Annotated in this window: 101 protein-coding genes, 1 tRNA gene and 1 pseudogene (1 of these 103 running past the window's edge); 56 read left to right on the top strand and 47 right to left on the bottom strand. The window is 49.1% G+C overall.

The features are described 5' to 3' along the window. Positions 1-297: the final stretch of an oligoendopeptidase F gene (gene pepF, locus F459_RS0112570; protein WP_020613076.1), read on the top strand. It extends 1,509 nt beyond the left edge of the window; only the last 297 of its 1,806 coding nucleotides appear in the window; its start codon lies off the left edge, out of view; the stop codon is at positions 295-297. A 25-nt stretch (positions 298-322) separates the two neighbouring features. On the opposite strand, the gene F459_RS0112565 is transcribed toward pepF, so the two are convergent. Beyond that, positions 323-889, bottom strand: coding sequence for a DNA-deoxyinosine glycosylase (locus tag F459_RS0112565; protein ID WP_245540170.1), 567 nt, complete (start codon positions 887-889; stop codon positions 323-325). A gap of 110 nt (positions 890-999) precedes the next feature. On the opposite strand from F459_RS0112565, the gene F459_RS0112560 reads away from it, so the two are divergent. From F459_RS0112560 to F459_RS0112495, 13 genes are all read left to right on the top strand, one after another. Next, positions 1,000-1,084: transfer RNA gene (locus F459_RS0112560), tRNA-Leu, on the top strand. 136 nt (positions 1,085-1,220) lie between these two features. Continuing rightward, positions 1,221-2,234, top strand: a complete 1,014-nt coding sequence (locus F459_RS0112550) for a BMP family protein (RefSeq protein ID WP_020613074.1) — start codon at positions 1,221-1,223, stop codon at positions 2,232-2,234. Between the two features lie 66 nt (positions 2,235-2,300). After that, positions 2,301-3,818: an ABC transporter ATP-binding protein gene (locus F459_RS0112545; protein WP_020613073.1), complete on the top strand. Its 1,518-nt coding sequence runs from the start codon at positions 2,301-2,303 to the stop codon at positions 3,816-3,818. After that, positions 3,808-4,872, top strand: coding sequence for an ABC transporter permease (locus F459_RS0112540; protein ID WP_020613072.1), 1,065 nt, complete (start codon positions 3,808-3,810; stop codon positions 4,870-4,872). The genes F459_RS0112545 and F459_RS0112540 overlap by 11 nt, the downstream gene beginning before the upstream one ends. Further along, positions 4,869-5,780, top strand: a complete 912-nt coding sequence (locus F459_RS0112535) for an ABC transporter permease (protein WP_020613071.1) — start codon at positions 4,869-4,871, stop codon at positions 5,778-5,780. Before F459_RS0112540 ends, F459_RS0112535 begins: the two co-directional genes overlap by 4 nt. A 108-nt stretch (positions 5,781-5,888) precedes the next feature. Then, complete coding sequence (locus tag F459_RS22285; protein ID WP_020613070.1) at positions 5,889-6,248, top strand: GntR family transcriptional regulator; 360 nt, start codon at positions 5,889-5,891, stop codon at positions 6,246-6,248. Positions 6,249-6,275: 27 nt separating this feature from the next. Continuing rightward, positions 6,276-6,443 (top strand): hypothetical protein, encoded by a 168-nt coding sequence (locus F459_RS23950; RefSeq protein WP_020613069.1) that lies wholly within the window; start codon positions 6,276-6,278, stop codon positions 6,441-6,443. A 66-nt stretch (positions 6,444-6,509) separates the two neighbouring features. Then, positions 6,510-7,571, top strand: coding sequence for an ABC transporter substrate-binding protein (locus F459_RS0112520; protein WP_020613068.1), 1,062 nt, complete (start codon positions 6,510-6,512; stop codon positions 7,569-7,571). 94 nt (positions 7,572-7,665) lie between these two features. Then, positions 7,666-8,502 (top strand): ABC transporter permease, encoded by an 837-nt coding sequence (locus F459_RS0112515; RefSeq protein ID WP_026295020.1) that lies wholly within the window; start codon positions 7,666-7,668, stop codon positions 8,500-8,502. Continuing rightward, a complete protein-coding gene (locus tag F459_RS0112510; RefSeq protein ID WP_020613066.1) occupies positions 8,495-9,298 on the top strand; it encodes an ABC transporter permease in 804 nt (267 codons plus the stop codon). The genes F459_RS0112515 and F459_RS0112510 overlap by 8 nt, the downstream gene beginning before the upstream one ends. Next, the gene (locus F459_RS0112505) at positions 9,298-10,374 is read left to right on the top strand and encodes an ABC transporter ATP-binding protein (protein ID WP_020613065.1); all 1,077 of its coding nucleotides are present in this window, start codon (positions 9,298-9,300) and stop codon (positions 10,372-10,374) included. The genes F459_RS0112510 and F459_RS0112505 overlap by 1 nt, the downstream gene beginning before the upstream one ends. A 2-nt stretch (positions 10,375-10,376) precedes the next feature. After that, complete coding sequence (locus F459_RS0112500; RefSeq protein ID WP_020613064.1) at positions 10,377-11,333, top strand: carbohydrate kinase family protein; 957 nt, start codon at positions 10,377-10,379, stop codon at positions 11,331-11,333. Next, entirely contained in the window at positions 11,330-12,313 is a 984-nt protein-coding gene (locus tag F459_RS0112495) for an ADP-ribosylglycohydrolase family protein (protein ID WP_020613063.1), read from the top strand. Before F459_RS0112500 ends, F459_RS0112495 begins: the two co-directional genes overlap by 4 nt. Here the strand turns inward: F459_RS0112495 and F459_RS0112490 are convergent, their stop codons facing one another. From F459_RS0112490 to F459_RS0112465, 6 genes are all read right to left on the bottom strand, one after another. Then, complete coding sequence (locus F459_RS0112490; protein WP_020613062.1) at positions 12,314-13,282, bottom strand: ABC transporter permease; 969 nt, start codon at positions 13,280-13,282, stop codon at positions 12,314-12,316. Then, positions 13,275-14,225 (bottom strand): sugar ABC transporter substrate-binding protein, encoded by a 951-nt coding sequence (locus F459_RS0112485; RefSeq protein ID WP_020613061.1) that lies wholly within the window; start codon positions 14,223-14,225, stop codon positions 13,275-13,277. Before F459_RS0112485 ends, F459_RS0112490 begins: the two co-directional genes overlap by 8 nt. A gap of 40 nt (positions 14,226-14,265) precedes the next feature. Then, positions 14,266-15,243, bottom strand: a complete 978-nt coding sequence (locus F459_RS0112480; protein WP_245540169.1) for an ABC transporter permease — start codon at positions 15,241-15,243, stop codon at positions 14,266-14,268. A 1-nt stretch (position 15,244) separates the two neighbouring features. Then, on the bottom strand, positions 15,245-16,780 hold the full coding sequence (locus F459_RS0112475) for a sugar ABC transporter ATP-binding protein (protein ID WP_020613059.1): 1,536 nt from the start codon (positions 16,778-16,780) through the stop codon (positions 15,245-15,247). 63 nt (positions 16,781-16,843) lie between these two features. After that, positions 16,844-17,815, bottom strand: a complete 972-nt coding sequence (locus F459_RS0112470) for a sugar ABC transporter substrate-binding protein (RefSeq protein ID WP_020613058.1) — start codon at positions 17,813-17,815, stop codon at positions 16,844-16,846. Positions 17,816-18,127: 312 nt separating this feature from the next. Beyond that, positions 18,128-19,387 (bottom strand): nucleoside hydrolase, encoded by a 1,260-nt coding sequence (locus F459_RS0112465; protein ID WP_020613057.1) that lies wholly within the window; start codon positions 19,385-19,387, stop codon positions 18,128-18,130. 184 nt (positions 19,388-19,571) lie between these two features. On the opposite strand from F459_RS0112465, the gene F459_RS0112460 reads away from it, so the two are divergent. The 5 genes from F459_RS0112460 (at position 19,572) to F459_RS0112440 (ending at position 25,271) form a co-directional block, all read left to right on the top strand. Next, on the top strand, positions 19,572-20,927 hold the full coding sequence (locus F459_RS0112460) for a sigma-54-dependent transcriptional regulator (RefSeq protein ID WP_020613056.1): 1,356 nt from the start codon (positions 19,572-19,574) through the stop codon (positions 20,925-20,927). After that, positions 20,911-22,740, top strand: coding sequence for an ATP-binding cassette domain-containing protein (locus F459_RS0112455; RefSeq protein ID WP_020613055.1), 1,830 nt, complete (start codon positions 20,911-20,913; stop codon positions 22,738-22,740). Before F459_RS0112460 ends, F459_RS0112455 begins: the two co-directional genes overlap by 17 nt. A gap of 12 nt (positions 22,741-22,752) precedes the next feature. Beyond that, the gene (locus tag F459_RS0112450; protein ID WP_020613054.1) at positions 22,753-23,547 is read left to right on the top strand and encodes a helix-turn-helix transcriptional regulator; all 795 of its coding nucleotides are present in this window, start codon (positions 22,753-22,755) and stop codon (positions 23,545-23,547) included. Positions 23,548-23,613: 66 nt separating this feature from the next. Next, a complete protein-coding gene (locus F459_RS0112445; RefSeq protein ID WP_020613053.1) occupies positions 23,614-24,825 on the top strand; it encodes a hypothetical protein in 1,212 nt (403 codons plus the stop codon). Next, positions 24,822-25,271, top strand: coding sequence for an NUDIX domain-containing protein (locus tag F459_RS0112440; protein WP_020613052.1), 450 nt, complete (start codon positions 24,822-24,824; stop codon positions 25,269-25,271). Before F459_RS0112445 ends, F459_RS0112440 begins: the two co-directional genes overlap by 4 nt. On the opposite strand, the gene F459_RS0112435 is transcribed toward F459_RS0112440, so the two are convergent. Beyond that, a complete protein-coding gene (locus tag F459_RS0112435; RefSeq protein ID WP_026295018.1) occupies positions 25,262-27,133 on the bottom strand; it encodes a sigma 54-interacting transcriptional regulator in 1,872 nt (623 codons plus the stop codon). The genes F459_RS0112440 and F459_RS0112435 overlap by 10 nt on opposite strands. Before the next feature lie 238 nt (positions 27,134-27,371). Here F459_RS0112435 and F459_RS0112430 point away from each other — a divergent pair, with 238 nt between their 5' ends. The 8 genes from F459_RS0112430 to F459_RS0112395 all read left to right on the top strand — a co-directional run bounded on the left by F459_RS0112430 (position 27,372) and on the right by F459_RS0112395 (position 35,056). Beyond that, positions 27,372-28,760 (top strand): NAD(P)H-dependent oxidoreductase, encoded by a 1,389-nt coding sequence (locus tag F459_RS0112430; RefSeq protein ID WP_020613050.1) that lies wholly within the window; start codon positions 27,372-27,374, stop codon positions 28,758-28,760. Positions 28,761-29,028: 268 nt separating this feature from the next. Then, positions 29,029-30,012, top strand: coding sequence for a Bug family tripartite tricarboxylate transporter substrate binding protein (locus tag F459_RS0112425; RefSeq protein ID WP_020613049.1), 984 nt, complete (start codon positions 29,029-29,031; stop codon positions 30,010-30,012). 105 nt (positions 30,013-30,117) lie between these two features. Beyond that, positions 30,118-30,549: a tripartite tricarboxylate transporter TctB family protein gene (locus F459_RS0112420; RefSeq protein ID WP_020613048.1), complete on the top strand. Its 432-nt coding sequence runs from the start codon at positions 30,118-30,120 to the stop codon at positions 30,547-30,549. Between the two features lie 11 nt (positions 30,550-30,560). After that, positions 30,561-32,060 carry a tripartite tricarboxylate transporter permease gene (locus F459_RS0112415; RefSeq protein WP_020613047.1) on the top strand — a complete coding sequence of 500 codons (1,500 nt, stop codon included), beginning with the start codon at positions 30,561-30,563 and terminating at the stop codon, positions 32,058-32,060. Then, on the top strand, positions 32,057-33,304 hold the full coding sequence (otnK, locus tag F459_RS0112410) for a 3-oxo-tetronate kinase (protein WP_020613046.1): 1,248 nt from the start codon (positions 32,057-32,059) through the stop codon (positions 33,302-33,304). Before F459_RS0112415 ends, otnK begins: the two co-directional genes overlap by 4 nt. Continuing rightward, on the top strand, positions 33,301-33,930 hold the full coding sequence (gene otnC, locus F459_RS0112405) for a 3-oxo-tetronate 4-phosphate decarboxylase (protein ID WP_020613045.1): 630 nt from the start codon (positions 33,301-33,303) through the stop codon (positions 33,928-33,930). Before otnK ends, otnC begins: the two co-directional genes overlap by 4 nt. Positions 33,931-33,992: 62 nt before the next feature. After that, a complete protein-coding gene (locus tag F459_RS0112400; RefSeq protein WP_020613044.1) occupies positions 33,993-34,448 on the top strand; it encodes a YehS family protein in 456 nt (151 codons plus the stop codon). 11 nt (positions 34,449-34,459) lie between these two features. After that, positions 34,460-35,056 (top strand): class I SAM-dependent methyltransferase, encoded by a 597-nt coding sequence (locus tag F459_RS0112395; RefSeq protein ID WP_020613043.1) that lies wholly within the window; start codon positions 34,460-34,462, stop codon positions 35,054-35,056. Positions 35,057-35,065: 9 nt separating this feature from the next. Here the strand turns inward: F459_RS0112395 and F459_RS0112390 are convergent, their stop codons facing one another. Next, positions 35,066-35,761 (bottom strand): response regulator transcription factor, encoded by a 696-nt coding sequence (locus F459_RS0112390; RefSeq protein WP_020613042.1) that lies wholly within the window; start codon positions 35,759-35,761, stop codon positions 35,066-35,068. Beyond that, the gene (locus F459_RS0112385; protein WP_154651684.1) at positions 35,739-37,433 is read right to left on the bottom strand and encodes a sensor histidine kinase; all 1,695 of its coding nucleotides are present in this window, start codon (positions 37,431-37,433) and stop codon (positions 35,739-35,741) included. Before F459_RS0112385 ends, F459_RS0112390 begins: the two co-directional genes overlap by 23 nt. Here F459_RS0112385 and F459_RS24435 point away from each other — a divergent pair. From F459_RS24435 to F459_RS0112355, 9 genes are all read left to right on the top strand, one after another. Then, the gene (locus F459_RS24435; RefSeq protein WP_245540168.1) at positions 37,432-37,908 is read left to right on the top strand and encodes an ATP-binding cassette domain-containing protein; all 477 of its coding nucleotides are present in this window, start codon (positions 37,432-37,434) and stop codon (positions 37,906-37,908) included. The genes F459_RS0112385 and F459_RS24435 overlap by 2 nt on opposite strands. Before the next feature lie 5 nt (positions 37,909-37,913). Next, positions 37,914-38,300, top strand: a complete 387-nt coding sequence (locus F459_RS24430) for an ABC transporter ATP-binding protein (RefSeq protein ID WP_407636026.1) — start codon at positions 37,914-37,916, stop codon at positions 38,298-38,300. After that, positions 38,300-38,518 carry a hypothetical protein gene (locus F459_RS0112375; RefSeq protein WP_020613039.1) on the top strand — a complete coding sequence of 73 codons (219 nt, stop codon included), beginning with the start codon at positions 38,300-38,302 and terminating at the stop codon, positions 38,516-38,518. Before F459_RS24430 ends, F459_RS0112375 begins: the two co-directional genes overlap by 1 nt. Before the next feature lie 111 nt (positions 38,519-38,629). Continuing rightward, positions 38,630-39,448: an ABC transporter permease gene (locus tag F459_RS0112370; protein ID WP_020613038.1), complete on the top strand. Its 819-nt coding sequence runs from the start codon at positions 38,630-38,632 to the stop codon at positions 39,446-39,448. Next, positions 39,433-39,582 carry a hypothetical protein gene (locus F459_RS23945; RefSeq protein WP_154651683.1) on the top strand — a complete coding sequence of 50 codons (150 nt, stop codon included), beginning with the start codon at positions 39,433-39,435 and terminating at the stop codon, positions 39,580-39,582. The genes F459_RS0112370 and F459_RS23945 overlap by 16 nt, the downstream gene beginning before the upstream one ends. Before the next feature lie 9 nt (positions 39,583-39,591). Next, entirely contained in the window at positions 39,592-39,753 is a 162-nt protein-coding gene (locus tag F459_RS23940) for a hypothetical protein (protein ID WP_154651682.1), read from the top strand. Next, positions 39,686-40,534 carry an ABC transporter permease gene (locus tag F459_RS23605; protein ID WP_407636027.1) on the top strand — a complete coding sequence of 283 codons (849 nt, stop codon included), beginning with the start codon at positions 39,686-39,688 and terminating at the stop codon, positions 40,532-40,534. The genes F459_RS23940 and F459_RS23605 overlap by 68 nt, the downstream gene beginning before the upstream one ends. After that, on the top strand, positions 40,503-40,709 hold the full coding sequence (locus F459_RS24150) for an FtsX-like permease family protein (protein ID WP_169517947.1): 207 nt from the start codon (positions 40,503-40,505) through the stop codon (positions 40,707-40,709). The genes F459_RS23605 and F459_RS24150 overlap by 32 nt, the downstream gene beginning before the upstream one ends. 195 nt (positions 40,710-40,904) lie before the next feature. Next, positions 40,905-42,632, top strand: coding sequence for a sensor histidine kinase (locus tag F459_RS0112355; protein ID WP_020613035.1), 1,728 nt, complete (start codon positions 40,905-40,907; stop codon positions 42,630-42,632). Here the strand turns inward: F459_RS0112355 and F459_RS0112350 are convergent. Then, a complete protein-coding gene (locus tag F459_RS0112350) occupies positions 42,616-44,136 on the bottom strand; it encodes a radical SAM protein (protein ID WP_154651681.1) in 1,521 nt (506 codons plus the stop codon). The genes F459_RS0112355 and F459_RS0112350 overlap by 17 nt on opposite strands. A 94-nt stretch (positions 44,137-44,230) precedes the next feature. Then, positions 44,231-46,891, bottom strand: coding sequence for a LuxR C-terminal-related transcriptional regulator (locus F459_RS24550; protein WP_020613033.1), 2,661 nt, complete (start codon positions 46,889-46,891; stop codon positions 44,231-44,233). A 149-nt stretch (positions 46,892-47,040) separates the two neighbouring features. Between F459_RS24550 and F459_RS0112340 the strand changes: the two genes are divergently transcribed. The 9 genes from F459_RS0112340 (at position 47,041) to F459_RS0112300 (ending at position 56,920) form a co-directional block, all read left to right on the top strand. Next, positions 47,041-47,730 (top strand): AzlC family ABC transporter permease, encoded by a 690-nt coding sequence (locus F459_RS0112340; protein WP_013253834.1) that lies wholly within the window; start codon positions 47,041-47,043, stop codon positions 47,728-47,730. Next, entirely contained in the window at positions 47,727-48,056 is a 330-nt protein-coding gene (locus F459_RS0112335) for a branched-chain amino acid transporter permease (RefSeq protein ID WP_013253833.1), read from the top strand. The genes F459_RS0112340 and F459_RS0112335 overlap by 4 nt, the downstream gene beginning before the upstream one ends. A gap of 113 nt (positions 48,057-48,169) precedes the next feature. Then, positions 48,170-49,393 (top strand): ROK family transcriptional regulator, encoded by a 1,224-nt coding sequence (locus F459_RS0112330; RefSeq protein WP_020613032.1) that lies wholly within the window; start codon positions 48,170-48,172, stop codon positions 49,391-49,393. Positions 49,394-49,608: 215 nt separating this feature from the next. Continuing rightward, positions 49,609-50,646 (top strand): galactose ABC transporter substrate-binding protein, encoded by a 1,038-nt coding sequence (locus F459_RS0112325; RefSeq protein WP_020613031.1) that lies wholly within the window; start codon positions 49,609-49,611, stop codon positions 50,644-50,646. 64 nt (positions 50,647-50,710) lie between these two features. After that, entirely contained in the window at positions 50,711-52,213 is a 1,503-nt protein-coding gene (locus tag F459_RS0112320) for a sugar ABC transporter ATP-binding protein (protein WP_020613030.1), read from the top strand. A 15-nt stretch (positions 52,214-52,228) separates the two neighbouring features. Further along, positions 52,229-53,254 (top strand): galactose/methyl galactoside ABC transporter permease MglC, encoded by a 1,026-nt coding sequence (gene mglC, locus F459_RS0112315; protein WP_013253829.1) that lies wholly within the window; start codon positions 52,229-52,231, stop codon positions 53,252-53,254. 10 nt (positions 53,255-53,264) lie between these two features. Further along, positions 53,265-54,239 carry an aldose 1-epimerase gene (locus F459_RS0112310; protein ID WP_020613029.1) on the top strand — a complete coding sequence of 325 codons (975 nt, stop codon included), beginning with the start codon at positions 53,265-53,267 and terminating at the stop codon, positions 54,237-54,239. Positions 54,240-54,254: 15 nt separating this feature from the next. Continuing rightward, positions 54,255-55,649: an alpha-glucosidase/alpha-galactosidase gene (gene melA, locus F459_RS0112305; protein WP_020613028.1), complete on the top strand. Its 1,395-nt coding sequence runs from the start codon at positions 54,255-54,257 to the stop codon at positions 55,647-55,649. Continuing rightward, complete coding sequence (locus F459_RS0112300) at positions 55,646-56,920, top strand: family 4 glycosyl hydrolase (RefSeq protein ID WP_020613027.1); 1,275 nt, start codon at positions 55,646-55,648, stop codon at positions 56,918-56,920. The genes melA and F459_RS0112300 overlap by 4 nt, the downstream gene beginning before the upstream one ends. Positions 56,921-57,014: 94 nt before the next feature. Here F459_RS0112300 and F459_RS0112295 read toward each other — a convergent pair whose 3' ends face one another. From F459_RS0112295 to F459_RS0112255, 9 genes are all read right to left on the bottom strand, one after another. Then, positions 57,015-57,593 carry a TetR/AcrR family transcriptional regulator gene (locus F459_RS0112295; protein WP_020613026.1) on the bottom strand — a complete coding sequence of 193 codons (579 nt, stop codon included), beginning with the start codon at positions 57,591-57,593 and terminating at the stop codon, positions 57,015-57,017. Positions 57,594-57,637: 44 nt separating this feature from the next. Beyond that, positions 57,638-59,974, bottom strand: a complete 2,337-nt coding sequence (locus tag F459_RS0112290; RefSeq protein WP_020613025.1) for an FAD-binding protein — start codon at positions 59,972-59,974, stop codon at positions 57,638-57,640. Positions 59,975-60,092: 118 nt separating this feature from the next. Then, the gene (locus F459_RS0112285; RefSeq protein WP_020613024.1) at positions 60,093-63,176 is read right to left on the bottom strand and encodes an alpha-mannosidase; all 3,084 of its coding nucleotides are present in this window, start codon (positions 63,174-63,176) and stop codon (positions 60,093-60,095) included. Beyond that, positions 63,173-65,260, bottom strand: coding sequence for a DUF5054 domain-containing protein (locus F459_RS0112280; protein ID WP_020613023.1), 2,088 nt, complete (start codon positions 65,258-65,260; stop codon positions 63,173-63,175). The genes F459_RS0112285 and F459_RS0112280 overlap by 4 nt, the downstream gene beginning before the upstream one ends. A gap of 1 nt (position 65,261) precedes the next feature. Next, a complete protein-coding gene (locus F459_RS0112275; protein WP_020613022.1) occupies positions 65,262-66,728 on the bottom strand; it encodes a CehA/McbA family metallohydrolase domain-containing protein in 1,467 nt (488 codons plus the stop codon). Continuing rightward, a complete protein-coding gene (locus F459_RS0112270; protein WP_154651680.1) occupies positions 66,712-67,782 on the bottom strand; it encodes a GntR family transcriptional regulator in 1,071 nt (356 codons plus the stop codon). The genes F459_RS0112275 and F459_RS0112270 overlap by 17 nt, the downstream gene beginning before the upstream one ends. A 3-nt stretch (positions 67,783-67,785) precedes the next feature. Next, complete coding sequence (locus F459_RS0112265; RefSeq protein WP_245540167.1) at positions 67,786-68,598, bottom strand: carbohydrate ABC transporter permease; 813 nt, start codon at positions 68,596-68,598, stop codon at positions 67,786-67,788. Positions 68,599-68,641: 43 nt separating this feature from the next. Then, the gene (locus F459_RS0112260) at positions 68,642-69,529 is read right to left on the bottom strand and encodes a sugar ABC transporter permease (protein WP_020613019.1); all 888 of its coding nucleotides are present in this window, start codon (positions 69,527-69,529) and stop codon (positions 68,642-68,644) included. 85 nt (positions 69,530-69,614) lie between these two features. Beyond that, positions 69,615-71,000 carry an extracellular solute-binding protein gene (locus tag F459_RS0112255; protein WP_020613018.1) on the bottom strand — a complete coding sequence of 462 codons (1,386 nt, stop codon included), beginning with the start codon at positions 70,998-71,000 and terminating at the stop codon, positions 69,615-69,617. A 286-nt stretch (positions 71,001-71,286) separates the two neighbouring features. Between F459_RS0112255 and F459_RS0112250 the strand changes: the two genes are divergently transcribed. Beyond that, complete coding sequence (locus F459_RS0112250; RefSeq protein ID WP_020613017.1) at positions 71,287-72,168, top strand: AraC family transcriptional regulator; 882 nt, start codon at positions 71,287-71,289, stop codon at positions 72,166-72,168. On the opposite strand, the gene F459_RS0112245 is transcribed toward F459_RS0112250, so the two are convergent. Genes F459_RS0112245 through F459_RS0112230 form a run of 4 tightly spaced genes read right to left on the bottom strand, consistent with a single transcriptional unit; the run spans position 72,152 to position 77,565 of the window. Next, entirely contained in the window at positions 72,152-74,521 is a 2,370-nt protein-coding gene (locus F459_RS0112245; RefSeq protein WP_020613016.1) for a glycoside hydrolase family 3 C-terminal domain-containing protein, read from the bottom strand. The two genes, F459_RS0112250 and F459_RS0112245, sit on opposite strands and share 17 nt — an antisense overlap. A 23-nt stretch (positions 74,522-74,544) precedes the next feature. Continuing rightward, on the bottom strand, positions 74,545-75,810 hold the full coding sequence (locus F459_RS0112240; RefSeq protein ID WP_020613015.1) for an ABC transporter substrate-binding protein: 1,266 nt from the start codon (positions 75,808-75,810) through the stop codon (positions 74,545-74,547). A 31-nt stretch (positions 75,811-75,841) separates the two neighbouring features. After that, positions 75,842-76,681, bottom strand: coding sequence for a carbohydrate ABC transporter permease (locus F459_RS0112235; RefSeq protein WP_020613014.1), 840 nt, complete (start codon positions 76,679-76,681; stop codon positions 75,842-75,844). Further along, positions 76,678-77,565, bottom strand: coding sequence for a carbohydrate ABC transporter permease (locus tag F459_RS0112230; protein WP_020613013.1), 888 nt, complete (start codon positions 77,563-77,565; stop codon positions 76,678-76,680). The genes F459_RS0112235 and F459_RS0112230 overlap by 4 nt, the downstream gene beginning before the upstream one ends. Before the next feature lie 227 nt (positions 77,566-77,792). On the opposite strand from F459_RS0112230, the gene F459_RS0112225 reads away from it, so the two are divergent. Beyond that, the gene (locus tag F459_RS0112225; protein ID WP_020613012.1) at positions 77,793-79,175 is read left to right on the top strand and encodes an amidohydrolase family protein; all 1,383 of its coding nucleotides are present in this window, start codon (positions 77,793-77,795) and stop codon (positions 79,173-79,175) included. Positions 79,176-79,186: 11 nt separating this feature from the next. Here F459_RS0112225 and F459_RS22275 read toward each other — a convergent pair whose 3' ends face one another. The 8 genes from F459_RS22275 to F459_RS0112185 all read right to left on the bottom strand — a co-directional run bounded on the left by F459_RS22275 (position 79,187) and on the right by F459_RS0112185 (position 89,050). Next, entirely contained in the window at positions 79,187-79,885 is a 699-nt protein-coding gene (locus tag F459_RS22275) for a polysaccharide deacetylase family protein (RefSeq protein WP_154651679.1), read from the bottom strand. Then, a complete protein-coding gene (locus F459_RS0112215) occupies positions 79,861-80,514 on the bottom strand; it encodes a response regulator (RefSeq protein WP_020613010.1) in 654 nt (217 codons plus the stop codon). Before F459_RS0112215 ends, F459_RS22275 begins: the two co-directional genes overlap by 25 nt. Further along, positions 80,504-82,858 (bottom strand): substrate-binding domain-containing protein, encoded by a 2,355-nt coding sequence (locus tag F459_RS0112210; protein ID WP_020613009.1) that lies wholly within the window; start codon positions 82,856-82,858, stop codon positions 80,504-80,506. The genes F459_RS0112215 and F459_RS0112210 overlap by 11 nt, the downstream gene beginning before the upstream one ends. A gap of 52 nt (positions 82,859-82,910) precedes the next feature. Then, positions 82,911-85,265: a glycoside hydrolase family 3 N-terminal domain-containing protein gene (locus F459_RS0112205; RefSeq protein WP_020613008.1), complete on the bottom strand. Its 2,355-nt coding sequence runs from the start codon at positions 85,263-85,265 to the stop codon at positions 82,911-82,913. Between the two features lie 20 nt (positions 85,266-85,285). Next, the gene (locus F459_RS0112200; protein ID WP_020613007.1) at positions 85,286-86,152 is read right to left on the bottom strand and encodes a carbohydrate ABC transporter permease; all 867 of its coding nucleotides are present in this window, start codon (positions 86,150-86,152) and stop codon (positions 85,286-85,288) included. After that, positions 86,152-87,051 carry a carbohydrate ABC transporter permease gene (locus tag F459_RS0112195; protein ID WP_245540166.1) on the bottom strand — a complete coding sequence of 300 codons (900 nt, stop codon included), beginning with the start codon at positions 87,049-87,051 and terminating at the stop codon, positions 86,152-86,154. Before F459_RS0112195 ends, F459_RS0112200 begins: the two co-directional genes overlap by 1 nt. Positions 87,052-87,118: 67 nt before the next feature. Continuing rightward, positions 87,119-88,417: an ABC transporter substrate-binding protein gene (locus F459_RS0112190; protein WP_020613006.1), complete on the bottom strand. Its 1,299-nt coding sequence runs from the start codon at positions 88,415-88,417 to the stop codon at positions 87,119-87,121. Positions 88,418-88,594: 177 nt separating this feature from the next. Then, positions 88,595-89,050 (bottom strand): YbaK/EbsC family protein, encoded by a 456-nt coding sequence (locus tag F459_RS0112185; protein ID WP_020613005.1) that lies wholly within the window; start codon positions 89,048-89,050, stop codon positions 88,595-88,597. A 133-nt stretch (positions 89,051-89,183) separates the two neighbouring features. Here F459_RS0112185 and mprF point away from each other — a divergent pair, with 133 nt between their 5' ends. Then, a complete protein-coding gene (mprF, locus tag F459_RS0112180; protein WP_026295016.1) occupies positions 89,184-91,760 on the top strand; it encodes a bifunctional lysylphosphatidylglycerol flippase/synthetase MprF in 2,577 nt (858 codons plus the stop codon). Between the two features lie 238 nt (positions 91,761-91,998). On the opposite strand, the gene F459_RS0112175 is transcribed toward mprF, so the two are convergent. Next, the gene (locus F459_RS0112175) at positions 91,999-93,054 is read right to left on the bottom strand and encodes a LacI family DNA-binding transcriptional regulator (RefSeq protein ID WP_020613003.1); all 1,056 of its coding nucleotides are present in this window, start codon (positions 93,052-93,054) and stop codon (positions 91,999-92,001) included. Positions 93,055-93,163: 109 nt separating this feature from the next. Between F459_RS0112175 and F459_RS0112170 the strand changes: the two genes are divergently transcribed. Genes F459_RS0112170 through F459_RS0112150 form a run of 5 tightly spaced genes read left to right on the top strand, consistent with a single transcriptional unit; the run spans position 93,164 to position 97,158 of the window. Beyond that, positions 93,164-93,754, top strand: a complete 591-nt coding sequence (locus F459_RS0112170) for a hypothetical protein (protein WP_020613002.1) — start codon at positions 93,164-93,166, stop codon at positions 93,752-93,754. Between the two features lie 9 nt (positions 93,755-93,763). Beyond that, on the top strand, positions 93,764-94,567 hold the full coding sequence (locus tag F459_RS0112165) for an energy-coupling factor transporter transmembrane component T family protein (RefSeq protein ID WP_020613001.1): 804 nt from the start codon (positions 93,764-93,766) through the stop codon (positions 94,565-94,567). Continuing rightward, positions 94,564-95,409, top strand: coding sequence for an energy-coupling factor ABC transporter ATP-binding protein (locus F459_RS22270; protein ID WP_020613000.1), 846 nt, complete (start codon positions 94,564-94,566; stop codon positions 95,407-95,409). The genes F459_RS0112165 and F459_RS22270 overlap by 4 nt, the downstream gene beginning before the upstream one ends. A gap of 4 nt (positions 95,410-95,413) precedes the next feature. Then, entirely contained in the window at positions 95,414-96,217 is an 804-nt protein-coding gene (locus tag F459_RS0112155; protein ID WP_020612999.1) for an energy-coupling factor ABC transporter ATP-binding protein, read from the top strand. Further along, the gene (locus F459_RS0112150; RefSeq protein ID WP_020612998.1) at positions 96,214-97,158 is read left to right on the top strand and encodes a nucleoside hydrolase; all 945 of its coding nucleotides are present in this window, start codon (positions 96,214-96,216) and stop codon (positions 97,156-97,158) included. Before F459_RS0112155 ends, F459_RS0112150 begins: the two co-directional genes overlap by 4 nt. A gap of 70 nt (positions 97,159-97,228) precedes the next feature. Here F459_RS0112150 and F459_RS0112145 read toward each other — a convergent pair whose 3' ends face one another. The 6 genes from F459_RS0112145 to F459_RS0112120 form a co-directional block, all read right to left on the bottom strand. Beyond that, complete coding sequence (locus tag F459_RS0112145) at positions 97,229-99,016, bottom strand: family 20 glycosylhydrolase (RefSeq protein ID WP_020612997.1); 1,788 nt, start codon at positions 99,014-99,016, stop codon at positions 97,229-97,231. Further along, positions 99,013-100,761, bottom strand: coding sequence for a glycoside hydrolase family 9 protein (locus F459_RS0112140; RefSeq protein WP_020612996.1), 1,749 nt, complete (start codon positions 100,759-100,761; stop codon positions 99,013-99,015). Before F459_RS0112140 ends, F459_RS0112145 begins: the two co-directional genes overlap by 4 nt. 11 nt (positions 100,762-100,772) lie before the next feature. Beyond that, entirely contained in the window at positions 100,773-101,891 is a 1,119-nt protein-coding gene (locus F459_RS0112135; protein WP_020612995.1) for a carbohydrate ABC transporter permease, read from the bottom strand. Between the two features lie 13 nt (positions 101,892-101,904). Continuing rightward, positions 101,905-102,807, bottom strand: a complete 903-nt coding sequence (locus F459_RS0112130) for a carbohydrate ABC transporter permease (RefSeq protein WP_020612994.1) — start codon at positions 102,805-102,807, stop codon at positions 101,905-101,907. Positions 102,808-102,873: 66 nt separating this feature from the next. Continuing rightward, entirely contained in the window at positions 102,874-104,166 is a 1,293-nt protein-coding gene (locus F459_RS0112125; protein WP_026295015.1) for an ABC transporter substrate-binding protein, read from the bottom strand. Between the two features lie 118 nt (positions 104,167-104,284). Then, positions 104,285-105,451: an ROK family transcriptional regulator gene (locus F459_RS0112120; protein ID WP_245540165.1), complete on the bottom strand. Its 1,167-nt coding sequence runs from the start codon at positions 105,449-105,451 to the stop codon at positions 104,285-104,287. Between the two features lie 186 nt (positions 105,452-105,637). Between F459_RS0112120 and F459_RS0112115 the strand changes: the two genes are divergently transcribed. Continuing rightward, complete coding sequence (locus F459_RS0112115) at positions 105,638-108,115, top strand: beta-mannosidase (protein WP_020612991.1); 2,478 nt, start codon at positions 105,638-105,640, stop codon at positions 108,113-108,115. Here F459_RS0112115 and F459_RS0112110 read toward each other — a convergent pair. The 3 genes from F459_RS0112110 to F459_RS0112100 are packed head-to-tail and all read right to left on the bottom strand — an operon-like array spanning position 108,112 to position 110,273. Continuing rightward, entirely contained in the window at positions 108,112-109,227 is a 1,116-nt protein-coding gene (locus F459_RS0112110; protein WP_245540164.1) for a M20 family metallopeptidase, read from the bottom strand. The genes F459_RS0112115 and F459_RS0112110 overlap by 4 nt on opposite strands. A gap of 1 nt (position 109,228) precedes the next feature. Continuing rightward, positions 109,229-109,690 (bottom strand): GNAT family N-acetyltransferase, encoded by a 462-nt coding sequence (locus tag F459_RS0112105; protein ID WP_020612989.1) that lies wholly within the window; start codon positions 109,688-109,690, stop codon positions 109,229-109,231. Positions 109,691-109,700: 10 nt separating this feature from the next. Continuing rightward, the gene (locus tag F459_RS0112100) at positions 109,701-110,273 is read right to left on the bottom strand and encodes a DUF2179 domain-containing protein (RefSeq protein ID WP_020612988.1); all 573 of its coding nucleotides are present in this window, start codon (positions 110,271-110,273) and stop codon (positions 109,701-109,703) included. An 83-nt stretch (positions 110,274-110,356) separates the two neighbouring features. On the opposite strand from F459_RS0112100, the gene F459_RS0112095 reads away from it, so the two are divergent. Both F459_RS0112095 and F459_RS0112090 read left to right on the top strand, forming a co-directional pair. Next, positions 110,357-111,298 carry a helix-turn-helix transcriptional regulator gene (locus tag F459_RS0112095; RefSeq protein ID WP_020612987.1) on the top strand — a complete coding sequence of 314 codons (942 nt, stop codon included), beginning with the start codon at positions 110,357-110,359 and terminating at the stop codon, positions 111,296-111,298. 71 nt (positions 111,299-111,369) lie between these two features. Next, a complete protein-coding gene (locus F459_RS0112090; RefSeq protein ID WP_020612986.1) occupies positions 111,370-111,819 on the top strand; it encodes a GyrI-like domain-containing protein in 450 nt (149 codons plus the stop codon). 11 nt (positions 111,820-111,830) lie between these two features. On the opposite strand, the gene F459_RS0112085 is transcribed toward F459_RS0112090, so the two are convergent. From F459_RS0112085 to F459_RS24145, 4 genes and pseudogenes are all read right to left on the bottom strand, one after another. Further along, a complete protein-coding gene (locus F459_RS0112085) occupies positions 111,831-112,874 on the bottom strand; it encodes an ATP-binding cassette domain-containing protein (protein WP_020612985.1) in 1,044 nt (347 codons plus the stop codon). Next, positions 112,875-113,579 carry a GTP-binding protein gene (locus F459_RS0112080; RefSeq protein WP_020612984.1) on the bottom strand — a complete coding sequence of 235 codons (705 nt, stop codon included), beginning with the start codon at positions 113,577-113,579 and terminating at the stop codon, positions 112,875-112,877. Then, positions 113,576-114,793 (bottom strand): ABC transporter substrate-binding protein, encoded by a 1,218-nt coding sequence (locus F459_RS0112075; protein WP_020612983.1) that lies wholly within the window; start codon positions 114,791-114,793, stop codon positions 113,576-113,578. Before F459_RS0112075 ends, F459_RS0112080 begins: the two co-directional genes overlap by 4 nt. A gap of 276 nt (positions 114,794-115,069) precedes the next feature. Continuing rightward, positions 115,070-115,343 (bottom strand): annotated as a pseudogene (locus tag F459_RS24145) (hypothetical protein); the annotation flags it as partial.

Below are 115,343 nucleotides of genomic sequence, written 5' to 3'. Positions count from 1 at the left end.
TTCGTCTTCATCGAGGAAAGCGACCTTGAAGGGCTCCGCATCCCACACTTCTATCGGGCCTTCTACGTTTACAAGTACGCCACTGGGCTTGCTGCATCAATGGCCCTCTCCGATATGGTCTTGTCGGGCGGGGAAACAGAACGGAAGCGCTACCTCTCCTTTCTGAAAAGCGGCGGGCGCTATTATCCAATCGAATCGCTTCAAAATGCAGGGGTGGACATGGCATCCCCCGAACCGGTACGCCAAGCCTTGAGTCGCTTTCAAGTAATCCTCGAGCGTCTCGAAAAGCAGGTGTAAGCGGCCAGATCCTTCCGTGCCCTGCTCAGGGTGCGGAAGAGGACAAGAGCCGTAGCTGCGACCAGCGCGGCAGTTTATCCTCCATGCTCTTCATCAAGCCCGTCGGAATGGGGCTTGATGAAGGGAGTACAAGATAGTGCAGCGGTCGAAGCCTTTCCGCAGCTACGCCTTTCAGTTTGCTATAGCGGAGCCAACTTGTTTCGGCCTTTCGTCCGTTGAAGCAGACGCTTGTAATGGTTGGACAGCTGAACAGCAGGCCAAGCAGATCATTGTACGCCTCTTCCCGAATAGCCGAATCAAGACTTCCCTTTCGCCGGCACGAGGCAAGCACATCCCAAAGGGCGATATGATGCTCCCTGAGGAAGGCTGTCCGTGAATCATATGAATCGGGAAGCACTTCGCCGTAGATTGCAAAGATCAGAGGCCAGAAATGGTTCCGGGGATTTCCGTAGTAGCGGTTCGTTCGCAGACTTTCAAGGCTCGGCATACTCCCCAGGATGAGAACTCTGGGCGTATCGCCGATGATCGGGGGAAACCCCTTGGCGACAATCTTACCGCTCGCAATGTCATCCAGTCGGATCTCATGGTGCATGCCCATAGCCTATCCTCTGATACAAGAAAGCAAAAGCCATTCGCCGGAAGAAAACAGCAAAATCTATTGACAGATGGACCCAACTTGTTGTATCTTCTCCCACGTTACACGCTGCAGTGGTGGAATTGGTAGACACGCTAGCTTGAGGGGCTAGTGGAGGTTGACTCCGTGGAAGTTCAAGTCTTCTCTGCAGCAGACGAAAAGCCGATCGAATTCGTTTCGATCGGCTTTTTTTGTTGTAAAATCCATGGTTTGAAATTTGATTTCTTTAAATTTGACAAGGGCATTTTTTGGGATGATAATTATGCAACATTTTACAACAGGAGGCCATATGAGAAAAATTAGTGCCTTTTTAGCCATCCTCCTTTCGGGGGGGATATTGTTTGCAGGGGGGACCCAGGAGGCTTCGGGGGAAAAAAGCAAGCCCGCCGACTACAAAATCGTCCTGATACTTCCCGGTCCCATTAACGATCAAAGTTGGAATGCGACAAACTATGCGGGGCTTGTCGCCTGTAACAAAGAGCTGGGCACCAATATGGAATACATCGAAAATGTCCCTGCCGGTGATTACGAATCGACGTTCAGAAACTATGCCGAACGGGAATACGACCTCATTATGGCCGCAGGTACCCAATTCGACGAGGCTGCCAATAAAATCGCTCCCATGTATCCAAACACAACCTTTTGTGTCGTGAATGGTTTAATGGCAAAATCGGAAAACGCTGCTCCTATTTTTCCCAAAGAATACGAGGCAAGCTATCTTGCTGGTATCATTGCCGGTTATCTTACCGAAACGGGAAAGATTGCAACGGTCGGCGGTTTCCCAAACAAAGCCATGATAGACTTGCTCGATGTATACGAAGCCACGGCAAAGCAGTATGCTCAGGAAAAGCGGGGAAAGAGCATCGAAGCGGTACGAGCGTATGCAAACTCCTGGAGTGACCTTGCTCTTGGAAAGCAGATGGCCGAAACGATGATCGACAACGGCGCCGATGTTCTTTTCTTCTATGCAAACCAAGTAGGTCTCGGCGCCATTCAGGCGGCAAAAGAAAAGGGAGCCATGTTCATCGGATTCTCCAGCAACCAGAACGATGTTGCACCTGATACCGTTCTGGCAAGTATCGGATTTGATTTCGCCACTTTCTACAAATGGGCCGTTGGAAACTATCTGGCCGGAAAACTTGAAGGCGGTAAGGTAAACAAAGCAGGATTGGCCGAAGGCATTTTTGTTCCCTATTATGGGAAAAGTATCCCGAAGGAAATAAAAACGGCAGTGGACGATGCCACAAAAGCCGCAATAGCAGGGAACGTCGACTTTGAATCGATGTTCTCCGGTTCATTTTAGCATAAGCTATCGACCAGGTCACCGGCTGTCGCCGGTGACCTTTTTTAGGCCCCACAGGGAAAATATATGGATACACCATTTGTAGAGTTAAGAGGGATCAGCAAATATTTTGCAAAAGTGGTTGCCAACAATAATGTTTCTTTCTCGATTCATAAAGGGGAAGTCTTGGCACTGTTAGGTGAAAATGGTGCCGGAAAAAGCACGATAATGAAAATTCTCTATGGCCTTTATCAAGCAGAAGAGGGAGAAATTTTCATTAATGGTCGAAAAACGGATATAACGTCTCCACGCGATGCCATGGGGAAAAAAATCGGTATGATCCAGCAGCATTTTGCACTTGTACCTCCCCATACCGTTACGGAAAACATCGTAATGGGAAGTCTTCACGGGATCCTTAATATCCAGGACTTACGGCAGCGCATTGTCGCCCTTGCCGAACATTACGGCTTTGATGTCGATCCCGACAGCTATGTAAAGGACCTTCCGGTCGGGCTGCAACAAAAAGTCGAAATCCTAAAGGCCCTCTATCAGGATGTTGAGCTCCTGATTATGGATGAACCCACGGCGGTTTTGACACCCCAGGAAGCCGATAATCTAATGCAGTTTGTAAGGCAGTTTGTGGAAAAGGGGAATGCCGCCGTATTTATCACCCATAAAATGAACGAAGTCATGAAAGTAGCAGACAGGGTCGTTGTCATGCGTAATGGAGCGGTGCTGGGGGATTTGGAAAAGAACGGTACCAATGAGCATGAACTGTCGTCACTCATGGTTGGGAAGGAAATTTTTCCTTTGGAAAACCGCAGACGCTCACACTCGGGCACTGGTTTTGAGGTGGATGGGCTTACAGTCACAGATCATCGAAGACACAGGGCTCTGGACAATATCGGTTTTACCATCGGAAAAGGTGAAATTCTGGGCATCGCAGGAGTGAGCGGAAACGGCCAACAAGAGCTCGGAGATGCCATCATCGGCGCATTGGCTGCGGACTCGGGTGATATCAGGATCGACGGAGAGAGTATCTGCCATCTTACCGTGCGGGAACGAATAAAGAAAGGGATTGGATACGTACATGCAGACAGGCATGCCGTCGGTCTTGTTCTGGATATGTCCTTAGGGGAGAATATGTTCCTCAAAAGCAGCTTTGACAGGGTCGCGGCCAAAGGTATCGTTATCGATCGGAAAAGATTTAACGACTATGCCGACAAAGCAATCAGCGATTATTCAATAAAAACGTCAGGTCGGGAAGAGCAGATGAAGGGACTTTCCGGCGGAAATCAGCAGAAGGTGGTTGTTGCACGGGAGGTCGATATCGGCAGAAAGCTTATCATCTTCGATCAACCGACACGGGGACTCGATCTTGGTGCAATCGATTATGTGCATAAGACGATTCTTGCAGAACGGGACAAGGGAAAGAGTATTCTACTGATTTCGACGGAGTTGTCGGAAATCTTCGCCCTTTCCGACAGAATAGCTGTCATCTACAATGGGAAGCTGCTGAAAACCATGGACCGAAAGGATGCCTCAATCGAGGAAGTGGGGCTGCTTATGGCCGGTATCACAGAGGAGGAACAACATGAACCCTAAAATGCGAGATCTGATCGTATCTTCCTTCCTTTCTGTTTTCCTCGGACTATTTGTAAGCGGGCTGCTCATGCTTTTCCTAGGGGCAAATCCATTCTCAGTCTACGGACGCCTTTTTTCGTTTCTGGTACGGGACGGATATACCTTCGCCGATATCTTTGTAAAAGCTACTCCTCTTATTTTCACTGCTCTTGCCTTCGCCTTTACCTTTAAGGCAAACCTCTACAATATTGGGGCCCAGGGACAATTTTATATAGGAGCCCTTACATCGGTTGCCGCTTCACTGCTGATAGGGCCGAGGTTACCGGGGATTTTTTCTCTGGTTCTCATTCTTATCGTAACGGCTCTTGCGGGGGGCATATGGGGAGGCTTTGTCGGTTTTGTAAAAGCCCGATTTAATGCCAACGATTTTCTGGTCAGTATGATGTCCGTCTATGTCGCCCTTGCTTTGATGAACTATCTGCTCAGAACCGTACTGATAGAAACAAAGCATGAATATCCGCAGACAAACCCAATTGCGGATACACTTTTTATTCCGACAATCATCCCAGGAACAAGGCTTCATGCAGGTTTCATCATAGCAATCCTGGTCGCCATCTTCTGCTGGTGGTTTCTTTACAAAACAACGATAGGATTCCGGATCCGTGTTGTAGGATTGAATCCCGTAGCCGCCGGCTACGCAGGCATAGAATCAGGTAGGATTTATATCATTGCATTCCTCATAAGTGGCGCACTTGCAGGGATGGCCGGATTCACCGAGGTAAACGGGGTTCAGCATATGCTGGTGCAAGATTTTAATACCACGATAGGGTCGGAGGGAATCGGCATAGCCATTCTGGCAAACGCCCACCCAATCGGCATCATTTTCGGCGCAATCCTCTTCGGGGCCCTGAAGGTAGGAGGATCGATTCTCGGACAAACCTCCGGCATCCCTTCTAGTATCATTGGCATCATGGAAGGCTTCGTCATGATATTCGTCTTATTATCCTTCTGGGTAAGAAAGAAGCTGGAACTTCGTCGGGATATTGCAAAATTGAAAACCGGAGTAAACCGATGATCAACATCATAGCACGTGCACTTTTGATGAGTACCCCTCTTTTGATTGGTGCCACTGCCGAGGTTATCGCGGAACGCGCCGGGGTAATGATTATAGCTGTGGAGGGGATTTTTCTCATCGGAGCCTGGGGCGGCTTTGTCGGTGTCTACACAACAGGAAGCTATCTGACGGGCTTTTTTCTTGCGGCCCTTTTAGGTTTGTGCGTTGCACTTATCTACGGATGGATCACTATCATTCTCAAGCAGCATCAAATCGTAACGGGAACAGCGCTTAATATTTTCATAGCGGGAATCGTCGCTTTTTTTCATCGTGTCATTTTTGGGGTCCCATTGCTACCGCTGACTATTGAACCGCTGGAAAAGTTACCTATTCCGCTTTTGTCGAAAATACCGGTTATTGGAGGGCTTCTTTTCGACCAAAGCATACTCACCTATGTTGCCTTTCTTTTAGCCCTTACTGCCTATTTCATCTTATTTAAGACCGCGGCGGGATTGGTCATCCGCTCAGTCGGCGAGAATCCCGTTGCCGTTGATGTTGTAGGTATCAGTGTAGAAAAAGTACGTATGCTCGTCATCCTGATTGCCGGAGTGCTTGGCGGAATAGCAGGCTCCTTCTACTCTGTTGTCTATCTGGGAATGTATACCGAAGGTATTATAGGAGGACGGGGCTGGATTGCATTTGCCATCTGTTTCCTCGGAAACTGGAATCCCATCGGCGCAATTATAGGGGCACTTATCTTCGGTGTCGCCGAATCTATTGCAATTTATATGCAATCCTCCGGAGGAGGCTTTCTACCGAATGAGGTGTTCATCGCCCTTCCCTACATCCTGACGATCATACTTACCATAAGTCGAAAGCAATTCAACGTCCCTGCGAAACTCGGTGTCTCATACATCAAAGAAAACTAAATCGTTCAAGAACGGCAGATCACATCTTGTGATTCTGCCGTTCTTGATTGTCTTTGACCCGTAGAAAAAATACCTATACAATAAAACTTGTACACACAAGCAAACAACATGAAAACAGTGTCAGAAAAAAACAGCGGGATACCATTATATCTGCAGTTGAAACAAATCCTGAAAGATGCGATCTTCAAGGTGAAGTATGAGGATGGTGGACCTCTGCCCTCTGAGCCGCGGCTTGCCTCCCTGTACGATGTGACCCGGCAAACGATACGGCGCGCTTTATCCGAATTAGTACAGGAAGGACTTGTAAGGGAAATTCGAGGGCAAGGCTCTTTTGTCAGCATTCGGGAGGTCACCCACAGCATCTGGGATTTCAACGGTTTTACCGATTATGTCACATCTCTTGGCAAAAAGCCGACATCAATCGTTCTCACTCATGAGATTGAACATTGTGGAAAGGTGGCAAAATGATTACGATTAATCAGGGCAAGAGACACAATGGACGACTTCGGCAATCACTATCTGACCATCGACACCTCACTCATCTCCCTGACTCAATTTCCCGATATCGATCTCTACGATTTCGGCTCATCATCATTATATCGTGTGATGCGGGAGGTTTACAGGATACACCCGGCCAGAATCGAAATGAGGTTTTTTCAATAAGCCGTTGAAGCTTGTATGGAAATTCATCTGCATGTAACACATGCGGAAAAACAAAAGGAGAGGTAGATGAAAGCAAAATGGGTTGCCGTATTGATGTTGGTGTTGGTTTCTTTTTCGCTTTATGCCGCAGGAAGCCAGGAGACATCAAAAGATGAAAATGTTCTTGTCGTCGTGAACTGGAAGGATTACGGATCCAACAGTGAAGAGGTTATTCGGCATTTTGAAGAGTCCTATGGTTGTAAAATCGTACACGAATATATGGCATCAGAAGAAGAACTCCTTACAAAACTTCGAACAGGGGGAATGGGAAAATTCGATGTGGTTCTGCCAAACGCCTCGGTCCTTCCCATGGCGATCAACGAAGGGCTCATCGAAGCGATAGACACATCAAAACTGGACAACTATGACGATGTGTTTGCAAAGTTCAGACAACTCCCTGAGAATTCCAAAAACGGGAAGCTCTATGCGGTTCCTTGGGTATGGGGTTCTACGGCCATTGCCTACAACAGCGATATGATACAGGAAAAGGTTGATACCATCTCGGTGCTCTGGGACCAGAATTACGCAGGAAAGATTGCCTTTCGGGACGATTACAACGATGCTGTCATGACTGCCGCAATCATCCTCGGCCAGGACCCAAATCATCCCTCCGACTTAGAGGCGATCAAGGCAAAACTTATCGCACAAAAGCCCCTGAACAGAACATACTGGAAGACGGGTGATGAATTCTCAAAGCTCTTTGCAAACAAGCAGATCGCCGTCGGCATGATGTGGAGCGGTCAGGCAGCTGCCATGAAGCTCAACGGAGAACCTATCGAATACGTGATTCCCAAAGAAGGGGCCATCGGCTGGGTCGACAACTGGGCGATCGTGAAAGATGCCCCCCACAAGGATATGGCCTATGCATTCATCAACTACATGATCGGAGAGGCGTTTCAGAAGGCATGGGTTACCAGCGGAGGCCCGGCACCTGTCAATCAGCGAGTTGCAGAGGAGTTGGATCCGCAGTTTGTGAAGGAGAACAATCTTGGAGAAGATGCGATCAATAAGCTCTTCTTCATCGCCTACCGGGACAACAGCACAAAGACCGAGTGGAATGAGCTGTGGCAGGAGGTCAAGGCCAAGTAATAGTCTTGTTATGGTGAGCCCGGATTCTTTTGGGAGCCGGGCTCTTTGGTCCTTTACTAGTGTTCCGCCATGGATCTTTCTTCAGAGTAGTATCATGGAAAAGAAAACAATCTTTTTATTAAGCCCGTCGGCCTTCATGCTCATCAGCTTTGCCGTTGTACCGCTGTTTATCATGTTCGCATACAGCTTCCAGGGCGACGACGGCAGCGGATTTGTAGGCCTGGCAAACTATGCCAGATTTTTCAGTAAATCATTCTATCTCAAACTAACCCTCAAAACCATGAGAATGAGCCTTCTGGTTACGGTGATCAGCCTGTTGATTGCCTATCCTATGGCCTTTATTCTGGCAAAGCTCATTGCAAAGGGAAAAAACATCATTCTCATGCTCATCATTATCCCCTTCTGGTCGAGTCAACTGATTCGTGCTTATTCCTGGATGAATCTTCTCCGGGACGGCGGAATACTTGATATCGCATTGCAGCATGTGCATCTTAGCTCGGGAGAGGGATTGGGTATCCTCTTTACACAGACGGCGGTCATTATCGGGCTGGTCCATATATTCTGCCCCTATATGATTATCACCATCTACATGACCCTGGAAAAGATAGATGATTCCCTGCTGGAGGCATCACGCAGTCTCGGAGCACGACCCATTACGACCTTTCGCCGCGTTATTCTCCCCCTCACCGAAACGGGCATCATAAGCGGCGCCATTTTGGTATTCGTCCCCTGTTTGGGCAGCTTCGTCGAGCCGAGAATTTTGGGAGGTACACAAGGATCGGTCATAGGTACGGTCATCGAAGACCAGTTTTTTGAAATTTACGGCTGGAACTTCGGCTCGGCGATAGCCTTTCTTCTCCTTGTGATGGTACTTGCCTCAATGGGGATTCTCTCCGCCCTGCGAAATCGGAGGGTGCGTATCGATGGCTAAGAAACTGTTCGGATGGATATACACAGGCCTGCTCCTACTCTTTCTTTACACGCCGATCGTCGTCCTCATGGTGATGTCTTTCAATACGTCACAATACAACGCCCTTCCCATAGAGTTTTCCCTCAAATGGTACAAGGCCCTGGCAGGGAATGAGAAAATTGTTCAGGCAACCATCAATAGTCTTTGGATCGGAGCCGTTACGGCCGTACTGTCGGTAATTCTTGCCACATCCCTGGCCCTTGGAACGAACCTTGCAGGAAGGAAGACACGAACGGCCATGCAGTCTCTGGTTATGCTGCCGCTTACGATGCCGTGGCTGATCATGGGGCTATCCCTTCTGCTGCTTTTGCGAAGTTTAGGCTTGGACAGGAATTTTGTTCTCCTCTTGATAGGACACTTGATTATTTCTCTCCCCTACTCGGCACTGGTCATTATTGCCCGTGTCCGGGATATGGGAAAAGAAACCCAGGAAGCATCGAGCAGCCTCGGAGCCAGCGATTGGACGACCTTTTATCGGGTCACCCTTCCGATGATGCTGCCCGCCATGCTTTCCGGCGGTTTTCTATCCTTTATGATCTCTTTTGATAATTTTGTTATTTCCTATTTTCTGATTCCCACGGGTACCACGACCCTGCCGATGGAGATCTATTCTTCGATAAAGTTCGGCTTCACACCGGAGATGAACGCGGTGGCAACCATCATCCTGCTCGCTTCGCTGAGTTTAATCGCAGTCACGGCGGCGGTGATGAGATCATCAATCAGGGCACTTTTCAAAAGTGACAAGGGAGATGCATGATGGCATATTTGGAAGTGCGAGAGCTGAGTAAGATCTACGACAGAACGACCGTGCTGGATAACATTGGTTTTGATATCGAGGAAGGATCCTTTCTATCCCTATTGGGCCCATCCGGCTGCGGAAAAACAACAACCCTGAGGTTGATAGCGGGGTTCGAAAAGCCGGAGGGAGGCAGCATCCGTTTAAATGGCACTATCATAAATGGAATCCCCACCTTTAAGCGTAATATCGGCATGGTTTTCCAAAGCTACGCCCTGTTTCCCCATATGAGCGTGGAACAAAACGTCTCTTATGGTCTGGAACAGAGGAACCACAATCATAGAGAGATAAAAAAGAAGGTTGCAGAAGCCCTGGAAATGGTTCGGTTGACCGGATATGAGAAACGGAAGCCGAAACAGCTTTCGGGCGGTCAGCAGCAACGGGTTGCCCTTGCCAGGGCACTGGTGATCAGGCCGAGCCTGCTCCTTCTCGACGAAAGCCTTTCGGCTCTCGATAAAAAACTACGGGTCGAAATGCAGGTTGAACTTCGTCAAATCCAGAAAGAGGTTGGAATCACGACTATCTTTGTGACCCACGACCAGGAAGAGGCTTTAACCTTGTCCGATTATATTGCCGTTATGGAAAAGGGAAAGATTGTCCAGCTTGATACACCGGATACTGTGTATGAACATCCCAAAAACAGCTTCGTCGCAGATTTCCTCGGCCAGGCAAACTTTTTTTCAGGGGTCGTAAAGTGCGAAGGAAATAATGGATATCGGCTCATGATGGACGAAATGCAATATCTACCTTTCCGTTGCGATGAATTTCTGGAAGACGGCACACACTGCACGGTATCGGTGCGCCCTGAAAAGATCACGATCTCGGATAGGGAAGAGCATCAGGCAATCAGAGGGAAGATTGAATTCATTACGTATGCCGGAAATCTCTCGATTTTTAGGATCAGGGCCCTTGGGCAGGAGATCAAGGTACAGCAGCAGAACATCTCTGCAGGACAGCGAAAATTCGTTGCCGGGGACTCGATCTTTCTCTCATGGGAACCGGAAAGCACCTTGATCTTAGAAAGGGAAAAGGAATAGTAATGACGAAACAAGATGAAAAACCGATCATTGTCATGGGCGGCTTGATACGAGACATCTACCTAGAAGTGCGCCACTATCCGGAACGCGGAACAGATACCTTAATCAAGAGTGCCCAAACCATTCCCGGGGGATGTGCACTCAATGCCGCGGTGACCCTGAAAAATCTCGGCCTCAATCCCTACATCGTTTCCCTGATCGGAGACGGCATTGAAGATCAGCTTCTCATCAACTATATCAGGCAGAAAGGATTACCCGAAGCCTGTATCCTTCGACAAGAAGGTGCGGCAAACGGATTCTCCATAAATATCATTGATGACGAGGGCGAACGTACTTTTCTTACCCGAAAGGGTTCGGAATCGGTGTTCAGGCCTATGATGATTTCCGATCGGCTCAGGGGAGAGACATCCTTTCTCTACCTTACCGGCTATTACCTTCAGGAGCCGGAATATCGAGAGCCCATCCTCAACGCCCTGAAACGGTTGAAGGACGGCGGCACCCGCATCCTCTTCGACCCCGGGGCCCTTGTGGAAAACATTGGGAAAGAGGTGCTTACGGAAATCCTAAAACTCGCTTTTTGTATTACGCCTAACGAAGGAGAATTGAAGCGTCTGGGAACGTGTATAGGCGTCGATAACGGAATTGTCTCCCATCTCCTTGATGTGGGAGTGGAGCTTGTCATACGAAAAGAGGGGATGAGAGGTGTAACAGCCTACACCGGAAATGAAACGTTGCATGTATGGCCTTATGCCGGTAAACGTATCGACACCACTGGGGCGGGAGACGCCTTTGCATCGGGACTGCTTTACGGATTTTCGGTAGGCGCCCCGCTGAAGCGCTCTCTGCAGATCGCCAACGGCTGTGGTTCCCTTGCCACCAGGATATGGGGCCCACACGGGAATTTCTCTCTTGATGATGTCGAATTGATAGTAACAAACGGAAAGGAGTTGAGAGTATGATCGATAAAGCCGCCGGGTGCCTCATCGGCTCAGCCATAGGAGATGCCATGGGCATGCCTGCCTCTTTCATGTCCCCGGATACGATACGACATGTCTATGGCCGGATTGACGATTTTCTCACTCCCGCAAGCCAGCAGATCGCCCATGGCGGGCTTCATCAGGCCGAGGTGACCGACGACACCGAAGAGAGCCTCATCATCTCCGAGGTACTTTGCGAGGCAAAGGGTTTCGACGAGGCACTTTTCATACATAAAATGAAACAGTGGGCAATAGAGAAAAAGATGCTCGAAAGCACGGTTATCGGCCCCAGTACAAGAAAATTTCTCGAGACGATCATAGCCGGAGGCGATTATCAAAAGGCGGCGGAGGGGGGGGACACCAACGGCGGGGCCATGCGCGTCGCTCCTGTCGGCATATTTTTTCACGGTAGACCCCAAGCGTGCCTTAAAGCCGCCATCGCTTCCGCCCTGCCCTCCCACGGAAGCAAGCCTGCGGTTGCCGCAACGGCAGCCGTTGCCCTTGCCGTTGCCCTTGCCACAGAAGGGGGCTATACGCCACAGCAGATTATTGAGTCGGCTGCCGGAGCCGCGGAAGAGGGAGAGGCTGCCGGACATGACATCCCGGCTCCTTCGGTAAGCGTCAGAATCAGGTTGGCAAAACGAATCGTGGAAGAAAACACGCATCGTCCACTTTCCGATGTTGCCTATCTTCTCTACCAGCATATAGGTGCGGGCATGAAAAGCTACGAGTCGATTCCTCTTTCCCTCGGCGTCTTTTATGCCGCACAGGGAGGCTTTCGCGACGGCCTGATTACCGTCATTAATATCGGTGATGATGCCGACACCAATGGGGCCATAACAGGCGCACTGTGCGGGGCCTTCTCAGGTCTATCTGCCATTCCCGATGGCTGGCAGGAAAGAATCGGCAGAGAAAATGGCATAGACTTCAGGTCTCTGGCCGAACGGCTTTTGGAAAAGTGATCACTGCTGTTCCCTGTATCGATCCAAGAGCAGCGCAATGATGATGAGCAGACCGGTTATCAGCTGCTTAAGGGGATCATCAACCCCTAGCTGTGCAAGACCGGTCTGCAAAACTGCCATGATAAGAACACCGAACATCGAATTGACCACCGAGCCTTTGCCACCTAAAAGACTTGTACCGCCGATCACCACCGAAGCGATGACTTGGAGTTCCAGCCCTGAACCGGCATTGGGATCGGCTGCTTCAAGTTTCGCCGTATGGAGCATCGAGGCAAGCGCAACAAGCATTCCCATTATCGAAAAAACAAATATCTTTATTTTGCGAATCAAGGCATCGGGCAAAGGCATATCCGAAGCCTTTGTTCCTATTCCCGATAGATAGGTCCCCAAGACGGTATATTTTAGAAGGAGTTGGCCGACTACCGATATGGCGATGGCAATAAGAAAAGCTACGGAGATACCACCCCAGAGAGAAGCCGTAAAACAGGCTATCCCGGTTCCGATATAGATCGTACGTGAATCCGAAAGGATATAGGCAAGGCCCCGGGCAATTTCCATCATACCAAGAGTAACGATAAAGCTTGGTATCGAGAGCCAAGCAGAAAGCAGACCGTTGATAAAACCGGAAAGGATGCCCGCCAAAGTTGTAAAAAGGAGTGCAACCGGCAGCGGCATATGAAACCGTATGAGTAAGAGACTGAGTACTGTGCTGCACAGGGCCAAAACCGATCCGATAGAAAGATCTATCCCGGCGATGATAAGTACATAGGTCATACCTACCGCAAGTACCATTTGCACGGGAATTTGATTGGCAATTGTGACCAAAGTTTTTTCGGAAAGGAAATGGTCGCTACGCAGGGAAAAAAACAAAATGAGGGCACAAAGAGCCAACAAAAGGCCGCTCACATTATCAATTTCACCGGCGATACTTCGGAATTTGGATGTAAAAAATGCAACAAACCTATTCATAGGCAGTTACCAGTTCAACAGGTGTTGTACATACCAAATCAACATCCTCACCATTAAGCATGCTGAGAGCCATCTCAATACCGTTCACCGCTATCAGAGCAGCATGCTGATCTACCGTGGCAAGAATATCGCCCTTTTTCAACTCATTATTTACCGCTGAAATATTGTCGAAACCGATGATGTACATTGAATTTCTTTTTGAAGCAGCCTTCACCGCTGCTGCAGCTCCTAAAGCCATATTATCGTTTGCGCAGAGTAAGGCACGCACATTCCGATGTTCGTTGAGGATTGAAATAACCGTAGTATACGACCTGTCCATCTCCCACAGCGCCGGCCTGGTATCGACTATAATTATTCCGGCGTCGTCCATAGCCTTTCTGAAACCAAGACAACGCTGCTGAGAGTTATAGGCAGAAGGGATTCCCTCAATGATGGCGACCTGGTTTCCGGAGGATAGATGATCGGCAAGATAATCTCCTGCGGCCTTGGCCCCTTGATAATTATCAGGCCCGACAAAAGGAATATGTAAACCGCGTTCCGCAATGACCGTCGCATCAAATTTATTGTCTATGTTGACTACGGCAACCCCGGACGCCATCGCCCTTTGACAAACAGGGACCAAGGCCTTTGAGTCGGCAGGTGCGATAATGATGGCATCTACATCAATTGCCATCAGCTGTTCGACAATATGAATCTGCTGGCTTACCGCCTGCTCATCCTTGATGCCATAGATCAGGAGATCGTAACGTTCTGCATTATTCATATGGTGATCACGCGCCCCCTGCTCCATCGTCAAAAAGAACTCATTGGCAAGAGACTTCATGACAAGTGCCACGGTTACCCTGTGAGGTCGGCCTTCCCGTAGGTGAACCTGCCCTATTGCAAACAAGGCCGCAATAATAAGAAAAATAAGAACCGCACTACACTTGAGATGTTTTGACATTCGACCAGTATATCCTTTATCAAGGAAAACGCTATTATTTTTAAGCCTCCCTTAGCCTTGCAGAAAAACTGTTTCGATACCGATCAAGAATGACAGCAAGAATAATGATAAGTCCCGTCACAATCTGTCTGGCAAAGTCTCCAAGCCCGATCAGCAAAAGCCCGTTATTCAACACACCCATGATACAAGCACCGAGAAAAGTCCCAAGAAGCGACCCCTTCCCGCCGTTCATACTGGTCCCACCGATAACGACGGCCGCAATAGCATTCAGCTCGAAGCCCACCCCTAAAATAGGACTGGCTATATTTAGACGCAGCATATACATAATCGCGGCAATACCGACACTTGCACCACAAATGACAAAGGCAAGTACCTTGTACAACGCGGTATTATGCCCTGAAAGCCGAACAGACTCCTCATTGTTCCCAATAGCAATAAGCATGCGGCCAAAAACAGTCCGGGTAAGTACTATCTGCCCTAAAATAACAAGCAGGAGAGCAATTACGAAAATAATGGGAAGCCCAACAATATTTATATTCCCAAAACTGTTGAAACCGGCGGGAAAATCAAAAAAGGTCCGCGAATTACTGACTTGAAGGGCCATTCCTCTTGTTATATTCAGCATTCCGAGAGTCACGATAAAGGAATGGATTTTCCATTTCTCGGAAATTGCTCCGTTTGCAAGACCGACAAACATACCTATAACGATGCTCAAGAAAACAGCAATAAAAATGGATAAACAGGGAGAAAGCGTTCCTTTACTCATAACCATGCCTGCCGCGACAGAACAAAGTGCGAGGAGCGATCCGACCGAAAGATCGATGCCGCCCAACAGAATAACAAAGGTCATACCAACGGAAATGATGGTATTAATACTAATCTGGGTAAAGATATTTGAAATATTCTGAAAACTTGCAAAATGGGGGGTAGTCACGGCAAAAAAAAGAAACAAAAGTACCAAAATAATGCCGATACCCCCTTCGCTGAGAAGATAATTCATGTTTGCTTTAAACTTCATGTCACCCATCCCTTCGTTCCTTTGTCTCCTTGCTTTGGTTCAGATACTCAGCATATGAAAGCGAGAGAATACGCTCCTGACTGAATTCCTTTCGTTTCAACTCTCCGGTGATTTTTCCGTTTGAGAAAACCAACATGCGATGACAAATACCCATAATCTCCGGAAGATCTGAAGAGATGACAATAATCCCTTTCCCTTCCGCAGCAAGTTTCCACAACAGAAGATAGATTTCGTATTTGGCGCCCACGTCTATGCCTCTGGTGGGTTCGTCAAAAATCAAGACCTCCGCATTTCTGTACAGCCATTTGGCAATCACAATTTTTTGTTGATTCCCACCTGAAAGATTTTTGACGGTTGTCCTTTCCGATGTTGTTCGTACGCCAAGTTTTTTAATCAAAGAACGACTTACCTCGGCTTCCTTTTCTTTTTTCAACAAGCCATGTGAAGAGACATCTTCCAGGTTTGTAATCGTTATATTCTCGGTACAGCTCATTTCAAGGACAAGACCCTGGCTTTTTCGATCTTCAGTCAAAAGACAAATTCCGTTTTTGACGGCATCTTTCGGCGACGAAACAGAAATCTCCCGCCCATTGAGAGTCACTCTACCGGAATCCCGCTTGTCGGCACCATAAAGTGCACGCATGGTTTCTGTTCGTCCCGACCCAACAAGTCCTGCAACACCGAGTATCTCCCCCCGGCGAAGATCAAAATCAACGGAATACTGATTACCTCTGTACCGAAGGTTTCTTACCGAAAAAAAGGAGGTTCCGGGATGCACGGCTGCGTCAAAGGGATATTCGGAGGCCATCTCTTTCCCAACCATCATTTTTACGATACCTGGTATATCCAGTTTCCCGGCACGATGGGTTCCGACGAGAGAGCCGTTCCGGAGCACAGTAATCCTGTCTCCAATCTCGAAAACCTCTTTCAAACGGTGAGAGATATAGATGACGGAAACCCCCTTCTCCTTCAGTTTTCTAATCAGAGAAAAGAGGTTTTCGATCTCCTCCGGCATAAGGGTCGCTGTAGGCTCGTCAAGAATCAACAGTTTACTCTCCGCCGAAAGGGCCTTACAAATTTCAACAAGTTGTTTCTGGGCCACTCCAAGTTGCTCAACAGGTGTTCTAGGAGAAATCGATCCCAGACCTACCTCGTTAAGCAGTTCGGCGGCCTTTGTCATAAGAACCTTATACTGTACAAAGCCATGTTTTTTCGGTAGCTGCTCAAAAAAGATATTTTCTGCAATGGAAAGATAGGGCAAAAGATTGAACTCCTGATACACAACGCGGATACCGCTTTTGATGGCATCCAATGTGCTCTTAGGTTCATACCTCTTACCGCTGAAAAAAATTTCACCTTCGGACGGCTTATATATACCGCAGAGCGTCTTTACCAAAGTGGACTTTCCCGCTCCGTTCTCTCCCAACAGGACATGGATCTCTCCGTTATAGATATCAAGATCTACCCTGTCCAGCGCTTTTACACCGGGAAACCGGACCGATACACCTTTTAGTGCCACAATTGTTTTGGGGCTCACGCAAGTCTTCTCCTTTTCGAAGAATGAGGGGACACCAGATGTCCCCTCACCGGATATAGACGTTTATAAATTCTCTGCCGTTACCAACTTGATGGGGGTCTTTTGCCATCCCGACAATTTTTCTCCTCCAAGAATCCTGAACCCTATCTTGATGGCATTCGCCGCCATTTCCGGACCGAATTGATCAATGGTAGCAAGAACTTTTCCCTCTTTAATGAGGGTCTGAACGGCCCCGATATTATCGAAACCGACGACTTTGATTTCTCCTGCCCGGCCGGCGGCTTCCAGGGCCTTCACAACACCGACAGCCATGGAATCGTTGGCACACATGATTCCTTCCACATCAGGATACTTTGTCAGCAGGTTGGTCATAACCGTATTGGCTTCCTCTGTTTCCCAATGAGCGGTTCTCGATGCAAGCAGGTCGAAATTATACGCTTCAACCGAGCGCATAAAACCCTCTTTTCGCTGTTTTGCATTGTCGGCACCGGGATTACCTTCGATAATGATCACTTTGGCGCCTTTGCCGATGGTATCGCCAAGATAATTGCCGACCATCTCCGCGCCATCGGCGTTATCCGGACCGACAAAAAGAAAATCCCTCGGGAGTCCTGCAGCCTCAAGTGCATCCTTGTCCAAGGTAACGTCGAAATTTACAACGGTTATACCAGCATCAACAGCCTTTTTGACGGATTTAACCATACCGACGGAATCGGCAGGGGCAACGACGATCATATCGACGCCGGTGGTGATAAATCGCTCCATGGCACTTACCTGGGTATCGATATCAGTTTCGGAATTCATACCGACAGGAATCAACTCGAAGCTTCCGTCTTTTTCGGCAAACATTCGCGCCCCCTCTTCCATGGTCTTAAAAAACTCATTTGCCAAAGACTTCATCACCAACCCGACAACCGGCTTATCACTGCCGCTCTCTTTCTTTCCACCTGAAAACACAGGGGCGGCAATAATCATCAAGCCGGTAAGAATCAGAAATAGCACCTTTCCGGTTTTCCCATCTGTACATCTCTTCATGGACCACTCCTCAAAAATAATTTTGCATGTGCATGCATGTATCGAATGCAAGAAGCGTACCAAGAGGAAAGTTTTAAGCGTTAAGGAAATATCTTATTTCAACAGAATAAATTAAAAAAACAACTTCCATTCAGAACAGAAAGACGTATAGCCATATGTTCAATTTTAGGACACTTTGTCCAGACACTCTGCCGACTTCCGCTACAGGAGTGTCAGACCTTCTTTTCAGATTCTTGCAGCATGCCATCGACGGCCGTATAACAAAAAAGCAGCCGTAGAGAGGCTGCTTTTTCCCAACAGTAAACCTTCCGGCTACCTATTTTCCGGATCAACTAATAGAGGGTACACGATTTCATTCCAAAATTTTTCTTCGTCGATGAAGTTTTGTATTGCGGCCTTTTTGCTGCCGACAGGTCCTTGCTCTTTTTCATAGGCGATACTCCTCCCGTAATCGGGGCCCATCTCGGCGTTCACATCAACATAGACGCCATATATGGGTTGCGGGCTATTGTCCGCAGGCCGAGGGTCATTATTCCAGGAAAGCACGATCGAAGGATCGATCAGATATGCCGCCGCAAAAAGGTCCCAGATATTCGTCGGTGCATCATCCATACCCCGCTTATAAAAGAGCGGCTGCAGGCCTGGGAAGGTGTGGGCTACCATCTTCTTGTAGAGTTCAAGCGGCATTCCCCCGGTATTGTGGTTTGCCTCCAAACCGGAAATGACCTGGTTTCCATAGCGCTTATAGGATTCAGACTCGGGATCCCCCCATACTGCTCGAAGAGCGATCTTTGCGGCATCGGGATCGGCCCACCAGTTAAATTCGGCAGCTGCAGAAGAATTGCCCGGCAAAAAGAATGAACCGCCCATATAGATTATTTCTTTTACTTTTGACGGAAAGGATGGATCTCTCATGATGGCCCTGGCGATATTGGTAAGAGGGCCAATAGCCACAATGGTCACTTCTCCGGGGTACATATTTACGGTATCTACAAGAAAATCTACGGCTTCATCTCTTCCTTGAGGATCGGGATTTTCCGTATCGTAGACATAGGGATAAACAGGACTTTCATTGTATAAAGTCTTATAGAGTTCCGCCCATCGTGCCATGGGATCGAATTCAATACCACTGTAGGTTTCAGGGTCGATAGCGGACCGCAAATATCCGCCCCACGAGACGACAGGACTTATTGCCAGCTCGGCGGAGAGGACCTCGGGCACAGCCCGCCAGGAGCGAATTCCGTAACGGCTGCCTGCATAAAGCGGAACGGTAGAACCAATGGCCTCCAGCTGTCGTACACCAGTTGCCATACCACGGGGCATTGGCGTGTTCCCGGACACTACTGTAACTCCGAGAAGTTCTGTATGCGGAGAGCGATCAAGAAGGATCATGGCCATGCCGTCGTCAAACAGTTCCACCATGTCGGTATCCAATATTACCTTTCGTGCACCCTGTGCCTTCTCCACAACCCTCGCTTCATAGCTCATACGCTCTCCGCCACCGTTTGCCCAAACAGCTGCCGACACTACTACTAAGGCGACAGCGGCAATCCGTTTTCTCAATTTGCCCATGGATCACTCCTTACTATGATTTTGCATGCCATGCATCAGAGATACAGCAAAAAACATACCAACCAGGAGTACCGATACAGGATTCTACCATTTTATTACATACTATCAAGTTAGAATCATCTATGGGCCGAAACAAGTTTTTCGTTGACGATCATGGTATTGAGTTGTACAATTTTTGGACAATATGTCTGTACAGAGTGATGAAAGAAGTATGCAAATTGTATTGATAGATGATAATGAAGCATATTGCGAAAGCATGCGGCAAAGCCTCAGCCTTCATCAAATAGACTGTCATTACAGCACACATGCCGAAGAAGGAATGGCACTTCTTGGAACCCGTCACTGTGAAGCAGTCCTCATCGACATTATGCTCGGAAGCATCTCCGGCATCGACCTTCTCAAAGAAATAAAACGAAGGAAACCGGAACTCCCGGTCATCATGATAACGGGATATGGCACGATCGAGACGGCGGTAGAATCAATAAAATATGGTGCGTTTGATTACATTCAAAAGCCAATCCGCTTCGAAAAACTGTTGCGGCTGCTTGCCACCATATCCCGCCTCAATGAGCTTGACAATGAACGTTCTTCACTCAAGGAGAAGGTTCTCAGACAGGCGCCTCCTATTATCAGCAAAAATAAAGCAATAGAAGCACTCCTTCTTCAGATGAAAAAGCTTGCATTGGCAAACTTGCCGGTGCTCATCACCGGTGAAAACGGAACAGGAAAAGAGCTTTTCGCTCAGCATCTTCATCTCAGATCGCCCAGAGGTCATCGGGAGATGGTGACGGTGAACTGTGCGGCGCTCACCGAAGGACTTCTCGACAACGAACTCTTCGGTCATGAGAAGGGGGCCTACACAGGGGCCGTCTCCGACCATGTCGGTCTTTTTGAAAAAGCGCACAATAATACGCTTTTTCTGGACGAAATAGGAGATATGTCGTTGTCTACTCAGGCTAAGATCCTTCGGGTCCTCCAAAACCAGGAAATACGCAAGGTCGGAAGCAGTAAGACAATAAAGATCGATGTGAATATCATTGCAGCGACAAATAAAAATCTTGAGACACTGATCGAACAGGGGAAATTCAGGGAAGACCTCTATTACCGTCTCAAGGCCGCCCATCTCAAAATTCCGCCCTTGCGCGACAGAAGGGAAGATATTGTACCCTTAACCGAATATTTTCTTGCGTCCTACTCCAAGGAGCATAAGAAGCCCATCACGGGAATTACCTCGGAAGTTCAGGACCTTTTCTTGGTGTATCACTGGCCAGGTAACGTACGAGAGCTGAGAAACTGTATTCACTATGCATGCACCATGACATCGGATTCGATACTACACATCCAGGAATTACCTGCCGACATTCTTTCCATACGAAATCTGCCGTCGGAGAGACAGGGGGCTTTTGAGCTGTCTGAGAAGGAGATCCTGGTCAAAACGCTCCAGCGTTTCCATTACAATAAATCAAAGTGTGCACGACACCTTCATATCAGCCGCAGCACACTGTATAACAAGTTGCTCAGATATGGCATCGAGGGATGATCTGATTCGGCTGGAACATATCAGTGCCGCCTATGGTGAAGTGCCCGTTCTTTCGGATATTTCACTCACCATCAGGCCTGGAGAAATTCATGCACTGGTGGGGGAACATGGTGCAGGAAAATCCTCGCTGGCGCTCTTGATAAAAGGTGAAGTTCCAATAAAAAGCGGAAGCTTTTTCATGAAGGGAGTCGCCCAGCAAAACTATGTAAATCAAAAAGCCGATCGCTCCAACATCTGCCTGGTAAAACAGAGAATACCGCTTTCAAAGGCGTACAATGTTGCTGAAAATCTTTTCATCGGCAATAAAGATATCATTGGCGGTCTGTTTACATTCTTTAATGCCGCAGCGATACGACTCGAGGCTCAAAATTATATAAAGCAGCATGGCTTCCACCTCGACCCACTGGCAAGAACAGCCAATCTTAACATGGCAGATAGGGCCCTTGTCGCCATTCTCAGGGAACTGTACAAAAAACCTCGTCTGCTCATCCTTGACGAAACCCTTGAAAAACTCTCTTCGATCAATCTGATTAAGATCATACCTATGCTTCATCAATTAACCAACGAGGGATCGTCGGTCCTTTTTATTACCCACCAGATCGACGATGTTTATCACATAGCAGATAGGGTTTCTATTATCCGTCATGGTGAACTACTGCTGAGCGAAGAGACAAACCGGATCGACAAAATAAACCTTATACGTATAGCCTATACGCAAATGTCGGAAAGAGAGGACCGGCAGCATTCGAATAGTGAATTCTATCAACTGCTTCGTTATAACGAAGCCATACTAAAAAGTCTTCCCATCAATCTTCTGGTTCTTGATACGAAATATAACGTTAAGTTAATCAACGATACGGCCAGGGATTTTTTCAGCCTCAACAGACTCGATTTCAATGTTCATATCGAGGGCCTTTTTCAAGGTAGTGATAAAGAGGCCATGGAAAAAATTCAAAAGGCCATCCACAGGAAAAAAGAGACCATGCTTTTTGATATTCCTCTGAAAGTGAACGGGAAAAATATGCAAGCGAATTTCATTGTCTATCCCGTTCTCGATGGTCTTCACCCTCTGGGATATATCATCATTCTCGAAGATATCACCGAACGGGAAAGGATGAGGGAACAGCTCATCCTTTCAGAAAAACTTGCCGCACTCGGACTTCTTGCCGCAGGGGTTGCCCATGAAATCAATAATCCCTTGGGAATCATCTATAATTATCTCGAATCACTAAAATGGCTAACGGAGGGAAATCAGGAATCTAAAAAACTTATCGACAATCTCGAGGAGCAGTTCGAATACATTGCAAACATCGTGGCGAACCTTCTTTCCTTTTCGGAAAACAGGGAACTGTCAACAGAGCCTTTCAATATTGTCTCTCTCATAAGAGAACTGATCAACCTTGTCCGTTTCAATGCACAGGCAAAGCATATTGAGATCCATTTTGTAACCGACGACCGGCCCCTGCTGGTCTCTGCCGACCGAAATGAGATAAAACAGGTTCTTCTTAATCTTCTGAAAAATAGTTTTGAAGCAATAGGCAGCAACGGTACCATAGCACTCACCGCCCACGAGATGAAAAAAGAGGGAAAGCCGGAGGCTTGCATCACCATCAGAGATAACGGCACGGGTATCAAACTTGAAAATCCAAACGACATATTCCTTCCTTTCACTTCGACGAAAGAATCCAACAGTGGAAATATCGGCCTTGGCCTTTCCGTCAGTTATAACATCATCAAAAAGAACAAGGGTTCTATCACCGTGGAAAACCTGCTCCCCAACGGCTGCAAATTTTCTTTATGGCTCCCTTTATAGGAAAAACCGAAGATGATGAAAAAGGACCAGATAACATTTCCCTTTACCTTCTTTTCGTTCATCGTATCCCTTCTCTTTTTTCTGATCTGCTCCCTGCTGTATGCATGGGGAGCACCACCGTGGCTTGAGAATTTTCCCTACGCCTCCGGCCTGCGATTTCTTCTTGCTCTGGGGATCTACCTACTCTCCTGCAGCGCCTATCTCCTGATGAAAAGTGCGAAACTTTTTATGGGTCAATCATATTCCTTCCCAAAGTCCTTTTCTCTTGCCTTCCTTCCCGTCGTGATTTTTTCCGGGCTGGTCCTTTTCGGAAGTTCACTGCAGTTGCTTCGGGGGTTCTATTTTGCGTCCGATGCTATTCTTTGGATTATTGCCTCATTGATATTCTACCGCCTTGATACAAAGCAAAAAAACCTGGTCCGCTACGAAAAGAGCATCCGCCTGTGGAAGGTCTTCTTTGTCGTTTTCGCCGTTGCCGCACTTTTTTCGCTTTTTTCCATCATGCCGACAGCGGTGATATTGTTCTTTCGTATTATGCTCTTGCTATGTGCCGCCTTTGCAAGCCTGATGCTGAACGGCCCCCGCTATCGGCAGAAGGTGGGGACGGAAGAGTTTGCAAAAAGCTACGCACTCTCACCGCGAGAAACGGAAATCACGGCCCTCCTGCTTCAAGGGAAAACAAACGCAGAAATTTGCCAGTCGCTTTTCATATCCTTACCCACGGTTAAAACCCATATTGCATCTATTTTTAGAAAAACAGGGTCACGGAACAGGACAGAATTGTCCGCTCTCTTTCGAAACGGCTAAAATCATACTTTTGGATGATACCAAGGTGTCGCTTTTGCATCTACGTTAGCTCCAGGAGGATAGAGAATGAAAAATCATATACTGCAAACAATTGCTTTTATCTGTATGTTGCTCCTTTCAACGGGAAGCGTGTTCCTCTCGTGTGTGACGGCAGCACCCGAAAAACGGAGAACAAGCGATGCGATCGCAGTGGTCAATACAGGAAAAGATGATGAGGGGAAAATTTTTAGCGGCTGGGTCTACCAGCACATCAGCTCCGTTATGCTGATCGACGATTCCGATCGATCCCGAAAGATAGAGCTTTCATCCGAACAGTGGCGTTACAATCAATCGACAAGCGAGCTCGAGCTTCATCTAAGCATCCCCTTTGATGACTATATCGTGCATATGGAAGGCGAGCCGTTACACCCCCAGCAGTGTGTGCTTCACGGTATTGCGACGACAATGGACGACCTTTTGGTGATTCTCGACGGACGACTTGCCATTGAGGACTACGATTATCGTATAAGCGAATCAGGAGACAGAGTAGTGTTCCGGGATGATATCGATCTCAGAAAGCACGACTGGTTCATCAGATATGCAACGCAAACGGGGGCGGCAAGTATGGGAGAATGGAAACCTGACGATCGTGACCGACTTGCCTATATTGAGGCGGAGCACAGCCGCCGGGTATTGGACGCATGGTATGATTCTCAAGATGAGTTTTGGTTCTTTGAGGCAGGGGATTCCCCTGAAGAGCCGCCCACGATTATCCGAAGAGCGGCGACAAAGCAGGAACTGGAAGCCTTTAAGGCCTGGCCGATGCCTGTCATAAAGTTTCGCCCCGATAGTTCAAATAAAGAGTTGAGTAAGGAGCTGGGCTTCGACGCATCACTCCCAGACCACCATTCAGCAACAAAATGTATCGAGGAGTATGCGAAGAACGGAAAGCTGGTCAGAACGCTTTGGGTACGTTATGATCTTGCCAGCGAAAATCACGAAGGATACAGCCTGGAGATAGTACTCTCAACCAGGGATCCTAATTCGGATACGGAAGAGAGCCCGGAATACGTCATCGATAAAGCAGAACTTGATATAGGCCTGAGGGTAGACAGGACGAGATGGTGGGGGATGAGAATGACCAGCTATGAAGGCGAGAAGCCGACAGTAGTGCGTATGACCTCATGGAGCTGGAAGGATGGTACGGTCTATTTTTCCGCCATGGCAGACGAAAGCGAAGAGAAAGCCTGCCAAAAGCTTATCAGCGATATTATTACCTTTCGAAAGGAGGTTCAATGAGCTATCCGGAGCCGACCGTCAGCGCGGTCATTCTTAACCCGGAGAGGAAGCTTCTTCTCTGCAGGTCGCACAAGTGGGAAGACAAATATGTCATTCCCGGCGGCCACATCGAGTGGGGAGAGAAGATGGAAGAGGCGCTGAAAAGAGAAATTCTTGAGGAGACGGGCCTGCAGATCCACGATATCAGGCTTATAGGTTTGCAGGAGTCCATCTTCAGTGAAAAATATCACAGCCGAAAGCATTTCATCTTTATCGATTACCTTTGCAGAAGCGACTCATCCGAGGTGAGACTGAACGATGAAGCGGAATCATATCTATGGATCGATCCGCAGGAGTGTAAGGATCTTGATCTGGGAGGCTTTACCGCCTCGCTTCTCGAGCGGGTTTTCGGTTTGAACTCCGGTGGAGATATGCATCAGGTAAGCATCTTTTACAACTACAAGTGATGCTTTTTCATCTTTCGCCACAGGGTGCTTGCGTCGATACCAAGCAGTCGGGCCGCATCTTTTTTGCTCGAAGATAGCTCAAGGGCCTTTTCAATGGCCTCTTTCTCACGCGTTTCGTATACCTGCGCGAGTGAAATCCCCTGCGGCTGAAGCCGCAGGGAGGGGGCGGGTTGTTCCATACAGGAAACGACCTCTTTGAGGTCTGCGGTATCTCCTTCGGACAGGACACAAAGCCGTTCACAAAAATTATAGAGCTCCCGTACATTTCCGGGCCAGCCGCTTTCCAGAATCACCTGTTCGGCCGACGGGGTCAGGCGACGAAGGCCTGAATGAAGTCGCGAGCGATTCTGCTCTATAAAATGGTAACAGAGGTCAATGATATCCCGTCCCCTGGCACAAAGGGGAGGAAGCGTCAGCTTCAAAACATTGAGTCGGTAGAGAAGATCCTCCCGGAATTTTCCTTCGGCGACAAGGGCCTTAAGGTCCTTATTCGATGCCGAAATGATGCGAATGTCGATGGGAATCACCTGGTCATGGCCGATACGCATGATCTCCCGTTCCTGCAGGACCCGGAGGAGACGACTCTGCAGCTTGGGAGAAATGTCGCCAATCTCATCGAGGAACACGGTCCCTCTGTGGGCCAGCTCGAAAAGTCCGACCTTCCCTCCCTTGGATGCACCGGTGAAAGCGCCGTCCACATAGCCGAACAACTCGCTCTCTAAAAGATCCTCGGCAAGGGCTGCACAGTTGATAGCAACAAAGGGCTGATTGCGCCTTCTGCTGTCGTTGTGAATGCTCTGGGCAAAAAGCTCTTTCCCTGTTCCCGTCTCTCCAAAGATAAAGATGTTCGATTCCACCTGACTAAACTTTCGTGCGACCCTTACAGCCTCACCGATGGCAGTCCCGCTTCCGATGATATCTGCAAAGCTGTACTTTGCCACCAGGCCCTTCTTATGCAGCTTCGTGCGAATCTTTCCCTCCATTTCCTGAATCTCGGTAACATTGGAAAAGGTGATCACCGCTCCGGCATCCCCGGCCGGCGCACAGTTGAGGGTATACATCCGTTTTCCGATAAGCACCAACTCGCCGAGGATCTTCTTTCCGGAACGGAGGACCTCACTCAAATCCACTTGCGGAAGTAGCTTTTTTACCGCCAGAGGATTTTTCGCCTTTTCCAAGGCTGGAAACACTTTCAGCGCATGGTTGTTGGCAACGGCAACGGCCCCTTCCCGATCAATGGAGAGGATTCCCTCAAAGGAGTAATCCATAATGCTCTTGAACCTGTCGCTTCGCTCCCGTTCCCTTCTCATTAATCGAATAGATCGGACCGCCTCATCAATGGCCTGGAGGATGGTTTTACGCCCCGATTCTATCATGATACTGTTGATTCCCCGATCCCGGCAGAGGTAATAGCCTGTCCTTCCCGCAATAACCGCTTCCGCCCCTTCTTGCATCACCCTGTCGATCGTTTCCGGAAGATAGACAGGATCATCGACCTGATATCCTTCGATACAGCAGGGAAACACATTCTTTATCTCGTCGATGCCGTAAACCGTGTTGAGGGGACCGATGATTGCAATCTTCTCCGGCCTGTAACGATTGATACAGCTGTTCAAAGCGGTGGTAATATCGAAACCGGTAACAGTCATGTCGATCAATGGAATACCGAGCTTTTTTATTCGGTTGGCGGAATAGCCCCTGGCAATAACAATATCGGTATCAAGGTTTAGGGTATCGATCTCATCAAAAGTCCTCATGATGACGGACTGCGAGATGACCGACCGTTCCGGGTGCTGGGAGAAAATCTCTTCGACGGTTCCCTTCATCGATGCGTAAGGAACAATAAACGTAATGCGGATCAAATCTTTTCCCCCTTGAAGCAGTTTGCAGGTATGCATCCATAGTTGCATTATTGCAATACCGTATAGTCAAACAATTTCATCCCGCCCGTAGAATAAAAAAGGCAGCAGCAAGTTTGTTATTATAACGTATAGAAATAGATTCTCCATAATAGTTTTACCTCTTTTTTCATTCATAAAGGCCGTTCTTGGCATTCTATTTGCTTTAGATGTGTAAGACTTTCTACCTGGAGAAGATGCAATGAACTACGATCTACTTTTTTCCACAAAAGGGGAAAAGAAACTGGAAGTTGCCGTTATCGGTGTTCGGGGATTCAACCATTCCCTTTTTATTTACGGCTCACGGAACGATGCAATATCGATCCGTATTCTTTGCGGGAGAACCGCACAGAAGTGTATTGATGCGTATCTGTCGGTAGGTATCAAGCGGGAGAACATTGCCCTCTGCAGTTCCACAGCAGAAGGGCTGTCAGCCTTCGAAAAAGGCATGTATCTTGTTTTTACCGACATCGATACGGCAATGAGCATGCCCTGCGATCTTGTTGTGGAAGGGACCGGAAATCCCGAGGCATCGGCACGATATGCCCTTTCTGCTATCGAGCACCATAAGCATATTGTGATGGTGACAAAGGAATCGGATTCCGTCGTCGGATCACTTCTTGCAAAAAAGGCAAGGGAACAGGGAGTAATCTACTCTCTGGCTGAAGGAGATCAGCCGGCTCTTCTCATCGGCCTGGTCACATGGGCACGAAAGGCAGGACTCTCCATCGTGAGCATAGGAAAATCGAGTGAATATGATTTCATCTTTGATCCGGAACACTCAACCATGCAGGTGCTGGACAGAACGGAGGAGGTGTCTGGATTCGAGAAGGTTTGGCGTTTAGGAGAAAATGGCCGGCAGACCGTAGAGCAGCGGAGCGCGCTTTTATCCGATTTTGGTCAGCGGGCCATACCGGACCTTGCCGAAATGTCTATTGTCTGCAACCATCTTCCGGAATTCAGTCCCGATATCTCCAGCTTCCACTGCCCCATCGCCCGTGCCGTTGAGATTCCCGATCTTATGTGCCCGGAAACAATGGGAGGGCTCTTCTCGGGTGAGGCGAGAATCGATGTCATCAACTGCTTGCGGCGTCCCGATGAACAGAGCCTGGAGGGAGGCGTCTATGTCGTGGTAGCCTGTGACGACGAAGAGACGTGGCAGGTACTTCAGGATAAGGGGGTTCCGGTAAGTCGAAACAAAAAGACGGCTTTGATATACTATCCTGCCCACTACCTCGGATTCGAGGCGCTCTTCAGTGTTCTTTCCGTCGGATTATTAGGATTGCCGACCAGCAGTCCTGATCCAAAACCTCGCTATGACCTCGTGGCCCGATCGGTAAAACCGATGACCAAGGGTACGGAGCTACAGGCAAAGGGACACCATCACATCATAGAGGGCTTTGAAGGGATTTTGCTCCCGGCTCAGGGCATATCGGCTCATACGCAACTTCCCTACTATCTTGCCGACGGTGCACGGCTCAAAGAGGATATACCGGCAGGAACCCTGTTGAATGCCGATATGCTGGAACGACCGGATGATGCGATTCTTTGGAAGCTTAGAGAGGAGCAGGATACCATTTTCGCACTATGAACTGTATAGATATTGCAAAGTCACAAGAAAATGGTTGAATTCATTGCACGAATGCAATCAAGGAGGAACTGGGATATGAATCCGATTCGCAGCAGTAGCGTGCTAATTTGTTAATATACCGTAAGTTGGTTTTATAAACACCAACAGCGCAAACATTGGCATGTTGTTTGCTTTATAACGCTAAAGAACAAGGTAGAAAAAAGTCGACCGAATCCCGGGTAATCGAGAGGCTTTGAATTTTTACTATGTACACCACAAGGAGAAGGAAATGAAAAGAGCTGTGTTTATGCTGACAGTAACAGTTTTGCTGACGGCAAGTCTATTTGCAAACGGAACACCGGAAGGCGATGGAGGAGCGGCGATCTATCCGGACAATGTCGTGGAATTCGTGGTACCGGCAAGTGCCGGCGGCGGTAGCGACACGCTGGCCCGTTTGATTCTTGAAATCATTCATGAAAACAATCTGGTGGATGGAACCATGGTCATCGTCAATAAGCCTGGTGGGGCAAGTGCGGCAGGCCATGCCTATATCATGGGGAAGAAAGACGGCAACTATACGATTTTCACCATGAATGCGGCGCATGCCCTGGCGGCACGGGCAAACAAATCCATTCAGGACAGGGAGTTTACACCTGTCGCAAACCTTGCCATGGATAATGTTCTCCTTGTTGCAAAGGCCGACGGCCCGTACAAGGATTTCCAAGGCGCTTTGAAGGCTATCAAGGAACATCCGGAAAGTATTCTGGTTGGAATTGCCGACAATCTGGATAAACTCTGCGTCGCACAAATCAACATGGAAACAGAGGCCGAATTTTCAACGGTCTATTTCGACGGGGCGGGCGAAATCGCAACGGCCCTTCTCGGCGATCATATCCAGCTTGGTATCTTCAATCCCAATGAATGCCTTGGTCAGATCCAGGCGGGTACCATGGTTGCCCTTGCCGCCTTCTCCACCGATCGGCTTGAGGCCCCCCTTGAAACGGTGCCTACCTTTGCCGAACTGGGATATCCGAATATTGAGTTTCAGATGTTCAGATCGATCATGGGAGGGCCCGGAATGAGTCCCGAGGTGCAGCAGTACTGGAGTGATGTTATGCAGAAAGTAACCGAAACCGAGACCTGGAAAAACAACTACATCAGGAAAAACGGTCTGGAAGCAAAATTTATGCCTGCTGACGAATATGCCGAATACCATGAAAGAATGGCGGAGCGGCTGTATCAAATGGGCAACATCATCGGTTTGTTCAAGTAGTTTGGCCGACTTCACATTCTAAACACGAATAGCGGGAGAATCCGAGATACTTCAAGGATTCTCCCGCTCTTTTCCCATTTCGATTTCTTCGAGGAGTGTTAACCAATGGATCTCGTAATTTCGGTAATCATAATAGCTATCTCGGCCTTTTGGATAGATCAAGGGATAACCCGATACGGATTTTGGCCCGACGGCATTCCAGGCGGAGGTTTTATCCCTGTTCTCTTCGGTATCGTCGCTCTTATCGCTTCCGTTGCGGTGGTAGCGCTTCGCAAAAGAAAACACGAACAGCCAGCCCCCGTCGACTACACGGCATTTATTCCCATCGGTGCAGGCGTGGTCGGTATTGTGTTCATTCAGACCCTTGGAATTTCCCTTGCGGTATTTTTTCTGATGTTCCTCTGGATGAAGTTTCTCAGCAAATATTCGTTTCTTAAATCCATTGGGGTCAGCTTAGCTTTTACACTCTTTATCTTCGGTGTCTTTCGTGTATGGCTCAGGGTTCCATTTCCCTCAGGCCTCTTTCATCTGATGTGAGGTGATGCAATATGAATAACTTCGATCTGCTTTTGCACGGCCTCAACACGGCCCTGTCTCTTAATAATCTGCTGGTTGCCGGAATCGGGGCCTTTCTCGGTATCATCGTCGGTGCAATGCCCGGCATCGGTGCGGTAACGGGTGTCTCTCTTCTTCTTCCCATGACCTTTAAGATGAACCCAACCACGGCAATCATCATGCTCGCAGGTATCTACTACGGCAACATGTACGGTGGCTCATACAGTGCGATACTTTTGAACATCCCGGGAGATTCTCCGGCGGTCATGACCGCAATGGCGGGTTATCCACTCAGCCGCCAGGGCAAGGGAGGGAAAGCCCTTTTCACCGCAAACATCGCCTCCTTTTTCGGAGGGACCATCGGAATCATCGCCCTTACGGTCTTCGGTCCTGTTATTGCCAACTTTGGTCTCAAATTCGGCCCGGCGGAGATAGCTTCCCTTATTTTTCTGGCACTCACATCCATCGGGTGGCTTTTGGGAGAAGACTTTCTCAAAGGGATCATAGCCACGAGCCTCGGCATTCTCCTTTCAACCATCGGCATGGACCTTTTGTCCGACGGGTCCCCCCGCTTTACCTTCGGCAGCATTAATCTTTTAAGCGGGATATCCTTCATTCCCCTTGTCATCGGTATGTTCGGCATTACCCAGGTGATGGATTTAATGGCGGGGAAAAACGACGACAGTCTTACCGACGGACGAAGATTGACCATCAGGGAAAGCATTCTCAATAAGAAAGAACTCAAACGGATCTCGCTGCCCATACTCAAAAGTTCGATCCTCGGTAATTTTGTCGGCTTTCTTCCCGGCGCTGGAGGAACGACCGGTTCCTTTCTGGCGTATATCCTGGAAAAGAAGACCGGCAAAAATAAGAATATGGACCAAGGCGCCATCGAGGGGGTTGCGGCTTCGGAATCGGCCAACAATGCCTCGGCTGTCGGGGCCTTTGCTCCCCTGCTTTCCCTGGGAATTCCGGGATCGGCGACCTCGGCCGTTCTGCTCGGCGGCCTGATGATGTGGGGGCTTCAACCTGGTCCGCTCCTCTTTTCCGAACAGCCGGACTTCGTCTGGGGCCTTATCGGCTCCATGTATATCGGAAACCTGATCTGTGTGATTGCTGGCCTTGCCATCATTCCCTTTCTCATGTCGATTCTCCGTATACCGCGGGGCATTATCGCGCCGATGATTGTCGTTATTTGTATCGTCGGATCCTATTCGGTAAACAACAGCATGTTCGATGTATGGTTCATGATAGGAGCGGGAGCGGTTGCCTATATTTTAAAGAAGAACAATTATCCGATAGCGCCCGCCCTTCTCTCCTTTGTTCTGGCAACACGGTTTGAGCGTTCCATACGGCAGGCTTTTTCAATATCACGTGGAAGTGCACTCATTTTTATTCAGAAACCGATATCGGCGGTGCTCCTTGCCCTGACCCTCCTTTTCCTCTGTTCCCCTCTGCTGCTGAAACTGGTCCATAAAGGAAGCAAACAATGAACATAGGTGTTATTGCCGACGATTTTACCGGCGCAACCGACATAGCGGGATTTTTGGTAACGAACGGGATCAGAACGATTCAGACGACGGGTATTCCAGACGAAAGGTTCGAGGCGGAAGCCGAAGCCTATGTCCTCAGCCTCAAATCGAGATCATGTCCCGCCGACGAGGCCATACGCCTTTCCCTCGAAGCCCTTCACTGGCTTCGCGACAAGGGATGCGAACAAATTTTCTTCAAATACTGCTCAACCTTCGACAGCACTGCAAAGGGAAATATCGGGCCGGTAACCGACGCCCTCCTTGATGAGATGGGAGAGGAGTTCACCATCCTCTGTCCCGCCCTTCCCGTCAACGGACGTACCCTCTATCGCGGTTACCTCTTTGTCGGAAACCAGCTGCTCAGCGAATCGGGAATGCAGCATCACCCCGTCACTCCCATGAGGGATTCGAATATTGCCCGTCTCATGGAACAGCAATCAAGAGGAAAGGCGGGGAACATATATGTTGAGGTTCTCGACAAGGGGCCCAGCGCCTTGAAACGGGAGCTTCTATCGTTAAAGGAAAAGGGAATCCGCTATGCGGTCATGGACACGCTCAACCAGGAGCACCTCGACACCATAGGAGCGGCCGTTGCTGACTTTCCCCTGGTTACCGGTGGATCGGGGCTTGCCGCCGGAATAGCCCGCAGCCTACATAAAGAGGGAGAAAAGCGTTCGGCAGAAAAAGCGGGGCGTCCGAAAAAAGGGGCGACGGTAATTATCGCAGGCTCCTGTTCCAAGGCGACGAACCGGCAGGTTGCCCGGTATCGGGAAAAGGCCCCTTCGCAGTTTATCGATGCACTTCGCTGCAGAACAGACGCAGGCTATCTCGACGAACTCTACGCCTGGACGACAGCAGCCATCGAGGATGGTGCAACACCCCTGCTATACGCCACGAAGCAGGCAAGCGAACTTGAAAAGCCGGCATATGCCTCTCAGGATGTGGGAAGGGCCATCGAAGAGCTTTTCGGAAAACTTGCAAGCAGGCTTCTCGGAGCCGGGGTAAAGAATTTTATTGTTGCTGGAGGAGAAACGGCTGGTAAGGTGGTACAAAGCCTTGGTCTTTCGGCCTTTTTCATTGGCCCTCAAATCGATCCCGGGGTTCCCTGGGTCAGGGCCGTCGGTCAGGATCTCTACCTTGCACTGAAGTCGGGCAATTTCGGCAATGACGATTTCTTTGTAAAGGCCCAGGAGTTTTTTATATGAACGAAGAACAGCTGAGGATGGAGATGGTACGTATCGGGAAATCTCTTTTTGATAGAGGGTATGCTGTCGGAGGAGCCGGGAATATCTCGGCTCGTATCGACGGGGAAAGCATCCTTGCAACCCCCTCCGGCTCCAGCCTCGGGCGCCTATCCGCCGGGGAGCTTTCCGTCGTCGACATGACCGGCAGGCTTCTTTCCGGCCTGCGTCCCTCCAAAGAGATACAATTCCACCTGTCCCTCTATCGGGGAGATCAGGAGTGCGGTGCCGTACTTCACCTCCATTCTACCTGGAGCACCTTGCTTGCCTGCAGAAATGACATTAATCCTGACGAGGTCATACCCCCCTTCACCCCATACTACGTCATGAAAATCGGCACATTACCGCTGATCCCCTACTATCCTCCCGGAGATATCGGAATCGCCAGAGAACTGGAGGCATATGCAGGAAGGTATACGGCCTTTCTTCTTCAAAACCACGGTCCGGTGGTGACGGGAAAGAGCCTGTTTGAGGCAGGCGACACCATGGAAGAACTCGAAGAAACGGCAAAGCTTTCCTACCTCTTGGAGGGAAGCAAGGTCCGTTACCTCAGCTCCGGAGAAATCGCAGTCCTGAAGAAAGGAAGATAGGGATAGGAATATACACCCCATGCTCCTTCGTGCTATCTTGTGGGAAAGAGGAAGGAGCTGTCGTGGATAATAACGATATTTTACGAAGGGTTCGATATATCATCAATGCCGACGATAAAGAGATGACGGAAGTGCTGGCGCTGGGCGGATATACAATGTCCGCCGAAGATATGGCTAACCTTCTGGCAAGAGACGATGAGCCAGGCTTTTTGCCGTGCAGGGATGAGGTGCTTGCACGCTTTCTGGACGGGCTTATCCTGAAAAGGAGGGGACCCTCCGATAAACCGGCCCCCCGGAACCTTTCTATTATTCCCGACAACAATCTTGTCCTCAAAAAGTTGCGCATAGCCTTTAATTTGCAGGAAGAAGCAATGCTGGCTACCTTTCACAAGGCCGAATTCGACATCACGAAATCAGAGTTGTCCGCCTTTTTTCGCAAAAGAGGCAGCCGGCAGTACCGCGCCTGCGGGGACCAGGCCTTACGACGGTTTTTAAAGGGCCTTTCTATAAAGGATTAGGAGCAGCAATTGTGGAAGATGACAGGAGAGAACGCTGGAACAGCCGATACCGCAACGGCAATAACCATCACAAAGTGCCAAGTCCCATTTTCTTGAAAGAAACGGCACCGTTACAGCCGGGCAAAGCGCTGGATCTGGCAGCAGGAACGGGGCACAATGCAATGGCTCTGGCATCCCGGGGATGGGAAGTTACCGCTGTCGATTTCTCCGATGTTGCAATTGAAGCGGGAAAAGCAATGGCGGCGGAAGCCGGTCTTTCCATCCATGGGGTGATAGCGGATGTGAGGAGCTACGATCCCGAGCCACAGAGCTTCGATCTGGTCACCATATGCTATTTTCACCCCGGCACGGAGTTGCTTGCCCTTGTTTTACAGAAGGCGCAGAAGGCCCTCAAGCATGAGGGTACCTTACTGGTGATCGGCCATGATGCGAAAAACACTCTGGGTGGGCCGCAAAATCAGGAACTCCTCTATACGCCTCAAAAGCTCACGGCTCTTCTCGCGGGGATGGAGATCATAAAGGCTGAAAGCCAACGGCATCCATCGGGGTATGATACCGATGGGGCGCCTGTGCAGGTGGATTGTGTCGTTACGGCAAAAAAGCGATAGATCGACGTTTTAGGGAATGAATTTATATCCTCTCCCGCGTATGGTCAGAATATGACGGGGGATGGCGGTTTCACCAAGCTTCTGCCGCAGCTTAGCAACATGAACATCAACGGTCCGGCTGGTGGCCTCGGAAGAATAGCTCCACACCTCATCCATAATTTGGTCCCTTGAAAGCACCTTATTAGGCCGCCGCACCAGATACTCCAAGAGTCGATACTCCTGGGCACTCAACAGAACAGGATCATCATCAAGATAGAGCTCTCTTTTATCGAGATCGAGCAGAAAAGTGCCGAACTGGTATCTTGGCTGCTCCCCCTCTTCGGCCAAGGCAGAAGAGGCCATGGTCGCACGTCGCAAAAGCGCCTCAACCCTGGCAAGGAGGATATTCATGTCAAAGGGTTTCGCCATATAGTCGTCGGCTCCCTGTCTGAGGCCGGCAACAATGTCGATATCGCTGCCTCTGGCCGTAAGCATCAGCACGGGAGTGTTAATGCCCGCCTTACGGAGCCTTGAACAAACACTAAACCCGTCTCTTCCCGGAAGCATAATATCCAGGATAATCAAATCGTGTTGTCCCGTAAGAGCCGCGGCCTCTCCCCGCAGACCATCACCGGCAAGGGTAACCTCGTATCCTTCGACGCGCAGGCGGTCTTCGAGCGTCATTTGCAGACCCGGCTCATCTTCAATGATTAAAATGTTGCTCATCCTCTTCCTCTTCATACGGGACCCAGGGGATAACAAGAACGAATTTGGTCCCGGACGCTTTGCGTCCGTCAATTAATATTCTAGGGCTTTCGACACGAAGCGTCCCCCCCAATAAAAGGGCCCTTTTAGACGCCAAGAACAGGCCAAGCCCAGACCCTTGTTCCTGCGCCTCTCTGCTTATTTTATCACGATAAAAGGGATCAAAGATACGCCTTTGTTCCTTGGGCTCTATTCCTCTGCCGTCATCCTCAACGGTAAAGACAAGACTTCGAGGCACCTGTAAGCGAGCGGTGACAATTACGGTTCCCTCCTCCTCTCGCTTCCAGGCATGATACACCGCATTGATTACCAGGTTCCTGATAATCATGGCAAGGGCTTCGGAATCGGTAACGGCGCCTCGTGGCAGTCCGCTGCTTCTCAGCTCCAGATTTTTCCCGTATTCGGAGGCAAGCTGGGAAAGTTCATGTTCCAGTTCCTGAAAGAAAGGGGCAAAAAGAAGGGGCCTCTCACTGTTTTGCCGGCGTCCGGCGGCTAATCTGCTTTCCATACCGGAATAGAGCAGGACCTCCTCGATCATGCCACCGAGCCGATCGACCTGGCCGGAAATAAGCGAGCAGTAGGTATCGAATCTCTCGGGTGGAACGATACCGCTGGAGAGATTATCGGCGGCAGAGCGGATCACGGAGAGAGGAGTACGGAGCTCATGACTTATCGATGCGACAAATTCCCGCTCCTGGGAACGCAAGAGACTCAGCCGCTTCATCTGAAGGACCAGAACAATAAAACCTCCTCCCACACCGGCGAGCAGAAGCATTCCAAGGAACCAATTCATCGCAAGGGTGTATTCAAGATCTCCGGTAACGGGACCGTTGAGGGACTCGATAACGGCAAATCGTCCAGGTCCCGGATCCGGATGCTGATCTTCCCGATCATAGACCAGCGGAACAAAAATACCTATCTCACGTGGCGCTTTCGAAAAGCCGAGCAAACTTTCAAAAGGCCGAAAGGAAATCCGATCATCCCAGCCCCAGTTGAATTTGAAAGGAAGATTTCGCTTTCGCATCTCTTCAAAATCCATCCAGGAAATTCTGAACTCGGGCAAGGCAAGAGCTATTGCAGGTTCCACATGCTTCGAAAAAAAGGCATCGTTATTGAATCGAATCATAACCAGCCTGCCTTTTTCGTTTCCTGGCATAACGAACCAGCTGTTTCCCTGATAGTCGTCGAAGGCCATTCCCTCTTTCAGGATGTCACCAGAAACAGAAAAAGGAAGCGAAGCAACAAAGAGGGGATCGTGGATAAGCGACCATCCTGCTTCAGGCCCTTGATATGAATGAAGCTCTTGTGGAGCGGCGGTATCAAGCCATGAAATGGAATCAAAGAGCTCGACGACGGCGCCTTTCGGACCGTATAACAACCACTGCTTTTCCACTGTCGCCTCTATCGCGCCATGCTCGGATTGAAGCGCGTCAAAGAGCGGATTGAAACGCTGAAACTCTCTGGCGGCTGTTCGTATGACGAGGGTGTAAATCGAACGGTAACTTCGGGCCAACTCACCAACGGCAGCACGCTTAAACCACCGATGCTGAAGAGTTCCGATAACGGAAAGCATGACGACGATAGAGGCTATCAGCAAGCCGCTCCGAATTCGTCCGATGCGCTTATTTCTCATGAACTTATCATACGCATTGATGTACGGCACATCCAGTAAAAAAAGAGGGAAGGAAGGATTGGCCATTCATTTTTACAAACTTTACAACTTTTCTACCAACTTTTCACCATTGGAATGGACCCCGACGATAGGCTCTATAGTTGGAAACTTCTCTATCATGCCTGATGCAAGGAGCATGTTGTTGGTCGATTTAAGCCACATAGGAAAGGCTTACAAAGTCGGAGATACGAACATCGAAGCGCTCAGGGATATCTCTTTTTCTATCGATCGGAGAGAGTATGTTGCCATTATGGGTCCCTCGGGATCGGGAAAGTCGACGATCCTCCATATCCTCGGAATCCTCGATACCGCCACCTCCGGCACGTATCTATTTGAGAAATATGATATAACGGCACTCCCCGACCGAGAGAAGGCAAGGATACGAACTGCCATTTCGGATTCATCTTCCAACGGTTCAATCTTTTTTCCGAACTAAGCGCCATGGAAAATGTAATGCTTCCCATGGAATATGCAGGCCTTTCAAAGCCACAGCGCAAGGAGAGGGCCGGCGAATTACTGGTTGAGGTAGGTCTCGAGAACAAAATGAATCATAGACCGACCATGCTCAGCAAAGGAGAGCAACAGAGGGTCGCCATTGCCCGGGCACTATCGATCGGTCCCGACGTGATCCTCGCCGACGAACCCACCGGAAACCTGTCTACCGATGCTGGTAAAGAGATTATTCAGCTTCTTGAAACCTTTCACCGGCGGGGAGTCACCATCGTAATGGTGACACACAATCCTTCCCAGGCCGCACGAGCGGAAAGGATAATCCAGATCAGAGACGGCAGGCTGCATAGTGACACACGGCAAGGCGGAAGCCGCTGATGAAAAGAGCAGAGGCAACCCTTTTGATGGTCCGACGTTTTTCAGAACGTTTCACGGAATCGATTCTGCTGATCATTCTGGTTGCTTTGGGCGTAGGGGTTGCCTCTTCGGCTATTGATCTTGCTTCCAGGACCTGGCAATGGTCCAGGCAGATTTTAGATGTTCCCGAATATCGAGAAATCGTCGTCGGCATGAGAGACGAGGCCGATGCGATGTAGAGGGCCGCAATTCGTTCTGTATCTGCAGTAGGCACCCCTCTTACAACAGCGGATCTCTCGATCGCAAAATCTATCCCGGCGATCATGCATGCGTATGTGGAACATCGGTCGATGATACATTTTATCAATGATGCTTCGGTAAGGCGGGAGGCATCAACACCAAGGTGCGGGAAAAGTGATTTGGCTAATGCAAGAAACGATAGTTCCATCATTATTGCGGAACAGGAAGAGGCGAAGGGCTATGAAGTAACCCCGCAGTTCTTTGCCGCGCGAACATTGGAAGCTATGTTGGGCTCTCTTTTTTTCGATAAAGCGTGTGAAGAGGGGGCACAGGTAATCGTTTTGGGAAAAAACTTAGCCGAAGAGCTCACCCGGCAATCCAGAAACGGGGCCCCACCCTCCCTTCTCATTGGTAAGAAACTATTAACATACGAAGGCTACCTGACGGTCATAGGTATTCTGAAAGAGGCGGGAAACCGATATGACGAAATTTTCTTTCTCCCTTGGCAGGATAAAAAGGTACTTCCCCCCCCTCAACTACGATTTGCCGTGGCTTCACCACATCAGATCGAGGAGGCTTGCGCACAGCTTTCCGCTTGGTTCTCTTCACGATCGGCGACAGAAGGTATCGTTTGTTTTGATCCAAGGCATGCAGTAGAGCAGCTTGTCAAACGCAACAGGGGCATCAACCTGCTTATATTATTTCTTTCGTTTTCGGGGCTTTTTATGTCGGCGGTCAATGTCGGTAATATTTTCATGGGCAGGGGAATGAGGATGAGAGAAAAGCTTGGTATTCTCATGGCCCTGGGAGTATCTCAGAAGGAGGTTCTGCGCCTGTTGAGTGCCGAAACCCTTGTCATCACACTATCGGGAGCCTCCTTAGTCTCACCTTTTCCGTCCATCTTTCGCGATCGATGCTGCAAGCGATAGGGATCGAAGGAGCATCATCGGTGCTTACGGCCTGTGGAACCCTCGTCTCCTGGCTCTTTATTCTGGCCTTCTCTCTCATACCAGCCTATCAGAATGCTATGGTCCGCCCGACTGGTGCCATGAGAGTAAGATAGGAGGGCCATGTGAAAAAAATCGTGGTAATGCTTACCGGGCAATTGAGACAGACTCCGGGAAAGGTGATCATGACCCTCATCGCACTCTCCTTGGGAAACAGCCATCCTTATACTTTCGGTAAGTGCCTCAGCCATCATAACCGACCAGATTGGTATCGAGTCGATACTTGACGGTACCATGGACAGGGATGGCGAGTTCATAAAGGAATGGCCGCCGAAATGGGACCCATCGATACAGAAAAAACTTCTTTCCAATATCCCATCAATAGAGAACGCAGCGTTTATTACCCTGCCCCCATTTCACGACATCATCAGCAATGGGGATAGATGGAATATACGTTCGGCAATCGGAAGCGATCCCGCATATTTCGATGTTTTTTCACTACATATGATAGCCGGGGTCCCAATGGACGATGCCGATATCGACAAGAGAACACATAGAATTTGGATCAGTGAAGAGCTGTCAGGCGATGTGTTTGCTTCGGTCGACGGCGCAATCGGGGAAGTAATAGAGTGTGAAGGACCAGCCATTGATCCTGATACACAATTCATAGTTGCAGGGGTCTATGCCTCCCCCCGGGAGCCTCAACGAAAGGCATGGGGAATTGGAGACATGGTGGTTCCCTATACGGCTTTTCTAAAGACGGGCCACGGTCGGGAGACGCTTAGGAACATTGCAGCAGGGCAAGTGGTATTGAAAATCGACAAGCAAGATGCTAAAGGCTCCGAGGCACGCATCCGTTCCTTTCTTATTAGGGAGTATGGCGACGACACAAGCAGTCTCAGCATCTGGGAGGGCTCGCCCCGGCGCCTATCTGCATATGAAGCAGCTAAAACAAACCGCAAATATGTTTACGATCCAAGTCAATATCCTCGGTTTTGTGCTTCTCATCATCAGCTCCTTCGGCATCTTCAGCATCATGGTTGTCGAGTCGGTAGAGCGACGTCGTGAAATTGCCCTGGAGAGAACCTTCGGTGCGGTAAAAACCACGATCATGAAAGAGTTTTGGGCCTTGTCGACAACATTAAGCCTTATCGGTGAGGCAGCAGGAACTTCGATGGCATTTCTCCTCAAAAAACCCTTCCTCGATGCTCTTTCGCCTTTTCTTGCGGAACTCATGGAGTAAGGCCCGCTTCCTCCTCTGTACATTCCTTTTAAGGCCATGGTTATTGTTCCCCTGTGCGCAATCCTATGCGGAGGGGTGCTGGGCTTTCTTCCCGCCATCGGGGCTGTGCGGGGCAACATTTCCGATGCACTAAAGGAGCCAACCTGAGACGCTGCAAAGGAGCGATAAAAAAAGAAAATATGTTATAATCGACTGATGAGACGCTTAAAGCAAGGCACACGTTTTGGAGGCTTGGGAAAAATTATGTTTCTTCCCTTTTTCCTCCTCCTTTTTCTTGGATTAATGAGCTCATGGGCCCTCTACCTTTCAAGTGCACATCGGGTCGTAGCAGAATTGATCGACCAAGTCGCACGGGATACCGCACAAACCACCATACGGGAGTTGCAAGATCTCTTTGAATATGCCCGGACCATTACCATAGTCAATGCTTCAAATTTCTCGTTTTTAGAAAACAACGCGGAGATAGACAGCTTTTCGTTTCAAAACACGTTTTACCATCAGCTGCTTTCTGCCGACTCACTCGCAATCATCGCACTAGCATTTTCCGACGGAGAATATATGGAAGCGCAGCGATTGGGCCCCAACAACCTGAGGATCGGAAGAGCAGGGAAACAAACAAACGGTTCGTTAGAGTTTTACAGGATAGACGAAGAGGGAAAGATGGAATTCACCAATATGATTTCCGATTATGATCCCCGACAGCGTCCGTGGTACAAGAATGCCCAATCGGCCGGCCATCAGGTGTGGTCCCGGCCCTATTCACTCTATTCCAGTGAGGTACCGGCGATCTCATCCGCAATACCGTTCCAGGGAAAAGACGGCAGGAAAGGTGTGGTTGCCACGGCCGTAACCTTCGATGGTTTATCCACCTTTTTATCATCGGCATTGGATGCGAAAAAGGGATACATCGAGGTTATAGACGATACAGGCAAGACGATAGCATCTTCGGCTCCAAAGGAGGAAGGGGGGACGCACACCGAAAAGAAGACCATCATAATACAGCAAACGCTTAACATGAGCAGTTTTCCCGAATGGAGGGTCCGGGTTTTCCTAAACGAATCAGCCTTCACCACCCCGTTGAAAAAAGCCGACCAGAAAACAGTGATCGTGCTCATTTTCCTGCTTCTACTCTTTACCTTTGTAAGCGGAATCATCATATCGGCTGTTACAAAACCTATACGAGAGCTGGAACAAATTGTGAGACATATCGATCCCGCAAACCCTCAGGTGTCCAGAGAGATCTTTAAGATTGCCCGTCAAAAGGGAGAGATAGCCTCTCTTGCGGAAAGTTTCTTCAATATGGCAATCAGAATCAAGAAGAATTACGGCGAATTGCAGCAAAACCTGCGGGAAAAGGAGTTGCTTCTGCAGGAGGTCCATCACCGCGTAAAAAACAATTTGCAGATCATCTCAAGTCTGCTCTGCCTTCAGGCTGATGAAGTCAACGACCTCTCAGATCGGTATACCATCATCCAGTGCCAGCGGAGAATCCAGACCATGGCATATGTTCATGAAGCGGCCTATGCGACAAGGACCTACACCGAGATCGAGATAGGCGACTACCTCCGGATGATTTGCGGCAGCGTCGGAGCTCACCATATTACGCTCTCGGCAGAACCGGAGGGACAGAGACTTCCCCTCGATAAGGCAATTCCGTGCGGCCTTATCGTTAATGAGCTTATCAGCCTCATGATCGGCCGTTATGAAAAACACAGAGAGAAGGCAAAGATCGAGGTCTCGTTTACGCGCAACAGCGATACGTATATCCTTTCGGTTTGGGATAAAACCGCTCCCCATTCGACCCTTAGCAAAAGCGGCACCCTAAGCCGAGATTTGATCAAAAGTCTCGCTTCCCAACTCAGGGGAACCATGACCAGCAATCAGGAAGAAGGAGTCCAATTCATCGTCATTTTTCCTGCATGACCATTTCTTCAACAGGATCGGCAGGTTTTATGTTTGCAGCTTGTCGCCTGAACCAGAAGAGGCGGGGATATTCTTTTCCCTCCTTATACCAGCGATACTTCTCGTCGGCTATTCTTTCGTTCCATATGGGATCTGTAAGCTCTTTAAACGCCTGTGCATAGATATCAATCCATGAAATAACGTCGGGATCATGGATAAGATCCTCGGAATGCGGATGACCTTCCGGAACCAGATACTCGGCTACGACGGAACGAAGGACCTCGGGATTATCGATGATCATGCACGGCCGCATGAGATTCGCATTGTCGCTGTAGGGATAGCGATTTCGAATCGCCTTAAAAAAAGGAGAATTCACAACTTCGATGAGGGGTTTTTCCCTGATATTGTCGATACCGAAATGGGCGAAAACACATGGCTCAACCTGACCGCTGCTTAATATGTGGAGATAGGATCGCCCTCCGGCAAGGCAACCGCCTACAGCAGGACCGTCGTTCCAAAAATCCGCAAGGAAAATAGGAAGCCGTTTGCGCAAATCCGCTATCTTTCGCCCTGTCATAAGCCGCTGCTCAGGACTGGGAACCAAATCCAGAATGGGATCTTTGCCGACCGGCATGAACATGAAGAACCAGCTAAAGATCGCTCCCTGATCAATATAATACTTGATAAACTCGTCACTCGTAATGGTATCGATGTTCTTGCGTGTATAGGTAACACTGGTGCCGAACAGGACCCCCTCTTCCCTCAAGTTATGCATGGCATTGATCACCTTTGCATGGACTCCCTTTCCTCGACGCTCATCGGTTTCGGCAGCATATCCTTCCACGCTGATGGCAGGAGCAACATTACCAAGCTTCCCGAGGGCCCGGGCGGTTTCCCGGTCAATGAAGGTACCGTTTGTAAAGGTAAGAAAGTACATATCGCTGTACTTACGGAAAAGCCGAAGCCACATATCTTTCAGAACATAGGGCTCACCGCCGGAAACAACAACAAAGTAGATGCCAAGTTTCCGGGCCTGATCCAGAATTGAATCGATCTCTTCTTCGTTTAAGTCTCCAGCTTTTTCGTAAAGGCCGGAATAGCACCCTGTACAATGGAGGTTACAACGCATGGTAGGACTGATCACCAGGGTGCCGGGAAGCCACTGCTCGTAGCTGGCAAAACGATACCGGATTTTCTCACCCACATACCCCCAATTGTAGATGAGGTTTCCGATGAGTTTTTTCTTTGCCTGCCTATTGATGGAAGAACCAAGACGGGCAAAAAGAGTCGCCATACCCTCCTTCCTATCAACATCCTGCATCAGACCAGATAAAAATAGGCGTAGCTGTGATGACTGAATATCACTATCGGCTAAGCAGGAAAGCGATCGAAGATCTTCAATATCGCCCGTAAGGCTTTTCACCGATTTTCTCACAACCGCCTGTCTGAGCATCCGGCCTTTCAGGGAAAAGGCAGAACCTTCCGCCTTCCTGAAATCGGGTACATCACTCTTTTTGTACTTCACACCTCTTACCTCCGCTTGCATCTATTTTCTACTTTCAAAATAGGGAGCAGAATCCTTGCAGAGTACTGTACAAAAGTATGGGCCTGGGTTGGTTTTATATGATAATTCCGGAGATGTTTGCCTTAACGACCGCCTCCGTTCTATTTTTGACACCAAGTTTTTTGTAGATATTGACCGTATGCCATTTAACCGTTCGAACCGAGATAAACAGCTCCTCGGCAATTTCTTTATTCGTACAGCCCCTTGCCAAAAGGCGCAAGACCATAAGCTCCCGGTTGCTCAATGCCACAGGCCTGCAGGGACCTGCGTCCGAAGCTTTTTTTTCGATGAGCTTAAGTATTTTACCGATATACTCACGCAAGAAAGGATTTGTGACTTTCTTTTCCAGACGGCAGAAAATGAATGCGAGAGGAGGCCCCTCATCGACAAAGAGTCGAAGGAATCCGGCCTCATAGGCTTCGGGAAGGATGAAAAGCAAAGCGTTCTCAGCATCTTCAGGTTTGCCCATTCCCTCCAGGGTAAGGCTCCTCAGAATGGAAAGTTCGATCACGCTTTTGTTTCTACCAAGTTTTCGGCCGGCAGTGATCAGCTCGTCGCTAACGGAAAGCAGATCATCAAAACGTCCTCGATGAAGCTCAAGCCGTGCCATAAGAATTTTTCGTGACTCGACAAAATGATAATATCGATCGACCGATCTATCCCCCAATATACCGTGTAAGGAAGGCAAAGGGGCCAAACGCCTGCCATCCCCCCTCAAAAGAAGCAGCCGTACCCTAACCAACTCTACCATGAGGTCGTCGATGGTGCTGACATCCAATTCCCTGGTCAGCCTGGCAGCCCGCTGTAAAGCGGTCTCGGCCTCCCGGACACGATCCAGGGAATAGAAGATGTGAGCCTCTACAGCGTAGGCCTCAATCGTCCGAAACGCCGACCATTTTCGTGTAAGAAGAACTCCCTCCTGCACCATCTCCAACGCCCGCTCGAGAAAACCCATCTCGCGGTAGAGATCCGCCAACTCAACCAAGGCAACCCCTACAATAGGAAGACGGCGTTCACAGGAACGATCGGCAAGGGCGATTGCCCTCTCGTAATGATCAATTGCGGTATGGAGAGAGCCTTTCATCGTGTAGAGATAGGCAATTTCGCAAAGGAGTTGAAAGTAACCGGTAAAATGTGAAGAATCACCCTTATCGGTTGCAAAATAAGGAATAGCGGAAAGCATCATCTCGAGGGATGAGCAAACATCTCCCTTATAAAGAAACTGTGTCGTATACATTTCGTGGATAAGCATGCTTCGAAAAAAGAAGGCATCGGAAGGAAGAAGTGTTAAGGCTTTTTCCGCCTGTTCCATGGCCTTCTCCGGTCTCCCTTTCATAACGCACATGAGACTTCGGAAGGTCAAAACTTCCCCGGACGTTTCCGGACGATCGATTGATGTGACTCCGATTTTATAGAGCGGAACAATGGCATCAAGCGATTCGCCGATAAAAAGTTTGACGATAGCGGCGAAGAGACACAGTTTCGGATGATTGTTCCGGTATTCTGCGGGAACCTGATTAAACCAGCCGACAAACGAAGAAAGCTCACTTTTTTGAAAAAAACATGATGCGTGATTTTCGAGAATAGAGGCGGCCGTATCCCCATCTCCCGCCTCAAGAAAATGCTTTAAGGCTGCTTCCCACCTTCCATCCCCTAAAAACCATGTTCCGGCAATCTTGTGCAGGTGCCGTACGTTTTTATCCCCATGCGTTTGGGTCAGAGTCGAACGTAAGAATTCGGCAAACAATTGATGGTATCGAAACCACCGGCGATCTTCATCAAGTGGGACAATAAAAAGATTGCAGTGTTCCAATCCTGAAAGGATTTTCACGCTATCGCTACGGCTGGTAACGGCATCACACACCTCGGAACAGAAGGACTCAAGGATGGAGCTCTTTAAAAGAAAGGCCTGAATCTCCGCAGACTGAAGAGAAAAGACCTCTTCCATCAGATAATCGAAGATATAACGGTGGGTTCCACAAAAACGACGGAAAAATCCGTCGATATCACTGTTGTCCCGTAAGCTTATTGCCGCCATCTGAATTCCCGTGATCCACCCCTCCGTTCGCCGGGAAAGGAGATCAATAAAGTGTTCCTGCAGCTTAAGGTTCATGATACGGCTGAGAAAAAGAGTAGTCTCCTCCGGGCGGAAGCGAAGCTCCTCCATTCGCAACTCAAGCAGTTTTCTTCGTGAGCGCAGCAAGGCAAGAGGGAGTGATGGATCGCTTCGGGACGAGACAATAATATGAAGATTATCCGGAGCATAGTCGATAAGCTCTTTGACAAAATCAACCAGTACAGGATTGCTGATGCAATGAAAGTCGTCAAAAATGAGGATGAACTCTTCTCCGTAGCTTTCAATTTCCTGCAAAAGAGAAACGCTGATTTCATCCGGGACAGGAAAGGGAAAGTGATCAAGCCGCTGCCGAACAGCAGGACCAATCTGAGCATCAATCTCAGATACCCCCTTTAGGAGATAAAAAAGGAAGCAGGAGGGGTCATTATCACGCTCCTCAAGGGTCAGCCAGCAGCAGTGATGCTTTCGTTTTCGGATCCATGAAGCAAGCAGAGAGGACTTCCCGAAACCAGCAGGGGCGGAAACAAGGATCAGAGCGACATGGGGATAGCGATCCAGCCTTGAAAAGAGTCTTTCTCTATCGATAAGTTCTCCGGAAGACGGAACGGTAACCTTCGTCCGAAGGTATGGCTCACCCATATCACCTGGCCCCGATGCGTGTCATATACCGATACTCCTGATAGCCTACCCTGAAAGCCGCCTCCTTGCAAGCTTTCACTACTGTTAGGAATATTGGTGATGGAAATCCTTTACTAGAAGAGCAGCTTTCATGTATCATCCCTTTCACCATGACAAAGCAAGCAAAAACAGTGACAGCGGCGCTTTCGGCAACGACACCGGTATTTTTCGGTTACACCTCTATCGGTTTTGCCTTCGGTTTTCTCCTGGTCAAATCGGGGATGGCCTGGTACTGGTCCCCGATCATGGGAATTTTCATTTTTGCCGGGGCGGCACAATTTCTGGCCATTGGTTTACTCGGCGCGGGGACCTCCCCTATTGAAATGGGTCTTGCTGTCTTGCTGCTTAACGCCCGCCATGCGGTTTACGGCTTTTCCCTTCTCGACAGGTTTTCTCATTTTCGTCGCTTTAAGCTCTACCTGATTTTCGGCCTCACCGATGAGACCTACGCACTTTTGACCACGGTAAGGCCACCGGAAGGGGTCGATCGTGAATCCTTCGACTTTCTTATCACCCTCTTTAATCAATCGTGGTGGGTGATAGGAAGCACGGCAGGTGCACTTTTCGGTACACAGATTTCCTGGGACGCCCCAGGAATCGAGTTTGCCCTTACCGCCCTTTTCGTGGTGCTCCTGGTGGAGCAGATACGCTCCCTCAAAAGGCCGGGACCATTTCTCATCGCTCTCATAAGCGCGGTGCTGCTCAATCTCGCAGGCTTTAAAGAGCAAACCCTGCTCGTCGGGATTCTTATCTCTACGACAGGCTGTTTTTTCCTGCCTCGACGGGAGGATGCTGCATGAGCCAACACACCCTCTATCTGATTATCGGAATTCTCGTTATGACCCTGGCAACTCAAATCACCAGAGCATTCCCATTCCTGCTCTTTGCAAAAAGAAAGCCGCCTCAAAAGCTCATCGCAGGGGCCCGTTTGATTCCCGGAGCGGTTATGACTATCCTGGTCTTTACCAGCCTCCCGGTAAGCGGTGACCTCGGCCATGCGGAGGTTTGGATGCAATGGCTTGCCGCAGGGGCGGTTGCACTGTTGCACGTCATATTCCGCCAGTCCCTCCTCAGTATTCTCGGAGGAACCGCACTTTACATGGCAATGCTCCATTTTTGGGGATAAAAGGCCCCGGCATGATAATCACCACGATTCCGGACACTATATAAAGCTTTTAAACAAGTAAGTGCACTATTGTGATTTATCTGTTGTCGGTTTTGTGTATAATGAATCCCAATATGACACTAAAACGAAATTCGAGAGAACAAAGCCACAATCGAAGAAAGATTCTCAAAAAAGTCTGGGAAAATGAAACCATATCACGGGCGGAGCTTGCAAAACAGCTCCATTTGAGCCCTGCAACTGTTTCCTCAAACGTTGCAGAACTCGTCCGAATGAATTATATCCGGCTTGGAAAGGAAGGCGACTCCTCTGGTGGAAGAAAGCCCATAATGCTTGAGATTAATGAGGACTCGCTTGCGGCTGTCGGAATTACCGTTATGAAGGAGTCGGTACTTTCATCCTTAGTCAATCTCAAAGGCGAAGTGATAGATTCCAGACTGGATAAGTACACATTGCCCATTTCGAAGGATAGTATCCTTTCAACTATTTTGTTTTCAATAAAAAAAATATTAGCGATATGGAACAATAATCAAAAAATTTGCGGAATCGGCATAGGTATGCATGGAGTGGTAGATTATTCTTCAGGCATTTCCATCTTTGCCCCCTACTTTAGTTGGCACTACATCAATATAAAAACCCTTGTAGAAGAGGAGTTTCACATACCCGTCTTAGTAGACAATGATGCAAGAGTCATGGTCCTAGCCGAGAAGTGGTTCGGAAAATATAGGAGCCTTCAGAATTTTATCTTCCTCAGTTTGGATGAAGGTGTCGGGGGGGGGATCATGGTGGATGGAAAGCTGTTTCGAGGCAGCGAATATGCAGCCGGTGAGATAGGACACATCCATGTCAAGGAAAATGGATCGAAATGTATCTGTGGGAACTACGGGTGCCTGGAAACCGTGGCGGCCATTCCCCGTATTGTAGGCGAGATTGTCGACCAGATACGTCTCGGATATCCTTCATATATTACAGACATCATTGGGGATAAGCCTCTTAACTTAATTGATTTCGATATCGTCCTGGAAGCAGTTAAAAAGGGAGACGACCTTTGTAAAAAGGTAATATCGAAAGTTGGGATGTATATCGGAGTTGCGTCAGCAGATATTATCAACTTCTTTAATCCCGAAGCAATTATCATTGGAGGAAAGCTATCGCTGGCATGGGATTATTTTAAAGAGGATGTCAGGGAAACCGTTATCAGACAATCTATGCATGAATGTAATAAAAACGTGAAGATACTTAGGTCGTCTTTTGTCGGTTGCAGGGGGGATATAGGAGCGGCTGCTCTTGTTGTAGATAAAATTCTTGAGGAAAACTTTCTTCAGTCTCTAAATAAATAAAGCATGACAAGTATCTATCCATGATGGCAAGTATCTATCCATGATAGTATTGTAGATATGACCATTGTTTTTTTAATTGATGAAAAAAGTTCTTGCGAATATCGTTATACAGACCTATAATAAAGCAACTATTGCAATAGTTTACCAATAACAACCTCGAGACATATTTTAATTAATAAATAAAGTATGAAATCTATTCATACAGGGAGGAAAGGATGAAGAAGGTAATTGCAATCGGTTCCGCACTGTTGATGATCTGCTCTATTGCTGTTTTTGCAAATGGGTCAAGTGAGGCTACCGGAAACGCAAGGCCCCAATTAGGTATTACAGTATATAAATACGACGATAACTATATGTCATTTGTACGCAAAGCCATAGAGACAGCGTGCGAAGAAAACGGAGAAGTCGATTATCAGATCTGTGACTCAATGAACGATCAAGCAAAGCAAAATGATCAGATCGATACGTATATCAATAAAGGTGTGGATTGTCTGGTAGTCAATCTGGTCGAGCCGGCTGCCGGAAAAACCGTTTGCGAAAAGGCAAAAAAAGCAGGTCTTCCCATCATCTTCTACAATAAAGAACCGGCAAGAGATGTCATCATGGGTTATGACAAATGCTGGTATGCGGGAATTACCTCAGCGGAATTCGGGATTCAGCAAGGCCACCTGATCGTCAATGAATGGAAAACTCATCCCGAATGGGACAAGAACGGTGACGGAAAAATCCAGTATGTCATGCTCAAGGGAGAACCCGGACATCCGGATGCAGAGGTAAGAACTTCAGAACCTCCCAAAATCATCAAGGAAGCCGGAATAGGTATCGAACAATTGGAACTTCAGACGGGAATGTGGGATGCTTCAAAGGGCAAAGAGCTCATGGAAACCTGGCTTGCAAAACATGGTGACAGCATAGAGTTCGTTATTTGCAACAATGATGCAATGGCTCTTGGCGCCGTTGAAGCCCTCAAGAGTGCAGGATATTTCACCGGCGAAAAGTACATGCCGGTAGTGGGCGTTGACGGGCTTCCCGAAGCCGTTGAGCTTATAAAGAAAGGCCAGATGCTCGGAACAATTCTCAATGACCCGAAGGCTCTTGGGCTGGCAACATATGCCATGGCCGTAAATGCAGCGAAGGGAAGAGATATTTGTTACGGGACCGATTATACCCTTGGTGATCGCAAGGACATACGAGTAGCTTGCGAAATCACCACCGTTGATAATCTTGAGAATGCCATAGCGGCATATAAATAGACAATGATGATTCGGGTACGCATGAGCATTTCCATGCGTACCCTTTTTTATGGAGTCGGAATTTATGGATAGGAATCCTGTACTTCTACGTATTAAAAAAATTTCCAAGTCATTTCCCGGAGTACAGGCTCTGGATAAAGTCGATTTGGCGGTACGGCAGGGAACGGTCCATGCCCTCGTTGGTGAAAATGGGGCCGGCAAATCGACTTTAATGAAATGCCTGTTTGGAATATATCACGCCGATGAAGGTGCCATCGAGTTGGAAGGAAAAAAGGTCGGCTTTGAAAATCCAAAACAGGCCTTGGACCATGGGATAACAATGGTCCACCAGGAGCTGAATCAGGTGGGAAGGCTGAGAGTGATCGACAACCTATGGCTGGGGCGATTTCCCATGAAAAATCCCCTTGTTATCGACGAAGAAAAGATGATCAGAGAGACCAAAAGAATTTTTGAAGAACTTGAAATTAATATCGATCCCCTCGTCAAGGTTGAAAAGCTTTCTGTTTCGGACCGACAGATGATGGAGATAGCCAAGGCATCTTCCTACAACGCCAGGATAATTGTGATGGATGAGCCGACTTCATCGCTTTCGGAGAAGGAAGTGGCTCACTTATTCAGAGTAATAAAAAAACTGCGGGAAAAAGGGTGCGGAATAATTTATATATCGCATAAGCTTGAAGAAATTTTCAGTATCGCCGATGAAGTTTCGGTAATGCGAGACGGGAAATGGATTGCAACTGAACCTATCACCGAAGTTGATATTGGCAACATCATCACGCTTATGGTAGGCCGCAAACTCAATAATCGTTTTCCAAAGAAGATAAATAAACCAGGCAGTGTCCTCATGGAGGTATCGCACCTCAGTTTAACCTATTCACCATTGGTAAAAGATGTTTCCTTTTCCCTAAGGGCAGGGGAAATTCTCGGAATTGCAGGACTTGAAGGGTCGATGCGGACCGAGGTTGTGGAAGGCCTCTTTGGCTATCGAAAACGAGAAACCGGAGAAATAAAGCTCAGAGGAAGCCTCTGCAACAACCAGTCTCCTGCGGATTCAATAAAAAACGGTTTTGCTTTGCTTACCGAGGAACGAAAGTACAACGGTATTTTTCCAGGGCTGAGTGTGAAAGACAACATAACAATAGCAAATATGGACGGATACCGCAGGCATGGCGTCTTGCACAAGGGAAAAATCAAGAATGATGTCGAGAAAGTGATTACTGCATTAAAGGTAAAAACACCGTCTGCAGAAACCCATATGATGGACCTGTCCGGTGGCAACCAGCAGAAGGTACTCTTCGGCAGGTGGATGCTCACGTCTCCGGATATTCTGCTGCTTGATGAACCGACAAGAGGGATAGATGTCGGGGCGAAGTACGAAATTTACCAACTTATCATTGAATTAGCAAACGAAGGCAAGGGGGTGGTCATGATTTCATCCGAGATGCCGGAGTTGCTTGGCGTTACCGACAAAATACTGGTTATGAGCAACGGGAATGTGGCGGGAATAGTGAATACAAAAGAAACCAACCAGGAAGAAATCCTCAAGTTAGCGGCAAAATATTTATAGGAGGTTGTTGTCATCATGGATGGAATGGCAAATGAACAGATAGAAAAAATCAAACGAAGAAGAAAGATACGGGCAAAGCTTATGGATAATGCCATCTACATTGTTTTGGCCAGCCTTATAATAATTATTACTGCAATTGATCCAACCTTTTTATCATTCAAAAACTTCAAATTTATTTTTACCCAGGCTTCAACAAGAATGATTCTGGCATTGGGGGTAGCCGGAATAATCGTCCTGGCAGGATGTGATCTTGCGATAGGTCGGTTTGTAGGCCTGTCGGCCGTAATTTCCGCATCCATGATGCAGGTACTGGATAATCCCAATATTGTCTTCCCCGGGCTTGATATACCAGTGATTGTGCCCGTGCTTCTTGTGACTCTGATCTGCGGACTTATCTCCCTGGTGAACGGGCTCGTTGTGACAAAACTATCTGTAACGGCATTTATTGCAACTTTGGGAATGCAAATGATCCTTTACGGGCTCACTTCAACCTACTATGAGCAGGTATGCGGCGCCTCGCCAGTGGGATCTCTCAAGGATTCATTTACCAACTTTGCTCAGGGCGAAGTACTCGGTATCCCGTACCTGATCATCTACGCCACCATCATCGCCGTGCTGATGTGGTTCATATGGACCAAGACAAAACTTGGCAGGCACCTTTTTGCAATAGGGAATAACGAAGAAGCGGCAAAGGTGTCCGGTGTTAACATCCATAAAACAATCTTGATTATCTATTTAATCGCCGGTTTTCTCTATGGCTTTGCCGGCGCGCTCGAAGTAGGAAGAACCGGAAGTGCAACCAACAATCTCGGAAACGGCTACGAGCTTGACGCCATAGCAGCTTGTGTCGTCGGCGGAGTGTCGTTACTCGGAGGAGTTGGAAATATCCTAGGTATTGTGATTGGAGTAATTATTTTCCAGGTTATCAACTATGGCCTGGTCTATATAAGCGTGAGCCCTTATATGCTCTACATCATTAAGGGGGCAATCGTCATCTTGGCGGTCGCCGTTGATGCTCAGAAATACGTAAAGAGACAATAGAGGAACTGCAATGGCTTTTTACTATGACACTGAAAAAATCGAAGAAGAAACATCGTATCTTCTTGGTTATACAAAAGAATCAGAAAACGAACACAATGTACTAATTAAGGTATCGCCTGCTCTGGGCAACAATCTTTATTGCTTCAGAGTGGATGAGTATGAAGTAGTGCACTATGACACATATTTCTCATTACGCTCATATTACACGGGGAACCCGATTTTGTACCCCTTTCCCAACAGATTGAGAAACTGCTTTTACGAATTTCGGGGAAAGCAATACTGGCACCAAAAACACGGAATTCCTGTATTTCTTCATTCACTTGTGTACGATGAGAAATGGGAATGTGATGAACCTCGTGTTACAGAAACGGGGGTAAGCCTTACGACATGGATTGATATCAACACAAATCATCCGATTTTTGAAGGCTTTCCTTTTCCCCACACCCTCTGTGTAATCTTCGAGGTGACACGAAAGGGATGTACCATTACCTACGAAGTAAAAAATCATGGAAAAGAAGAGATGCCGTATGGTATTTCCTATCATACCTTCTTTAAGAAACTATGCGGTGACAACGATTCCTTCATCAGGGTCCCTGCCACATATATGATGGATCTTACGGACGATCTGCTTCCGACAGGAAGGCTCCTTAATGTAGAGGGGGAGAATTTCGATTTAAGAAATCCGGTACCGCCCAGCAAACTCGATCTGGATAATTGCTATACCGGTATGATCCCGGGAGAGCGGGTGTACATCGACTATCCGGCTATAGGCTTGAGGATTTACATGGACTCTAGCGAGGATTTTACCCATATGCAGGTCTTCACCCCAAAAGGCAAACCATTTTTCTGTGTTGAGAAACAAACATGTTCTACAGATGCCGTGAATTTGGATAACAAAGGCTTTAGAGAAGCGGCCCATCTTTTAACAGTCCCCCCCGGAGAAGAGAGAGAAGGGACCGTCTCTTTTGGTTTCGAGTTTTATTAAGAGTCAGGAGGCACAATGGTAAAAATTTCATTAATTGGAGCTGGAAGTGTGGTGTTTTCCAAACAGCTCATGGTGGATATTCTCGGGTTTCCGGAATTGTCGGACTGCTGTTTTTGTCTTGAAGATATAGATCCTGAAAGGCTTGCTCTTACGGAAAAAGTCGCAAGGATGTTTATCAAACAGCGAAATGGAAGGGCTTCCATTGAAACGACACATAGTATCGACGAGGCAGTAAAAGGGGCCGATTTTATTATAAACATGGTCCAGGTAGGTGGATTCGCATCTACACGTATTGACTTCGAGATTCCCGAGAAGTACGGGATGGAGCAAACCATAGCTGATTCAATGAGTGTCGGTGGGATTTTCAGAGCACTGAGGACAATGCCTGTGCTGGACCAGCTGTGTCAGGCAATCTTAACATACAGCCCGCATGCAGTCCTTTTGAATTATACAAACCCCATGGCAATGCTCTCCCTTTATGTTCGGAAGAAATACCCCGAGGTCAACTATGTGGGGCTTTGTCACAGTGTTCAGACGACCTCCAAGCAGCTGGCCTTATACCTGAATATTCCGTATGACGAATTGCAGTATAAGGTTGCTGGTATTAATCATCAGGCATGGTTCCTGGAATTAAAGCAAAATGGTGAAGACCTGTACCCCCGGCTCAACGAACTGAAACAAAAAATTGATGAGGACCCGTCTTTTGTTCCTGAACATTTGTATGAATACAAAGGAAATGATTCATGGTTTCGGGAAAATTTCAAAGAGAGTGCGGCAGAAACCTTTGAAACGGATAAAGTTCGCTTTGAAATGCTTGCCCGGTTAGGCTATTACGTAACGGAATCCAGCGAGCATAATGCCGAATATTGTCCCTATTTTCTAAAAGACCAAAAGCTTATCGACAGGTACAAGATTCCTGTCAATGAATATATAAGGAGGTGCCGGTTAATCCTTAAAGAGTTCGAGGAAGTAAAAAAAACCATCAAATCCGGAGAGGAACTCCATGTTGATACGTCCCAAGAATATGCAGGTTTTATCATTCATTCCATGGTCTCCGGAGAAAAAAGTACGATAAACGGAAACGTTTTAAACACTGGGCTTATTACAAATCTCCCCACATCCTGTTGCGTCGAGGTCCCCTGTCTCGTGGACAGGAACGGAGTGCAACCGACCTATATCGGTGAGCTTCCGGAACAGCTTGCGGCCTACAACAGGACAAATATCAGCGTACAAATGCTCACCGTCGATGCCGTTTTAGAAAATGATAAGCAACATATATATCATGCCGTTATGCTCGATCCGCTAACGGTATCAATGGTGCGCCTGGATGATATGAAACCGATGGTAGATGAAATGTTTGAGGCCCACGGCAAAATGATTCCTTATTTCATGAAGCGAGGCAACGTATGAAAATTGTATTAATAGGTGCGGGAAGCGCCATGTTTGGACTGGGAGCACTTGGCGATATTTTTAAAAGCAAGGTACTTGAAGGCTGTGAAGTGGCGTTAGTCGATATCAACCATGTTGCCCTTGGAGAAGTCGAAAAGGTCGCCAAGGCGTACATCAGTGACAACGGGTTACAATACACCATATCGGCAACAACCGAGAGGAAAGAGGCTCTTAAAGGCGCTGATTTTGTATTGATTTCAATCGAGATTGGCGACAGGTATGAATTATGGGAAATGGACTGGCACCTTCCACAGCAGTTCGGAATTAAGCAGGTCTATGGAGAAAACGGAGGGCCCGGCGGAATTTTCCATTCACTTAGAATTATCCCCCCCATTTTGGATATTTGCAGCGATGTCATGGATATATGCCCCGATGCTCTGGTAATGAACCTAAGCAATCCCATGACGAATATAATGACTGCTGTTGTAAGAAAGTATCCGGACATAAACATTGTAGGTCTTTGTCACGAGGTCTCATCCCTTGTTATCCATCTGCCAAAGATTCTTGGTATTCCCTTTGAAGAACTTCATATCAGGGCCGGCGGGCTTAATCATTTCAGCTGCCTTCTTGACGCCACCTATAGAAAAGACGGCAGTAATGCAATGCCGGAAATTCTGGAGAAAGGAATTCCCTATTTTGAGGGAACGTTGGAACGAGGACTGTTCATGTACATTATCAAGTATTTCGGAAAAATACCGATTACAACAGACAGTCACTTTAGCGAATATATACACTGGGCCCAAGAAGTCGCAGACCATGTCGGGGTAATGGATTTTTACACAAACTATAAAAAAGAATGCCTTGGACACCAAGTCGACATGTACAACAGAGTCAAATCCGGCACCCTCCCCGAGGAATACTGGCGGGTGGTACCTATTATCGAGGGGATACTTACCAACGACGGTCACGAAGAGCTTGCAGTCAATATTCTCAACAAAGGATATATATCAGCACTTCCAGAGGATACCATCGTCGAAGTTCCTGGCACAGTAGATGGCAAGGGGATACAAGGTACCGATGTAAATGATGTCATGCCCCTGGGCTTTTCTTCACTACTTTGCAACAGAATCGGTGTTCTCAGGGTCTGTGCCGAAGCTGCTATTCAAAAGTCCAGAGAACTTGCGCTACAGGCCTTACTGGTCGATACCACCAACAATAGTATTCTTCAAACCGAAAGGCTGCTTGATGAAGTGATATCTCAGCAAAAAGAGTATCTTGGATATTTAAAATAGACAAACAAACCCTACTGATGAAAAACGTTTTCATCAGTAGGGTTATATATCTTCTGATTGAGTAAATGGTTAGCGCGCACGGCGATTCGTCGGTTTATTTTTTTATACTGCTCCAAATGGAATCGGCTGAAGCGTTCATCAACGCTTTCGTTTCGGGCGCATCCAAGTCCATAGTAAAATTGCTCATGTAGCGGCTGAATACGCTACAATGAACAGAGATAATCCTGCTGATAATTACTTCGGGGATATCTTCTCGCACATCATTTCTAATACGATCCCAAAGATGCAGTTCCCTGATTACGCCCACATAAAGTTTCGCAAATTCCTCAGAGAAATAATTATAGCATACCGAATCTTCGTACTTTTCCACGTACTGGTGCTCATCCGGATAAAGAGCGGACCAGCGAAGTATGTCCAAGATAATGACTTTGATAATGCCTTCGGCAGATGTTTGTGCCAGCGGATCGTTCCGGCCTATTTTTTCTACGCTGTTACGAGCATAGTAATAGGTCTCAAGAAGCAACATTTCCTTGGTTTTAAAATACTTGTATGGCGTTCCCCCGGCGACTCCCGCCCTTTCACTGATTTTGGACATAGGTGCCATGGGGCCAAACTCGTTAAAAAGAAGGATAGTACTCTTCATAATGCGGGTCTTTGTATCATCCGTGGGCATTATTAGCATGATGTTATCTCCCGTACCTAAGGATTTATTTCATATTACTTGCTTTCCACATAGTCTGCGACCGTCTTACCGCAGATATACGCCGAAGTAAGCGCCCAGCCGTTATTTGCACCGCCAAATGTAACATAGGGCTTCCTGTCGCTGAAAAGCACTCCCATGCTGTCGCCACCAACGGCAAAGAGTCCGCCGATGGGTTTCCCATTGGTATCAAGCACCTGCAGGTCGCTATTCACGTCCAGGGCTGCGCAGGTACAGTAGCTATAGCTGGCCATCTTGACCGCATAATAGGGGCCGTCGCCGATGGCTTCCAAATAGTCGGGGGCTTTGCCGAAATCCTTATCTTTACCCGCTGTACAATAGCCGTTATAGGTACCCACGGTGGCGGTCAGAGCGGCGGGATCAACACCGATCTTTTTGGCCAGTTCCTCAATCGTATCGGCCTTATATACATATCCAAGCTTTATGGCAGTATCCAAAACATCGTAGGCTTCAGGAAGAGGTGTTCCCTGTGGAATAGCGCCCAGGTAGCCTAAGAACGCGGCCGCCACGCCATCCATATCATACGAAAAGCCATTATCCCTAATATCGTTGATCTGGTCGGTACTCCATATGCTGTAATAGTTCGGCCCCGCAATCCACGGATCGAGCATGGCCACGCCTGTTTCCGCGGTAAAACGCTTGCCGTCCTTTCCGACTGCCAGACTGTTGCCGGAAATACCCAGGTACATGGGCAAATCGGCAACCGACCAGACGCGCTGCACGCCGGAGAATCTGCCAATCGCACCTTCGATTTCATGTATTTCATAGCCGTAGCTTGCAGGAATAAATTTAGCAGACCCCGACATATGCACTTCAGGCGGCATACCGATGTTATAGGTAGCTGCACCCTTTTCTATGGCATGTTCTATCATCTTACCGTCGTTGCCATAGCTACCGTACATATTCCATGCCCCCTTAAGGGGATAATAGTTGTCGGAGAGATACTTTTGGGTCATCTCACTGCTGCCCAGAAAACCACCGGTAGCGAGAACCACGGCATCAGCGTTGATGGTATACACGGTACCATCAATCAGGTTTTTGGCTTTCGCACCTGTGACCCTGCCATTTCCGTCATAGATCAGCTCATACGCTTCGGTTTCCAGCATATACTTCCCGCCCAGGGCGGTGAAGTCCGAAACCAGTTTGTCAAAGTCGGCGGCAATTTCAGCTTTATTTGCACCAAAAACGCCTGGGACATCGGGGTTTGTGTTGGGGTACCACTGGAACTTCACCTTGTAAACGTCTGCGGGCGTAAAACCGACTTTTGGATCAAAGTCGAAGAGGATGTCGTGATCCAGGGCGAGCCAGTCGAGAGCATCTCCGGAATTGGCGAAGAACAGATCGATCATGTCCACCTTGGCGTCTCCATCCACATAGGCAAGCCAGGCCTTATACATGGCGTCCTCATCACAGAAGTCTTTGCCGTTGTTGTACGCCGCTTTGATACGATTAGGATTGATAGACATGATTTCAGAGGTCAAAGCGGTGGTGCCACCGTAGTGTCCCTGCTTTTCAATGGTAAGTACATCCGCGCCTTCTTCTTCAGCACGCAGGCCGACATATGTACCTGATCCGCCCATTCCGATGACAAGCACCTGTGTGTTGAGCGTCTCGTTGCCGCCGTTCTTTTCAGGGACAGCCGAAAATTTTGCGATGGCGCTTTCATCTGAGCCGCCGGCAGCCAACGCCTGGATCAGGCACGCTTTTACCGCCGCTTTGACAGCACTGCTGGTGGCAGTAGCACCGGTAACAGCATCAACGCCCACCGACTGGGCCTCAATGATACGTGGGAAAAGCCTCTTTTCCACGGTATCCAGCATAGGTGGTGTGTCTCCGCAATCGTCACCATAGGCAATGGAAAGGATCGCATTGTCGCTGACGGTAACCGCCACTTTGTCTGTCCAGCCTATGTTGAAACCATAGGCTTCGGCGGAATAGCTGCCCGGAGCCATCTTAGCCGTAGCTATGGATGTGTCTCCCCTTGCCTGCTTAAGGCAATCTCCAAGAGCCGACTTTACGGCTGAAGAGGTGACGGTGGCACCGGTCACTCCATCTATTGCCTCGCTTTGGGTATCAAGGATCTGCTGCTTCAGTGTATCACCAGCAACTTGCCCGATACTCTCGGTCTCGCCGGAGAGGTCGAGAACCACCTCCGTTATGCCGCTTGCATCAACAGTAGCTGTGACGGTCACCGTGCCCATCCCACTTGCAGTCGCGGTGTAGGTACCCGGCGTATAGGTGCCATCTTTGGCAGTCGCTGTAGAACCTCCGCCGCACCCCGCAAACGCCAGCAGTAATACAGCCGCCAGGATGTAAGAGATTATCTTTCTCATTCTGTTTCTCCACTCCCTCATTATAAAGATTGGTACATAGTGAGTGAACGTTCATTCACTATGTATCGATATTTTATCACCCATATATCGTATTTACAAGTAGCTTCAGAGCCCACTCTCACATCCCGTAAGAAAGACGAAGTGAAATCAGTTGATAGGGCTTATAGGGTACCGACACCTGGTTTCGGACAATCGGTAATTCGTTCTGTGGACGTTCGAGCAGGTCGACAAACTCTGCAAGCCCGTATGGCAAAGAAAAGGAAAGTTTTGCGACCCCTCCCACGCCCGCACATTCATGACACCGTATGATGATCCCGTTAGCCTCTTCACACTCTTTTATCCATCCTACAACTAGGGATCCAGTGTCGACCCAGTGCAGGAAGCTTGATATCCCGCCGCCGGTAAAGATCAATGCAGGAGTATACAAAAGATCGGCGGCCTGCGCACTGTTCGGACGGCCGTTCGAACAGCGGCCTCGATATGTACCGATGGCAAAACGAATTGTATGACGGCCGATATCGGGAAAGTCGGCCGGAACGCCGGGATTCTTATCGTCGAAAGAGTGAACAGACCTAATCAGAGAAAGGCGAAGATCGCCATCGCTGATCCGCCACCCATAGGTAGATTCTGATATCACGGCAAGTCCTCGCCCCATGCCATCGGTAATTGCCGCCCAGCGGCTTGCCGGGTCCTCCCAATGGGCCTCGTGTTCCGTCGGACCGCTCTGGGCCGAGCGATCGATACTGCCGAAAGGCGTTCCGAATCGTCCCCATTGCCCCTTATATCCGGTTCGAATGATATACGAAAGGAGGGAATAACGCTCACGCCAATCGATGTCAAGGGAAATAAACAGATAGGGCAGATTCTTGTACAGTGTGTAATGAAGATCCATGCTGCTTTCCGCACCGATCGCCATTGAGGATGTAATCTGAACCATCAGCGGCCCCGATTCAGTTACGGTAAGGGAGCAAAAAGCGTCGACCCTCTGTCCGCAGGAGCTATGATAGTCGACCTCCCATGCCTCAAAATCGCTTGGACGGTCTGCGTGCAACGAGAAAAAGCCTTCATGAACCAGAAGCGGTATACCCTCTATTTCAAGAGCCGCAAGCATTCCGGTTTCCCGGGAAAATTCCACGTGCACCTGGTCCAACGCGACCGAATAGGGATCGGTCTGCAGTGCGTTCTCCGGCAATGTGGAATCGAGAGGTTTCGAATCGAGGATTATCCGCTTGCCCTCCAAAGCCTCCAAATGCAGCAGCGAGACCGAAGAGCCGTCAGAAAGCAGCTGCCAGGGAGCTCCCCCATCCCTTTTCTGAATTTTCCCAAGCTCTTCTTGCGACAAGGAAATCGGATGGATCGTATCGATGGCATGAGGATTGAAGCAGGATAGGAATTGTCCCTCACCTTCGAGTAAGGTTCCTGCCTCATGCGAAAGCTCCTCGGCCGTCGAAAGGAGCTCAGGAATCAGTTCTTTGTAGACCTCAGATATGCTGCTTCCCGGAAGCGCATCATGAAACTGCATAAAAACAAGTCGTTTCCAAAAAGCTGCGGTATCATAACGGCCCTCAGCCGCACAGGCGGCGGCCTCAAGGGTTTGCAAGCCCCTCTCCACACTCCGATATGCAGATTTCATCGTGCGGGCAGTGGTATAACAGCCACGGTGATATTCGAGATAGAGTTCACCTTTATAGACGGGAAGATCATCCACATGCGCAGAAAGCTCCCGGAAAAAATCATCGGCTCGTGAAGGATACGTTACAGGAATGCCGGGGGCGGATTCAGCAAGGGCAATCCGTTCACATTGCTCCTCGGTAACACCTCCGCCACCATCCCCAAAGCCATAGGTAAGCAAGGAGGTGTCCCAGATTCCCGCCTGTTGATTGGTATAGCTGCACTGTAGAAGTTCCCCACAGTTTGCCCGCGATTCATAGCCGACCTGTGATAGGTGGGCTATCAGTTGTGATCCATCCGGGGAGCTCCAGATAAAGCTGGTATAGGGGAAGCGATGAAGGGCAGACCAGGAGAGTTTTGTTGTGTAAAAATAACGGCAGCCTGCAGCGACGGCAATCTGGGGAATCGACTGGCTATATCCGAACACATCGGGAAGCCAAAGAATGGTGGAGTAAGCGCCTGTCTCCTTAAGGAAGAATTGTTGACCGAGCACAAACGAACGGGCAAGAGCCTCCCCGCAGGGCAGCAGGGTATCCGACTCCACATACATCCCACCGGTAAGCTCGAGCCTGCCATTCTCTATAAAGCGCCTCATCTGGCAATAGAGTGCCGGGCTTTCTCTTTTTAGCTGCTCGATTAGATAGGGCTGACTGAAGGTGAAACGCATCTTCGGGTAGGTCTCAAGAAGCCGGATCAGCGTGCTTGCGGTATGAATATTCTTTTTATGTGTGATCGACCTTGGCCAGAGCCATACCAAATCGAGATGCGAATTTCCCACGGCGGCAATACGACCGGGAAAAAAGTCGCTTTGAAAAAAGGCAGCCGTGGAGCGAAGCGCTTCCAAGGCCTCGGATGCTCCGCAGCGATCATAGATATCAAGGGCCCTTGCAGCGGCTTGCAGCACGCTTCTAAGGCCCGGCGGTATGCGGTGAAGCGTTGTATGGTATTCGTTCGTTTTATTTCTGATTCCATACTCAGCCAGAAGCGTGGCTACCTGATCGTCCAGAAACGAGAATCTGTGGTAAAGTTCCCAGTACAGGGGATCTTTTTTGACAAGAGAGACTCCGCCGTACACCAGCGATCTTCCGATCGGAGAGGGAAATTGATTTTCCCCCTCTCTCATCCACAGCCCCGTCTGATAGGTTCCGCACCAAATGTAGAGTTCGCTCGCATCTTCCGGGATCCGCGCATAGGGATGAGCCGTATCGATACCGGCGTATGCAACGCCCCGATGATATATGGTACACTCTCCCTGTATTCGAAGGAAAAGATAGCGGGCATCTTCGTCAAGGGCCTTCGGAAGTGTAAGATATCCCCACAAGCCGCCCCAGCCCCATTCGGCATAAATTTCTCCCTGTCTCAGGGGACGATACCGAAGAGTCGCCGGTTTTTCACTTTCGGCCGCCCCTATTTGAATCGAGAATTGCGGCTCTTCAAGCAATATCCACATTTTCTCCGCCGCACGTCTTGCATATGCCGAAATACGCTCCCCGATAAGCTGAGGAAAGATCGTATGGTTTGTCTTTTTCATGTCTGCTCCTCTGTCAGCGAAAAGGAGAAACGGAATAGTGCATCATCATCATACCACATCGGGAAATTGGTTCCCCAAAGATTATTGTGCAGATTAAAAAAGATTCCCTGCCGGAGATCGGGAAGCATACGATCGAATTCCAGGATTCTCGGCCGACCGAGGGAAACGACCGGAGCATCGAGAGAGCAAACCCGCAAGAGGTCCTGCCTGTCGCGCAGCGTGATATCGAGGTGGTCGTCTATGGCATGCAAAGCTCGATTTCCCTGCCGAACGACCTCGGCAGGGTCGATCTGCATTCCCATTTTCGAGAGTTTGAGTGACTGAAAGCAGATAGGCAGATGGAATTCAAGCCATGAGGATTCAGGAATTCTGGATGCCTCTTTCTTCCTCCAGTGAAGCGTCACCAGGCAGGTCGGTTTTCTGTGGCTAAACTGATAAGAGAGAGCCACCTCCGCCGGCGCCCCGTACTTCTCTACCGCCTCCCCGGGCATCTGCGTACATACATGAAGCGTGAACCACTCTTCACCCTCGCGATACCATATGGTGGCCCGAATAGGAAGGAAGTGAAGAGATCGTAGGTCGACGACCCGGGAGAGGCCCGGCTTTGTATAATCGGGCAGAGACCACTCATGATGGCTCTCGTCGGGCAGAAGATAGGAGGAGAAGAACCGGGAAAACTCCCTGTGATCGTGGACATGGTATCGGTATCGGCAAAAGGGTTCCCCGGGGGATGCAAGCTCAAGCCGTGAGCCGCCATGATAACAGCGAAGCAGGGCCCCCGTTGCAGCGTCGACCTCAATCTGCCACTTCCCCGAAGAAAAACTTCTTTTCTCCTCCGAATGGGTGAAGCCCCTGTTGTCCGGCCACTTCGGCTCCGTTTCTCTCAGGGCCTTTAAGGCTATATCCCGGGCACGATCGGTTTGCAAGGCCGCCACCGCCTGCTCAAGATAGTCTCGCTGCTCCTTCCATGAGCGCTCGAAAAGGCGATAACTCAGCCGGCCTTTGAGCTCGTCATAAAAGGAAAGCGGAATCTTTGTATAGCTTAGCACACCCTCTTGCAGTGTATCTTGCGGTATGAGATCACGCTTCCTGGCGGCTTGAAACGCCGGTTTGCTCCAGGAAACGAAATCGGGAAGAAATCGCTTCTGGTCCATACCCCAGGTATGTTCAGGGACAAGCAGCAGGGTCCTTGAGAAATCCTGTTCTCCAGGATCGCCCGTTTCTCTTATTTGTGGAATAGAACGTGCCAGGGCACGGTACCTCGCCATTTTTAAGGGATCGGAAGCGGCGCCGTGAATCCAGGTATCACCGATTTCGCCCTTTACTACGGGAAGCTCCCCGGCAAAGGGAAGAATCGTTTCTGCAAAGCTTGAAAGATCCGAAGCGGTGATACGGGCATCGGGATATCGCAAACGGATTGTTTCATACAACTTTTTCAGATCCCCAATCGAAGGAGGCCGCTCATTGTCGTGCTGATGTGAAAAATACAAGACTGTATGCGCAGGATCAAATTCGGTGATATTTCCGTACCCCGATTGGTAATTGACAATGATCTCCTTTCCGGCAGCGTGCCAGCGAAAAAGTTCCGGGACCTCCGCGGGAGAGCAGGCCGCATTGATACCGATATGCAGGTATTCGATCCCATACGCCTTGAGTAAAGGAACAATCGCCTTCGTATGGCCGGGTACATCCGTACATTTCGCAGCAATGGTGTGCCTATCAAAACGCCTGTCCAACTCTTTTGAGATTTCAAGCCCCTCCTTATACAAATCCACCGTGGCAAGTTCGCTATGCATGGTAAAGGGAAGCGCATGCCAGTGAATCTTATGTGCGGCTATCGCCTTCTCAAGTCGAGATTTCCAGGAAGCTGTGGCAGATGCATAAAAGCGCTCGATCAACCAGGATCCGGTGGTCCAGGAAAAATCGACATCGGGAATATCTTCCAGCATCTCAATCAATTCGAGGGCCGCCGGTATATACGAATGGAGGTATTGATCAACGACCTGTCGAGCCAGATCGGTAAATCCAATATCAAGATGCGATTTAAAAACGATGTGAACGTGAGTTTGCTTCGTGGTGTCCATGTTATTCCTGTATATCATCAAAGAATTTCTGAGTAAGGCTGCCGGTTCCTGCATCCGACACGATATGGCTGGTTACATGATAGACAGGATCTTCAGCCACCAAATCAGACGCTGCTGTTTCAAGCCGGAAGAGCGGAAGCACATCTATATAGATTGCGGCGCTTCTTGCCTGCTCCCGCATCGTGCGGATGGCATCGCTCGCTTCCTGGTACCAATGGGCGGCCTGTCTATCTTCGATCAGGAGGCTGGGTATCAGGTGGGCCTTTACCGATAAGGTCTCCCGCTCAAGTCGGTATTGCAGATCGAGAAATCGATATTCATGAATCTCATTACGATCAAGCCAAAGATAAAGCTCATCCAGAATGGATAATGGCCCGGATTTATCAATGACCACATCATGTTCGACAAAAGTAAATGTCACAGAGACCTCTGCACCTTCACGGTTTGTGAACCGGGTCTTTTCGGAACCGTAGAACCAGGTGGGGTGGGAGACCTTTTCCTCGTTCACACAGTTATAATAGAGGGCCCACAGGTGATGGTAACCTCCTTCTCCAGAAAGAGAGGGAGGCTCACCAACGGCAATGGGCGAGGAGAGCGCAAAGCGGGTATAGCGGTGAAATCCAAACCAATATAGTCCCGGCGTAGTAAGGGTCAGGGAACCGGTAGCAGGAAAGAAACCGAGAGGCTGGGAGCCCCGATACCACTGGACAGGGACCGGTCCACCGTCGCAAAGTGCCTTGTAGTCCACCCTCCCCCCTTCTTTGTCGAAACGCCAATGGAGTGCGATCCCGGTATCCGTCGCCGCAAAGGTGTTCCAATTGCGGATACTCGTGCTGCAGCTCTCGTCGATGAAACCGGTAACCCCAAGGCCGATCTCATCGACGGTATGGGCATCGCTGTTTCCAAGAACACTCACAGGAAAGCCCCGATCGAGATACGCGGCATAGCAGGCGACATGAGGGTATGAGATAAGAGAATCAGGTGACTCATCTTCGATCCAGGCATCGAGTACCCCTTCCCGTAACAAGCTCCTGAGTGTAGAGCCGTTTATGGCCTCGATACCTGCCACACGGGGAAGAAAGGTGCCCCTGAACCTATCCGAAGGAAGATATGGATGGTTTACAATAACGAGATGTCGCTTCTGGCCGGATAGGAGATAGAAAAACCCCTCTCGTGCGGAACCTTCGATACGGGAGGGCTCAATAACGAGGGCATGGCCGATTCGAAAGGTGATCTCACAATTATTTACAATGGAGACATCAGGAATCAGGCTTCTCAGCTTTCTCGTTTCGGCCTGCTGGCGCGTCCAGCTTTCGAGGCTGAGATTATGGTTGTGATCACCTGTCCCGAATGCCGTAATGCCGCGGGCCAATCCAGCATCAACCATCTGCCGTATCGTGGCACGGTCCCTGTTATCCGAATACGCAGTATGGAAATGGTAGTCGGCATATCTAAGTAATTTTTCCAATGCTTCGTCCTTGATGTAGCTGTGCATTGATCAGCAATTCGATATTGCCCTGGGTTTTCTTGTTGATTAAATCAAGCAGTATTTGCACGGAATAGTATCCGATGGTATTGAGCTTCTGAATGACGGCGGCAAAAAAATCCCGCTCTGAAGGGGGATAGCTATGGTTGTCGAATGAACAGAGAGAAAGGTCCTTGGGAATCTCCAGTCCCATAGAGAGGCACTGTCGATACAGATCGTAGATAAAACCGCACTCAAGTCCAAAAACCGCACTGCAGCCGCTCTCAAGCAGCTCTTCGACGAACTCCCTGGTAATGGGTTTTCCTGAAAGATCAAAGCGGTGCAGCATGGTCGGAGCTATCTCCTGCTGCTCATACGCCTGTTTGATTCCCTGCAGCCGAAGTTTCACCGACGGCTTATGCTGATTCTGATAGAGGACCGCAATATGCTTATGCCCCATGGATAAAAGATATTCCGTCATCTGACAGGACGCTTTGCGATGATCTGTGATGATGTAGTTGCCCTCATACTCCGGAATGTAGTTGTCCACCTGAATAACCGGAAATTGCGCCTTTTCGAATTTTCTGATATGCGCGGCAAGAAGACGATTGGCGGCGCGATTGACGGAAACGGCGGGTAGAAAAATAATCCCCCCCTTACGATCCTTCGGGATGAGATTGAGAATGTCGATCTGTTCCATGGTGTTCTTTCCCGGACGCTGAAGGATCAGATGGACATGCTTATGGTGATTATCGTCAAGAGCCTTTCTCATACCCTCGATGATAGCTGACTCGAGATTGAAACTTTCGGATGGGAGAATGGCATAAAGGTCTATCGCCTGAGGTATGGAAACATCCTTGACGAAACTTCCGCTTCCCTGAATCTTATAGACAACCCCATCCTTCATCAGATTTTCAAGGGCACGGCGTACAGGATTTCTACTGACTTGGAGCCGTTCAATGAGCTCATCTTCGGAAGGAATCTTGCTTCCGACCGGAAACGTACCGCTTTCGATCTTCTCGAGAATATAGTGTTCAACCTGTTCATATTTCTTCATCATCTATTCCTTTACCGAGCCGACCATAATACCCGTTGTAAAATAGCGCTGCGCAAAGATGTACACAATGAGCAAAGGGATGACAGAGACAACGATACCGGCCATCCTTGCATTATTGGCAACGGATTGCGTCGTACTGGTAAGCTCGGAAGAGACAACCAGGCTTTTCAGAGCTATCTGAAGCGTATATTTTTTCGTTGAGTTGATGAACAAAACTGCAGGAAGGAAATGGTTCCATCTGCTGACGAACTGAAAGATGGCTATCGTTGCTATTCCCGGGTTTGCCAGGGGCAGATATACCTTGGAAAAAACAATCCATTCGTTTGCTCCCTCTATAATTGCGGACTCCTCCAAGGAGCGTGGGATTCCCTCGAAATAGTTTTTCATCAGAAAGATACTGAAGGTCGAAACAATATCAATGAGGATCAGAGACCAAAGGGTATCGATAAGACCGATCTTTTTCATGGTCACATAGACCGGAATGATGATCATTTGAAAGGGAATCATCATCGGAATCGTGACAAGAAGCACCACAAGGCCCTTGCCGGGAAAGGTGTTGCGGATCAGAACAAAACCGGCCATGGCGCATAGGAGTACATGGGAGAGGGTACCGATTACCGTTACAAAGGCATTATTCAATAAGGGCGTAAGGATGGCGACACGCCGAAAGAGGTTCGCATATCCGCTGAGGCTCAGGGTCTTGGGAAACAGCTTAACCGTATTTTCATATGATTCGAGATCCGTCGAAAATGAAACCGCCAGAACATTCAAAAAGGGAACGATCATGGTCATGGCGAGCAGCGTGAGAAACAGCACATTGCAAAAAAGAAATATATTTCTTGATCGGAACATATGGTAGTTAGACATGGTATTTCGAAACCTTCCTCACAAGCAGGGTAATAACAAAGGTAGCTGAAAAGATAAAGATAGAGACTGCGGATGCATATCCGATATTGAATTTCTCCAAACCATGGATATAAACATAGTACATAAGAACATCTACCTTTTCGGCTATAACCTCATTTCGCAGGACATACACCTGATCGAAGATCCGTAAGGCCCCCATAACGTTCAGCAGCAGAACGACCTTCAAGGTGTTGACCAGTTCGGGAATCGTAATGAACCAGGCCCGCTGGAATCCGTTGGCACCGTCTATCAGGGCGGCCTCATAAACAGCGGGATTGATGCCGGCAATCGCCGCCAGGTAGAGGATACAGACATAGCCGGCCTGCTTCCAAAGATTAATGCCGATAAAAAGCCCTCTGGCATAGGAACTAATAGCCAAAAAGTATACCGATTCTTTTCCGAAGATCGCACCGATGCTATTTACCAATCCGCCGGGCGCAAGAATGAAGGTCCAAATTCCTCCGACCACAACCCACGAAAGAATGTGGGGCAAATAGAGAATAGACTGAAAGCCCCGTTTGAGCGGCAAATGCACCACCTCATTCAGAGACAAGGCAATAACCATGGGAACAAAGGCCGTTAGAACAACATTGCTTAAGCCGAGGATAAGCGTATTACCGAAGACGTTCCAAAAGCCCGGGGTTGAAAACATTTTCTGGTAGTTTTTTATGCCGACGAAGGAGCTTGCTCCGACGAAACGAAAATCCTGAAAGCTCATCTTGATTCCGTCGGCAAGCGGAAATATTGAAAAAAGAATAAAATAAAGCAACGTCGGAAGAATCATGAGGTAAAGTACCCTATATCGATTGAACTGCTGCTGTAATGCACTCCGCCTCTTCATATCCTCTCCTTTATAGTGCAATGCAGTGTGCTCAAAAAAACAAGCACACTGCGTTACAGTAAGGTGGTACGTGAGATTTTGATATTTAGAATATGCCTTCTTGTTCAAAGCGCTTATTCATGTTTGCGATTCCCTCTTCAGGAGAAATCTTTCCCAGAATGATTTTAGCGGCTTCCGCCCGCGAGATCTCTTCCCACTGCTTGTCGTATGCGGTAACGTACTGAGGCTTTCCATATGTTCTGACAATTTCGGCCGCCTCCTCAAATCCTTCCAACTCGCCAAAAGGATTTACCCAGGCAAGCGATTTCGGCTGCGGAGCTCCGTGGTCCATAGCATGGGCCTTGCCGACCTCCGTCAGCTCATAGGTCCCGTTCTCAAAGGTGTAGTCATGGTCTTTTATGCCCAAAGTCGAGAGGATATTTCCATCGTAAGTATGCCAGAACTCAACCACCTTGAATGCCGCATCTTTATGTTTGGATACCCGTGGAATGGCCATAAGGCCGTCGTTTCCCGCACGGCACATGATGGTTCCGTCAGGCCCCTTGGGAGGGGTAATGCCTCTGGCCTTGAACGGAGAATCAGGCCGTTCAGCCTTTATCGTCTGATTAAACAGGCCCACCCATGCGGCCCAGTAGAAGGTCATACCGGCTTTGCCGGTCATGAACATGTCGCGAAAATTGGAAGATTTATTCGTAATGAAATTCGGTTCGAGGATTCCCTCTCGATATAATCTGGCCAGGAATTCATAAACAGGAATTGCTGCTTCCGTCGCATACGGGGAGTAAAGTTTTCCCGTCTCATCTTTTACAAACCCCCGGGCAAGGCCGTAGGCACCGAAGAGGCTCGAGAGGTCGTAAAGGCTATAACCGACGACGAGGCCATAGGTATCGTCTTCTCCGTTGCCGTCGGGATCACCAAAGGTAAACGCCTTTAGTACCCTGTAGTATTCATCCAAGGTGGTCGGCGCTTCCAGCCCCAGGTTTTCAAGCCAATCGTAGCGGATAATCGGTAAGGTTCCCTGCTCAAATTTATTAAATACCCCGTAGATTTCTCCGTCCTTATCACGGATGCGCTCCCATTCCGCCGGATCGATAACCGAAGGATCATGCAAGACTTTCGATGCTTCGATCCTATCGGTAAGTGGTTCAAAGAGATCCTGGTCTTTCAGGCTTACCATCAGGGAAGAATCGATGTAGACAATATCAAGGGGCTCTCCCGTTGCCAACATCGCGGTCAGCTTTGTGCTGTACTCGCTGGAAGGCGGTTTGATCATGGATACCTCGACCCCTGACAGACGCTTGACCTCATTCTCAAATAGAACATTTTCCTCAGGCTCCCGGCCGCCCTGAACGGAGGTAACCCAAATCACCTTCTCTTCTTCTTTCTCTCCTTGCGCCCAAAGATTAAGGGCACATGCCGCAAGCAGCAGCACCAACACGTAGCCCTTACGTAAAAATAGCTGTTTTTTCATGTCACCTCTCCTTAGGTCTCGTATTATCAGACCGTTTTATATTATTGTCAAATTATTATTATACTTTTTATGTTATAAAATAATTGCTTGTATAACAAAAATATATTAAGACTATAGATTATATTTATTATTAAATTTATTACTTTTTTATATTTTATGTAAATATACGGTTACATTTCGATGCAGATTCTGTTTAGTCCGGCATCTTGATTTACCCCAATCCCCCAAACTCGTGAACTTGTTACAACAACGCTTCTTTGCTATAGTAAAGAGGGGTGCATGCTATATGGCTACAGAGCATGAGATAATCAAGACCCCGAAAGCGCTTTTAGCTTGGGTATATCTTCTCTCGGAAAATCAAGTGTATCACGTGTACGATCACTGGCATCTCAGCTTGGAAATCACCATGGTCCTCAAGGGCTCCTACCGATACAGGATCAACAATCGTCTTTTCACGGTGAAGCCCGGTGACATTTTGCTTATCAACTCGGGGAATGTGCATGCCTGCGAGACCAGTGAGCCCCAGCGCAGCGATGCCCTTTCCATCATTTTCCCTCATGAATTCCTCAAGAAGGCGTGTGAAAACATAGATTTCCTCACCTTCTCTCTGGATCGGGGAACGAAAGAAACGTATCGCGAGCTGAAAGAGGCCATGGATGAAATGTATGCCATATTCGTCCGCAGAGAGGAAATTCCCAATTATCAGCTCATGCTCAACAGCATTGTGTACCGGATTATTTTTTTACTGATAAACTACTACAGCGATAGCAGCTATCCCCACTGCAATGTTCTATCGCAACGTAATCTGCAGCAGTGTGAAAGGATCATCAGATTTATCGACAAACAGTATCAGGAGCCCATCACCCTTGAGTTGCTTGCACAGCATATGGGCATCAGCAGGGAGCATCTTTCACGTATATTCAAAAACAACATGGGAACGACCTTCAAACACTATCTCACCAGCATTCGCATGTACTACGCCTACATCGAACTTATCACTACAGACATGCCGATCATCGATATTGCCTTGGAACAGGGGTTTCCCGACACCAGGGCATTTATCAAAAGCTTCAAAGAGCTGTATGGCATTACTCCACTCCAATACCGTAAGAATCACGAGCATGTGAGCAATCTTGATCACAAGAAATTCGTTATCGGCCTCTATTAGCAACGCCTTGTGCGGCCGCTTCGATGGCGCGGTTCATGGCCCCGGTCAAGGCCCTGACCATGGGGGGCGAGACCCTGCCATCCGTATTCATATCGAGATACGAGTAAAGTCCCCAGAAACTTTTGCGTAAGGCATGTTCGAGGGCTTCTGTTACATCGGATCTGGTGATGATTCCCTGGTCGACGAGAAAATCGAAAAGCATATCCCGGCTTATCGCATTCTCGAGGATCTCGGAAAAGCCACTTTCCGCAGTCAGCATCCGTGAGGGCTTCGGAGGGGCGATAATCCGGACCGGGGCAGAGGCCTTGATATCCCGGCTTGAAGAACCGATCTCGATACGAAAGGTATCGCTGTCGATGACCCAACTATTTCGGCTTTCATCGAAATAGGAAAAATCACGTTCACACAGGGTAAAGCAGGCACGTTTTTTCTCTCCCGGGGCAAGGGAGAGCTTTGCAAAGCCCTTCAATTCCCGTACCGGGCGGGGTATGCATGGAGAGCCTTGCGAAAGATAGAGTTGAACAACCTCTTTTCCGAAGAACTCACCGCTGTTTTCCACCTCCACCGCTACTTCAAGAGATCCAGGCAGCCTGATGGTTTCGGAAGAGAGCTTCACATCAGCATAGGTAAAGCTGGTGTAGGAGAGACCGTAGCCGAAGGGAAAAAGGGGGTCCAGTCCCCGGTAATCATAGTAACGGTAACCGGTAAATATGCCTTCACCGATGACAAGGTTGAAACCGTCACCGGGAAAACTGGTAAAGGCGGGGGTTTGCCGGAGACTTTTGGGAATCGTTACCGGCAGCCTGCCGCTGGGATTGACCGATCCGAAGAGTACCCTGGCAAGCGCATCTCCCACACCTTCACCGCCGAATCCCGTCATCAGCAGTGCATCGACCCGGTCGCTCCAGGCCATCTCAACCGCATCGCCTGATTGCAGGACGGCGACCACCGGCTTGCCCGTGGAAAGCACGGCCTCCAGCACTCGCTCATGTCCCGCTTCAACACGCATATGCTCACGATTGTAATGATCGGATTCAGGAGGTAAAAAGCTTCCGAGAAAGCACACGACGATATCGGCGGAGGCGGCACAGGCCCTCGCCTCCTCCACCATGGATGCATCGCCCTCGCCGTCGCCCGCTCCGGCGCCGAGGTACCCCCGGCTAAAGAGTACCTTTGTCTCAGCCGGAGCTTGCTCCTTGATGCAGTCGAGGGGGCTATCCACCCGCCTGCTGTTCACGATCGCGCAGCCCGTCCCCTGGTAAAGGGGAGAGAGGGCAAGCTCACCGATAACGGCAATCGTGCCGCAGGAGGCCGAAAGCGGCAGCACATGGTTCTCATTTCGCAAAAGCACGATAGACTCTGCGGCGGCCCTTCTGGCAAGATCATGCTGCATACGGGCGTCGACCTGACCGCCTTCCTGCCGCATACCCTCAAGACGAAATACCATCCGAAGAATGTTACGCACCCGCCTGTCGATGTGCAACTCATCGAGTTCGCCTGCAAGGATACGCTCACGCAGATACGCTTTAGAGCCGAGGGACTCCGGCATCTGCAGATCCAACCCCGCCTTTGAAGCGGCCACAGGATCCGTCACCCCTCCCCAGTCGCTGATGACGAACCCGTCGAAGCCCCAACGCTCCCGCAGGAGCTCAGTCAAAAGCCAATGGTTTGCAGAGGCATAGACCCCGTTTATCTTGTTGTAAGAGCTCATCACCCCGACAGGGTGGGCCGTCGTGACAATATGCTCAAAGGCGGCAAGGTATATCTCGTGGAGTGTACGACGGTCACAGATTTCATCAACCCTGGTTCTGTTACTGTCGCTGTGATGGCAGGCAAAGTGTTTGACGACCGCACCCACCCCCCTTTCCTCAAGCCCCTTCACCATGGCCGCACCCATGCGGCCGGTCAGAAAGGGGTCCTCGGAATAGTATTCGAAATTACGCGCGGTGAGGGGATGCCGGCGGATATTAATTCCGGGCCCCAGCAGAAGGTGGATGCCCAGGGCCCTGCACTCCTCGGCAATGGCCCGGCCCACCTCCTGTATAAGCCCGGTATCCCAGGAACAAGAGATCGTCGATCCGGAGGGAAAGCAGGTTGCGACATAGGTACAGGTCAGAGCCTCATCGCTGTCGAAGCTGCTGTTGATCGCATTATAGGCGAAATTGGCATCATCAGGCTCTTTAGACTCTTTTTGCAGCCGTACTCCGCTGGTCCCGTCGCTCATCAGCACAGCGGGAATCCCGAGATGCGGGAATGCCGCCGTATGCCATAGCCCGTCACCGGTGCATAAGCGAAGTTTTTCATCAAGGCTCATCTGCCCAAGGATCGTTTCGATTGCTCTTGTTCCCGTCATTCCTCTATTCCTATTTCTTTATCCTATCTCTTTAACTGATCCCAGCGTGTTTGCAGCTCTTCGAGAAAGCCGGGGACATCGAGCTTTCCCGCCACAAGCTTCTGGACCGCATTTCCGAAGTATTCCGCCCCACCGGCCGGGTACATGGAATTGTAGATGCCGTAGACCTTCCCCTGGCTTGCATAGCGGGAGAGATCCGAACTCAGGGCCCCAACCTTGTCGGGATTTGCTTCGAAGCTTGTGAAGGCCGGGATAAAAAGGAGCTGGTCCGTCATCGCTTTCCGTCCCTCTTCGCTCGTTGCGAGCCAGGTAAGAAAGGCCTTCGCCTCTTCTTTCGCCGGAGACTCTTTATTAATGACCCAGTATCCCGTAACACCGGCATAGAGCTTGTCGTTGCTTGCGACATCGTCGCTGATCGGCATCGGAATCAAACCGACCTGCATATCGGGGTTTGCACTATCAATGGAGGGTTGAAGCCAGTTTCCGCCAAGGGTCATGGCGATAGATTCGCTGTACAGGAGGGCAGTCTGCTGGTTAAAGCCGGTGTTCAGGGGAGATTCGCACTGAGAGAAATCGTAGAGGATGAAATTGGCAACCTCCTCGAAGATTTCGTTTCCGACAAAAGTTTCGCTTCCATCGTTCAGGCCCTGTATGAAGGCAAGGGGATCGGGCTGCCTGGCAATTCCCATATTCACCAGAAACATTCCCGCCTGATACCAATCCATATAGGTACCTGCAAGGGGCTGTATTCCCGCCTGCTTCAGTTTTTCAACGGCACGCTGTAATTCGGTGAAGGTCTTCGGGACCGAGGTGATGCCAGCCTCGGCAAAGAGCCGTTTGTTGTAGACATAGCCGTAGCCCTCTACCGATACGGGAAAGCCGTACACCATACCGTCAGCGGTACTTATGCCCTCTTTTGCCAGCGGCACCATGTCGGAAACCCAGGGCTGATCGCTGAGATCTTCAAGACGCGACTGCCAGAGGTCGAGTTCCGAACCACCCAATATCATAAAGATATCCGGGGCCTCGCCTCCGGCGAATTTGGTACGAAGGCTGGTCGTATAATTGTCACTCAAAGACTCGATGACAAATTCCACATCCGGATGCAACTCGCTGTAGCGAGCAGTTACATCACGAAGGGCCTGATCAATCTCGATTTTGCTCTGAGAGAGAAAGATCGTCGTCTTCCCACCTGAAGCCTGCGCCGAATCGGCCTGACCTCCGGCCATGAGCGGCAAAAGCGACACCGCTGCAAAGCATACTAGGCATAGACCCTTAGCTATTTTCATATATTCCTCCTTTGAAATAGCATTCCCAACACTATCCTTTCACCGCACCAGAAAGGATTCCCGCCATAATCCTCTTCTGAGCGGCAATGAAAACCACCAGGATGGGAATCATACTCAAGACCAAAGCGGGTAATGCGACCTCCCATCTACTGTTGTACATGCCGAATAATCTATTGATACCAAGCTGGATCGTACTCAGGGCATGGTTATTGATAACGATCAGGGGCACCATGACATCATTCCAGATCCAGAACCCATCCATCACAAGGACACTCATCATCGTGGGAGCCAAAAGCGGCAGGACGATGGTAAAGAAGATAGGGATGGTCCCGTATCCGTCGATCTTTGCGGCCTCTTCAAGTTCAGCGGGAAGAGCCATGACAGCTCCCCTCATCAGGAAATAGGCAAAGGCCAGTCCGATTCCCCAATAGGTAAGCACAGCCCCAAAGAGGGTATTGTTTATACCAATACGGCCGAGGACCTGCACAAGGGGAATCATGATGGATGCAAAGGGAATCAGGATCGACATGATGATGGCCGTCGTCAAAATCTTCGAATAGCGAGATGGATGCCTGATATGCCACCAGGCCACCATCGTGGCAAAAAGGATGATTCCCAAAAGGGAAAAAAGGGTGACGATAAAGGTATTCCTGATCAGAAGAGGGAAATTTACGATCTTCCATGCGTTCGTATAATTGCTCCACAAAAACTGTTTTGGAAGGGAAAGTGGATGTGAAATAATATCCTGCAATGGTTTTAGGGAGTTGAGAAAGACGAACAGAAGCGGGAAAAGAAAAAGAAAGGCCGCTATACACATAATCACATAAAGGATCGTCGACGAAATGGTCTGCCTCCCGTTTATGCCGTTCATGAGTAGGCCTCCTCTTTCTTTCTGCTCAAAAACAACTGAATCGAGGTAATGATCAATATGATGAGGAAAAATATGACGGATTCTGCGGACGCCAGGCCGTAGCGATTCTTGACGAAGGCATCGTTGTAGATCCCCAGGGCCATGGATACCGTTGAACCATACGGCCCTCCCTTTGTCAGGGATAGATTGAGCTCGAACATCTTGAAAACATTTGCGGTACTCCAGAACAGCGCCACCGTGATGAAAGGCATGCAGATGGGAAGTTTGATCCTGAAAAGGGTACGAAAGGTACCGGCACCGTCAATCTCGGCGGATTCCAGAACATCCCGCGAAATGCCCATGAGAGCGGCGGTCATGATGACCATGACATACCCCACATTTTGCCAGGTACTGACAATGATCAAGGCGGTAAAGGCGGTCTCTTCGGTCCCGAGCCAGGGAAGCTGCATAAAATCAAGATGGAAAAGGGTCCCGAAAGCGGGGAAACCATTGATGAAGATAAACTGCCAGATAAAGCCGAGGACTAGGCCCCCGATCGTTTGGGGAAGATAAAAAGAGGCCCTCAGTGCATCACGAAATCTAAGAGGCATGACAAGGACTACGGCCAGGGCCACGCCGATAACCATGACCAGGACAACCTGTACAATGGCAAAGCGTAAGGTAAACCAAAAGGTGTGCAGAAAATCAGACTGCCGTGTAAAGATATTCTTGTAATTTTCAAGGCCGATAAATGATAGTTCTTTTGTTATGCCGTTCCAATCGCTAAATGAATGAATAAAACCCGTCACAAAGGGAACAAAAACGATGATAAAAAACAGAAGCGTCGCCGGACCGAGAAAAAACAGATGTTCCCACATGCTGTTCTGTCGCACTCCTCTCCCCATCTCATCCTCCTTTCTGCCGCTTGAACAAAAATAGCATGGGCAATGCAGCAATTTCATTCCATTTTTTAGTGGGAAAATATACATTTTGTGATATTGTCGCGGAAAAACCGAACAGTTTTGGCGACACCTTGACAGCTTTCCCCCTTTTGGCATAGCCTCAAACAAGACTCCTCCCCTTTCGTCTGCCTGCCGCCTGCAAGTCAAAGGATCTATTGGAGGAAAGCTTCGTGAAAAAGAAAACGCTCATCAAAGACGCCCTGGCAATCGTAAGCTGCGATAAGAAGGATACCATATACCGTGACAGCGATATCCTGATAGAGGGAGGTCGCATCATCCGCATCAGAAAGGAACTGGAGAACTCCCCGGAGGCGGAAGGTGCACAGTGGATTGACGCAAGGGGGAAATTTCTCTACCCTGGGCTGGTCAACACCCATCATCACTTCTTCCAAACCTTTGTAAGAAACCTCATCTCCATCGATTATCCCAACATGACCGTTCCCGACTGGATCGGGAAGATCTATCAGACCTTCAAGCGTGTCGATGCCGATGTTATCTACTACTCATCCCTTACGGCCATGGCCGATCTGGTAAAACACGGCTGTACCACGGCTTTCGATCACCAGTACTGCTTTCCTCGATCGGCAGGAAAAAAACTGATAGACCGGCAAATGGAGGCTGCCGCCCAGATCGGTATCCGCTTTCATGCAGGACGGGGTGCCAACACCCTGCCTCAAAATAAGGGAAGCAATGTTCCGGAAGAGATGATCGAAACCACCGATGAATTTATTGAAGATTGCCAGCGCCTTATCGATACCTATCACGATCCGAACCCCTATAGCATGCGACAAATCGTCGTCGCTCCCTGCCAGCCGATCAATTGCAGCAAGGAGACCTTTACCGAATCCCTGCGCCTTGCCCGGGACAAGGGGGTCTTTCTCCATACCCATCTGGGTGAGGGGGAAAACGAGATGATGGTCGACCGCTGGGGAATAAGGAGCCTTGCCTGGTGCGGGGAGCTCGGCTTTCTCGGGCCCGACGTCTGGTTTGCCCACGGCTGGGAGCTTGCGCCTGCGGAGTATAGGGTAATGGCGGAAAGCGGAACGGGCCTGTCCCACTGCCCTGCTCCGGCTACCCTAGGCGGCTTTCCCATCATCGATATGAAGGCGATGCAGAAAGCGGGAATGAGGGTGAGTCTCGGCTGCGATGGTTCGGCAACAAACGACGGATCGAACCTGCTTGATTCCCTGCGCATGGCCTATCTAATGCAGAGCTACCACAGCAAGCAGCGGGGCGGCGCGGTAAGTGCATACGAGATGCTGAAAATTGCCACTGTCGAAGGCGCCGCCATGATGGGAAGAGGCGATATCGGAAGCATCGAGGGGGGAAAAGGGGCGGATCTGTTTCTTGTCGATGCCCGGAGCCTCGAACTTGCGGGGGCCATCCACGATCCGGCGAACCTCCTTGCAAGGGTCGCTGTCACCGGTCCGGTCTGGCTCACCATGGTAAACGGCAGGGTTGTCTATGCCGAGGGAAGGCTCACCGGTATCGAGGAAAAAACGGTTGTGCAAGAGGCCGAACGGGTCTGCGACAGGGTGATCAGGAACGCGTAAGCCCTCGCCCTTCACCCATTCCAGCCCGGAGGATCTGCCCGCTTATGTGATAGACATAGAGGCGGGACGTTCACCCACAATTTCCTTTCTCCCGGGGATGGGATGCCTCCCCTGAGAGAAAAAAGGGTTCGAAGGCTCACGCAGCGATAGCCGAGGCGCTCTAAGGCGGGAAGCAGCAGATCAAGGGCCTGGGGGGTTGGATGCGGGTCGGGCTGGACATCGTGCAAAAGAAGGATGGCACCGTCGCAGATCTGAGAAAGGATCTTGTCCGCCCGCTGCCGGGCCGTGGTGTGACACCCTTGCCAATCCATGGCCGCAATTCCACCGACCATGGGATAAGCAATGGTGTCAAGCATGGTAGGCGAGAGAGCGAGATTCGGGGGACGAAAAAAACAAGGCTCTTCACCGACCGCTTTCTGAATTGCGTCCGAGCATGCAGAAACCGAACGCACGATCTCTTCTCTACTCATACCATCCATGGGGTCGTAACTCCAACCGTGATTTTCGATCTCACACGAAAGCGAGCGGGCACGCTGCAGGATCGGCCGACTCTCGTCGCTAATGCGACTGCCGACGACAAAGAATGAGGCGGGAACGCCATGGATTTCGAGGCGATCGAGGATCTTCGAACTCTTTTCGGTATCGGGACCGTCGTCGAAGGTGAGTGCATAAAGCTTTTTCCCGGTCATGGCCTGCGACTCTGCCACCATTTCACGGCATACCTGCGTATCGCCGCTGCGGTGTCGAAATTCATCTTCTCTTTGATGTGGTCTCTATAGGTGTTTACGGTTTTTACCGACAGATTGAGAATTTGTGATATCTCACTAGCCCCATAGCCTTGGCCGATATATTCCAGAACCTCGAATTCCCGGTCACTCAGCAGATTGACCAGGCCGTCCCGCTCCTCTCTCTGGCCAAAGACAGTTGCAAGCAGCCGTTCGTTCATGGCAGGCGACACATAAATCTTTCCCGCAAGGACCGTTTTCACGGCGTCGAGCATTACGGCCGAGGCTTCTTGTTTCATGACATACCCGTTTGCTCCCGATTTCAGGGCCCGTTCGGCATACACCAATTCATCATGCATCGAAATAATGAGAATCGGCATGTCGGGGTCTAAGGACTTAAAACGACGAACCAAATCAAGCCCATTCTGATGGGAAAGGGATATATCGACGAGGGCGATATCCGGGAGCTTCTCCCGGCAGATATCGAGGGCCTCTTCGATTGTCCCGGCCTGGCCACAAATTTCATAACGGGGATTGCTGGAAAGGAGGACAACAAGCCCCTGGCGAAAGACCGGATGATCATCAACAACCAAAAATCTGACGTTATTTCTCATAGCATAACTCCTGCGGTATCAGGCAGGAGACCTTTGTTCCCCGTTCCATTTTTTCGACCAGCAGGTGTACCTGAGCCTTCTCGGCACGATATCGCATAATCTTCAATCCCATTCCATTACCTTCGTCTTTATCGGAGAAGCCTGTACCGTCATCTATGATCTCAATCAGTCGTCCGTTTCCTTTTTGCTGCGTATGCAGTTTTACCATAATATGCGAACAGTTTGCATGCTTTATCGAATTTGATAAAGCTTCCTGCACAATTCTATAAAGCTGGAGGGCCCGATCGTCGTTTTTCAGGAAAAAATCAGGGGAGCGCTCGAGACGCATATCAATCGTATTGCCCTTCCTCAAGGCCTCAAGCAAGGTATCGACGGCGGCAATGAATCCGTTCTCCTTCAAGCCCACAGGAACAAGCCCCCGTGCTATCCCCTTCGCCCGATCGACAGAGTTAATGATCAAGTCGTTTATCTGGGTGCATACCTCGTAGGGATGGCTGCCGGGCTCCAGTGAATTTTTCAGCACTTCCGTGATCATAGAGATCCCGGCAAGGTGCTGACACAGGTCGTCATGAAGATCCTGGCCTATGCGATTCATGGTATTGTTTGAGATGTCGATCACTTCCTGCTCAAGTCTGATGCGCCTGTCAACCTCGGTTTGCAAACACTCATTGGTCTTGGTCAATTCCGCAGTTCGCCGCGAAACCTCTTCTTCCAGGCTCTTCTCATGAGATCGTACCTGCTCAAGGAGCCTGGCACCCTTTACTGTACTGGATATCTGTTTACTCAGGAGATCGTAGAGAGCAGGATCATCCACTGCCACCGGTAGAAGAATATAGCCCAGGGGCTCATGCTGGTAGACAAGGGGTTTTAGCACCCACTGTTTTCGCTTCCAGCCGAAATCGATTTGATCGGGAAGGAGTGAGGTGGTTTTGAAAACATACCCCTTCGCCATAGGATCGTCTCCTTCGGCCAAAGGCAGGGGAAAGACCCTTGAAAGCTCCTTACCATCTCGGGAATCGAGAAAAATGACAAGGTAGGCCTCTGAGAAACCAAGGCTCACCAAGCCCTTTGAGAGGGTTTTGACGATACTTTCCATCTCAAAGGCCTCGGCGAGGGCGGCACCGATCGAGCGTGCAAGGAAATTACGTTCCATCGCCTTAAGCCGCCTGGAAGAGAGTATTCTCGTGGTTAGCTCCGTCAAGCGGCCCAGCCCTGTCGATATAAGCCGCAGACGCCGGGACAGGGAGCCTCTCTCGCCGGATTCGCCGCAGGACAACAGCTCCTGCTGGATGGCATATAAAAGGGTATGAAAGCGTCGCAAGCCCTCTCCATTGTAGGTATCCGGCATCATCCCCCTTTCCAGAAACTCGAGAAACCCCGATTCATTCTCTTCGAAGATGAAGGCACGCAGCCGGGCCATGGTATCACGTTCAAAGTCGTCCAGGCCTTTCACCCAGGAGTCCAACTTCGAGGCATCGGGAATCCAGCTATGGCGGCAGCCGCAGGATTCGCCGATCCTAACACTACTGTTGAGATAGCGATTCTGTCCCTTGCCTCCATGGATGAGTGCACATACCTCTTCTACCGCAGCCGCACCAAGTTCAAAGAGCGGCTGACGGACCGTCGTCAGCGGGGGCTGGCAAAAAAGGGTCTCCTCGATACCGTCGAATCCAACAAGGGCCACATCATCGGGAACGGAAATGCCATGATGCGACAACTCGTCCAATGCTCCCAAGGCCATTTTGTCATTCAAACAAACCAGCGCATCAAAGGGTATACCTTCGGCCAGAAGAGCTCTCACCCCCTCGCTTCCCGACCGCTGCTCAAAGCTCCCCTCGATCATGAGCCGCCGATCGAAAGGGATAGTATAATCGGCCAGGGTATCGAAAAACGCTTTCTTACGTGCATCGGCTTCAAGATGACCGGAAGGTCCCGAGATAAGCGCAAAGGAGCGCCGGGCGTGAACCTCCACCAGATGTCGAATAACGGAGACCATACCGATCCTGCCGTCTACGATGATGCTTGGAATCCCGGGTATTCCCAGGCCCACGGAAACCTGCGGGAGGTCGCTGCGTATGCGGAAAAGCTCCGTAACCGCCTGAAAATCGAGGTAGGTGGAAATCGCCGATGAAATGATGATTAAGCCATCGATATTTTCCTTATCCGCAAGGGAATATGCGATGTTCGAGCATTGCTCCGTTGCAATGGGCGACTTGACTCTGGAACCGAGGAAACAGACCAGACCCAGTTCCAGGGCCTGTGCCTGGGAAACAATACCCTTCCAAACGGCCGCCTGGTAGGCATCATTCAGTTCAGCGGTAAAAACACCGATATTTTTATCCACGTTTCTCTTCGACCTTCGGCGTACAATCACCCCACAATAGTCGGACAAACAGCTAAAAGGCGCAAGGGGATAGCGTAATCGACGATTGCATATTCCACTGCTCAGGGAGGATCCGCTCCTCTCCTGTCACCTGAACGATATCGGTAAAGAGAATATCCCTGGAAGATCTTCCAATGGAGATTTCAAAGGCCCCCGCCTCGACAACCCTGGCGAAATTCCCCTTGGTAAAGTTCAGCATATCGACAGGAACGGCAAAGCGAACAAGCGTCGACTCACCTTTTGCGAGGTATACCCGTTTAAAGCCTTTAAGCTCCTCTACGGGGCGTACTCGTGATGCATACAAATCGCGGACATATATCTGAACGACCTCTTCCCCCTCCCGTTCACCGCTGTTTCGCAGGATAAAGCTTCCGGTAATCTCTCCCTCTATGGCCACCCTTGTATCGTCAAGCCGGAAATCATCGAAAGAAAAGCTGGTGTAATTCAGTCCGTGGCCGAAGGGATAGGTGGCCCCGAAATCGAGCTGAATGGGGGTACCTGCCGACTTTATTGTATGATTGTAGAAGAAAGGCATGGCCCCTGCTGCTTTAGGAATGGAGACAGGGAGTTTTCCGGACGGATTCTGCCTGCCGTACAGGATATCTACGACTGCCTGCGCCCCCTTCTGCCCGGGAAGCCACGCCTGAAGGATGGCGCTGCATCGCTCGGAGGCAAGGTCCAGGCTATAGGGGCGTCCGCTCAGCAAAACGAGTACCACCGGTTTTCCAAGGCCGAGCAGCTCCTCAAGAAGTTCCTGCTGAACCCCGGGCAAAACAAGAGAACTGGCATCAGACCCTTCACCGACGGTTCCTGCAAGAAAGAGCCCGGCAAGATCGCCGAGGGCAAGGACAACGACATCGGCGGACCGAGCAGCCGCTAAAGCCGAGGGGAAACCTGATCTGTCATGGCTGACATAGGAGTGTTGGACACTACCATCGAGATGCGCATCACCGGGAAAAACCGGAGCATCCTTCGGTCGCTGAGAAAGAATGTCGCAGCCCTTTGCATAAGAAAAGAGTGATCCCGGAACCAATTCAAAAATCTCCTTCAGGGTCCTGACTCCTTCATCCCGCTCATCCAGGGAACTCAAAATATGGTGTACGGGAAAGGAGTAGCCGCCGAAAAAACAGAGCGGATCATCGGCAAGGGGACCGATCAAGGCGATCTTCTTCCCTTGATCAAGGGGAAGTATTCCTTCATTCTTGAGAAGGACCATCGATTTCACCGCAGCCTCGTAGGCAAGCTCAAGATGCTCATCACTTCGCAGGGAGATTGCATCGACATCGGCATAGGGGTGTTCAAAGAGGCCGACTCTAAACTTTTGCTCAAGGACCCTCGTCACACACCCGTCGACAAGGGAAACGGGGAGATCCCCCCGTTCGATCGCAGCAAGGGCCCCGCTTTTATAACATTCGTGCCCGGGTAATTCGACATCAACCCCGGCTTCTATTGCGAGACAAGCGGCGGAGGCAAGATCCTCGGCGACCCGGTGATCGTGATAAAGCTGCCCAATTCCCGAATAATCAGAAACGATAATGCCGTCGAAGCCCCACTTTTCGCGGAGGACCTCCCGCAGATAGGTGAGAGAGGCGTGCATGGGAATGCCGTCGATATCATGATATGCCGGCATAACGGAGGCCGCATGCGCCAGCTTTACCGCCATCTCAAAGGGAAGCAGCATAACATCATTCAACTCGTCCTGACCCATTCGCACCGGGGCATGATTCCTCGCCCCCTCGGAAAAGGAGTGGCCAACATAATGCTTCAATGTTGCAAGCAGTCTCCCGTCTTTCCCTTGGAAGCCCCGAACATAGGCGGCAGCAAGGGAACCGACAAGATAGGGATCTTCCCCCATGGATTCCTCGGTCCGTCCCCAACGGGCATCCCTGCTGACATCGAGCACCGGAGCTAAGCCCTGCCTGCTGCCTACCGAGTAGAGTTCATCGCCAATGGCCTTTGCGATTTTTTCCACCAGTCCTTCATTCCACAGGGCCCCAAGGCTGATGCCCGACGGAAAAAAGGTCGACCCCTTTGCCATGAGTCCGGCCAGGCACTCCTCGTGTGCAAGTGCCGGAATACCGAGTCGTGTCCCTTTAACGAGAAACTCCTGTATCGAATTGAGCGCCTTCACGGCGGTACGGGCATCAATCGGCTGGCTTCCCAGAGGCCGGGTTATTTCCCCTACTCCCTCTTTCAGCAGTTCTTCAAAGCGGACCGGTGATTCGGTCACGGCCATACCCGTATGGTCCTTTAGCCAGAGGCTGCCGTCCGGCCTGATGTTGAACCAAACCGAATACATCTGGGCCAGCTTTTCATGGATCGTCATTTTGTTACATAATGTCAAAGCCTTATCATGATAGTCTTGCAAGGTAGTACTCCTAAAAAATGCTAACCCTTTACGGCTCCGGCGGTCAGGCCGGCAACAATATAGCGCTGGGCCGAAAAATAGAAGGCAGCCATCGGGATAATCGAAATGGTGATAAACGCCATAACCTGGTTCCACCCGGTGGTAAACTGTCCCTGAAACTGCATGATTCCCAGGGGAATCGTGAACTTACTCGAATTGTCCAGAACAAGCAGAGGAAAAAGAAATTGGTTCCAACTCTGGATAAAGGTGATGATCGAAACGGTGGCGACAACAGGCTTGGATATCGGAATAACGATTTTAAAGAAGAAGGTGAGTATGCCGCCGCCGTCTATCTGGCAGGCATCTTGTAATTCCCGGGGAACATCCTTGAAAAAGCCGGTAAATAAAAAGATGGCCATGGGTAGCCCGAAGGCCGCTTCGGCCAATATCACACCCCCTTGCGTTCCGAGCAATCCCAAATCCCGTAGCTGAAGGTAGAGCGGCAGGACAGCAACCGTTATGGGAAACAACATTCCCATGATGAAAAAATTATAGATCAAGGGCCGTCCCTTAAAGGGTATCCGCGAAAGTGCAATACCGGCAGCCATAGAGAAAAGATCGACAATAATGATTGTCGAAACAGCTATGACAACCGAATTGTACAGAAAGCCCCAAAACTCTCCCGACTTTCCAAGTACAAGACCGAAGGCCGTAAGATCAAAGGGCTGCGGTATGCCGAAGGGATCGGATAGCACCTGTCCGTTTGTTTTAACGCTACAGATGATGACGGCATACATGGGAAAAAACATGGCTACGGCGATGAAAAGCCCAAGCAGGAATTTCAGCGAGGACCGTTTTCTCCCGGACAGTCGATGATGTGATACTTGTATGGATAAGTTTTTCGCCATTACTTCGACTCTCCAACGATATATTTTTGATAAAAGAGATTAAACACCAGGCAAATCAGGAAGATAACAATTGCCACGGCGCTTCCGTATCCAAAGGCAAAACGTTTGAATCCGAAGTTATACAGGTAGGTCACCAAGGTTTCGGTCGAATGAACCGGCCCGCCCTGTCCCATGGCCCAGACAACATCAAAGATATTGAAGGCGCCGACAACGGAGAGGAAAACGGATATGACTATGGTATTGCGCATGCAGGGAATGATGACATGAAAAACAACCTGTAATTTCGATGCCCCATCGATAATCGCAGCCTCCTCCAACTCATCGGGAACATTCTGAAGACCTGCTATGTAGAGAATCATGTGGAAACCGATATATTTCCAGAAAATGACGATAAAAATCGCGGTAAAGGCGTGTTCGGTACTTCCAAGCAGGGCAATCTTCGTCTCTCCACCGCTTACAAAGGAGGCGATCATGGTCGGAAGTCCGAATTCCGGATTATAGATAAATTTCCAGATGATACCGATTGCGATTTCTGCCAAAATATAGGGAAAAAAATAGATACCACGAAAAAGCATGGAACCGGGGAATCGCTTTCTGCCGATCAAGAGTGCAAAAAAGAAGGCGACCGGGAGCTGCAAAAGCAGGGACAGGATTACCACTTTCAGATTGTTCCAAAGAGCGGTCAGGAATATATCCTCGCCGAACATTCGAAAAAAGTTCCCCAATCCGACGAACTGCTCCAGAGGGCCGAGTCCCTTCCATCTATACACGGAGTAATGACCGGCCTGTATGACAGGTACGACGACAAAAAGCAAAAAAAGCAGAAAGGCAGGAGTGATGAGCAGGAAAACAAGGCCGGCTTTTTTCACCGAGTATATCGTTTTGTTGTTTAAAGACATCATGGTGATTGTATTTCCTTGTGGGCAAGAGGACCTCTCGAAGGAGGCCCTCTTTTTCACAGCATGGCTATTTCTCGGCCTGCCAGGAGTCGTCGATCATGGTCGCAGCTTCTTCCGGGCTTGCCTTTCCCGCAAGTAGGGCCATAACCGCATCCTTGATTGTCTCCCCTACAGATGGAGGCAGAAACTGATCATAGTACAGCTGATAATAGTCTGCACCGGCAACCGCCTGGGCAATTTTCACTGCATTTGGATTCGATGCAAGAACCTCTTCGGCCCCTTTCACCACGGGAATAATGCCTTCTATCTTATGCAATTCCATGTTATTCTTTTTGGAAAGAAAGAATTTCAGGAAGTCAAGGGTCTCTTCGGGAGCCTTTGCACCGATCACATAACCGTTGCCACCTCCCATGACGTCGCTATTTTTGCCGACACCGCCGGGGACCGCAGGAAACGAAAACCAGCCGAGGTCATCGCCGATTCCCTTTCCGCTCTCGGAATTGGCAGATTGGACAGCCGGGGCCCACTGGCCCATGAGTTCCATGGCGGCCTTTCCGTTTCCCATAAGGGCGCTCTCATCATCATAGGTCGAACCGAGGAAACCGGTCTGAAAAGGTTCCAAAGCGGCAAGATCGAGAAGCATCTCTCCCGCCTTCACGAAGGTTTCATCCTTAAAAGAACCCGATCCGCCATAGGCGGCGTTGAAGGCCTCCTGCCCACCGATTCTCATGGCAAGATAGACCCACCAGTAATGGGCAGGCCAGCGGTCGCCGCCCCCGAGGGCGATGGGAATGTATCCCGCAGCCTTTGCCTTCTTTACGATGTCGAGTAATTCGGGCCAGGTTTTCGGGACATCGGTCCCAAGTTTGGCAAAGATGGCCTTGTTATACCAAAGTCCTACCGCCCCCATGTCGTAAGGCGATCCATAGTATTTCCCGTCGTAGCCATACACACCCAGAGCACCGGACCCAATTGATGAGGAAAGCTCTCTTTCTGCAAAATCCGTTATGTCCTTGAGGGCCCCTACCTGAGCGTACTCAACCATGACGCCGCCACCCCAGGAATGAAAGATGTCTGGCGGATTGCCTGCCTGAATCGCAACCTGGACCTTTTGTTTAAAGGCCTCGTTTTCAAGCATGGTCAGTTCGATATCTACGTTCGGATGTGCCGCTTCATACTCTGATATAAGATCGCGGCGATAGGTTTCACGCACATCATCGGCCCCGCCACCGCCGGAAAGGGCCCACCAGGTAATGGTTGTTTTTCCGCTTTCGGCTTTTTTCTCGCTTTCACCACCGGCAAAAAGCGATCCGGTAACAACAAGGCACAATACAAGTGAAATCATAATACTTGTACGTCTGTTCATGCAGAACCTCCTCAAATTTTTCACAATATTGAAATTATGTATCTGTAGTTGATTCTAAGGGATAGGGTGAATTTGTTCAGCAGACAAAAGGCCTGAATTGGTATAGGTGATTTGACCTAGGCAGATAGTAGTGTTATGAATCGTGGTGATGGAAAAACGTAATCAGGAAGCTAATTACTACGCCGTAACATCTACCGTCTCGGCACCGGTAATTTCCTGAAGGACCTTGAAGGTAACAGGCACACCGGTTGCATCGGTGCCGGCTGCAGGATAGATCGTGTCCCAGGCAAGGAGGCTCTCATCAAGAAAAATCTCAACCCCATCAACGCCGAAAGGCGTAACACCACCGGGAGAATAACCGGTAACTCGAAGGGTATCATCCCCTGTGGCCATGGAACACTTGACCCCGGTCAAACGCTTCATTTTTCCGGAAGCGATTTTTCGATCTCCTGCGCAAACCACAAGAAAATAACGGTCATCTTTTCCTTTTAGAAGAATCGATTTCGCAATCTGCCCGACTGAGACACCAATTCGGTCGGCTGCCATTTGGGCAGTCGGGGTGCTGCCCGGTTCAAATTCCAGGGCCGTGAGCTGGTGAGCATCAAGAACTGAACGCACTTTTTCCGGTATCATGTTTCTGCCTCTCGCATAGAAGATGGGAAGAGTGTATCCGCCAGCGGCGATGTATGCAAGAAGCCGAAAAAGAGACAGCTGATCTTTGATTGCTATTCATCCGGTTTATTCATATACTCAAGAAACAGATATCATGCAGATAACAACTATTTTCGCGGGGAAAAATCTCCGTAAGTTCATATTTTCCGTTATTCCCCTTCTGTTTTTCCTTTTTTCACTGGTAGTAATAAGCAAGGTACTTCATCAGGTCCATATCGAAGAAATCAAACGACAAATTGCCTCTATTTCCTTCGATCGAATACTCTTGGCCCTACTGCTGACCCTGGTCGGATATATCGTACTTACCCTTTATGATGTTCTATCACTACATGTTATCGGCAAAAGGCTGAAATATTCCCAAACGGCACAGGTCTCATTTATCAGTACCGCTATTTCCTATAACGTGGGAATGACCCTGCTTTCTTCCGGTTCTCTTCGGTTTCGGCTCTATTCACGCTACGGGTTGCTTCCTATCGATGTAGGCAGAATTATCCCGCTTTGTTCGCTCACCTTTTGGTTGGGATTTCTTCTCATCGGTTCGGGAATATTCGCTCTGGGGAATGTTCAGCTGCCTGGCTGGATTCCTTTGACACCATGGGGTGTCCGCATCGTCGGGGTGATCATGTTTCTCTTGGTGGTCGCCTATCTTGTCCTGGTCGTATCAGGCCGTCCGATAAAAATAGCTAAGCTGCAGTTCCCGCTGCCCAAGCTTCCGCTTGCCCTGCTGCAGTTTGCAGTCAGCAGCGCCGACTGGCTCCTGGCAGTCGGAGTCTTTTATGTGCTTTTGCCCCATTCGGTAGAGGGAATATCGTTTTTTACGGTCACCGGAGTCTTTATGGCCGCTCAGGTGTTCGGCATCATCTCCAATGTCCCCGGCGGTCTCGGTGTTCTCGATTCGGTTCTGATACTCTATCTTTCGCCTCTCATCGGCCCGCAGCAAAGTGCGGCCTATGTATTTGCCTATCGTCTCTTTTACTATCTTCTTCCCTTTCTGGTCGCGCTGATCATGCTGGTCATCCATGAAATAAGAGCCAGGGCCGAAATCTTCGAACGGGTCCCACGCTTTTTCTTTCGGGGAATAACAACACTGATTCCTCCGATTTTTGCAGCTCTTGTCTTCACGGGGGGAATTGTACTTCTTTTTTCCGGTGTGACACCGGAGATTAACCAGCGCATGAATCTGCTGATAGAGGTCATTCCCCTGCCGGTAATAGAAATGACCCACTTCTTCGCCAGCTGTGCCGGAGCGATGCTCCTGCCACTTGCGTATGGGCTGCTGAAACGGAAAAATGCCGCTTACTATCTCTCCCTGGTGATGCTCTTGTTGGGTTCACTCTTTTCCCTGACAAAGGCCCTCGATTACGAAGAGGCAATCACCCTCTTCGTAATGTTCCTGCTCCTGTTGCCCTGTCGCAAGTATTTCTACCGGGAGACATCCCTGACAAGTCAATTCTTTAGTACCGAATGGATCGTAGCCATAGCAATGACCATTATCACGGTAGTGTGGCTCGGCTTCTTTTCCCATAAGCACGTGGAATACTCCAGTGACTTATTCTGGCAGGTGAGTCTTCACGGTTACGCCCCACGTTCTCTGCGGGCAACGGTGGGGATCATGCTGGTCCTTTTGGGGGGCGGCATTGTCATGCTTATTCGATCTCCCAAACCCTCAATTGCCTTGCCCGGCAAGAAGGAGATGGAACAGGTACGGCAGATCCTTGCCGAAGTTGAGGGGACAGGTGGCATGCTGGCACTATTGGGAGATAAAGAGTTGCTGTTCTCTCCCAGCGGTAAGAGCTTTCTCATGTATGGAATATCGGGAAGGACCTGGACGGTCATGGGAGATCCTGTTGGCGATAAGCAAGAGGGACGGGAACTCCTATGGCGGTTGAAGGATCTCAGTGACCGCTATATGGGATGGCCGGTGCTCTATGAGGTGGGAACCGCAAACCTCTCCACCTATGCCGAAATGGGGTATAGTTTTTTCAAGATCGGAGAAGAGGCACTGGTCGATCTGAAAAACTTCTCTTTGGAGGGCAAAGAAGCCAAGAAATATCGGTATACCCTCAACAAACTTGGCTCCGAAGGGTACCGGTTCACGGTGCTGCCCTCCGGGGAGGTAAACGACCATCTGCAGCAGCTGAAGCAGGTTTCCGATGCATGGCTCGAATCGAAACAAGCCAAGGAGAAAGGATTCTCTATGGGCTTTTTTGACGAAGCATATCTCAGGCAGACTCCCTGTGCCCTGGTCTTCAAAAACGATGAGCTTGTGGCCTTTGCCAATATCTGGCGAGACGGGACGGGCCATGAGCTCTCCGTGGATCTTATGCGCTACCTACCATCTGTTTCGGATAATATCATGGATTATCTCTTTCTAAATCTTTTTGCATGGGGAAAGGAGCAGCTTTTTTCCCGTTTTAATCTGGGCATGGCGCCCCTTTCCGGCCTCGAAAACAGGGCCCTCGCTCCGGGATGGAATAAATTGGGAGCTCTAATCTATCAACATGGAGAGGCTTTCTATAATTTCCAGGGAGTGCGTCAGTACAAAGAAAAATTTCACCCGTATTGGGAGTCCCGATATATCGCCCTGCCGCCTCGTGTCGGCCACTACCTCATCTTTATTCAAATCGCCTCACTCATCTCCGGAGGTATCCAGGGGATTATAACCAAATAACCTCTTGGCCAAATCGGCATTCACTAATAGGTATCTCTTTTTATTGAAGAGAACAATGTAACCAAGCTATCCCAAAGAGACTCCGTCCTCTGTAGAATATAATGTAGATAACTTTTCAGGATTCCGTATCAAGCTTAAGTCTACAGAATAAGAATATCATCGTTTTCTTTAGAGCTCTTTTCAATTCACAATCAAAAGATCGATTACATCGGCACACGTGTTGACCAAAAGGGATAGCTTAGTTTTCCCATTCAGCCGCACTTTCGCGAACAATGAGATTATTGGAAACAAGCACACGTTCCGGATTGAGGTGATATCCCAGATTCTCTGGTCTATTGGACACATCCAGCTGATTTACAATAAGTTCAACAGCCGCCCGTCCTATCTGGTTTTTAGGAGGATCAATTGAAGTGAGCTGAGGCCGTATTATCTGCCCCAGGCTGAGGTCGCCATAGCTAACCACCGAAATATCCTGGGGAACGTGAATCGCTAATTTGGAAAAAATAGGAAAAAGCTGGATAGGAATCAGATCTGTCGTACAAATAAAGGCTGAGGGAAGCCGATTAGCTTCTTTCAACCTCTCGATGTAGGAATAGAGATCATTTTCATTTGCCATGCTAAATTTGAAAAACCACTCTTCCTGAAATGAAAGCGCACTATGCCTCATTGTGTCGATAAAGGCCTCTTCCCTATCCCGAATATTATAGTTAATCGTATTGATACTAATCAGACCGACCTGCTGATGCCTAAGTTGCTTAAGATAGCTGAGAAGAAGTGCCATCCCCGATCGATTATCAACATTGATGAAACTGTATTTCAACGAGGGATAAAAAGTATCGATAAAGACAATTGGTATGTTAATGATTTCAAAGATACCAAAGTCTGCCTCTGATTGAAGATCGGAGCCCATGACAATAATTCCCGATACATCGGTGAAGCCTGCCAAAGCCATCTTTAGCTTTTCTTTGTCGAGATCGTACAACGATATGGTTTCAAGAAGGATGTTGAGTTCTCCACATCGTTTCTGTATTCCTCTTAAATAAAAACTCTTAAACTCAAAAAGCTTAGGTTCTGAAATGAAGGAATCTCGCACAACATCAATACAGCAAATTCTCGTTGTTGCATCACCAGTGGGGATATCAAACCTTCCATATCCAAGCTTTGAACAGGCAGCAAGAACCTTGTTCCGAGTTGTCTCACTAATTCCGGGTCTTCCATTCAAGACAAATGAAACAGTCGATTTGGAACATCCAGCCAACTGAGCGACATCCTGTAGTGTAGCTTTTTTCTCCATACGCTATTAAACCCTTTAAACTTAATTTAGTCAACTTTTATTAAATTAAGTTTGACATATAATTAAACCAGCCCTATAATCACTTAACCATTTCAACACGGAGGATTTTATGCTAAAAAAAATCAAAGATCAATTTACAACTTCATCACTTGTGTTGATCCCAATAGCCGTCGGGATTAATCTTCTGGGGAACTTTATTGCCAGCACGCTCAAACTGCCTGTCTACCTAGACCTGATCGGTACGACCATAGCAGGAGCCATCGGAGGCGGTGCAATCGCAGTTGCAGTTGCAGTTTTTTCATCATTATTTCAGGGTTTGTTCATCAATCCGATCTATTTCCCCTTCATGATTGTCAGTGTCGTAAATGCATTGGTTATCGGATACTGTGCAAAAAGAGGCTTCTTTCGATCATTAAAATTAGCCATTATTCCCTGGATCTCCATCGTAATTGTCTCTACAATCGTTTCTTCATTCGTGTCCATTGTTGTATTCGGGGGTGTCACAGGCGCAACCGGTTCATCAGTGTTGACCGCAACCTTTATGGCAGCGACTAAAAACATTGTAAAATCGGTAGTCTCATCCACAATTATTGTCGAATCACTTGATAAGGGTATTGCCGTTTTCATATCTGCCATTGTGTTAAAGAAAATTCCGGCAAGTATGCTGAATCAAAAACAACACACCGAAGAGGACTTTTAAGTAGTAATCATGGCTGAGAAAAGCATATTTTACGAACGGAAAGCAACACCAGTCCACAAGCTCAATCCAATAACAAAGCTATATGGATTACTGTGGCTTTTGCTACTATCTTTTATCTGTTCCAGTATATATACGACACTTGTGGTCCTGGCCGTTATTATTGTTTTCTCGGCGCTGGCACATTCGTTTCGGCAGACATTTCGGCTTGTAGCGGCAATTATTATTCCAATATTTCTTTTTTTGTCAGTTATTCACGGATTTTTGAACCCAAAAAACGAAACAATTCTATATTCTTTTTCAGTTCTCGGTATTACCGCAAAGCTTGGAAAAGAAGGGTTGATGGTAACCTATAAACTTGTTAGTAAACTTTGTTTAATTCTGCCCTCTGTCTTTCTTTTTGTAAAAACGACAAGCCAAGAAAGGCTGATGCCGAACCTTATAAAAAAGGGAGTTTCACCGTCGGTGAGCTACCTTTTTTTGGCAACGTTGAACGTCTTACCGTATATGCGGAGCAAAATGGACACCATCAAAATTGCCCAAGAAAGCCGTGGAATATCAATGGAGGGGAACCTCCCAACACGTATCAGGGCCTTTCTTCCCCTTCTTATGCCCCTGATACTTTCTTCTCTCACGGATATTCAGTCTCGCAGCGTGACCTTGGAAGTAAGATCTTTTGGTGTCAGTAAAACGGTCTCAAGCCTTTACGACTTAGCTGAGAAACCTGTTGATAAGATACTACAGCTATGTTTCATAATGAGCGGAGCACTTCTTTTTGTGTTGTGGCTGCTCTTCAAGATAGGAGTGTTAAGATGAAACAGATGATTAAAGTCGAAGGGCTGAAGATACGTCACTATCGCAGAGATTCCCATATCGATGCGGTGAAAGAAATAAGTTTCTCCGTCGATGAAGGAGAATTCATCAGCGTATGCGGCTTAAACGGAAGCGGAAAGACTTCACTCCTATCCGCTCTTAACGGACTCATTCCTCATTTCTATAAATCGCGGATGAAAGGACGAGTGACGGTTGCCGGCTTGGATACAAAAGAACACACAGTCGCAGAACTATCCAGAAGTATTGGTTTTGTATTCGATAACCCTTTCAACCAAATTTCCTACACCACGGAAACAGTTCGACATGAAATCGCTTTTGGTTTGTGTAATCTCAACATCAAGCCGTCTGTCATAGAAAAGCAGGTTGAAGAAACTGCCGAGCTTGTTGGTATCACTCACCTTCTCGATCGATCTCCTCTCGCTCTCTCCGGTGGTCAACTGCAGCGAATAGCCATCGCTTCGGTCATTGTTATGAAACCGAATATTATCATGCTTGACGATTGTACCTCGCAACTTGACCCTTTGGGGTCCCAAGAAATTTTCAAGGTCATTGAACGGCTTCGTAGCAGAGGGATGACGATCATCTGTGTCGACCATGACATTGAGCGGGTTTGTACCTATGCCGATAAAATTCTCTTACTGAGCAAGGGAGAACTCAAAGCATATGGAACACCACGAGATGTTTTGTCGGACCCATCGATGCGTGAATATGGTCTCAAGACACACGACAGCTATGAGATAGCAAAAATCCTCTACGAAAATGGAATAAAGAACGCAAAAGGGTGCCTAACCTATCACGACCTAAAACAAGGGATTGCGGGATAAGTGTATGAATATCATAGTTGAAAACGCAACATTTTCTTATGATGGAGAACATCCGGTCATCAAAAATATTTCGATATCATTAGGGAAAGAGCAGACCGCAATAATCGGCCAGAATGGGGCGGGAAAAACGACCTTCATGAGACTGCTCAATAATACCCATCAAGTTAATAGCGGAAGTATCACAATTGACGGTATACCGGTGGAATCACAGCCTCTCAGCAGCTGGGCAAAACGTATCGGCTATGTATTTCAGAATCCGAAAGACCAGTTATTTCATGAAACGGTATATAAAGAAATCGAATTTGGGTTGAGAAAAAAAGTTCATACAGAAGCAGAGAAGAAAAAGCGAGTCGAAGAGATTGCGGAATTTATCGGGCTACAAGAGTTTCTTGATCATCATCCATTAGAGATGGCCTACAGTCGGCAAAAACTTATTACTTTAGCCTCAATCCTTACCACAGATCCCGAGTTGATCTTGCTGGATGAACCCACTGCTGGTCAGGATTGGAAAGAGATTGAACATTTTGAAACTGTTATAAGAGAGCTGGGAATGCAGGGGAAAAAATTCATCACAATCAGTCATGACATGAATTTTGTGGCCCGCAATTTTTCACGAGTTGTCGTCTTTTGTAACGGTGAAATCTTGATAGACGGCACAACCAAAGAGGTTTTTAGTCAGTCGGAACTGATCAGGAAAAGTTTTGTGGAATCACCAGTTCCTGTTTTGGTCAGTCAAGATCTGCAGATGGATGATTGCCCGCTGACTCTGGCAGAGTTTCGAGATAGCTACAAAAGGAGCCTGAAATGAAAGAGATCATTCTTGATTGTGATCCAGGCCATGACGATGCCATAGCAATGATGTTGGCCATAGGAAATAGCGAAAAACTTAGAGTTTCCTGCATATCTACGGTTGGCGGTAACCAAATTCTCGAAAAAACAACCGTGAATGCCTTAGATCTTCTCTACCTCATGAAGGCCAATATTCCTGTGGTTGCAGGGCAAAAAGGGCCTCTGGTTCGTCCATTGGAGATCGCAGAAAATGTCCATGGGAAAAGCGGGCTTGACGGACCATTGATAGAATCTTCTCCTTATCGGCCCCTCGATCGGAACTTCATTGATGTATATACGGATATTCTCAAAGCATCGGAGCAAAAGGTGACAATAGTTGCTACAGGCCCCCAGAGCAATATTGCAACATTCATCCTTGCCCGCCCGGAGCTCAAGCACAAAATAGAACAGATAGTGTTTATGGGAGGCTCCTGTTTCGGAGGGAACTGGAGCCCAAAAGCAGAGTTCAATATTTATGTCGACCCTGAGGCGGCCCAAATCGTGGCAAATTCCGGTATTCCTCTCGTCATGTGCGGTTTAGATGTTACACATAAAGCGACAGTAACAACACAGGAGGTGGAGGATTTCTCCCGGATCGGAAATCGTACGGGAGTAGTCCTCAAGGAACTCATAGATTTTTATGCCAAGACTGCCGGAAAAGATTTTCTCTGTGAAGATGAGGGTCCCAAAATACGATTGCACGACGTAACGACAATCGCTTACCTGCTGCGTCCTGATATTTTTACAAGTAGAGAACTCTTTGTAACCATAGACACCTCTAATTCACCATATTCCCGAGGGGCAACAATCGTTGATTATGACAAGCTATACAGTAAGACCCCAAATATGCGGGTTTGTTTTGGGATAGATCGAAGCACCTTTGTAAACGAGCTTTTTGCTGCTGTAAAGAAATTACCTTGATTTTTTCCGGCAAACAAAGGCAACAATGGCGAATACCAGCATCGGCAATGCCGTTCTTGGTCTTTTACCCCTATTGCCTTAGGAGCCGGACCAGTTCTTCCAGAATTCCGGCGCTTTCTTCCAAACCGCCGGGGCGATTGCGCAGCAACCACAAACGCCGATATTCGATGATGAGCTCTTCAAGGCGGTCGGCAAGCCTCACTCTTGCAGCCGTATCGATCTCTGATAGTGAGAAATGGGGAGCCTGCAGGCGCAAACGCCCGAGATCGCAGGCAAAACGCATCAGGGCAGCGGTAAAGAGTATTTCGTCGTAAAGGGTTTGCGGTTCTCCGGGATCAACGGAGGCAAGGAGGGACTCGGCTTTTTCAAGCTGTTCATACTCGAAAGAAAAATCATATCCGGCATATTGAGGAAAAATGGAGCGGTAATGGGGAAGGTAGTGATCAAATAGCATAATGCCGGGGAGAGAGGCGTTATGAATTTTCAGGCCTTTCGGGCTTCCCGCCTCTTCAAGCAGCATCAAGGCCTTTGCAAGAATGTTATGTTCCCGACCGAACAACAAGAGTGAAAGGGCACCGCTCATGTCGAGGAGATCGATAGCCTCGGGATTCCACGCCGCCGCCGAGCCGAGGAAGTAGCCCGGCATGGGTATCGGATATTGCTGCATATGGCCGTTGTCCCCCCATTCACTCATCATGAGCCCGAGGGCACCCCATTTGAGAGCGGCAGCCGCAGCGTTTCGGATATTTTCTCGACAGTTACCCCACCTGCCGCCGATGGAGTTCCAGGCAGATGTCCCGGAACAGACAATAAAATCGTGCCCGGATTCGGCAAGGTTCCGGCACTCGTGATCGAAGGGATGGTCTCCCTGGTAGCCCCAATCGACGAACATGATATCTTCAGGAAGATCCTTGAGTAAGTGAGGATACTTTTGCAAGATATCGGCCCATACCATGAGCCGTTTTCCCCGCTCAGCAGCGAGACTATTCAGTCGCTCGAGGAAAGCCGCATACACATTATCACGCCCCTCACGTTCACAAAGCTTTCGGGAACGCCCCATTCCGAACTCCAAGGGTTCATCCCCCCCTGCATTACAGAGCTTAGAGGAAAAAAGAGGTAGAAGCTGATCGTAAAGCCCTTCTAAAAAGAGGAAGCTTTCCCGGCTGGAAGGGTCAAGGGTTGTAGAGACGGGACGAAAAATGCCCCAGGAATCGGTAAAGCCCTCGGGGCATTCGGCATACTGTTTATAGGCAGGATGGGCAAGCCATCGCTCCATATGGCCAAGAGAATTCTGATTGGGCACTAACTCGATTCCCCGTCTTCGGCAATAGAGATCAAGACCTCTGACCTCTGCCTCGGTCAGCGGAGAAGAGTCCTTCCATACATCCTCATGCCCCTTGTAGGCAAAGGTGTGCTCCATATAAAGCTGAAGCTGGTTATATTTCAGGAGAGAAAGGAGATCGATGATATGCTGAAGCGTATTCATTGTGGGTACTCTGCTGCGACTAATGTCGATCATCACCCCCCGAATCGAGAAAAGGGCCCAGTCGTCGATGGTCATGCAGGGCAGTGCGGCATCAGGGCATTGAAGCAAAAGCTGCTTGAGTGTGGTCATAGCAGCAAAGCGCCCGCTTTTGCTCTCAGTCGCCAGGAGAATTTTATCGGGGCGAATATCCAGTCGGTAGCTTTCCGGCAGGGCCTGAAGCTCCCGGGAAAGGGGGAGCTCTACAATGCCGTCAGGAATCGTGTCACAAAAAAGATACGAATGGACTTGATCCGCAAAATCGCGGCCGAAGCTGAATTTCCCGGAACCGGAGCGGACCATCTGCGGCTGAGGAACGAGTAAAGAGAGATTCATTGATCTCCACCGTCGGCCATCTCGGCTGCGAGGGCCATGAGAAACCATGCGCCATGGGGAATCCACTGTTCACTCCAGCGCCAACGATGATCACCCTGCTCTATCGCCGTTTTGGGAAGAAAATCGATATCAGATTCGTCAAAAAAGCCGGCGGTAATGCCGTTGCAGATCCCACCGGGAGCATTGGGATAAAAGGATTCGAAACGAGGATTATTGCGCCCCCGGCCGGCAAGCATACAGGTGTCGAAGGGATTGAAGCCGAGGATCCAATCGAGTTGGGCCGTGGCAAAGGCCTTCATCTGTTCTAGGAGCCCTTCACTTACTCCACCGGGAGCGAGGGCCGTTGCAGCCTGCCGCATAGCACAGGCAAGAGAGGCAAGGCGGGCGTTTTCCCCCTGCCACCAATAACCTGACTCGTTTTCATGGGGGACAAAGAAGGAAGAATGATCTTTCCCGCCGACGGCCCTAACCTTCTGTCGGGCAAGGCCAAAAGGGTTATGAACCTCCGAGGCGAGGCTAAGCTCCGCCCGGCAGGCCCGCTCCACCAGAGCAAGGGTCTCGGCCTTCATGGATGGGTTATCTTCAACCTCTGCATAACGGAGGAGAGAGATAATGGGCATACCGGAATCCGAAGCATGGAAAAAGGGACGGCTATTGCCTGATTCCGCAAACCAGCACTTTTTTTCATCGAAAAAGAGGGAAGAAAGCTTACAGGCCCAACTGCGGGCCCCTTCAAGATACGAGGCATCCTTCGTTGTAGTAAAAAGCTCCACGCTTGCCAGAAGGGCGCAATAGTAATCGATGATATTCTCGCGCCCATTGTCCAGATACTCACAGTTGTGACGCAGAAGATGATCGTAGCCCCTTTCCGCCGTCTGCCGATATGCATCACAGTCAAAGCCGTCGGAAGGAATTTCCGTCCTGGGAAAACGAGCGGCCCGTGCAAGAGCGGCAATAGCCATCCCTCCCCCCTGCCGAAAACCAGCCTGGTATTCCTCAAGCCGTTCTCCCTGTTTTGTTTTGAAAGCACAAATCATCCTTGCATCACTTTTTTTATTCCATTGATCAAAAAGGGTCATATAAAAATAGCCTTCCGGATCCAGCATGCGTACCAGGAAGTCGGCACCCCAGGCCCCCTCCTCAAGGGCCCGTTCAACCAGCAATGTTCCCCGATGCCGGGGCCGGGAGGCTAGGATCTCACCAAGGGAATATAACGACCACACCACCAAGGGAATCTGTTGGGGGTTGAGATAGTTTGCATAGGAAAGATGCGAAAGGTATTTACTGTAATCTCCGGCTGCATCATACCATCCCCCGTGAACATCGACCCGATCGGAGCGTTCTCCGAAGAAAGAAGCCGATCGGTCTGCGAGGTCCCATCGACCGGAAGAACGCTGCCCCTTGAAATAAAAAAGAATGTCCGAAATACAGCTATCCTGCAGCAATTCATCGCCGATGGTAAAAGGCAGTCCGTGGATCTGTGCATTCCCCGCCGTAACCTCAAAGCGAAAAACGCCCTTCCCGGTAAAATCGGAAAAATCAAAGAGGTAGAAATGGCGATCCTTCCAGCCGGGAACGGAACCGGACGATGTAACCTGCAGGGTACGCAGCACGCTACCGCTATCTTGATCGATCAATTGAGCCGATGGTGCGGGAAAATTCGGCGCAAGTACTTCGGAGCATTGAAGAATCATGCGTTTAGCCGAAGCGGTGTGATATCCAATGTGATTAGTAAGAATTTGCATCTGCTCTATCCTTATCCTTTTATGGCTCCTCCGACCACGCCTTCTGCAAGCCGACGCTGGAAGATGAAATAGACAATCATAGCCGGGAGGGTTGCAATGACAAGTGCCGCCATCTGCCACCCCAGCTGCGTACTGGTAAGGCTCGAAAACGAGTAGACCCCTACCGGTAACGATTTGGTAAACTCCGAACTGGCAAGAACCAGCACAAGCAAAAATTCATTCCAAATACCCAAGGCACTGATGATACTCACCGTTACAATGACCGGAGTCGACATCGGAACGATGATGGAGCGAAACAATCTAAACGTGGTGGCTCCGTCGATTCTTGCAGATTCGATCAGACTCGTAGGTAAATCATGAATAAACTGGGTATCCAACATGACCGCAAGAGGGAGGCCGAAAGCGGTATACACGAGGATGATACCCAAATGGGTATCGGTCAGATTGACCGAGGTAAGCATTAAAAAAAGCGGAATGATGACGGAATTAATACTAATGAGATAGCCCAGCCCGATCAATCCTCCCAGAACCATAGCAAGCCGCCTAAAGGGATACTTGCTCAAGGCAAAGGCCATCATCAGGCCGAAAAGGTTGATCAAAAAGGTGGAAACACCCGCATAGATAATGCTGTTGATGAATTTTCGTCCCAAACCACCCCGTTCGACTGCCGAAATATAGTTAAACCAGATGGTACGCCAGCCAAGTTTCGTTCGTAAGGAAAGCGGAAGCTGGGAAAGGTTCAACGTGTCACCGGGTTGAAGCTTCGCGAGCTTTTCAGGAAGTTCCTCCTTCAGCAGGAAATGAACCATCAGGCGGCGCCCAGGTGCGATGGTTTTCGACTCAATGATGAGCCTCGGGCGTTTATCCTTTTCCACATCATAATCGGGAACCACATTCAGTTGCGGCTTTATAACAACATATTCATCATACTTATTATCGAACAGCTCCTTTGGAAAAGCGTAGATACTCCTCGTAAGCTCTTCATTCGATTTGAAGGAAGAGTAGGTCATCCAAAAAAGCGGCAGGATGGTAATCAATGCCCAGGAACCAAGAATAATATAGGCGATGAGGTTTCCAACGAAGCCTTTTATCCGTTCCCCTTGGCGCGATCGTGTAAGCGTATCGTTCATGAGATGGTCCTTTCTAATAATCGGTTTTCCGACTGATCATGCGGCTAAAGGCAATAAGTACCAGGCTGATCAGGACGATGGCATTCGATATTGCCGCTCCATAGGCAAATCGCATTTCATTGGCATAGTTTTGAAAGGCCGTCTGATACATAAAAATGGGAAGAACCATGGCGTTGTTTCTTTGTAAGCCTTGGGTGGTGATGGAAAAAATCAGATCAAAACCGCGGAGGGAACCGGCAATCGCCAGTACGGTCGAGACCAAGATGGTACCCGAAAGCAGAGGAACAATCACCTTTCGGAATATCTGGCCCTCCGTCGCACCATCTATTTTCGCTACTTCGATCAGACTTGCATTGATCTTCTGAAGATTGGCGAGAAAGATGATCATATACAAACCGGTATATATCCAGATCAGTGCAAAACCGATGGGAATCATGACCGTATTCGGGTGCAGCATCATCTCGAATTGGGCCGTAGGGTCCCCTGTCGTCTTCTGGATAAGAACAGAAACAGGGCCGTCGGCTTGGAAAAGTCGCTTCCACATGGTACCGATGACAATGGTCGATAGAAAATTGGGAAGAAACACGATGGTCTGGAAAAAATTCACGCCGCGGACCATCTTTCTGTAGAGAAGGTATGCCAGAATGAATCCGATGGGAATCTGGCCGAAGACGGAAACAGCCACGACAATCAGGTTGTTTTTCAGTGCATGCCAGAAATTCGGGTCGGAAAACATCGTCTTATATTGAAGCAGTCCGACAAAATTCCACGCCCCTCCCCGGTTTGGGTTGAAATCGGTAAAACTAAGCCAGACCGAATAGATAATCGGATAGGCAATGATGAAAAGATAGATCAACATCGCCGGAGCGGCCATTGCAAAAAAGGCCGGCAGCATTTGTCGTTCGCTTTTTTTCACGTAGGTAACACTCCTCGAAGAACAGGGAGGGGAGTCTCCTCCCCTCCTCTAACAGGTAAGATCCTCTTAGCGCTGGATAAGTGATTCGACCTTTGCTGCTATCTCTTCAGCAGTGGCCGACCCGCTTGCAATCTGCTGCATACCGGAATTCAGGGCCTCAAGTGCATTACCGCTTACGTAGGCGTCGATGACATCGGTATTCATTGCGGTCTGAGCAAGGGCAACCTTGCTTTTCATGATCGAAGGTAGATCTTCGGGAACCTGATAGTTCTTCAGAATTGGAGCGACAATTAAGCCGTCACGCAGACGCTGGGTCGACTCTTCGACGCTGTAGAAGTAACGCAGGAACTTGAGGGCAGCCTCACGAACGGCAGGGTCACTTCCGCCCTGTTTCGTCAGCCCGTAACCAACCTGAATCGCCGCCGCTACAGAACCGGCAGTTTCAGACTTTTCACCGGGGAGCTTGGGCCAGGCAAGCAGCTTTGTATGATCGGCAACCTCGGGCGGAATTTCTCCTGCGACCCACTGGCCCTGAATCATGAAAAGGGCTTGTTCATTGCTAAACTTAGATACATTGGCACCATAGTCTACCAGTACCGATTTGGAAGAAAGGACTCCGTCATCGATCATCCTGGTGATAAAGGCAAGGGAATCGACAAATATCGGGTCGTTAAACCGATGTTTGCCCTGGACCGCTTCGGATACCCAGCGTGGATTTCCCGAGAGTCGGGCGGCAACCATAGACATCAGGCATGAATTCCAGGCCCAGCCGTCGGCACCATCGATGCTGATCACATCCAAACCGGCCTTTTTAGCTGCAGGAACCATGGCAACAATATCCTCGTAGGTTTGGGGAGCGGAAAAACCAAGGGATGCAACCAACTTTTCGTTCATATAGAGAACCGTGGTAATGTTGCTGGTTCCAAGGGGAATTTCGAAGACTTCACCCTTTGGTCCCATGGGAGGAATCAAACCGAGATCATAAAAATCACTGTCAATGTAGTCGCGATGATCGAATTGTTGTCCGGCCTCTTTCCAGGGGGCTCCCCAACGGGCATCCGCACCCATGTAGGCAAGATCGGGAATATCACCGGAGGCAAGCCGGGCGACAACCTTCTGATGGTACGCCTCATCGTACAACAGCTCATAATCGATCTTGATGCCGGGATTCTGCTCCTCAAAGGCCTTTACGATACGAACCCAGTTTACCCCTTCAGGGTTCGAGTTGTTGCCGTAAGCCATTGTCTTAATCACAATCTGCCCTTCAGCGGCACCGCTCTCTGCTTCCTGATTCCCGCCCGCAATCAAAAACGAGACACATAGGAGGGAAAACATTACAATCAGACACACTCTTTTCATACCCTTACTCTCCTTACTTTTTGTCTGCCCCTTTTCTTAAGAAAGCAGACTGATTTTATGGTCAAAAGCCTTTAGTACTGCACGTTCATCCGCAAGAGAATCGACTATCCACACACTGCTAAAACACGACCAAACCCTCCCTGAGATTCAGCATCAAACTGGTTCCCTCCATTACCTCCAGGTCACTGAAAAGGGTGTTGAGGACCATCCCCGCAGCGCCGTAGGCCACTGCCCTATCGGCAAAGGATGAGTACCAAATCGATTTTTTGATGTCGGGGGTGTACGGATAAGGCCAGGATTTCTTGATCTCCTGCTCAAAAATGTCCTTGACCCGAGGCCCCAATTCGTCAAAGGCTCCCCCGAGAATGATATGACTCATATTAAAAACATTCACAAGCAAGCCGACATGTGCGCCAAGCTCATGCAAAAACTTATTCATAACCGCATCATCATCAAAAATACGACGATGTTCATCACTGGTTAATGAAAATTGACCGACAGAATTCTCAGTACGAAAAAGGCTGCGGAACTCACCTGCAGCGTACTGGTGTCCATAGTGAACATTGCCATTGATAACAATGCCTATACCTACACCTATTTTTCCGATTTTCGTACAATCCCGGTCTTCGTTGGTTCCAGGCTCCCGAAACTCTAATAGAAGGAAGATGAAATCTTTCAGATCTTTCCTTCGATGAAAGGCAAGCTCACCCCAGACACAAGCATTTGCATCGTTATCAACAAATAGAGGAATATCAAAGAGAGAGGCAATATTGGTGAAGAAATCAAAGGTGCTGACGATCCCAAAGGGTTCGGAATAACGAATAGTCCCGTTTTGGGCATTTACAACACCAGAGAGCCCCACACCGATGCCCAGAAGGTTGACCTCTTTTCGTTCCAGCTCATCAATGAGCATATGAAGAATCTCGATCACTACAGACGTAAATTTCTCGCCGGCAATAGCGATCCGTTCAAATCGTGAATAAATAATATCACCTTCAAGATCCACCGCTACAGCCGTATAAGAATCGGGGCGGAATTCAACCCCCAAAACTGCTCCATACTCTCTATTCAATTTTATATGTACAGGTCTTCTACCACCTTGAGGCCCTGAAGATCCCTCCGAGGACTCTATGATAACACCCTTTTCAATGAGTTCGTTTACCGCGTGAGAGATGGTGGACTTATCAAGGCCAAGGGAACGGGCAATTTCCACACGGCTGGTCTCACGATTGATCCAGATCTCGCGCATAATCCGTGATCGGTTGATCATTTTTGTTCGCTTCATCAACATATGTTTCCTGTAGGTTGGTTGATTTTACATCCAACTAACACAATTCTCCCATTGCTTATCCAAACTGTCAAGCTTTTTCGTTAAGAACTCGAAATTATCCCCGTTTTTTCTTGTCATCTTTAAACAAAGCACGCTACAATAATGGCGTTAGTTGATTTTTAATCTAACCAAGGATATACCATGAAACAACGCATAATAGTCGACCATTGGACCTGGAAAAGTGATACCGCCGATACCTTGGTAGAGGCCTCCGTTCCGGGTGATAATATAACGGCACTCTTTGAAGCGGGGAGAATTCCCGATCCCTTTTACGGACAGAATGAGACACAGCTTCAATGGATAGGTGAAAAGCCGTGGAGCCTGGAGGGCTCCTTTCAACTGGAACAGGCCCTTCTCGATGCATCACAGCTGTTTCTGGATATCGAACGGATAGATACCTTTGCGCGAGTCCTTGTCAATGAGGTTGAGGTCGGTTGTTGCGATAATATGTTCAAACGATATCGTTTCGACCTCTCGGCAGCGGCTTGTGAGGGAAAAAACCGAATTACCTTCCTCTTCGATGCTCCGATAAAACGTGCTGCCGAGGCGGCCGAGAAACTCCCCTATCCCGTCCCTCACATGATATACCCTGTCCAGGCTATGGGCAGAAATCTCATCCGCAAGGCCCAGTGTCATGCAGGATGGGATTGGGGCCCTTGCCTCATGGTCAGCGGGATCTATGCCCCTGTTACCGTCAAGGCCAGCACCTTCGAAAGGATCGAGACCGTACACACGAATATGCTCCGAAAAAAAGAGGCTTGGGAGCTTGAAGTTGTGACCGAACTCTATGCACCATCGGAAGGTACCGTGGCGCTGGATATCAGCTGTGCAGGTGCCAGCCTGCGGGAAAAGCTCCTGGTGCAAAGGGGAAGTTCAACCGTCAAAAGAACGATACGCGTTAAAAACCCCGAGCTGTGGTGGCCTGCCGGTTATGGGAAACAAGCACGCTATTCCTTGAAAGTGACCACGGACAACGATGAGGTGGAAAAGTTCATAGGCTTTAGAAGCGTGGAGGTGATTACCGATCCGGACGAACGAGGCATTCCCATGCGCTTTCGGGTAAACGGAGTCGATATCTTTTGCAAGGGAGCCAGCTGGATTCCCGTCGATTCCCTCCCCGGACGTTACGACAACGAGAGGACAGCGGAACTTCTCGATTCGGCAGCGGCGGCAAACATGAATATGATCAGGGTCTGGGGTGGCGGCGAATATGAAAGCGATTATTTTTACCAGCTCTGCGATCAAAAAGGAATCATGGTCTGGCAGGACTTCATGTTCGCCTGTGCCCTCTACCCTTCCCAACCGGAGTTTCTGGAAAATGTAAGGAGCGAGGTTGAATACCAGATCAAACGTCTGAAAGACCATCCCTCTCTTGTGCTTTGGTGTGGGAACAATGAGGATGTGGGAGCCCTGACTTGGTTCGATGTTTCAAAGGCTAACCGTGATCGATACATTATCGACTACGACAGACTCAACGAAGGGGTTATAGGAAAAGCAGTCAAAAGAATCGATCCCCAGCGCACATGGTGGCCCTCTTCTCCATCGGCCGGAGAAGGGGATTATTCCGATTGCTGGCATGACGACAGCAAGGGCGACATGCACTATTGGAGCGTTTGGCATGAAGGTAAACCGTTCGAGGCATACCGAGAGGTGGTCCCCCGTTTCTGCTCCGAGTTTGGTTTCCAGTCGTTTCCTTCCCTCTCTCTGATCGAGAGCTTTTGTGATAGCGATCAGTTAAATCTCACCTCGCCGGTTCTTGAACACCGGCAACGGAACGATCGAGGAAACAGCATCATCATATCAACCATTGCCCGGTACTTCAGGTTTCCCGAGGGGTTCGAACGTATTGTCTACCTCAGCCAGGTCCAACAGGTCATGGCTATATCAAGTGCTGTGGAGTATTGGCGCGGTATGCGTCCGATCTGCATGGGTGCCCTCTACTGGCAGCTTAACGACACCTGGCCGGCCATATCATGGTCATCCATCGAATACGGAGGAAGGTGGAAACCGCTCCATTATGCGGCAAAACGCTTTTTTGCGCCGACGGCCCTCATCAGCTACCGGGAAGAGGATGGGAAGATCACCATAAAGGGAATCAACGACACCGAACAAGCACTTTCAGGAAGCCTCGAAATTTCGTTTGTCGATTTTGCCGGGAATCTTATTGAAACCATTCGAGTCGAATCCTGTATCGAAGCCAGATCCGCAACTACCCTTGAAGCAATGGTAAGGAACCATGAGCAATGGATAAAAGGGGAGAGTTTTCTGAAAGCAAGATTCCAGACATACAGGGAAACAGAAGCGAACAAAGGGGACCCGCTTGAAACCATCCTCCTCCCCCTTGCACCCAAACGTTGTGCTCTGAAGAAACCCAATATCGAGGTACGTCTTGAAGAAGAGAACGGGGAAAATCAGAGCATCATACTGTCGAGCGATCTGCCTGCGTTTTACGTCGTCCTGGAGCTTCCCGGCTGGAAGGGAAGGTTTTCCGATAACTGCTTTCATCTGATGAAAGGAGAAGAAAAACGAATCATCCTCTCGAAAGAGCGGCTTCCAAAGGATTTTTCCCTTTGTGACCTTCGGATTACAACGCTTGGTGATGATTATGGAGGGCGCTAAGCTCGTTTCAACGCGTGCAGTATACGGGTATACAGGTCGGCCGCCCTGTATACCTGATCGAATTCGACAAACTCGTTCATGGTGTGTGCCTCGGAGAGAGTACCCGGCCCTAAGATAATCGGCGGGCATCCTGCGTCTCTAAGCAGATTAGCGTCAGAATGGCTACGAAAGGAACCCGGCATCCAGGGCAAAGATAGAGAATCAAACACATCTTTCAAAAGAAGAGATAATGGATCGCTCTCGGCCATAACATAGCCGTCGGCAACGAAGGGCATGCTCAGCTGGTAGTCGCTTATCGAGAAGGAGGAAAGCTGATCGCTAAGAAAGCGGTCAAGCTCCCGGGCATAGCGTGCGGCATCGGTGCCCGGAACAATATGGAGATCAAGAGTAGCGGAACAGCGGTCGGGAGAGGCAAAACCCGATTCCGAACTATGCAGATCCCGGATATTCAAAACTGTATCGCTCTGCGAGGCTTCGATGAACGTTTCTAGGCTCAGAAGTAGACTGAGCATGGTTCTGATCGCGTGGGATTCACGATCAGACATGGCCGCATGGCGGCGATACCCGAAGATGGTTATGATCGTCTCCAGGTAACCGTAATGACTTGTGCAGGGGACAAGTCCGGTAGGTTCTGCAACGAGGGCCCCTCGAAATTGGTATGCATCGAGGAGAGCTTCCGTTCCGTCGCCACTCTCCTCCTCCCCGACGACAAGAGAAAGCAGAAGATTCGAAGGGAGGAATCCTCCTTCAAAGGCTGTAACAAAGGCCTCAATCAAGGCCGCACAGCCTCCTTTCATGTCTGCCGTTCCCAAGCCCCTGCAAAGTCCGTTTTCCTCGAAAAATGAATACTCTTCTATATCGAAAGCGGGAACGGTATCGATATGCCCGAGGAAAAGCAACTCGGGAGTGGCACCCTCCGCCGAAATTTCGAGATTAAAGCGGGATTCGTCCACATGCCTAAGGGTTACAGGTATTCCCTGCTTCACACAATAGTCGACAAGGAATCTGGCAAGGTGTTCCTCTTTTCCCGATGGCGAATAGATATCCACCATATCACGGAGAAGAGCGTAGAGCCTGTCCCGATTCACAAGACCGCCGTTCAATGCATCCACCTTAAAGTTGCATGGTGAGGTAAACATGGCGCGTCGGATTTTCAAACCCCTTTTTTCTGAAAAAAGAGATGGCTGGTTTATTATCCGCCTGTGTATCTACCATAAGCATTCTCACACCCTGTTTTTTCATTAATCGCTTAAACCGATCGAAGAGCATGCTTCCCAGTCCCGATCGGGCATAATCCGGTTCCACGCCCAGCCAAACGAGGTGCCCGTAGCTCCAGGCCGACCGGGCCTTCTCGATCGTGGTCCCCATTGCAAATCCGACGACCTTACCATCGTCTTCAGCAACAAGTACATTCTCTGATTCCTGGTTAAAAAATGTGGTCACTTCATATTCATCCCAGGTCCGGTACAAATTTGAGTAACCATGCGATGTAAAAACCTTTTCTCCGAGATGAAAAATAGAAGCGAGATCATCGATTCCCGCCTGTCTCACCTCATATTCGGCACCTTTATTCACGGGTCCTCCCCTATTTCCCTTTTCGAAGCGGCCTACGCCGGAAACCGCTTCGCTTCGGATAGAATCCTTCGTTGACAACGCGGACATCCTCAATGGTATAAAAAGCTTTCGGATTGTAACTTTTGATAATACCGACGAAGTGGTCGATGTGGGAACGTTTGACCACACTGTAAAAAACGGATACCTTACCGAAATTCCCATTGGCATCAATGACCGTAACCCCATAGCCCTCGTCACGTAACTTTTCCACCACATCATGGGCATCCTGGCGTGTTATGGTCCGAATGACGCACATGCCAAAGGCAAGGCGCGCCTCAAGGGTGATCCCGATAAAATTCCCCATGGCAAAACCTGCTCCGTAGGCAAAGTACGTAACAGGATTGCCCATGTTCTCCATAATCTTTGTAAGGGCGATAAGCCATATCAGCACCTCAAAGAAACCGAGCAGCGGGGCAATAAGCTTCTGTCCCCGGGCAACAAAAACGATGCGCATAGTGCCGATGGTAACATCCGCAATTCGCGCAAAAAAAATGAGAAAAGGAAGCACAACCCAGGAAAAGATTGGTTCAGGTATAAAGCTCATATAAGCTCATTATGATGAGGGCAAAGGCGTGGGTCAACTCTTTCGTTTCACGACGCCTCTATTTTAGGATATAATCACAACCAGTGAAAACCGACCGGCTACTTTCCATCATCATCTTTCTGCTTGGCCACGATGTAGTGAGCACCAGCAAACTTGCAGATCGCTTCAATGTTTCCAGAAGGACCATCCAGAGGGATATGGAAACCATTGAGCTGGCAGGCATCCCTCTCTATGCAATCCAAGGCCCGAAAGGCGGTTACGGCATCATGGATGCCTACAAGATGGATCGTCAGCTGATGAATGCCGAGGATCTCTACCATATTGTCACGGCCCTCGAAAGGATCGCCGAAACCCTTTGCGATTCCAGTATACAAGGTACCCTTGAAAAGGTACGAAGCATGGTTGCAAAAAGAGAATTTGATTTTTTCTCCGAGCGAAATGAAAAACTTTCTATCGATTTCAGCATGCTCGGCGGCGATCCGCGAAAACGAGATACCTTCAGAATCATAAAAAAGGCAGTGGAAACGGAACGGTTACTCACCTTTGTTTACACAAGTAATAAACTCGAAACGATCAAAAGATGTGTAGAACCCATGACTATCGCGTTCAGATGGCGCTCCTGGTATCTCTACGCATACTGCAGGCTGAGAAACGACTACAGGCTTTTCAGCATTACAAAAATAAAAGATGCCAGAATAGAGGAACAGCGATTCCGTAGAAGAGAAAAACGTTATGCCGATTTTCTGGAGGAAAGCAGGGGCGGCGGTACGGAACGAAATGTTGAACTGGTGCTCCGATTTTCACACGAGATGGCCCCTCTTGTCGCCGACTACTATCCGGAAAGGGATTGTAAGTCCCTTCCAGGAGGCGGGCTGGAAGTAAAAACAACCATGCCCGAAGATGGCTGGGTCTACGGCTACATACTCTCCTTCGGTCCCTTTGTCGAGGTCCTTGCCCCCTCTCATATCAGAAATCGTATCGCCCGAAGTGCTGATGCCATAAAAAATTTGTATTCAGAGACCTAAAGTACGACAATCAGTTGTCGTATATCCTGTGGCATCCTTGGGATGAGAACAATATAACAAGGAGCGTGTCTATGGAAATCAAGGATCTGAAGGAACAGAATATCTTGGCGGTGCGTCTGACAACATCGGTGAAGGAATTACCGAATGCCCTGGGCCTTATCTACAAGGAGGTTGCAAGCTATATGGAGGCAAACAACATTTCCTTTGCCGGAGTTCCCTTTACCATCTATCACAACATGGATATGGAGGCGCTTGATATCGAAGCGGGTTTTCCGACTCTCAAGAAGGAAAAAGCACACGGAAGGATACAGGCGGGAACCATCCCTGCGATCAAAGTCGCAAGCACCATCCACACCGGCCCCTATTCAACCATGGGAGAAACCTACGATCATCTCCAGAGATTCACCTCAAAGAAAGGCTGCAAGGTTTTGCCGTGGATGTGGGAAAGCTACCTTAATGACCCAGAAACGGTTGCCCCCGAAGCGTTGAAAACAGAAATATTTTTCCCTCTCGAAGGGTAGCAAAACGAGGGTTACATTTCGAATCTGCTAATCCTTTTCCCCCTGCGAAGCTCTCCCCGCAATCGCTGAAGGCTGCGGTCGAGAGCTTCAAGCCTTCTTAGAATCGCCCGTTCCTCACTGGAGGTCCCGATGATCTCCCGAATTCCGCCGTTCCCTATCACAAGTCGGCGGTCAGCCGTGAGAGCAAGAAGAGGATCATGGGTTGCCATGAGAACAATCTTTTCCTTCGAGAGCAAAAGATCAAGGGCCTTTCTCCGATCTATCCCGGCATTTTCTATCTCATCTATCAGAACAATCGGCGAACCACTCAACATTGCAGTATCGGCAATCATAAGAGCCCGTGACTGGCCCCCCGAAAGTGAGGTGACGGCAATCTCCGGTGAAAAAGGCTCTCCTGCAAGCTCATTTGCCTTTAGGACGACTGCCTCAACATGCTGTTGCTGTCTTTCCACAAAACGGCTCTCGGCATGAATGCGCAAGAACTCGCCAACTGAAAGGTCCATTACGAAGTTCATATTCTGGGAAAGCTGGGCAACCAGTTTTTCACCTGCGGAAAAACGGAATCTTCGGTCCGGCTCCCTATCGTTTATCATCACCCTTCGTCCGCTCGGAGTATCCCCCTGGGCCATCCACTCAATATCGGCAAGAAGTCTACTTTTTCCCGACCCGGTGGGCCCGACAATCGAGATGAGTTCACTTGGACGGAAGGTAAGGACATCAAAGCCCTCAGGATTCCCATTCTTGTCGAAGCCGGGGTAAAGGCTTACCGTTTCAAGTCGCGTTTCCCGTTGTAAACCAAGGAAATTCAACATCTGTTCGATAAAAAGTGCGGTCTTTTTTAGGACTTCCTCGATACAAAGCCCCCGCTCATCCCGCTCAAGGGAGTCGATACAACGCAGCTCCTGCTCCAGTGTCAAGACCGAGGAAAAATCAAAAGAAAACCCAAGCGATTCCAGATGTTCGGCGGCAAATGGGTAGCGTTTCAATATGACCGCGAGGGGTGAGTCCTGAAGCTCTCGAAAGATCGGCGAGTTATGCATAAGAGATGTATTCATCTATCCCTCCTTTTTGTCCTTTATTACGATCTTCCTTACATTCCCAAGCTGAAACGCCTCCCCTACCCTGGTCTCCCCGAGACAATAGGAGCAGAGGGCCGAAGGCATGGGAAAACGCAAGTGCATTTCCTGTACCGATGGTAATGGCCGGGCGTTGTCGAGGATAAGAGAAGCAAGCTCAAAGGCTCCCTGGCCCGTAAGACCATTGATATGCAGGACCAAGGCCGATGGATTAACGACCCCGACCCTGGAGGCAAAGACCTCGCGTTCCGCCTGCGAGACAATATCCCCCTTGGTAATCACCACGATATCCGCATGTTTGAGTAGAGGACCAATCTTTTTTGGGGTGCCGATGCCACTCAAATTATCGACCACGCATACGGCCAGAACCTCTTTGAAATAAGGAGAGCAGCGATTACAAAGGCCGGCGGACTCAGTGATAAGCAAGTCGAAACCTCCATCATCTCCCCAGCGGCATACCTCTTCTATATTGCTGACAAAGTAGTGGTCTGGGCACAGACCTCCGGAAAGCCCTTTTTGTACAGGGATTTTTGCGGCAGCATAGCGTTTGTCGTCATCGGTGCTAAGACAATCGAACTTCGCGACCGCCACAGAACGTTTTTTTACATGAAGACTCTCTATTGTCTTCAAAATCACCGAGGTCTTACCCGAAGAAGGGGGCCCAGAAACGGTTATCAGTTTCATCCTATCCTCCCGACCTTTAAGGATTGAGCAGCAAAAAAACTCGTCTCAAAACGTTCTATTTCCAGGGAAAGATCATGAGTATTGATATAGTCCCAGCCCAGCCACATCATGGGGGCCGGATCCGGGAGCCTGTTTGTCACCTCGGGATGTAATGAGGGGAAAAGCCCCTGGCGGCTGAAGATTTCACCGGTGCTCCGAGATGCAAAAAAATGGGCCAAGGGGCGGAGGAGCCTCTTTTTCGAGCGCTTTGCCAGCATAAAAATGGGACTGATAATTGCTCCATCAGCCGGCCAGATGAGTTTCATTGTACTACCGGGTCGGACCATTTTCGAAAAGAAATAAGGCATAACGGTAACGGCAGGATGCTTACCCGACGCGCGATCGCTTTTCACCATCTGGGAGGGATGCATCGCATCAAGCATCACCAGAGAAAGAGCATTCACGGCGGTGTCTCCATAAACCCTGGCAAGGGTCAGCAGGATGGCATGGAAGAGGTCGAAGTCTCCCACAGGAAGAGAGACCGAATCAGTGTAAAGGGGATCAAGCAACTGTTCCCAGGTTTCAGGGGCCCGACGGCCGCCGAGCTCTTCCTCTTTGATGAGAAAAACAGCGGGAACAAGTGCGAGGAGAGAATAGATTCCTTTGGGATCCCTAAACCCGACAGTACGAGACAGTGGATGCTCCTCATTCCACTCTGAAAGGTCGGAAAAGAGTCCTTGGTCGCGAAAGCCTCCGATACGAGCACGGTCGAAAAAGAGACTGAATCCTGCGGAAAGAAAGAGATCGGGAAGATTCTCCTTGCTCATCCCCGGCTGCAGATGCTCGTCGATCCATTGCGTTCCCATGCTTGCTGCTCGAAGGTCGGCGGCCACCGCAACACCATGTTCGTTTTGGTATCGACTGCAAAATGCATCGAACGTCTCGAGAAGGGGCATACGGACGGGACAGGGTAACAAGCCCGTAACGCTAAGGGTATTCCCACTCTCATGTCTTGTCCCGTTTTCTTCGATACGCTGTTCGAGAAGTCCGATAAAGGTTTCAGCATCGATTCTTTTCATGGTAAGCGCCTGCTCAAGGGTTACGAGGCGACCATAGCCCTCCCGCTGAAGCCGGTCATCCATGCCGTCGAAACCATGTTGTACAAAGGTTGTAATCGTCTCGGGATAGCGTTTGGTAATGTCGTAAAGAGAGTGACGGGTATCTATATTGCTCATTGCGTATCTCCTGTGGCGTTATGTCCTCGCAGGAAAAGGTAGGCTTTTATGGTTAAAAGATATGTAACACATGGTACATAGTGTTAGGAATATTGGTGACAAAATGTTATAACTCTTTATTCCACTGCTGCTTAGAATAGAAGTTACCATAGGAATAAGGACAGAGAAATGCGGATACATTATTTACAGCATGTTTCTTTTGAAACGCCGGGGGTCATGTTGGAGTGGGCAAAGCAAAAAGGGTATCCGGTAACGAGCGCTTTATGTCAACATAGATTACGCGCTCTTTGAAATATTTTGTGAAGATTTTTTACCTTCGGTAGAGGATTGTCCTTCATAGTTTTTACCAGGATTCAGAACCACCACATTAGATGGCGTCCACTTCCTGACGGATCGCTTTCCCCATCGTTCAGCATGAGAGTTTCGAGCAGCTTCCATCGTGGCGTTTCTCCGCTTGAACAGCTCGGAATCCTTGCCGGTTCTTTTCTCATTGGGGGTGATGTATCCGAGCGCTGAATGCAGATGGTGATAATTATACCAGTCGATGAAA

The organism is Sediminispirochaeta bajacaliforniensis DSM 16054, from assembly GCF_000378205.1.
Taxonomy (GTDB): Bacteria; Spirochaetota; Spirochaetia; order DSM-16054; family Sediminispirochaetaceae; genus Sediminispirochaeta; species Sediminispirochaeta bajacaliforniensis.
This window is presented reverse-complemented; position numbering and strand designations above follow the sequence as displayed.

Coding starts and splice junctions, on each gene's coding strand:
- F459_RS0112565 (WP_245540170.1), bottom strand. CDS start 889: ATGCACCATGAGATCCGACTGGATGACATTGCGAGCGGTAAGATTGTC.
- F459_RS0112550 (WP_020613074.1), top strand. CDS start 1,221: ATGAGAAAAATTAGTGCCTTTTTAGCCATCCTCCTTTCGGGGGGGATA.
- F459_RS0112545 (WP_020613073.1), top strand. CDS start 2,301: ATGGATACACCATTTGTAGAGTTAAGAGGGATCAGCAAATATTTTGCA.
- F459_RS0112540 (WP_020613072.1), top strand. CDS start 3,808: ATGAACCCTAAAATGCGAGATCTGATCGTATCTTCCTTCCTTTCTGTT.
- F459_RS0112535 (WP_020613071.1), top strand. CDS start 4,869: ATGATCAACATCATAGCACGTGCACTTTTGATGAGTACCCCTCTTTTG.
- F459_RS22285 (WP_020613070.1), top strand. CDS start 5,889: ATGAAAACAGTGTCAGAAAAAAACAGCGGGATACCATTATATCTGCAG.
- F459_RS23950 (WP_020613069.1), top strand. CDS start 6,276: ATGGACGACTTCGGCAATCACTATCTGACCATCGACACCTCACTCATC.
- F459_RS0112520 (WP_020613068.1), top strand. CDS start 6,510: ATGAAAGCAAAATGGGTTGCCGTATTGATGTTGGTGTTGGTTTCTTTT.
- F459_RS0112515 (WP_026295020.1), top strand. CDS start 7,666: ATGGAAAAGAAAACAATCTTTTTATTAAGCCCGTCGGCCTTCATGCTC.
- F459_RS0112510 (WP_020613066.1), top strand. CDS start 8,495: ATGGCTAAGAAACTGTTCGGATGGATATACACAGGCCTGCTCCTACTC.
- F459_RS0112505 (WP_020613065.1), top strand. CDS start 9,298: ATGGCATATTTGGAAGTGCGAGAGCTGAGTAAGATCTACGACAGAACG.
- F459_RS0112500 (WP_020613064.1), top strand. CDS start 10,377: ATGACGAAACAAGATGAAAAACCGATCATTGTCATGGGCGGCTTGATA.
- F459_RS0112495 (WP_020613063.1), top strand. CDS start 11,330: ATGATCGATAAAGCCGCCGGGTGCCTCATCGGCTCAGCCATAGGAGAT.
- F459_RS0112490 (WP_020613062.1), bottom strand. CDS start 13,282: ATGAATAGGTTTGTTGCATTTTTTACATCCAAATTCCGAAGTATCGCC.
- F459_RS0112485 (WP_020613061.1), bottom strand. CDS start 14,225: ATGTCAAAACATCTCAAGTGTAGTGCGGTTCTTATTTTTCTTATTATT.
- F459_RS0112480 (WP_245540169.1), bottom strand. CDS start 15,243: ATGAAGTTTAAAGCAAACATGAATTATCTTCTCAGCGAAGGGGGTATC.
- F459_RS0112470 (WP_020613058.1), bottom strand. CDS start 17,815: ATGAAGAGATGTACAGATGGGAAAACCGGAAAGGTGCTATTTCTGATT.
- F459_RS0112465 (WP_020613057.1), bottom strand. CDS start 19,387: ATGGGCAAATTGAGAAAACGGATTGCCGCTGTCGCCTTAGTAGTAGTG.
- F459_RS0112460 (WP_020613056.1), top strand. CDS start 19,572: ATGTCTGTACAGAGTGATGAAAGAAGTATGCAAATTGTATTGATAGAT.
- F459_RS0112455 (WP_020613055.1), top strand. CDS start 20,911: ATGGCATCGAGGGATGATCTGATTCGGCTGGAACATATCAGTGCCGCC.
- F459_RS0112450 (WP_020613054.1), top strand. CDS start 22,753: ATGATGAAAAAGGACCAGATAACATTTCCCTTTACCTTCTTTTCGTTC.
- F459_RS0112445 (WP_020613053.1), top strand. CDS start 23,614: ATGAAAAATCATATACTGCAAACAATTGCTTTTATCTGTATGTTGCTC.
- F459_RS0112440 (WP_020613052.1), top strand. CDS start 24,822: ATGAGCTATCCGGAGCCGACCGTCAGCGCGGTCATTCTTAACCCGGAG.
- F459_RS0112430 (WP_020613050.1), top strand. CDS start 27,372: ATGAACTACGATCTACTTTTTTCCACAAAAGGGGAAAAGAAACTGGAA.
- F459_RS0112425 (WP_020613049.1), top strand. CDS start 29,029: ATGAAAAGAGCTGTGTTTATGCTGACAGTAACAGTTTTGCTGACGGCA.
- F459_RS0112420 (WP_020613048.1), top strand. CDS start 30,118: ATGGATCTCGTAATTTCGGTAATCATAATAGCTATCTCGGCCTTTTGG.
- F459_RS0112415 (WP_020613047.1), top strand. CDS start 30,561: ATGAATAACTTCGATCTGCTTTTGCACGGCCTCAACACGGCCCTGTCT.
- otnK (WP_020613046.1), top strand. CDS start 32,057: ATGAACATAGGTGTTATTGCCGACGATTTTACCGGCGCAACCGACATA.
- otnC (WP_020613045.1), top strand. CDS start 33,301: ATGAACGAAGAACAGCTGAGGATGGAGATGGTACGTATCGGGAAATCT.
- F459_RS0112390 (WP_020613042.1), bottom strand. CDS start 35,761: ATGAGCAACATTTTAATCATTGAAGATGAGCCGGGTCTGCAAATGACG.
- F459_RS24435 (WP_245540168.1), top strand. CDS start 37,432: ATGAACTTATCATACGCATTGATGTACGGCACATCCAGTAAAAAAAGA.
- F459_RS0112385 (WP_154651684.1), bottom strand. CDS start 37,433: ATGAGAAATAAGCGCATCGGACGAATTCGGAGCGGCTTGCTGATAGCC.
- F459_RS24430 (WP_407636026.1), top strand. CDS start 37,914: ATGGAAAATGTAATGCTTCCCATGGAATATGCAGGCCTTTCAAAGCCA.
- F459_RS0112375 (WP_020613039.1), top strand. CDS start 38,300: ATGAAAAGAGCAGAGGCAACCCTTTTGATGGTCCGACGTTTTTCAGAA.
- F459_RS0112370 (WP_020613038.1), top strand. CDS start 38,630: ATGATACATTTTATCAATGATGCTTCGGTAAGGCGGGAGGCATCAACA.
- F459_RS23945 (WP_154651683.1), top strand. CDS start 39,433: ATGCTGCAAGCGATAGGGATCGAAGGAGCATCATCGGTGCTTACGGCC.
- F459_RS24150 (WP_169517947.1), top strand. CDS start 40,503: ATGGTTGTCGAGTCGGTAGAGCGACGTCGTGAAATTGCCCTGGAGAGA.
- F459_RS0112355 (WP_020613035.1), top strand. CDS start 40,905: ATGAGACGCTTAAAGCAAGGCACACGTTTTGGAGGCTTGGGAAAAATT.
- F459_RS24550 (WP_020613033.1), bottom strand. CDS start 46,891: ATGGGTGAGCCATACCTTCGGACGAAGGTTACCGTTCCGTCTTCCGGA.
- F459_RS0112340 (WP_013253834.1), top strand. CDS start 47,041: ATGACAAAGCAAGCAAAAACAGTGACAGCGGCGCTTTCGGCAACGACA.
- F459_RS0112335 (WP_013253833.1), top strand. CDS start 47,727: ATGAGCCAACACACCCTCTATCTGATTATCGGAATTCTCGTTATGACC.
- F459_RS0112330 (WP_020613032.1), top strand. CDS start 48,170: ATGACACTAAAACGAAATTCGAGAGAACAAAGCCACAATCGAAGAAAG.
- F459_RS0112325 (WP_020613031.1), top strand. CDS start 49,609: ATGAAGAAGGTAATTGCAATCGGTTCCGCACTGTTGATGATCTGCTCT.
- F459_RS0112320 (WP_020613030.1), top strand. CDS start 50,711: ATGGATAGGAATCCTGTACTTCTACGTATTAAAAAAATTTCCAAGTCA.
- mglC (WP_013253829.1), top strand. CDS start 52,229: ATGGATGGAATGGCAAATGAACAGATAGAAAAAATCAAACGAAGAAGA.
- F459_RS0112310 (WP_020613029.1), top strand. CDS start 53,265: ATGGCTTTTTACTATGACACTGAAAAAATCGAAGAAGAAACATCGTAT.
- melA (WP_020613028.1), top strand. CDS start 54,255: ATGGTAAAAATTTCATTAATTGGAGCTGGAAGTGTGGTGTTTTCCAAA.
- F459_RS0112300 (WP_020613027.1), top strand. CDS start 55,646: ATGAAAATTGTATTAATAGGTGCGGGAAGCGCCATGTTTGGACTGGGA.
- F459_RS0112295 (WP_020613026.1), bottom strand. CDS start 57,593: ATGCCCACGGATGATACAAAGACCCGCATTATGAAGAGTACTATCCTT.
- F459_RS0112290 (WP_020613025.1), bottom strand. CDS start 59,974: ATGAGAAAGATAATCTCTTACATCCTGGCGGCTGTATTACTGCTGGCG.
- F459_RS0112285 (WP_020613024.1), bottom strand. CDS start 63,176: ATGAAAAAGACAAACCATACGATCTTTCCTCAGCTTATCGGGGAGCGT.
- F459_RS0112280 (WP_020613023.1), bottom strand. CDS start 65,260: ATGGACACCACGAAGCAAACTCACGTTCACATCGTTTTTAAATCGCAT.
- F459_RS0112270 (WP_154651680.1), bottom strand. CDS start 67,782: ATGAAGAAATATGAACAGGTTGAACACTATATTCTCGAGAAGATCGAA.
- F459_RS0112260 (WP_020613019.1), bottom strand. CDS start 69,529: ATGAAGAGGCGGAGTGCATTACAGCAGCAGTTCAATCGATATAGGGTA.
- F459_RS0112255 (WP_020613018.1), bottom strand. CDS start 71,000: ATGAAAAAACAGCTATTTTTACGTAAGGGCTACGTGTTGGTGCTGCTG.
- F459_RS0112250 (WP_020613017.1), top strand. CDS start 71,287: ATGGCTACAGAGCATGAGATAATCAAGACCCCGAAAGCGCTTTTAGCT.
- F459_RS0112245 (WP_020613016.1), bottom strand. CDS start 74,521: ATGACGGGAACAAGAGCAATCGAAACGATCCTTGGGCAGATGAGCCTT.
- F459_RS0112240 (WP_020613015.1), bottom strand. CDS start 75,810: ATGAAAATAGCTAAGGGTCTATGCCTAGTATGCTTTGCAGCGGTGTCG.
- F459_RS0112235 (WP_020613014.1), bottom strand. CDS start 76,681: ATGAACGGCATAAACGGGAGGCAGACCATTTCGTCGACGATCCTTTAT.
- F459_RS0112230 (WP_020613013.1), bottom strand. CDS start 77,565: ATGGGGAGAGGAGTGCGACAGAACAGCATGTGGGAACATCTGTTTTTT.
- F459_RS22275 (WP_154651679.1), bottom strand. CDS start 79,885: ATGGTGGCAGAGTCGCAGGCCATGACCGGGAAAAAGCTTTATGCACTC.
- F459_RS0112215 (WP_020613010.1), bottom strand. CDS start 80,514: ATGAGAAATAACGTCAGATTTTTGGTTGTTGATGATCATCCGGTCTTT.
- F459_RS0112200 (WP_020613007.1), bottom strand. CDS start 86,152: ATGGCGAAAAACTTATCCATACAAGTATCACATCATCGACTGTCCGGG.
- F459_RS0112195 (WP_245540166.1), bottom strand. CDS start 87,051: ATGTCTTTAAACAACAAAACGATATACTCGGTGAAAAAAGCCGGCCTT.
- F459_RS0112190 (WP_020613006.1), bottom strand. CDS start 88,417: ATGAACAGACGTACAAGTATTATGATTTCACTTGTATTGTGCCTTGTT.
- F459_RS0112185 (WP_020613005.1), bottom strand. CDS start 89,050: ATGATACCGGAAAAAGTGCGTTCAGTTCTTGATGCTCACCAGCTCACG.
- mprF (WP_026295016.1), top strand. CDS start 89,184: ATGCAGATAACAACTATTTTCGCGGGGAAAAATCTCCGTAAGTTCATA.
- F459_RS0112175 (WP_020613003.1), bottom strand. CDS start 93,054: ATGGAGAAAAAAGCTACACTACAGGATGTCGCTCAGTTGGCTGGATGT.
- F459_RS0112170 (WP_020613002.1), top strand. CDS start 93,164: ATGCTAAAAAAAATCAAAGATCAATTTACAACTTCATCACTTGTGTTG.
- F459_RS0112165 (WP_020613001.1), top strand. CDS start 93,764: ATGGCTGAGAAAAGCATATTTTACGAACGGAAAGCAACACCAGTCCAC.
- F459_RS22270 (WP_020613000.1), top strand. CDS start 94,564: ATGAAACAGATGATTAAAGTCGAAGGGCTGAAGATACGTCACTATCGC.
- F459_RS0112155 (WP_020612999.1), top strand. CDS start 95,414: ATGAATATCATAGTTGAAAACGCAACATTTTCTTATGATGGAGAACAT.
- F459_RS0112150 (WP_020612998.1), top strand. CDS start 96,214: ATGAAAGAGATCATTCTTGATTGTGATCCAGGCCATGACGATGCCATA.
- F459_RS0112145 (WP_020612997.1), bottom strand. CDS start 99,016: ATGAATCTCTCTTTACTCGTTCCTCAGCCGCAGATGGTCCGCTCCGGT.
- F459_RS0112140 (WP_020612996.1), bottom strand. CDS start 100,761: ATGCAAATTCTTACTAATCACATTGGATATCACACCGCTTCGGCTAAA.
- F459_RS0112135 (WP_020612995.1), bottom strand. CDS start 101,891: ATGAACGATACGCTTACACGATCGCGCCAAGGGGAACGGATAAAAGGC.
- F459_RS0112125 (WP_026295015.1), bottom strand. CDS start 104,166: ATGAAAAGAGTGTGTCTGATTGTAATGTTTTCCCTCCTATGTGTCTCG.
- F459_RS0112120 (WP_245540165.1), bottom strand. CDS start 105,451: ATGAAGCGAACAAAAATGATCAACCGATCACGGATTATGCGCGAGATC.
- F459_RS0112115 (WP_020612991.1), top strand. CDS start 105,638: ATGAAACAACGCATAATAGTCGACCATTGGACCTGGAAAAGTGATACC.
- F459_RS0112100 (WP_020612988.1), bottom strand. CDS start 110,273: ATGAGCTTTATACCTGAACCAATCTTTTCCTGGGTTGTGCTTCCTTTT.
- F459_RS0112090 (WP_020612986.1), top strand. CDS start 111,370: ATGGAAATCAAGGATCTGAAGGAACAGAATATCTTGGCGGTGCGTCTG.
- F459_RS0112085 (WP_020612985.1), bottom strand. CDS start 112,874: ATGAATACATCTCTTATGCATAACTCGCCGATCTTTCGAGAGCTTCAG.
- F459_RS0112080 (WP_020612984.1), bottom strand. CDS start 113,579: ATGAAACTGATAACCGTTTCTGGGCCCCCTTCTTCGGGTAAGACCTCG.
- F459_RS0112075 (WP_020612983.1), bottom strand. CDS start 114,793: ATGAGCAATATAGATACCCGTCACTCTCTTTACGACATTACCAAACGC.